Here is a 115,343-nt window from a genome sequence, read left to right on the forward strand (position 1 = left end):
CTAAACGATCCAGCACAAAGCTTCTGCGGAAATAGATTTGCTCGTGCACCTGCTCGTTCTGGATGACCTGCCGTTCTTCCATCCAGACCCATACCGCTTCGATAGCTGCGTGATCGCTCAACGTTTACTGCCCTCCCCGATTGCAAATTTCAATAATTACTATACACTAGAGGTTAATCGAAATTTGAGGCTTATTCGGACGATATATAAGGTGTAATCGGACGTTAAACACGAAAAAAAGGGTGCGCGCATGAGTATCAAACCTTTCGTCTATACGACAACCGCTGCCGAATTTCTGTCGCCGGAATATCCTGTTTTTATCAATCGGGTGCAAGAGTCGTTCGGGATGTGGCATCACGATCACGAGTTTGTAGAGATCAACTATGTGAGCGAAGGAACGGGGTTTCAGTATATCGAGGAACAGTTTTTGCCTGTGTCGAAAGGAGATCTTTTCTTTTTGCCGATCGGGGTGTCGCACGTGTTTCGGCCTTCGCATGCCGGGCCGGACGCCGGCCACTTGATCGTGTACAACTGCTTGTTCGACGGTTCGCTCAGTCAACCGCTAAGCAGTTTTTTTGCGGGAGATGAAGAGATGCTCCGGTTCATTTTCGCTCGTTATCCGGAGCAGGCTTGGCTGCACTGCAAGGATAAGGATGGCTCCTTTCAGCGGATCTTCAATACGCTGTTCGAAGAAAATAGCGTAAAACGTCCGGACTCGAATGATGTTATGCAAGCCGAGTTGGTGAAGCTGATGCTTCTTATCAGGCGCTCTAAAGAAAATGACATGGCAGTGGAAGGTGGGGCATCACGGTTCGGAGAAGATGCGCTTGAATCGGTGCTGAACCTGCTTCGTCGTGAGCCGATTAAACCGGTGCGCATGCGGGATTTGGCCGCAATGGCTGGTTTCAGCGAGAGACAGTTCAGGCGCCAGTTTGCGGCTCGTACAGGGATGAGCTATACCGATTATGTGAACAAGCTGCGTGTCGAGTTATGCTGCGACCTGCTGCTCGCGACGAACGAGAAGATCTCAGCTATTGCAAGGGTGGCGGGATACGAGGATATTAAGCATTTTAACCGGCTGTTTAAGCGTATCACCGGGCAAACGCCAAGGCAATTTCGGAGCATGCATGCAGCGAGAGGCGGCGTGGAGGGGCAGAAGGAAACGAGGAGAAATAGCGTTCAAAAGGAGAACTAAGGGATGATCGGACTCATCTTGACTCCTGGCGATCGTGCGCTTAAGGTGATTAGTAAAAAGCAAGCACTCGCTGCGGGAGCCCTTGGAAAAGGCGCGCCGGGCCGAGAGGGGATACGATGGACCAAGAAGTGACGTATGAACAGAAAGACAATCGAATCGATTTTCATTTCGACCATATTTATTTCGAGAACCCGCAGCGGTTCGGATCGATTGATCTCTTCCAGGTTGGGGATTTAAGCTGTCAAGGCGGCTACGTCGTTAACGAGCACGAGCAGATTTGCTATGAGCTCACCTACATCGTCTCCGGCCGGGGATGGCTCAAGGCCGGCGGGACGTCCCATCCGGTCAAGGAAGGCGACATCGTGCTTAACGTCCCGGGGGAGGTGCACGCCTGCCGGGCGGACGATGACGATCCGTTCCGGTACTATTATGTCGGGTTCGACTTTGCGGAAGGCGATGCGGGTGAGGTGGGCGAGGCGGGCGGGGCGCCGTCATTGGAGCCGATCCGGAAAATGTTCGATCAGACGACGCAGCCCGTCGTATCGAACATGCTGGGCATCGAAGCGCCGTTCGCAGGCATTTTCAAAGAGCTGGTCAATCTGAAGAGCTATTCCTCCTTCATGATCGGCTCGTACTTGCAGCAGCTCATCGTGCTGGCCTACCGCAGCTTCCACGACAGCCGGGAGACGGCGTATTCGCCGATGCTGCAGGGCAAGGAGATGACGAAGCCGGTCCACGACGTAATCCGATACATCGAAGACAATTGGCTTCGAATGACGGAGCTCGGCGCGATGGCGGAGGAGCTGCACTACAGCTACTCCTATTTGTCGCATCAATTTTCCAAAGAAATGGGGCTTACGATTCAGGAGTATTACAATCGTAAGCGATTCGAGCAAGCCGTCAAGCTGCTGCGCGAAGGTCGGCTGACGGTTACTCAGATCGCGGACAAGCTCCGCTATCAATCGATTCATTCGTTCAGCAAAGCGTTCCGCCTGCACTTCGGCATCTCCCCTACCGAATACCAGTCCATCGCGACAAGCGCAAATCAGGTCTAATAAAATGGCGAATCCGGCTAAATTCGCGTGACCCTCGCCGTGGTATGCTGGCATCATGACAATCGATCCGGAGGGATACACGAATGAGCAAATTAAAAGTAGCCGTCATTGGCTGCGGCATGATCGCCAGAACCCAGCATATTCAGCATTATCACGACATCGACAAGGCCGATATCAAAATGCTCGTCGATCCGTTGGAGGAGCGCGCACGCGCGCTCGCAGCCGAATTCGGCGTGCCCCATACGTCCGCGGACTACAGGGCGATCCTGGAAGACGACGAGATCGAAGCCGTATCGATCTGCACGCCGAACGACACGCATGCGCCGATCGCCATCGATTGCCTGAACGCCGGCAAGCATGTGCTCTGCGAGAAGCCGGCCGCGCTGAACATGGAGCAAGTCCGCGAGATGAAGGCGGCTGCCGACCGCAACGGCCGTATATTGAACATCGGCGTCGTCAATCGCTACGCTGCGGGAGTCAACCGGATCAAGGACATGATCGAAGGCGGCGAGCTGGGACGCGTGTATCATGTCTACTGCTCCTTCCGCTCGCATCGGTCGATTCCGGGACTGGGCGGACCGTTCACGACGAAGGCGAAGTCGGGCGGCGGCGTATTGATCGACTGGGGCGTCCACTTCCTCGACCTCATCTTCTACAGTCTGGGACAGCCAGACATTCGGACCGTATCCGGTGAAATTTACGGCGAGCTGGCGAAGGACATGAAGGCCTACGCGTATGTGAATATGTGGGCCGGTCCGCCGAATTATAACGGCACGTACGACGTGGAGGATTTTGTAACCGGCCTGGTTCGTACGACGGGGCCGACGATCAGCCTCAACGGGGCATGGGCGCAAAATATCGGGGAATCCGCGATGTTCGTGGAATTTCTGGGCGACAAGGCCGGCGTCAAGCTCGATTACGGCAGCGGCGACTTCAAGGTATACGGCGCCAAGGACGGCATGCTGCTGGAGACGAGCCCGTCGTTCGCCAAGTCGGACAAGTTCGCCTCGGAGATCGACGATTTCCTGCGCTCCGCCGCTTCGGGCATCAAGGGCCGGGCGAATATCGATCAGGTCATGACCACGTCCGAAGTGATGGACGCCCTCTATCGATCCGCCGCGCTGGGTAGAGAAATATCACTGTAGTCAGCAGCTTGCGAAGAAGCCATGGATGAGACGCCATGGCTTTTTTTGCATGCGCAGGGCAAGGATAAGGAGGTTGCGATTCTACGGATGGGAGCATACTTGCTTCCAGGAAAAACGCAATCATTCGCAATTATCGGACGTTTTCTGAAACCTGTCGGATATTTTGTCCAAGCCGGCAGCGCTATAATGATTACGAAATGCGAACTGTCCAGGCCATCATCAGTCATTCCAGGAGGTAGTCATGCTTAACATTACGAGACATCCCGAGAATCCGATCGTCGTTCCCGGATTATTCGAGTGGAGAAAAGCAACCGTATTCAATCCCGCCGTCATCATCGATAATGGAAAATTTTATATGATCGAACGTACGGCAGGCTCTTTGACGCCTTGCAAAAACTTCTTGGGCCTGCTGGAAAGCGAGGACGGCGTCCACTTCAAGCATGTGCTGGACGAGCCGGTCGTTACGCCGGACATGCTCGGCTTTCCTTACGGCAGCGTGCAGGATCCGCGCATCGTCAAGATCGACGATACGTTTTACTTGAATTATGCGCTGCGTCCTTGCGCCATGAATTATTATCCGACGGGCACGGGCATACCGGAACGATCCATTCCTCAATACCCGGACGGCTGGGGCGAGGAAGAAGTGCACTGGCGGACCCGCTCGGGCATATTGACCTCCAAAGATTTAATCCATTGGGACTACTTGTGCGATACGACGCCGCTGGAGATCAACGATCGCGACAATATTCTGTTCCCCGAGAAGATTAACGGCAAGTTCGCGCTGCTTCGCAGGCCCGAAGAGTATGTCGGCGAGGCCTACGGGACGAAGCAAGCGGCCATGTGGATCAGCTATTCGGAAGACTTGATCCATTGGGAAGAGCCGAAGCTGCTGGCCACGGCAGGTCCGGAAGCATGGGAGCAGAAGAAGATCGGCGGCTCCACACCCCCGGTGCGAACGGATAAAGGCTGGCTGGTTCTGTACCATGGCGTGGACTACGATACCGTCTATCGCGTCGGTGCGTTGCTGCTGGACCTCGACAATCCCGAGAAGATCATTGCCAGAACGAACCATTTTATTATGGAACCTGAAACCTATTACGAGAAATTCGGCTATCAGATCCCGAATGTCATCTTCCCGACGGGCAACGTAGTGAAGGACGGTCTCCTGTATATCTACTACGGCGTTACGGATACGGCCATCGCGCTCGCTACCGTTCCGCTGAACGAGATTGTCGACTATGTGCTGAACGAAAAAGATCGGGCTTAATTTAAAAAATCGGATGTTATCGTAAGTTTGTGGGATTCAGGGCTTTATGATAACGCTTTATACTAAATGAATAACATAGAGTGGGAAATAAACGAACATTATATGTTATAAAAATGCAGAAAAGAGGGTTTGCCCATGAAAAAGAGAAAAGGCATCAAGGGAGTCGCACTGCTCTCCGTGGCAACGACGCTGGCTTTGGCAACGGCCGCCTGCGGCAATTCGAACGACGCGAACAACGGGGAGGGCGCTTCGTCGAGCGACGCCGGAGGCAAGGGAACCGTAACGTTGACGATGATGCATCCGTGGACATCGCCGAATGCGGATAACGATGTATACAAAGCTCGCATCGCCGCGTTCGAAGCGGAGCATCCGAATATCAAGATCAATCAGGACGGCGTGGCTGCGGCGCAATACAAGACGAAGCTGTTCACGCTCGCCGCGGGCAACAATCTGGCCGATATCGACGTCGTATGGCCCGGCGCGGACCTTGACCCGCTGGTAAGCGGCGATCTGCTGCTGCCGCTGAACGATCAAATGTCCAACTGGAACGAGCTCGTACGGGAAGATGCGCTGGCCGGCTTCAACAAGAACGGCAATCAATATGCCGTGCCGACCAAGCAAAATTTCGTCGATATCATTTATTACAATAAGGAAATGTTCTCCAAAGTCGGATACGATACGTTCCCGGCTACTTACGAAGAGTGGATCGATGCGATCAAGAAATTAAAAGCGGCGAAGCTCACGCCGATCTCCCTCGGCAACAAAGAGCAATGGCCGCTCCAATCCTCGTATATGTCCACGTTGACGCAGCGCTTCGCAGGCGACGACTTCCTGCAGAACGTCGTGGACGGCAAGGCAAAATTCACCGACGAGGACTTCGTCAAAGCCGTTGCGGTCATTGACGAATTGACCAAGCTGGAGGCCTTCAACTCGGACGCGAACAACATGGATTCGGTCCAGGCGCAGGACTACTTCATTCAAGAAAAAGCGGCCATGCACATTACGTCGGCAACCGTGAATGCCAGAATCCGCATCGATAACCCGAACGGCAGCAAATTCGGCATCGCGTTGTTCCCGAGCGTGCCGGGCGGCAAGGGCGATCCCAAGAAGGCGGCCGGCGTGCCTCAATTCGGTATCGCGATCAAAAGCGGGCTGAGCAAGGAGAAGCAGGACGCGGCGCTCGAGTTCATGAAGTACTTCGTGAACGAGGATCTGTACAAGGATTTGTCCAAGGCGGGCATCATGGTTCCGACGAAAAAGAACGTGGCGGGCGAAGGCGAGATCAATCCGTTCCTGGAAGAATTGATGAAGCTCACCAGCAACGGCTCGACTCGCGTGTTCGACTCGGTCATCCCGACCCAGCCCTCCAAGGAATTCGAGAACGGTCTTCAAGCGCTGACCATCAAGCAGGGGACGCCGCAAGACGTTGCCAAGAAAACGCAGGCCGCGCTTGACGCCCTCAAGTAAAACGGCCGGCTGACCGGTTTGATTTTTAACTTAAAAGGCGATGGAGAAAACCCGTGCTGCGGGTTTTCTCCGTTCAGACGAAAAAGATGCTGCCGCGAAGAAACGGAGGCGACAAAATGAATACGTTAAAGGGAACAAGAGCCGCCATCTTCTTCGGCATGCTTCCCGCATTGCTCATCTATATAGGCATTGCCATCATCCCGATCTTCGTTTCGCTGTATTACTCGTTCTTCAATTGGGACGGCATTTCGGCCAAATCGGCCGTCGGCTTCGACAATTATGTCCGAATCTTTAACGACTCCGTTTTTTGGCTCTCGGTAAAAAATAACATCATCATCATGGTGACGGGCTTGATCGGCCAGATTCCGCTGGGCCTGTTGCTGGCGCTGCTGTTAAACCGCAAGATGAGGGGCTCCACCTTCTTCAGAACGGTCGGCTTCATGCCCGTTGTCATTTCCTCCGTTATGGTCTCTTTGATCTGGGGGATGATTTACAACTCGGAATACGGATTTATGAACGCGCTGCTCGGGTTTTTCGGCCTGGACAGCTGGCAGCGCAATTGGCTCGGCGACACGTCGATCTCGATGTATTCCGTCAGCCTGGCTTACATTTGGCAAAATTGCGGGCTTTATATGGTCATATTCCTCGCTGCGCTCCAGAACATTCCGGGCGAGGTCAACGAGGCGGCGGAGCTGGACGGCGCGACCGGGCTCAGACGCGTGTTCCGCATTACGATCCCGATGATTCGCTCCACGATTCTCGTGGCCGTCGTCTACAGCATCAGCAATTCGTTCCGGGTATTCGATCTCGTGCAAATCCTGACGGGAGGCGGCCCCGCCCATATGACGGAAGTCATGACCATCTACATGTACAACCATGCCTTCGTCAGCAGGCAATTCGGATACGGCAGCGCGGCATCGATGCTGATCCTGCTGTTCAGCCTGATCGTCGTAAGCTTGGTTAACCGTCTGGGACGAGAAAAAGAGATTTAATGAAAGGGGGAATCGCATTGAGCAACAATTCGAATTGGTTTCGGGTGCTGACGTATGTTTTTTTAAGCGCATTTGCGTTATTCAATATCGTCCCCCTCTTCTATATGATCGTCGATTCGTTCAAGACGGAACCGGAATACGCGGCGAGTCCGTTTTCCTTGCCGACGAAGCTGCATTTCGAGAATTACGCCAAAGCCTGGGATATCGCGAACATGGACACCTATTTCATGAACAGTCTGATCATTACGTTCGGTTCGCTGATCATCACGGTGCTGCTCGGCTCGCTGACGGCGTTCTTTTTGGCCCGGTTTAAATTTCGGTTCCGCAAATCTACGTTCGCGATCTTTCTTCTGGGCATGCTGGTGCCGATCCACGCCACGCTGATCCCGATCTTCCTGATCATGAAAAATATCGGTTTGCTGGATACGTACTGGTCGCTTATACTGCCTTATACGGCATTCCATCTATCGTTGACGATCTTCATCCTCGAAGGCTTCATGCAAGGCTTGCCGAAGGACCTGGAGGAATCCGGCGTCATGGACGGTGCCGGCGTATACCGGATCTTCTGGTCGATTATACTGCCTATTGCGAGGCCGGCCATGGCGACTGTCATCATCTTGAACTTCATCTATAACTGGAACGAATATTTATTCGCCTTGGTGTTGATCAGCTCGGAAGCGCTCAAGACGCTGCCGCTCGGCTTGGCCAACTTCGTCGGCGTCGAGACGGCGAGCATGACGCTCCAGATGTCCGCGCTTGCGATTGCGCTCGTGCCGATCATCATTTTCTATTTGCTGCTCCAGAAGCAGCTCGTTACAGGCATGACAGCCGGAGCGGTAAAAGGCTAGCGAATAGGAACAGGCGTCCGGACATCCGGGGAGGGTGTTATGCGAAGGTATTCCCGAAGAACTCGAAGCTTTGGACTTAAACGAAAAGCGGTCATCATTTTCCTGCTCCTGGTCATCCTTCCGACCTTGGGCGTGGGCGTGATCGTCCAGCTTCAGTTTAACCAAATCTTGAGCAAGCAGTTCAAGGATACGACGATTCGCAACCTCGACAGCGTGGTCAGTCAATTGGAAGAACAGACGTCCACCGTCGAGGATATCGCCGACTACATGATCCTCAGTCCAGACCTGAACGAATATTTACGGCCGTGGCCCGAGCTGAGCAACGAACGGTCCGAGAACCTGAAGCGGGCGATCGAGGGCATGCTCACCTTTCATCTATTCTCGAAAAAATATATTCGCTCCATCAGCATCGAAGGGTTCAACGGCCATCGTATCGATATGGGGGAGCCCGTCCTGGCCGACGAGGGAAAATGGCTGGACAAGGCCGCCCTCCGGAAAGGCGGTATCGTCTGGACGGACGGCTATGCGGTGCAGAGCGGCTGGAACGGGGAATTCCGCGTCGTGTCGCTCGTGCGCATACTCAATGCGTTCAGCCAGATCACGCGGCCGCAAGCCAATCTCGTCATTCGCCTGGATGAAGACAGCCTTATCGAGCTGCTGGAGAAGGGGCTGTACAAAAAATCGGGCCAAGTGTTCGTTATCGGCGCGGAAGGCCAGCAGGTGCTGCGTTCCGACAATTCGGTGCCCGCGAGCTTCGATCCGCACGACCTGATGGAGGCGTTCGCTAACGGGAACGCAAGCTATATGAAATACAGGGTCGATAACAGGAGCTATATGGCTTTTTACCGGCCGATGGATAATACGGGATGGAGCATCGTCGCGATGATTCCCGAATCGATCGTCAATCAGGAAACGGCGAACGTTCGAAGCGTGATGGCGGTCATTCTGGCTGCCATGCTGCTGCTCGGCATTAGCGCGCTTGTCGGGTTCCAGTATACGATCATCAGGCCGATTCTGCGGCTCAAAAACGAAACGAATCGCGTTAAGCTGGGCGATTTTACGGCACGGGTGCCGATCGAGTCGAATGATGAAATATCCGAGCTGAACCGCAAATTCAACGATATGGTGCTCACGATTCAGGAGCTTATCGAGCATAAGTACAAGCTCGAGCTGCGGGAGCGGGAATCCGAGCTCAGACTGCTGCAAAATCAAATGGATCCCCATTTTTTATATAATACGCTGGACATGATCCGTTGGACGGCCCGGCTGGAGAAAGCGGGAAAAACAAGCCAGCTGATCGAAATGCTGTCCAGGTTTTTCCGCTCGGCGCCGAACAAGGGCAGCTACGTAACGACCGTTCAACAGGAATTGGAATTCGTCCAATCGTACTTGTATTTGCAGGAGCGGCGGCTTGGACACACCTTCCGGTATTCGCTCTTCATGGATGCTTCCATCGCTGCGGCGCCGATGCTGAAAACGACCATTCAGCCCTTGGTCGAGAACTTCCTGAAGCACGGACGCAATCGTGGCCGTGCCGTCAACCGGATTACCGTCAAATGCTATGGCGTGGCGGAAGAAGTCTGGGTGGACGTTCAGGACAACGGACGCGGCATCGAGCCAGACAAGCTGGAAGCGATTCGTCAAGCGCTTCGGAGAGGGCGCACGGACGAAGGAAGCTCCGGCGCGTTAAGCAACATTCAGGAGCGGCTCTCGATTTATTTCGGCGAAGGCTCCGGGCTGGAGATCGTATCCAGTACGCCTGACGGCACTCTGATCCGATTGAAAATTCCCAACAGGACGGACGGCGGTGAGAGCGAAGATGACGGCAACAAACGGATATAAAACGAAAATGCTGATCGTCGATGACGAACCGGTCATCTGCGAAGGCCTGCGGCTCACGATTGACTGGGAATCGCTTGGCGTCGAAGTCGTCGGCGTCGCTTACGATGGAGAAGAAGCCTTGCAGCTGATGCGCGAGCATGGCGCGTACATCGTGCTGACGGATATTCGGATGGAAGAGATGGACGGACTGCAGCTGACGGAACGGCTGAAGCGGGAGTTCCCTCGCGTACGGGTCGTGATGATCAGCGGGTATGAGCATTTCGAATATGCCAGGCAAGCGATGCGGCTTGGCGTCACGGACTACTTGCTCAAGCCCGTCGACGTCGACGAACTGGTGCAGGTGGTGAAGGGGATCGTGGCCGAGCTGGGAGAGGCGGAGCCGTCCTCGAACGGGGACGAGGAAGCGCTGTGGTTGTCCGCGGTGCTGCGGTCGTCTCCTTCCGCCGAGCCGCCGGCGCCGCCGCAATCGATGAATGCCGAGTCCTTCCGCATGATCGTCAGTCAATTGTCCGATTTCGCCGCGCTTTATTCCGGTATGCCGGAAGACGAATATCGCGACATTCAGAGAAAATGGCTGGCGTTGATCCAGGGGAAATTGACGGCCCGCGATATTCGCAGCGTCGCCGTATTCGATCATCGGAACGTACTCTATACGCTAGCGATGTCGGATCATCACCTGGAAGAGGAGCCGGCGAGCCGGCTGCTTGAAGAGACGATGGAGGCGTGGACCGGAGCGGGGAAGCTTTATTGCGCGGTCAGCGCTTCCTTTACGAGGCTGGAGCAGACGGCTTCCGCGAGCGCCGAGGCCAGGGAGCTGCTGCAATGGCACGATCTGACCGACCGGGCGGCGCTGCTGCCCGAAGACCGCTTGTTATTATCGAAGGATCGACCCAAATCGGATTACGACTGCAAGGCCATCCTGGACAGGCTGGTCTCGTTCTTGTTCAAGCAGGACGCGGCCCAGGTCGCTGCGCTCGTCCACGAGATGTTCGCGTCGCTGGCCGCCGAGCGAAGATTGCTGCCGGAAGCGGTGCAGATCTATGACGAATTGCTTGCCCTGCTGCGTCAGCGGCTGCGCCAGAGCGGTCTGACGGATCTGGAGCATGGCCGCCATTCGCCGATCGACCTTCATGCGAACAACTCGTACGCCGCCATCGAAGCGATCGCCGTGGAAGAGATGCGGCAATTGATTCGCTTGATCGATCTGAACGGTCTCGACAAGTCGCATTGGATTATCGAGAAAGCGAAGCAGTACATGACGGGAAATTATGACCAGGATCTGAAAGCTTCGGAGGTTGCGGGCTGGCTGAAAATTACGCCGGGCTATTTCAGCTTGCTGTTCAAACAAAGCACTGGCAAAAGCTTCAAGGAATACTTGAATGAGTTTCGAATTGACCATGCCAAGCATTTGCTGGCCACGACGCACGATAAGGTGTTTGAGATCGCTGAGCGCGTCGGCTACAAGGAGTACAAATATTTCGTCTCGGTATTCAAGTCATACACCGGCATCACGCCGAAGGAGTACCGGGCGTTTAAAGCGAACCGTTAATCGGGGAGCAGGGAAGGGGAATCACGGGTGGACATCTACAAGAATCCGTCGTATTCGATCGAAGAGAGAACCGAGGACTTGCTGGCGCGCATGACGCTCAAGGAGAAGGTCGGGCAGCTGAATCAGCATATGTACGGCTGGGATGCCTACCGTCGCGAAGGCTCCAGGGTTCATCTGACGGAAGCGTTCAAGCGGCAAGTGGCTTTCGGAGACGGCATGGGGGCGCTATACGGGCTGTTCCGGGCCGATCCTTGGTCGGCGGTTACGTACAACAACGGCATTCCGACGGCGGATAGCGCCCGAGTCGCCAATGAACTGCAGCGATATGTCAAGGAACATACCAGGCTCGGCATCCCGGTCCTGCTGTCCGAGGAATGCCCGCACGGCCATCAGGCGCTGGACGGGACGCTGCTGCCCGTCAATCTGAACATCGGCTCCACATGGAATCCGCAATTGACGGAACGGGCCTACGCCAGAATCGCAGCCGAGATCCGGGCTCGCGGCGCTCATCTCGCGCTTGTCTCCACGCTGGATATATTGCAGGATCCTCGCTGGGGACGATCCGAGGAATGCTACGGCGAGGATCCTTACCTGGCTTCGCAGCTGACGGCGGCCGTCGTGCGCGGACTGCAGGGCGCGCGGCCGGAAGAGCTGAGCGCTCCGGACAAGGCTGCTGCCGTGTTGAAACATCTTTGTGCGCAGGGCGCCGGCCAGGGCGGGCACAATGCCGGTCCCGCGGCGATCGGCGAGCGGGAGCTGCGCGAGATCCATCTTCCGGCCGCTAAAGCCGGGAAGGACGCCGGCGCGGCCGGCTTTATGGCCGCCTATAACGAGATCGACGGCGTCCCGTGCCACGCCAACGAGAAGCTGCTCACCGGCATCCTGCGCGAAGAATGGGGCTTCGATGGAATCGTCATGGCCGACGGCTGCGCGATCGATCGGCTGCTGGCTTTAAGCGACGATCATGAAGAGGCGGCTGCGATCGCGCTGTCGGCGGGCGTCGATCTGAGCCTGTGGGATACCGCCTTCACGAAGCTGGAGGCTGCGGTTCGGCAGGGCAAGGCGGACGAATCGTTGATCGACCGCGCCGTTCGGCGCGTGCTGCGGCTTAAATTCCGGCTGGGGCTGTTCGAGAATCCGTATGTGGACGAACGGCTGCCGGCAGCCGTCATCGGCGCGGAGGAGACGCGCGAGCTGAACCTGCAGCTGGCGAGGGAATCGATCGTCTTGCTGCGCAACGGGGAAGCGGGACAAAAGGGCGTCCTGCCCTTGACCGACTCGGCGAGACGGATCGCGGTGATCGGCCCGAATGCGGATGCCTTGTACAATCAATTGGGGGACTATACGAGCGTTCAGCGGGGCGGGACCGGGACAACCGTGCTTCAAGGCATCGCGAAGGCGGCACCTGCCGGCACCGAGATCGTATATGAGCGGGGCTGCGGCATACGCGACCGGTCGCGGGAAGGCATCGCTGCGGCGGTCGCCGCCGCGCGCGGCGCCGATATCGCCGTCGTCGCGATCGGCGGCAGCAGCGCGCGATCCTTCGACGAAGCGTTCGACAGCAACGGCGAGGCGATCGTATCGGCAGGGAGTCCGTCGGAGATGGACTGCGGCGAAGGGGTCGATCTGGCCGATCTGCGGATGGGCGGCGTCCAGGAGGAGCTGGTGCGCGAGATCGCCGCGACGGGAACGCCGGTCGTCGCCGTCGTGATCCAGGGCCGCCCGCATGAGCTGTCGGGCCTGGCGGATCACTGCGCGGCGATCTTGTGCGCCTGGTACCCGGGCCCGGAAGGCGGCCGCGCGATCGGCGAAATTCTGTTCGGCAAGGTCAATCCGAGCGGCAAGCTTCCCGTCTCGCTGCCGCGTTCCTCGGCGCAGCTGCCGGTCTATTACAACCAGAAAAATCCGGGCCGGCCGCGCCCTTATATCGACATGCCGGCTGCAGCCTTATATCCTTTCGGATTCGGGCTCAGCTACACGATTTTCGAATACGGCCAAATCTCGCTGTCGCGCGAATCGGTCACGGCCGAGGAGATCGAAGCGGGAGGAAACGTGGAAGTCCGGCTGACCGTGTCCAACAACGGCCCGCGGGCCGGTGCGGAGACGGTGCAGCTCTACATTCAGGCCGGCGGATCGCCGATCACGCGCCGGACGTGGGAGCTCAAGGGGTTCCGCAAGGTGTGGCTGGAGCCGGGGGCGGAAGAGACGGTCGTCTTCCAGCTGGGCAAGGAAGAGCTGGCGATCTGGGATCGCAGCATGACATTCGCCGTCGCGCCGTGCCGGTTGACCGTACGGGCGGGGGACGGCAGCGCCGATGGCGCCGAAGCGAATCTGTTGATTAGGAGGCGAAGCGATTGAAGAAGATCGGATTCATCGATTATTATTTGGACGAATTTCATGCGGACAAGTATCCGGCCTGGATCGAGCAAGCGTCCGGCGGAGAGATGCAGGTGAAGTATGCTTACGCCATAAAGGACAAAGAAAACGGGGTGACCAATCGGGATTGGTGCGACAGTCGCGGGATCGAATTGCTGGATTCCATCGAAGAGGTGGTCCGGTTGAGCGATTACCTGATCGTGCTGTCGCCGGACCATCCCGAGTTCCACGAGGAGCTATCGCGCTTGCCGTTGCAGTCGGGCAAGCCCACTTATATCGACAAGACGTTCGCGCCCGATCGGGCCACGGCCGTCAAGCTGTTCGAGCTGGCCCGGCTGTACGGAACGCCAATGTACTCCACCTCCGCGCTTCGCTTCGCCGAAGAATATGCCGCCGTCGACAGAAGTGGCATCGCGGCGATCTCGAGCTGGGGACCGGGCAGGTTCGAAAATTATTCGATTCATCAGATCGAACCGATCGTCCATCTGATGGGAAGCCGTCCGAAGCGAGTCATGTATACGGGCACGCCGGCGGCGGCCTCGTTCATGATCGATTTCGGCGGCGGCAAGCAGGCGAACATCCATCATCTCGGCCGGGGATGTCCGTTTGCGTTGGGATTGACCTACGAGAGCGGAGAGTGCGCATTCATCAAGCAGGAATCCGATTTTTTCGCCGCATTTACCCGCAAACTGGTATCCTTTTTCGAATCGGGGAAGCCCGTTGTCGATCCGAAGGAGACGATCGACGTTATCGCAATTATCGAATACGGTGGTTTAGCCGTGCAGCGGCCATTCGAATGGGTTGAAATTCCGGGACAGGATTAAGGAACTTTAGGTTTAAGGAACCTTCCAACGTAAGCACTTGAGCAAAAAGCGCCCCCGACCGCATTGCGGAAGGGGGCGCTTGACGTCGATTTTACTTTCGATTGAACATATTCCAGCCGCCCATGGTAGAGGGATTGCCCGCATCGCCTTCGAGCAATTCCTTGTAATTCAACGCCGCCTTGCGGAAGGCGAGCGCGTAACGCTCGATCGCTTCGCGGCGATCATGCTTGAACCAAGGGATCGCGTACACGCGGGCGGCGATGCCGGCGCTTACCGGCAGGTTCGCATCCAGCGTCCGAACGTCGCGCGCGGCGTTCGCGATCCGCGTCGGACGGCCATGTCTGTAGACGTCCGCTTCCTGGAACAGCGGGTGGGTGTGGAGCGGCAGATTGCAGCCGGGTACGCAATCCTGGACGCCTTCGGCGCGCACCGCCTCGCAGAATCGCGAGACGGACAGGCCGCCCAGCTCTTCGGGAACGTAGTGGCCGTGCGCGGCATACCAGCCGCCCATCAGACTGTCGGATCCTTGCGTCGTGCGGTGCGCCCGAAGGCCGGGCACGTCCTCGAGCAGGTCCCAGAAGTAGTTCATGGCCCGGCGAATCTCCGCCTGTCTCGCTTCGTAATGACGAAGCTGGACGCGCCCGACAGCCGAGCTGAGCTGGTGCATCCGGTGCTTGGCTCCGCCGAGCGGAAGTCCGACGAAGGGCTTCAGCGAATCGGATCGAATGTCGTTATTGTAGCGCTCGTAATGGCCGAAGGCGAGCGCCCGCTCGTAGATCTCCCGGTCGTTTGTGACAAGCATGCCGGCTTCGCCGACCGCCAGAGACTTGCCGGCCATCAGCGACATCGCGCCGACGTGGCCGATCGTCCCCAGCTTGCGGCCTTTGTAAACGCCGCCTTGCGCGTGAGAGACGTCTTCGATGACCTTGAGGTTATACTTGTCGGCGACGGCCATGATCGGGTCCATGTCGGCGGGGTGGCCGAAGTAGTGGACGACGACGATCGCTTTGGTCCGTTCGCCGATCAAGCGCTCGAGATCGTTCGGATCGAGGCACAGGCTGACCGGATCGATGTCCGCAAACGCGACCGTCGCGCCGAGCGAGTAGGCGGGCGCGCCGGACGCCCAGTACGTGACGCTCGGGCAGATGACTTCGTCGCCGATGCCTACGCCGCAGCCGAACATGGCGGCTTGGAGCGAGGCCGTCCCGTTGTTGAAGCCGAGCGCATAATCGCACTTGAGCCATTCCTTGAAGTCCGATTCGAACTGCATCGTGACGTCCGTGCCGGACATGGCGCCTCTTCGCAGCACGTCAAGCGCCGCTTCCTCGTCTTCTTGCGTAACGATCGGCCAGGTAAACAGATCTCCGGGCGCGTCGGTTACCGCCATCGGACCGCCGAACAAGGCCAGCCGATCTACGTTATTGGTCATGATAGCATTTCCTCCAATCGCGGTATCTTTTTGACGGTCTCTTGCATCGTCTAGCTTTCCTCCGCCTTCCGGAAGAAGGCCGCGACTTTGCGGATCGCCGTCGCCATGTCGCGAATATCGTCCGGCGTATAGAATTCGCTGATCCCCATGCGGACGGACGTCTGCAGCACGGCTTCGGCGTTCGGGCAGATCCCCCGCTCGTAGGAGACGTCCGATAGACTGAACGGATAGTTCGTGCCCGGATAGGCTTCTTTTTTCTGAAACATAGGCTGCAAGTAGACCGGCTGCGGAATATACCCGCGAATGCACGGAATGCCTTCCGCGTTCAACGCGGCGACAAACGCGTCCACGGTCGCGTTCAGCAGATTCGTATCCAAACGGAACAGATAGAACCAATAAGTGCTCTCGGAATCTTCCGTGACGGCCGGGGGCACAATGCCGGGAGTGCCGGCCAGTCCTTCCGTCAGCATGGCGCCGTATGCCTTGCGCGTGTCGCAAATCCAGGCAAGCTTGTCCAATTGGGCGATGCCGACCGCGCCTTGAAGCTCGGTCATGCGGTAGTTCGGCGCCAGATGATGAATATCGCGGGATACCTTCGTATCGAATCGCTCATAGTTTTTGTCGGCGAATGCATGGACGATCGCATAATCTTGCTCGTCTCCCGAGTTGACCGTGACCATGCCGCCGTCGCCCGTCGAGATGTGTTTGAAATCGTTCGTGCTGAAGCAGCCGTAGTCGCCGATCGTGCCGACCAGCCTGCCTTTGTACACGCTCATATAGCTTTGCGCGCAGTCTTCGATCACCTTCAGCCGATGCTTGCGCGCGATCGCCATGATGGCGTCCATATCGCACGGATTGCCGGCCAGATGCACGGCGACGATCGCCTTGGTCCGCTTCGTGATCCGGGCTTCGATTGAAGCCGGGTCCAGGTTGTACGTGTCCGGCAGCACGTCGGCGAATACGGGAATCGCGTTCTGGTACAGGATGCCGATCACCGTCCCCTGGTCGGTAATCGGGCTCGTGATGACTTCGTCTCCCGCGGTGACGCCGGCCGCTCCCAGCGCGACGTGAATGGCGGCCGTGCCCGAACTGGCGGCTACGCTGTAACGCACCCCGTACATCTCGTTAAATTTTTTCAAGAAGCCTTTAACCTTCTCGCCGTAATGATAGAACAGCGTATCTTGCTCCAGCGCTTCGCGGAGCTCCTTCAATTCTTCTTCCCCGAAACGCTTTCCCGTTCCGAACGGCGTCGTCTTGACCTTGGGACCGCCGTGGATTGCCAATGATTCAGCCATTATGAATTCCTCCCGATGGATTGCTCAAGTCTGTATAAGGTGGAGTCGACCGAGAAATAAAGCCGTCCGTCATGCACGGCCGCAGCCCGGACGAAGCCGGGCACGTCGGTTACGCGGCGGCTGGCGCCGGACGCCGTATCGATCTCCCAATAGTGTTCGCCGCAAAACGCGCCTGCGGTGCGTTCGTCGATGGCGACCAGCCAGTGGCATTTGTGTTCCATAGGTACGGCATGGATCAACGTTCGGCGATCGGGATCATAGATTCTTATCTCCAGCCCGGCCCCGAAGACGACCTTGCCGCCCAGCGCGACGATGGCATTGCCCGCCTCTTGATCCTCCGGCAATATTTCTTCATGGACGATTCCGCTCCGTGGCGCCCAAATGACAAAACGGCAAGGAACCTGGCGGTGGGGCAAGCCGCTTGCGCCGCCATTCGTCGTGAAATAAACGTATTTGTCATCGGCGGCCATACCGGCGATCTGCTGCGCCGGTACGGGGTGCAGCCAGCTTTCGACCTCCAGGGAGTCGGGATCGATCCGCGACAAGCCGCCGCCGTACACGCCATAACGGGCCGACCACCCCGTCCATACGGCGTCGTCCGGGCCGACGACGCTCCGTCCTTCCGGACGGATCAGCTCGGGCGCGACGGAACGCAGGGTGCGGGGATTGACGTTGTTCAGTTGGTCCCAGGAGGAGGAAGGATCGTAAACGATGTGGTCTCCTCCCGCATAGGCGCTCATAAACAAGCGATCGCAGGCGAATTGCAAGCCGTAAACTTCTCCGCCTTCGTTGCATACGGACGAAGAGTTCCAAACGCTCCCTGTATGAGGTTCGATAGAAAAGACCGTTTGGCCGAAGCCGCTGGACCCCCATAGCTTTCCTCGGCCGTCGGATTGAAGGGTGAAGATCGCGGTGGGAGGAGGGGCCGCGGGAATTTTTTTGAGCGCCACCGGAAGCGGGCGGTCGAAGTCTTCCGGATTTTCCGGCTCCGCCGCGATAAAATAATCCTGACCTCTGACCCCGGCCAGCCGGTTATGTCCAAGCCGCCGCACGGACACCTTCTGAAGGTTCGGCAAAGTAATCGACGTACGGGGAATCTGGCCGTCGTCTACGACTTTGTCGAAAGGGAGCAAGGTCGCGGCGTCGTAGTAGGAGAGTCGTTGATCTTTTTCCGCGCAGATCAGCTTGTCCGTCACCCATTTGATTTGTTCGCCCGGCGCGCCGAAATCCCGGAACGTCCCGTCGCCGATGACATAAGCTTTCATGCCGGCGACATTGTAGCCGTAGTTCACGAGGATGTAGCCCGGAGCTTCACCCCATACCGGCCTGCTGTACTGGTTGCCTTCGACGTCCGATACTTGGCCCAGGTTGACCAGCGTATGGCTTGCCGGGTCGTACTTCATTAACGAACAGCCGGGGTAGGTGCCACCGTACACGTTTCCATCCGAGCCGAGCGTCATTTGCCAGAAGTAAGCTTCCCCTTCCGACACCAGCGTCTTGGCCCATTGCCGGGTCCGAAGATCGAACGCGTGCAGGTAAGCCTGATCGACGCAAGTACCGACGATCAGCTTCTCGTTTTTCCAGTTCACCAAACCCCATGCGCCAGGTCCGACGGGAAGCCCGAAACTTTCGCCTTCGCCGGATAGCGGGTCGATGAGGATGATGCTGCCGGTTCCGCCCATCGCGTAATTGGAAAGGACAAATTTATCCCGGCCGTCCGACGGATCCCGCACGACGGCGGTCGCCAGAATGTTGAAGTTGCTGCACGGCTGTCCCACGCGGGTGTATGCTTGCGTTGCCAATCGTCGAACACTCCTATGCGTTAAAAGATCGATCAGTTGCCGGTCGGGAAGGCGGCCGTAGAAGGGGATGAAAAAAACCCAAGGCAATCTTGGGTTTTTGAAGGGAAGCAGGGCGACCTTATTGACCCATTTTCTTAAAGCCGATCAGCGTTCTTCCTTGCAGGCTTTCGTTCATTTCCTTGATGATATCCGTGCCGCCGCTTTTCATGAAGTCGTCGACCATTTTGTCCCAGCTGGTCAACGGCAGCTCGCCCATGATCATTTTAACTTGGGCGTCCGCAACCTTTAAGATCGCGTCGGCGCCTTTGTTGCTGTTTAACGTTTCGGAATATCCCATGTACTGGGGATCCACGTACTCTTCGTAGTTCGCGTATTCACTCTCGAGCTGTTTCACGTATTCTTTGAGGATAGGGGACTGCGTCGTGTCCGAATACTTGTTGTCCAGCACGGACGGGGCCCACATGTTGCTGTCGGGCAGGTAAGAAGATACGAGCAGGCCTTGATCCGGCTGGGTGAACGTAGCGGTGCCATTGTCGAACGTGTAGCCCGTATTCAGCTTGCCGGAACGGAAGTCGAACGTCTCGTTGTCCGGCGTGCGCTGATCGATCGGAATGAACGTACGTCCAAAGTCGACCAACGACAGGATGCGGTCGATCTTGCCTTCGTCGCCGGCAAGCTTGGCGTTCAACACCGTAATCCGGTAGTAGCCGCGCTGCGCGGTCAGGCCTTGCGTGCCGTCCGGCGCTTTAAAAGGCGGGATGGAGGAGAACTTCGCGTTTGGTGCGACCGACAGCAAGGAATTGGCGAGATTCTCGTCCATGCCGCGAATGCCGCCCATGAAAATGCCCGCTTTGTTGTTGTAAAAGTCGGATTGTCCGACTTCGAAGCTGGCGTTGGCGCCGAAGCCTTTGTTAATGGCGCCTTGCTTGTACAAATCGGCGAACAGCGCTACGTTTTCCTTACGGGCGTCGGTGATGTAGCCCGGGATCAGATTGCCGTCCTTGTCCTTGTGGTACCAGGTGTCTCTGTCCCAGTAAGCGCCCATGCCGTAGCCGGGCGCGCCGCCGGGGCCCATGACCAGACCGTAGGTGTCGTTTTTACCGTTTTTGTCCGGATCGTTCTTGGTGAACGCAAGCGCGACTTGCCCGAGCTCGTCGTAAGTCGTCGGTACTTTCAGACCGAGATTGTCCAACCAATCCTGGCGAATGACCCAGCTCTGCGTCGGCGTATTTGGATAATAGCGCGGAATTCCCCAAATCTTGCCGTCCTTGTTGGTGACGGCCGCCCAGATTTCCGGCGGAACGAGCGCGAGACTCGGATACTTTTGGATATAGTCGTTTAGCGGCAGGAACGCGCCTTGCTCGGCCCATTTGTGCAAGGAGCCGGACGCTAAATATTCCTCTATGCCCATGACGTCGGGCATGTCGCCGCCTGCGATCGTGGTGGACATTTTCTCTTGATAGCCGTCGTAAGGAACGATCGTCGGTTTGTAGTCAATGTTGAATTTATCGTTCAGAAGCGCTATGGCTTTGCCGTTCGAAGGCGGGATTTTGCCATAGGTGAAATCAAGCATCGAGATGGTGTATTTCTTGCCTGTGTCCGCGCCGCTGGCGCTGCTTGCGGGCGACGCAGCGGAGGCGCTCGCGCTCGGGGAATTCTCCGAGTTGCCATTGCCGGAAGAACAGGCCGTTGCGATAGCGATCAGAGAAATGAAGGATAGCGTTGCGATCATTCGATTTTTTGTCTTTTTCATGGCGGGTTCGTCCCCTTCTTTTGAATTTGGCGGTTCGGCGGCGTTCGCTCGGACGCTGCCCGTCTTCTTTTGTTTCCCCAAGCTTTTGTTTCCCCTAGCTTTAACCTTTAACGGATCCCAGCATCACCCCTTTAGCGAAGTGCTTTTGCAGAAACGGATAGATCACGAGCACGGGCAGCGTGGCGACAAGCACGGCTGCCATCTGAACGGTTTGCGCCGGAGGCGGATCCTTCAACAAGCTGGCTATCAAATTGTTGTCGGGCGGGGAGACGATTACGATTTGCCGAAGCACGACCTGAATCGTCCATTTCGTCGTATCGTTAATGTAGAGAATCACGTTGAAGTACGCGTTCCAAGCATCGACGGCGTAGAAGAGAGCGAACGCCGCGAGGGCAGGTTTGGAGAGAGGGAGCACCAGCTTCGTGAACATTTGAAGCTCATGCGCGCCGTCGATCTTCGAAGCTTCGAAGATTTCCTTGGGCAGGTTTTGAAAAAACTGTCGAATGACGATCAAGTTAAACGTGCTGATCGCGCCGGGCAGGATAAGCGCCCAGTAGGTGTCGATCAGATGCAGGTTGCGAACCATCAAGTAGCTGGGGATGAGCCCCGGAGAAAACAATAAGGTGAAAATGATCATTCTCAGGATCAGCTTCGAACCGACGAAGGAATGGACGGTAGCGAAAGCCATCATACTGGTCATGAGCAGATTGAATAGCGTGATGACCACGGTGAGACAGGCGCTGACCAACATCGCGCGGCCGAAAACGGGCGTATCGAAAATATATTTGTACGCGCCCAAATCCCAATGCGATGGCCACAATACGATGTCCTTCTGAATAAAATCCTGCATCGTCGAGAAGGAAACGGAGAAGATGTACAGCAGCGGGAAGACCATACACAGACCGACGACGGACAGCAGCAGGTAATTGATTCCGTCGAACCACCTGTCCGATTTTGTTTTGAAATGCATGGCCAGGCACTCCTTTCCTCATGGAATCGATTAGAATAACCCGTCATTGCCGGACTTTTTGATGATCCGGTTGGCCGTGAGAACGAGCACAAGTCCGACAACGCCCTTGAACAAGCCGACGGCGGTGCTGAAGCTGAAATCGCCCTGTTTGATGCCTTTCGTGTACACGTAAGTGTCCAGCACTTCGCCGATGTCCCGATTAAACGGGTTAAGCATCAGAAAGATTTGTTCGAAGCCGGTGTCCAGAACCGTGCCGAGACGAAGAATAAGCAGAATCGCAATCGTCGAGCCGATGGAGGGCACGATAATATGCCAGATCCTTTTCCAGCGATTGGCGCCGTCGACGATCGCGGCTTCGAGCAGCTCGTGATTGATGGAGGCGAGCGCCGCCAGAAAGATAATCGTCGACCAGCCGGTTTCCTTCCAGATGAGCTCGATGATGACGATCGGTACGAACAGATGCGGATTGGTCATGAAGGATATCCAATCGTAGCCGAAGTACTGGAGTAGTTGATTGATCAGGCCTTCGGGCTTTAGAAAGATCGTCGCGATGCTGACGATGACGACCCAGGAGAAGAAATGGGGCAAATAAATAATGGATTGGATGAGTCGTTTGGTTTTTTCGCGGGCAACCTCGTTTAACATGATCGCAAGCAGGATCGGTGCGGGAAACACGAATATGATTTGCATGAGGGAAATAAACAGCGTGTTACGAAGGATCCGAAGCACGTCGGTATCCTCGAAGATTCGTTTGAAATTGCTCAAGCCGACCCAATCGCTCGCCCACATGCCCTTGAAGGGGTTGTAATCTTGAAACGCGATCACGTTGCCGAATACGGGAATGATCTTGAACAAGAGGAAATAGAGCAAGCCCGGCAGGAGAAGAATGAAAATGTAGCGGTCTCTCCAGCTTTTTTTGAGCAGCGTTCGAAAATAAGTTCTGGGTCGACGGCTACCATCAGCGGCCATTTCCGACGGCATTTTCATCTATCCTTTCCTGGATGATGTATTTCCGGCAGCGCACGCCAAACTTCGTTTCGTATATTCCGTCCGGGGAAAGCGCGTCATCCGCCGCGGGAACGTATACGACCGCCGATTGCGGAAGCGGGGCGCCTTCGGGAATCGGCTTCCCCGATTCGTCGAACCCGGCGAGGTCGACCTTTCTTCGCGCTCTTTCCCATTCGTTCACTTGATCGATCGTCCACAAAGCGTAACCGCGTTTTTTGGCGCCGGCCACGACTTCGCGCACGGCTTGTCTGACCGCTTCGAAGCTGTAGATATGGGCCTGGTGAAAAAGGAAATGCGCGACGCCTTCCGTTTCTCCTATAATGTCCAAAAAAGGATCGACGAGACTGGAATCGTACAATTGGGGGTGGTTCAGGTCCTGACTTAAAAACCCGATTTCCAGTACATCGTACAATCGGTTCCCCTCGCTGAAATCGCTGACCGGAAAGTAGGGATGACAAGTGCCGAAGAGGAGTCCGGTATTTCCCTTTTTGCTCGGCCCGCGGGTTTGATCGGATTCAATGCCGTTCGACTCGCACCAGCGGAACAACTCACCCCATCCTTCAAAGCGGGTGTAGTGGTTTTTGTTGGACGAGATCCGGTCGATGCCGGCCGCTCCCCTGAGCCACTCGCTCTGGCTGCGAAAGGCTTCTTCGCTCCAGATTCCGCCATCCATCTCCAAGGCATTATAATGAAGGCTTATATCGTGGCCGTCGGCCTTTACTTGCTCATAGATAGCCGGAGAATATCCCGGTTCAAGCATGCACCAGGTCGATCGAATGCCGACCTCCCGCAGCAGCTCCAGGGTCACGGTCGCATGCGCGTCCCGATTCAGGTCGCTGTCGTGGGAGATGGCGGTCACGGCCGGGATGCCCGCAGGCCAGTAACCAAGAAAGGGGAGCGTCTTTCCCTTCGACAGCGCGACTTCGATCAAATGCCGGACCATAGCCGCCCGCCACCAGTCGGCATAGGGGAAGGCAAAGTAGGGGATGCCCGTGGCGGTCTTCAGGCGGTCGAATTCCCAATCCAACGCGCAGCGGTCGTCCGCCTTCAACGTGTCGTCCTGGACGGGGATCGTTCCGTCGGGCGCCGATGCGCCGTCGTCGTATACAGGACTCGTGCCTTGCTGCAGGGCGACGATCGTGCCGACGATGTCGACCGACCAGCGCTCGAACGTTCCTTCGCCCCATGGGATGGAGAGCAGCGCCGGACCCGATTCGATGCCCGACGGGTTGCTCATGCGCAGCGCGCCGGACGCCTTGTGGCCGGGAACCTGACCGGCGAGCTTGCTCCAACCCGTCGCGGACAGAAAGCGAATCGGGGCAGGACCTTCGGGAAGGACGGCGTAGCCTGCGCCGAGCGGGCGTTCCTCGCAGTAGCCGAGCTTTTCCGCCATTCCTTTCAATCCCGCGTACGAGACGACGGTGCCTCCGTTTTTCACGTACGATTGCAGCTTGTCCCGATTGTCCGCGTTTTCGTCGAACAAGGCCGGAATCAGAATATCCGGCTGCCAGCCCAAGGCGTCTTCGAGCGAATCGAAGACGCGGAAGGGGAGGCGGAGACGGCCCAGCACTTCTTCGACATAACCTTCGAAGGAGTTGACGCCGTAACGTGCTTTTCGCATTCGAGTCGAGGCATCGCTTAAGATTGCTATTGTGCCCATTTCCACGTGCTGCCACTCCTTTGTGAATCAAAGCATTCGTCATTGATGGGAGACAACCTAACGTAAATGCGAGATCCATATTCTAATATTGGGATAGGTTTAGAACCAATTCCATTATATCACGAAGGAGTTGCCTGGCGTCAACAACGAAATGTCATCAAATTTCACCCCATCAAAAAAAGAAACCGCTTCATAAATAAACGGTTTCTTTGTAAACGCAAACACCTTACATATGGCGGAACACATATAAAACAGTCAAACCGGATCTTGCGTAAATAGATGCCGCAGTCTGTCGTTCAAACGCAAAATCGTCTCGGCCGGCGTTTCGAATCCCGCCCAGAACAGGTTCATCTCTTGAACGAGCGCATGCTCGAGGTTCGGATCGGGCAGCATCTCGTTCATGAAGTACAGCGGTTCCGAATTGGACGCCGTCAAGCCGAGCGCGCTGCGTTCGCGTTCCGTCCACACTTCCTCGTTTACCTTCGTATAGACGGACAGAAGCTTGGCTTCGCTTGCCATGCGCATCTGATAGTCGGCCCGCATCGCGAACTGGGCGAACTGCTTGGCCAGCGTCGGATTGCCGCTCGTCTGCGGAACCATCATGCCGTTGGCGATCGCGAGGTTGCCTTTTACGGCGTTCTTGCTTGCAGGCAGGGGGATAACGGTCACGGGGAATGCGGCGTTGTTCATGCTGGTCGTCAGCGTCGTCGTCAGGAACATGCCAAGGCGGCCTTCGTCGAACAGCTGGGCGAGAAGCTCCCAGTCGTTGACGGCCATCACCGGACTTACGCCGTCCCGATAGAGGAGCGATTGAACGAAGTCCAGAAAGCCGGCCAGCCCTTCGGTGTCCAGCATGCCGGACGGCTCCTTCCAGAACGGGTAGCTGTGCTTTCTGGCGAGTACCGGCCAGCGATACAGCGAAGAGGATAAGCCGAAGCCGTAGATGTCGTTCAGGCCGTCCCCGTTCGAATCCCTTGTCAGCGCTTTGGCCGTTTCGACGAACTGCGCCCAGCTCCATTCTTTTTGCGGAAGCTCCAGTCCGCTTTCTTCGAACAACTGCGGATTGCATGCCAGAAATACCGGCGAATAAGTGAGCGGGATGGCGTACTGCCCGTTCGGAAGGCCGAAAATTTCCATGAGCTTGTCCTGCGCGATCTCTTGCTCCAATTCAATCTCTTCCAGCGTCAAAAACTTGTCGAGCGGCAAACGCTGCATGTCGATGTCGCTCATGATGACGATGTCCGCGTTGACGCCGAAGCTGGACAAGTCCTGGAGGAAGTCCTCGTTGCTGACGCCCGTGCCGAACTGCCTGAACTCGACGTTCGGATATTGCGCTTTGAACATCTCGATCAGAATCGGCAGCGCCTTGTTCACGTAAGAGGAGTGCTGGGGACAAATGATGTTGATGACGCTCCCCGCATGCTTGCCGATGTCGAGCTCCTTGTTGACCATCGTGCCGCGGCCGACCATCTTGACCAACAGCCCCTCATTCGTAAGCAGCTCGAGCGCCTGCCGCAGCGAATTGCGGCTAATGTCGTATACCTGGCACAGCTCCTTCTCCGGAAGCAGGAATTGGCCCGGCTTCAGGTAGCCGGACAAAATCTCCGTCCGCAGCTTCCCCGCCAGCTCGATATATCGAAATTCCTTCTTAATCACAAAACCCCTCCATACGGTGGACGAACCAGAAATTAGCTTCCTATTATTATTATAACGCTTACGGCTATTTTGGTATAGGTTTGGTACAATTGTCGTTGACACTGTTCGAAAACGGGTGCTATAGTTGATTGCGTTCAGTTGCGTAAACGACTGTTTTGTATTTAGAAAATGAATTGTGGAGGAATGGGCCGTGAAAGGTAACATACCCGTCATACCGACGCCGTTCGAAAACGGCAAGATCGACTACGAAGGCTTCGAAAACTTGATTCGGCATACATCCGACTACGTGGAAGGCTATGTCATCGGCGGGAGCACAGGCGAATCTCCGGCGTTGTCCGCCGAAGAGCGCATCGAAATCGCCGAATTTTTCGGCAAGCGTCTGCCGGACAAGCATATCGTCATCGGCCTCGGACATACGAACCTGGAGGAAGCTTCGAGAATCGGCAAGGCGGCCGCGAATGCAGGCATCCGGACCGCGCTGGTGCCCAGTCCTTATTATTTCCCGAATTCGCTGGATATGGTGAAAGCCTATGTCGGCAGCCTGGCGGAGAAAACGGGACTGCAGATCGTTTTTTACGACAATCCGGTCACGACCAAGACGTTCTATACCGCGCAGCAATTGATAGAGCTGGCAGCCGCCGTTCCGGCGATCAAGGCGGTCAAGATGACCGACCATAATATGGGCAAGATCAGGTCTCTCAAGAAAAATACCGAGCTTGCCGTATTCGGCGGAGACGATATCATCGCCTATCGCGCGATCGAAGCCGGAGTCGACGGAAATATGATTATCGCGCCGATCATCTTCCCGAAGGAATTCAAGGAGAGCTGGGATTTGCACCGGGCCGGCAAGCGCGAAGAGAGCTTCGCTCTTTTCTCCAAGGCGATTCTGCCGTTCATCCATATGTTCGGTCCCGGGGACGAGATACCGACGACCAAAGCGCTTTACAAGCATCTCGGGCTGTTCAAGAGCGCCGAGACGCGGCTTCCGCTGCTCCCGTCCGACGAACATCGCGTAAGCGAGACGCTGCTGGGCTATCGATTCGGCTTGTCCCAAATCTAAGCGCGGTCGATGCCTAACGGGACGGAGGAACTTGCATGAAGAAGTGGCTGGATTTGACGGGCAGGCTGGAAAACGGCATGTGGAACTACGGCGCTCCGTTCCCCGAGATTGCCGTGGAAAAGGTGGCGAATGTCGCCGAGGACGGCTATGAAGGTCACGCCTTTCGCCTTCATTCCCTGGCGGGAACGTATCTGGAGACGGCGAATCATCTGTTCGCCGACCGGGAGTTGCTGGGCGACGTCGGCCTCGATCGCCTCACGATGAGAGCTTGGGTCGCGCAGCTGCCCGACAAACGGCCGTACGACACGATTGCGGCCGCCGAGCTGGAGCGGGCTGTCGGTTCGGCGCTGGAGCCGGGCGACGCGCTGCTGATCGCGACAGGCTGGGATTCGCGCTGGAACCGTCCCGGCTACACGGAGTCGAGTCCTTATTTCGAACCCGAGGCGATGGACTGGATTATCGGTCGCGACGTCGGCTTGCTCGGCATGGATATCACGACCATCGAAGATCCGCGCAAGCCCGGCGGGGAGATGCCCATGCTGAAGCGCTACTATGCCAAGGACCGTCTGATGGCCGCGCCTCTCGTCCGACTGAGGGAAGCGGGCGAGGGACCATGGACGCTTACGGTGCTGCCGCTTAACATACCGGATGTCTGCGCAGCCCCGTGCCGGGCGATTCTGTTCCGGCCGTAGCGGCGATTGCAGGAAACGTTCGAAGCGGGGGCTCTTTCTTATTGGATCGCGGGTCGAGAGGTCGCCGAGAATGCGAGGGAGGGCGCTGGATGAGCAACGCTACCGTGAAAGAGAATGAGCTCGAAGGCACGCTGGATTGGCAAGTGACCCGATACATCCACGAATATCCGGAGACGACGATCGGTATGGTGCATCCGCTGACCCGGGGGCTGCGGTCTCCGGCCATCGAAGGATTTGCCTCGGCCGCCAGCGTATACCCCGGGGAGCGGATCGACTTCATGGTCAGCTTGAACCCGGCTGGCGCCTATACGATCGATATTTATCGGCTGGGCTATTACGGGGGCAAGGGCGGCCGGCACGTTCGGCAGCTCGGACCGCTGGGCGGATCGCCGCAGCCGATGCCGATGGAGACGATCGAGCGGCTTCGGGAATGCGAGTGGGAGACCGGAGCGTCGCTCGTCGTTCCGGACGATTGGCCGAGCGGCGTCTATCTGGCCAAGCTGTCGAGAGAAGAACCTCAGCGGGCCCAAAGCTATATCATCTTCGTGGTGAAGCGAAGAGGACCCGCGGACATCGTCGTTCAAGTGAGCGATCTTACCTGGCAAGCGTACAACAAATGGCCGGGGATCAATTCGCTATACGACGACGGCACGCCGTATCCGTGGTATCAAGGGCCGAACGTGCGCGTGAGCTTTAACCGTCCCTATTCGAAATACTGCCAAATCGTGGACTCGCCGATGTCCTGCGGATCGGGACAATTTCTGCTATGGGAATTCCCGCTTGCGCATTGGCTCGAGGCGGAAGGCTACGACGTGGCTTATTGCTCGAACGTGGATTTGCACGAGGAATCCGATTGGGCCGGAAAATGCCGGGTATTCGTCTCCGTCGGGCATGACGAATACTGGACCCGCCGGATGTACGACAACGCCGCGGCCGCGCGGGACGAAGGCGTCAGTCTGCTGTTTCTGTCCGGCAACGCCTTATGTCACGAGATCGTGACTTACGGAGAAGAAGGCAAGCCGTTTCGTTCCTTCGCCAGGCACAAGAGATTTTACGACGAGCACAAGCTGATGGGTTCTTCGACGTTCGGCTCGGCCTACGGCGACTGGACGGTCGCGCGGCCGGAGCATTGGATGTTCGAAGGCACGGGGATGAAGAAGGGAGACGCGATCCCGGGCCTGGTCGGCTGGGAGTACCATGGGGCGCCGTTCAAGGAGATCGAAGGGCTCGAGGTCGTAGCGGAGAGCCGCCTGTTCCGTATACCGGAGCCGGACGACGACAAGCTTGTGAAGCCGGAGCACGGCATTCACGGCGCGGTCATCTATCCGGGGCCCCGGGGCAACTGGGTATTCAATGCGGGAACGATCTGGTGGGCGAACGGGCTCAGCAGCCCGCCGGGCCACATCCCGGCATCGGGGACCTTCGGCCGGACGCAAGGGGTGGACGCCAGGGTTCAGACGATCACCCGCAATCTGCTGTCCGAATGTCTGAAGGGCAAGGAAAAGTCCGAGTAATCGTCAAGTAAGCCGGCGCTAGCGAGGGCGCTCTTGCTTTTCGTCGGAATAGCCGAGCTTGGCGGATATGGCCGACGCTTTTTCTTGAAGGAGCTTGCCGTACGCGTCGAAGGAGATGCTCGGCAGCTCGCTTCTCAGCGCGGTGATCCCGATCGCGCCCGCCGTTTTCCCGCTGTGGTCGAAGATCGGCGCGGCGATGCAGCGGATGCCGGCTTCGCCTTCCTCGTCCTCGATGGCATAGCCTTTCTCCCGCACGCTGGCGAGAAACGACTTGAAGACTGCAGGCGAGGTCATCGTATGCTCCGTTGTTTTGGGCAAGCCGTGCAGCGCGATGGCATGCGTCAGCCGCTCGTCGGTCATAAAGGCGGCAAGCGCCTTGCCTACGCCCGAGTTATGGAGCAGCTGGGTTTGTCCGATCTGCGTGGAAAATTGGACGAAGCCGGGTCCGTTTACTTTATCGATGTAGCGCGCTTTGTCGTTTTCCAGAATGGCCAGGTGGACGGTGAACTTCAGTTGCTGCGCGATCGCTTCCATCTCGGGCCTGGCCGCCTGGCGGATGTCGAGCTTGGACAGTCTCTCCATGCCGACGTTGTAGAGCTTCAGGGTCAATTGATATTTGCCGGCATCGGCCCTCGCGACATAGCCGAGGTTCTCGAGCTCGCTCAGGATCGTAAAGATCGAGGACTTCGGCAATCCGCTGCGCTCGTAAATATCCGTAATGCCGAGCGCATCTCTGGAGGCCGCCAGCATCTCGATAATCGCCATTCCTTTCGCCAAAGCCGGAACGCTATACTTGTTTTTCATACGCAACACCTTTTCAATATACTGAAAAATTGATTCAAATCATTAAAGCATATTTTGCAAACGGCCGCAATATACGGAACTCTTTTCATAAAATTGATTCTTTAGACCTAGCGATTTGATCTGCTTTATGTATTGAACAGTATCGAAATTCAATTCGTCGTCTGAGTTTTTATCTATCTGAAAAAGTTGGGGTGTTTTGGAGTGGAATTTAAATTTACCGGAGACCTGGAAGGACTGGAAGCGGGACTTCGCGAGCTCGCCGCCGAAGCGGGCGTTACGCTGTCGGCCGAAGGAAGAGCGGTCGAAGTGGTGCGCCATGCCGAAAATCGCATTGTCGTGGAGGCCAAGGAAGGCGCCCTGCGAATCGCGTTCGGGCGGAAAATTCATTTCTTCCGTGCGGTCGGCCTGCTCGTCGCGGGGCTTCGCGAGAACGGCGAGTTCCGCGTCGAAGAGGTGCCTCAGTTCGATATGAACGGCCCGATGTTCGACGTCTCCCAGGGCGGAGCGGTCATCCGTACCGCATCCATAAAGGCATTCCTGCGCAAAATGGCGCTCATGGGCCTCGACATGATCATGCTGTACGCCGAGGACAGCTTCGACGTGGCCGAGCAGCCGTACTTCGGCTATATGAGAGGACGCTACACGCAGGAAGAGATCAAGGAAATGGACGATTACGCAGATCTGTTCGGCATCGAGATGATTCCCTGCATTCAGACGCTCAGCCACCTGGCGGACGTGCTCAAATGGAACGCCTTCGCCGATATCCGGGACGACCATGAGACGATGCTGGTCGGCTACGATCGCACGTATGAATTCATTGAACAGATGATCGTGGCGGCTGCGGCTCCCGTCCGGACGAAGCGCATCCATATCGGGATGGACGAGGCCTGGAAGCTCGGACTCGGCAACTATTTGTTGAAGAACGGTCTGCGGTCCAAGTTCGACATTATGAACGACCACCTCAAGCGAGTCATGGAGATCGTCGAGCGCCACGGCCTCGTGCCGATGATGTGGAGCGACATGTACTTCCGCGCCGGCTCGGAAACGGGCGACTATTACGACGTCGACGGCGTCATCTCCGACGAGGTCATCGCCGGCATGCCGAAAAACATGCAATACGTCTATTGGGACTATTACCACTACGATGAGGCGTTCTATGCCGACTTCGTCCAACGGCACAAGCGCTTCGGCTCGACCCCGATCTTCGCGGGCGGCATCTGGAACTGGAAGGGCTTCGTCCTGAACTACGGCGCGACGTTCGATTCGACCAATGCGGCGCTGAACGTGTGCAAGCGCGAGGGCGTGCGGGAAGTGATCGCCACGCTGTGGGGCGACGACGGCACCGAATGCGACTGGTTCTCCGCGCTGCTCGGCCTGCAGCTGTTCGCGGAGCACGGCTATGCGGCCGAGCTCGACGAGGACAAGCTCCGCCGGCGCTTCCATTACTGCACGGGCGCGCACATGGACGACTTCATGGCGATCAAGAACATCGACGAACCGCCGGGCATTAAGCCGGGCAACCTGGAGACTTACAACCCTTCGCGTTATATGCTCTGGCAAAACGTCATGATGGGCCTGTTCGACGCCAATATTCGCGGGCTGGAGGTCGCGGAACACTACGCCGGCCTGGAGAAGGAGATGGCGCTGTACAAAACCCGCAACGGGGAGTACGGCTTCGTGTTCGAGGTGCTGGAACGGCTGTGCGCCGTGCTCGCGCTCAAGGCGGACGCCGGCATCCGAATCGCGGACGCTTATCTGGCAGGGGACAAGGCCGCGCTGTCGCGTATGGCGCAGGAGACGCTGCCGGAGATCCGGACGCGCGTGGAGAAGCTTCGGGATTATCATATCGAGCGCTGGCATATCGTCAACAAGGCGTTCGGCTGGGATATCATCGACCTGCGCTACGGCGGATTGCTCACCAGCCTGTCCACGGCGATCGCGCGTATCGCTTCGTACGTGGAGGGCCGCACCGATCGCCTCGAAGAACTCGAAGAGCAGCGATTGCCGTTCCAGAGCCAGGAAGGCCTCGTGGATTGTTATCTGTACAAGCATATGCCGACGCCGAGCCGCATCTCTCAATAAGGCCGCGTCCGGGAAGGAAGGCGACAGCTATGAACGGGAACGAACGGCTGCAGGCGTCGATCCGGCAGTGGATCGCGTCCAACCGCGACCGGATGACCGACCTGATATCCGAGCTTGTTCGGCACGATACGGTGAACCGGGTCGTCGACGGGACGGAGCGGGAATGCCAGCTTACGCTCCATGCCAGACTGCGGGAGCTCGGCCTGGAGTCGGAGCTTTACAGCCCCGAGGAGATACCCGGCTTCCGCCAGCATCCCGCTTATTATCCGGGCAAGGACTACAGCGGCAGGCCGAACGTCAGCGCGGTATGGAAGGGGAAGGGCGGCGGACGTTCGCTGCTCTTCTCCAGCCATATCGACACGGCGGCCGTCGCGCCGGGCTGGGAGACCGATCCGCATGCGCCGTACGTCGACGGCGGCAAGCTGTACGGACTGGGCGCCTACGATATGAAGGGCGGTCTCGTCGCCTCGATCATGGCGGTGCGCTGCCTGAGAGAGCTTGGCATCGCGCTGCAAGGCGACGTCCGGATCGAGTCGGTCGTCGATGAGGAATTCGGCGGCGCGAACGGCACCGTAGCCGGGCGGGCGCGCGGCGACCATGCCGACGCCGTCATCATTCCGGAGCCGACGAATCTGGCGCTGTATGCGGCGACGCGGGGCGGCGCGCTATGGCGCGTCACCTTCCGGGGGACGACCGGGCTGTCGTTCAACGGCGAGGAAGTGCGGAATCCGGCCAACGATGCCGCGCGGTTTATCGTGTTCCTGGAGCAATACGAACGGAATCGTGCGCAGCGGCCGGGACCGGCTCCCTGGTACGCGGATTCGAAGGAGACGCTGCCGATTATCGTCACCCGACTGGAGGCGGGCGATATGCGCGCGCCCCTGTGCGACGTCGGCCCCGTCGAATGCCATGTCGATATTTGGGTCGAGTGTTATCCCGGCGTTGACGAGGACGGGCTGCGCGAGGAGCTGCTTGCCGGTTATCAGCGCTTCTGCGGCCGCAGCTACGAGCAAGGGCTGCAGAAGCCGGCGTTCGCCAGAATGATCCGCTTCCTGCCGGGCAGCGAGGTCGATCCCGGCTTCCCGCTGCTGCCGCTGTTGGCCGATGAGATCAAGGCGGCCACGGGGCGGCCGGCCGAAGTGACCGGCTCGCCGTTCGCCTGCGATGCCTTCGTATTCAACGCGTACAGCCCGTCGAAGGCGCTGATCCTCGGTCCTTCGGGCGGCAACGCGCACGCGCCGGGCGAGTTTGTCGAGCTGGACAGTCTCGACACGCTGACGGAAATTTATGCGAGAACGATCGTCCATTGGTGCGGACTGTCGTCGTAAATAACCGGCGTTCATTCATCGAGAAGGAGGAGAATGCGTGAGACAAGCAGTGAGCACAAATCATGCATCGATCGGCAGCGGTCCGTATTCCCAGGGCATCGCGGCCGGCAATATGCTGTTCGTATCGGGCCAGGGACCGCTGGATGCCGAAGGCGCGATCGTGCCTGGAGATATCGAAGCCGAGACGCGGCTGACGATGGACAATGTCAAGGCGATCGTCGAGGCCGGCGGCTTCACGATGGACGACGTCGTCAAGGTGAGCGTCTATCTGGCCAGCCTGGCGGATTTTAATCGCTTTAATGCGGTGTACGTGACGTACTTCAATGCGCCGTATCCGGCCCGGACCTGCGTCGAAGCCGGACTGGACGGCATCAAGGTCGAGATCGACGCGATCGTATGCAAGCAGAACTAAGGAGAGGAGCGGGCTGTCCATGCAACGGTTTGTAAATCGCACGGCGCTGGTCACGGGAGCGGGACAAGGCATCGGGTTCGCCATCGCGGAGCGATTCGCGGCCGAGGGGGCGCACGTTCTGCTGGCGGATATCAAGGAGTCGGTGTTGATCGAGGCGGAGGAGAAGCTGCTGGCGGCCGGTTATTCGGCTTCCCGGTACGTGCTCGACGTCTCGAGCCCGGAACAGGTGGACGAGATGGTCGGCCGGATGCTAGGGGAGCGGGGCGCGATCCATATTCTCGCCAACAATGCGGGCATCGCCTGGGAAGAGCCGTTCGTCGACATCAAGCCCGACAACTGGCGCCGCATGATCGATGTCAACCTGAACGGCATGTTCTACGTCGCGCAGCGCGTAGCGTGTCATATGAAGGAGCGGGGCGAAGGCGCCATCGTCAATATGGCTTCGACCAACGGTCTGGCCGGCGAGGCGAAGTATGCGCATTACAACGCCTCGAAGGGCGGCATCGTCCTGCTGACGAAGACGATGGCGATCGAACTGGGCGCCGCCGGCATTCGCGTGAACGCGGTTTGCCCCGGCTACATCCAGACGCCGATGTCGGAGGCGATCGACGATCCGGCTTTTGTCGAGAACTATATTAACAATCATATTCCGCTGGGCCGCGTCGGCAAGCCGAAGGATGTAGCCGGCGTATTTGCGTTCCTGGCGTCGGACGATGCCGCGTTCATTCACGGCGAATGCATCGTCGTGGACGGCGGACAGCTGGCCTGACGGGGCCGTACGGGAGGGCGAACGATATGCACAAATACGAGCTGGATACGCCATGCATCCTGGTCGACCAGGACAAGCTGACAGCCAACATCGCGCGGGTCCAGCGGCTGGCCGATGAGGCGGGCATCGCGCTTCGGCCGCATGCCAAGACGCACAAGACACCGCAGATTGCCAGAATGCAGCTGAACGCCGGCGCGGTCGGCATAACGGTCGCCAAGCTCGGAGAAGCGGAAGCGATGGCGGACGGCGGGATCGGCCCGATTCTGATCGCCTATCCGATCGTGGGCAAGACGAAGCTGGAACGGCTGATGAGGCTCGCTTCCCGCGCGGAAGTGACGGTTGCCGTGGACAGCCTGGAGGCGGCCGCCGGCATATCGGACGCCGCAGTCAAGGCGGGCATCGTCATGCCAGTCTGGATCGAGGTCGATCCGGGGTACGGACGGGCGGGCGTTCAGCCGGGAGAAGCGCTCTTGCGACTCGGTCGCGAACTGCAGACATTGGCGGGCATAAGCGTGACCGGCGTGCTTGTATTCGCCGGACAGTCGTACGACGAAGATAACGACGAAGGACGCGTCCGGATCGCCGAGCGCGAGTCGGCGATCGCCCTGGCGTCTGCCGAAGCGCTGCGCTCCCTGGGCTTCCCGATCGAATCGGTCAGCGCGGGTTCGACGCCGGTCAGCCGCTTCGCGTCCGCCATGAAGGGCGCGACGGAGATGCGTCCCGGCACTTATGTTTTCGGCGATCTCACGCAAGCGAAGGCCAAGGCCATGACCATAGAGCAATGCGCGCTGACGGTGCTTGTCACCGTCGTCAGCCGGCCGGCCCCCGACCGGGCGGTCATCGACGCCGGGACCAAAGTTTTCACGTCGGACGGCGAGGATTCGCCGATCGGCACGGGTCGCGGATACGTGATCGGCCATCCGGATATCAATGTGGCCTGGTTTAATGAAGAGCACGGCGTACTGTACCTGCCCCCGGAGGAGCGAGAGCTGAAGATCGGGGACAAGCTGGAGATCGTTCCCGTCCATTGCTGCGCCGTCGTTAATATGCTGGACATGATGCACATGGTTCACGGGGACGAAGTGAAGGACGTTCTACCGATCGCCGGGCGCGGGAAGGTGAGATAAATGATGCGTGAGAACGAATGGAACCCGGTCGTATTGTCCGTGCGGCCGGCTGCCTTAGGCGAAGGGCCGTGTTGGGACGAGCGGACTGGCACGCTGCTATGGGTCGATATCACAGGCGCGACGGTTCGCCGTCTCGATCCGTCCAGCGGACGTTCGGCGTCTTACCCGGCCCCGGAATGGATCAGCGCGATCGTGCCGTGCGCGAACGGAGGCTGGATCGCGGCTGCGAATCAAAGTCTGTACCGCTGGGAGCCGGAAAACGCGAAATTCGAAGAAATTTTGCGTCTGGAACTACCCGGCTCTATTCGCTTCAACGACGGCAAGGCGGGACCGGACGGGCGTCTGTGGGTCGGGACGATGGATCGGAGCGGGGAACGGCCGATCGGCAGCCTGTACCGGATCGACCGGGATTTGACCGTCTACGAAGCCGTGCGGGATGTGACTTGCTCCAACGGTCTGGACTGGAGTCCGGACGGCCGCGAGATGTATTACGTCGATTCGGCTATTCGCGAGGTTCGCGCCTATGCCTTCGACGCCGCGAGTGGCGAGCTCGGGGAGAGACGTACGGCGATCCGCTTGGAGGAAGGAACGAATGGGGTGCCGGACGGGATGACGCTCGATACCGAGGGCATGCTCTGGGTGGCCCAATGGGGCACCGCTCGCGTAGCGCGCTGGAATCCGGCCGACGGCTCCCTGCTGGCGGAGGTGCGTCTTCCCGCGCTGCAGCCTTCAAGCTGCGCGTTCGGCGGCGAACGGCTGCAGACGTTGTACATGACAAGCGCATCCGACGGACTGCGGGAGCCGGAGCTTGAAGCTTATCCGCATTCGGGCGCGCTGTTCGCGCTGGATTTGAGCGCCGCCGGCCTGTCCGGCAGGCGGCCGTTTGCATTCGACATCGCTTACTAACTGGAGGTATAAAGATGAAGCTTCTACACTATCGGGAAGACGGACGGATCAAATTGGGGATCTCCACCGTTCACGGCGTCGTCGACGTCGAGGCGGCGGAAGGCGGAGCTTCGCCGGAGCTGGCGTCCGCGGACGCTGCGCTTGCGGCGGGAAACGCGGCGCTGGAACGGCTTCGCGCGTTGGAGCGCCGCGTCTCGGAGCAAGGACCGGCGGCGTTCGCAGGCGCGCTTCGCCGCGAAGCCGACCTCGCGCTGGAGCCGTGCATGCTTCGCCCCGGTAAATTGATCTGCGTCGGCCTGAATTACCGCAGGCATGCCGAAGAGACGGGCTCGCCTATCCCGTCCTATCCGATATTGTTTAATAAATTCGACAACGCGCTGTCCGCCCACGGTCGGGACGTCCGATTGCCGGACACTTCCTCCAAGACGGACTACGAGGCGGAGCTTGGCATCGTCATCGGGCGGGAGGCGTTCGGCGTGTCGCCCGAGGAAGCGCTCGATTATGTCGGAGGGTACTGCAACGTCAACGACGTATCGGCCCGCGACCTGCAGCTAAGAACCTCGCAATGGCTGCTCGGCAAGAGCCTCGACGGATTTTGCCCGATCGGCCCATACCTCGTGACGGCGGACGCCGTTCCCGATCCGAACGGGCTCGGCATCCGCTGCTCGGTTAACGGCGAGCTTCGCCAGAACTCGAATACGAGCGACATGATCTTTGACTGCCGTACGATCGTCAGCTATATTTCCCGGCACATGACGCTGCGGCCGGGCGATCTGATCATGACCGGCACGCCGGAGGGCGTCGTACTCGGGTATCCGGAGGAACGCCAAGTTTATTTGAAGACGGGCGACATCGTCACGGTCGAGATCGACGGTCTCGGCGCGCTGACGAACCGGTTCGTCTAAAGGAGTGCTAAACATCATGAAAGCATTGGTCTATACCGCCCCCGAAGAGATGACGCTGATGGAATGTCCGGCGCCCGTACCCGGCCCGGACGAAGTGCTGATCCGGGTCGTCTACTCGGGCATTTGCGGCTCGGAGCTGAGCGGGTATATGGGGCATAACTCGCTGCGCAAGCCGCCGATGATCTTCGGTCACGAGCTGTCCGGCACGATCGAGATCGCAGGCCCCGAAGGCGAAGCGCTCGGTCTGCGCGCAGGCATGCGCGTCACCGCCAATCCGCTCGTGACCTGCGGCAAGTGCCGCTACTGTCTCGCCGGCCAGGAGTCCTTGTGTCCGGAACGCAAGCTGCTTAGCGCCGCCCTTCCCGGAAGCAACGCAGAGTTCGTCAAGGTGCCGGCCGCGTTCGTGCACCCGCTGCCCGATCATGTGACGCTGGCGGACGGCGCTTTGACGGAGCCCGTCGCCTGCGGCGCGCGCGTGGCCGAGCTGACGGCTGCCGGTCCCGAGGACACGGTGCTCGTCGTGGGCATGGGGCCGATCGGCGTATTCGCGCTTCAGGCGGTGCTGCTGAGCGGAGCCGGCCGGGTCATCGCGGTCGACCTGAGCGAGGATCGTCTCTCCTTTGCGTCTTCGCTGGGCGCGATCGCCGTCAACCCGCGGACCGAGGATCTCGCCGCGCGCATCCGGGAATTGACGGGCGGACTGGGCGTCAGCGCGGCGATCGACGCCGTGGGCGCCGCAGAGACGCGACGCCAGTGCGCCGATTCGGTCATGAACGGGGGCAGGCTTGTGTTCACGGGGCTTCATCGGGCCGATACCGCGCTCGACTTCAACGATCTGGTGCGCCGGGAGCTCAAGATCGCCGGCTCGTTCGCCTATTCGAAGGCGAACTTCAAGCAGGCGTTCGACTGGATCGCCGAGGGACGCATCGGGCTGGGCGACCGGATCGAGATCGCGCCGCTCGCGGACGGGGCCAAATGGTTCGACAAGCTGGTCCGGGCGCCGGGCCGTGAGATCAAGGTGCTGCTGCAAGTGTCCGAATCGCCGGACGCGACTTCATATAGATAATGGAGCTTCACGACCCGCTTGAGGTCGATAAGGGCAAGCCCTGCAAAATTTGTTAATGCTCTATGCGACAAGCGCTGCCGAAAAGGTGCCGCCAGCGATATAAGCGCCTATCCCCAAGCGGTGGGCGCTGTTCGCCGTTAATGGGAGATCTGCGGAGTTTTCGTCAGCGGATCGTTTCGTTTTGAATGCCCAGCTTCCTATCGTTGAGCACGTTTTCATTTTTTGCGTCTTTGTATCTTTATTTGCGCGCAGCCTCGCAAATATCGAGCATTTCCAATGCGTGCTGCACTCGGTATCGTAAAAAGTTGGGGAGAATCATCAGGCTTAGGAGGAGGTCGAGACATGGAATCTGTATTGGATTGTCTTCGCGGAAAGCTCGTCGTATCCTGCCAGGCATACGAAGGAGAGGCGTTGTTCGGGAGCGAGACGATGGCCCGCATGGCGCTCGCGGCCAAGCGCGGAGGGGCAGCGGGCATACGCGCCAACCATCCGGACGACATCCGGGCGATCAAGCGCAAGACGCGGCTGCCGGTTATCGGCATTTGGAAAAAAGAGGACGAAGGCTCCGACGTGTACATCACCCCGACGTTAAATGATGCGCTGGCCGTTCGCCGAGCAGGAGCGGAGATCGTCGCCATGGACGCGACACGTAGGGATCGCCCAGGCGGGGAAAGCCTGGCGTCTATCGTTCAGGAAATGAAAAAGCAGGAGGGGCTTCTGCTGATGGCCGACGTGTCCACCGTCGAGGAAGGCGAATACGCGCAGCACATCGGATTCGATATCGTCTCGACGACGCTGTCCGGCTATACGCCGTACAGTCCGAAAAGCGATGAGCCCGATTACGCGCTGCTCGAAGCGCTCGCCGGGCGGCTGTCCGTTCCCGTGGTCGCCGAGGGCCGCATCCAGACGCCTGCCCAGGCGGCAAGATGCTTGCGTCTTGGCGCTTGTTTCGTCGTCGTCGGGACGGCGATTACGCGTCCGCATTTGTTGACCGAAATGTTCGTGAAGGGCCTGGAACAAACAGACTGCTCGACCGTCGTGCCGGAATGAAACGCGTTGTGCTGGCTTTCGATATTGGCGGAACGAATGTCAAATCGGGTTTGATCGACGATAGCGGCGCGCTCCTGACCAGGCAGACGGCTCCGTCGCAAGCGAAGCTCGGAAGAGACGCGCTGCTGACGCGGCTTCATGCGTTGATCGGCGAGTACCGGAGGGCAGCGTCCGAGCGGAATGTGGAGATCGCGGCGATCGGGATCGGAACGGCAGGCTACGTCGATCGGCACGGGACGGTCGCCTACGCGACCGACAACATTCCGGGATGGACAGGCGTTCGATTGCAAGATGATCTCGAGTCCCTCTACAAAATGCCGGTCAGCGTCGTGAACGACGTATTCGCGATCGCCGCAGGCGAAGCGTGGACGGGAGCCGGCCGTTCGTTCGAACGCTTTTTATGCGTATCGCTCGGAACCGGCACCGGGGCTTGCCTCTGGGAGGACGGCAAGCCGTATCCGGGGGATGAGGGGTTTGCCGGCGCGATCGGTCATCAGGTGATCGAGATCGCAGGCAGGCTTTGCACCTGCGGACAGCGCGGCTGCTGGGAAGCGTATGCGTCCGTGAGCGCGCTGAGAGCGATACTGGACGAACCCGGCGAGAAACGTCGATTCGCGACGCCCGAGCAGTTGTTCGAATTCGCGCGCGCGGGAGACCTGAAGGCGCTTCAGCTCGTCCGCCGGTATGCCGGATACGTGGCTGCGGGCTTGCTCAATCCCTTGTACGCGTTAAATGTAAAAAAAATCGTATTGACGGGCGCGATCGCGCAACAAGGCGTTTTTCTTGCCGATCTGATCCGCCAGCGTATCGCGGATACTGCGATGCCGATCTTTGTACGGGACGACTTCGAGATCGTCACCTCCGCACTCGGAGACGATGCGGGTGTCGTCGGCGCGGCCCGTCCGGTTATACATCATGCCAAATAGAGAGGCGATTACCTTGAAAAGCATCGTATACTTGCCGTTGGACGAAAGACCTTGCAATTACGATTTCCCTCAATATCTGGCCGACTTAACCGATCTGGAGCTTCGGGTTCCCCCTCGCGCCATGTTGGGCTCCAAAAAAAGACCTTCCGATCCGGACCGCGTACGGGATTGGCTGCTCGAACAAGTCCGCACGGCGGATTATGCCATTTTGTCCATCGACCAGCTCGTATACGGCGGCATCGTTCCCTCGCGCTTGCATCGTTTGACGGAAGCCGCTTGTATGGAGCGACTGGCGCTTGCAAGAGAATTAAAAGAAATCAACCCTTCCGTCAAACTGCTCGCCTTCAACCTGATTATGCGGGCGCCGGCTTATTCGAGCAGCGAGGAGGAGCCGGATTATTACGCCCTGTACGGCGCGGAATTGTGCGAGCGGGGGAAGCTGCTCGATCGGCGTCAAATCGGATTGACGGCGGAGGAACAGTCCCGGCTTGATGAGCTGCTCAGGCGAATTCCGCCGGCAGTCGTCGCGGAGTTCGACGAGAGGAGAAGGACAAACGCTGTCGTTAATGAAGCGGCGATCGATCTGGTCCGCGAAGGGGTCATCGACCATCTGACGATTCCGCTCGACGACAACGCCGAATATGGCTTCACGGCGATGGAGCAGCGTCGATTGAAGCTGAAGGTCGTAACGTCGAAGCTGTCCCACGCCGTCTCCATCTATCCGGGTGCGGACGAGATCGGATGCACTCTGCTCGCGCGGGCGTTTACGGAAGCGAAGCAGTTCCGCCCTGGCGTATTCGTGCGGTACTCAGCCTCGAAGGGGCCGTTTGTCATTCCGAAGTATGAGGACCGCAGCCTTCAGGAGAGCATCAAGTCGCATCTACATGAAGCGGGCGCGCTGTTCGCGGATCATGCCGGCGATGCCGATGCCGTTCTGATGGTCCATGCCCCGGCCGTGGACGGAACGGCGGCCGCCGAGGTGGATGCGCCGTACGAAGAACGGCACCGCAGCTACAGCTCGGAAGCGAACCTGTCGTCGTTCGCCGATGCGGTCGCGCATTATGCCGATCGAGGCAAGGTCGTCACGCTTGCGGATGTCGCGCTGTCCAACGGAGCGGACTATGCGCTGATGGATTTGCTGGCAGCCAGACGGCTTATTCAGCGGCTGGATTCCTATGCAGGCTGGAATACCTCGGGCAATTCGCTGGGCACCGTCATCGCGCATACGGTCATCGAGGCGTATTACAGGGGCGAAGGGCAATGCGAGGACAATGCGGAGCGAAGACGTCGGAGCCGATGGAACTTCATGTACCGGCTGCTCGACGACTGGGCCTACCAGGCGAACGTGCGCACCCAAGTATGTCTGGTCGAGCTTCCGCGGCTCGGCGCCGATTATTTTAACCTGTCGCACGTGAAGGCAAAAGTGGAAGGGATCATTGAAGAAGGAATGAATGCTTTTATCCGCGAATCGATACGTCCGTTATTCGGCAAGCGTTATACCGTATCGAAGGTGGATCTGTCTTGGGAGCGGATGTTCGAGCTTTCATTTGCGCTGATCGAAGAAGAGGAAGAAGCGGAGCTGTCTGCGTTGGGAGCAGTTCAATAGTATATACAAGGGGGGCGTCCCGATGTTCAGCAAGCTCCGCTTCTTCCGCAAAATGTCCTTTCAGGCCCAAATGTTGTCCGGTACATTGTTTCTCAGCCTCTTTCCTGTCGCGTTGCTCGGAATCGCTTCCACGGTGCTGCTGGTTTCCGGCGTGCAGCAAGAAGCGGACCGAAGCCACCGCATGATCCTGAAGCAGATCGAGTATCAGCTCAACGCGTTCCTGGCCGATCTTAAGGTGTCCTCGCTGCAAATTTCCGAAGATTTGATTATCCGGGAATCGTTCATGCGAGGCATCTCCCGGGATCAGTTCCGATCGACGATGAGTATGATCGATACGATCAAAAAGTACAGAAGCGTGACCCGGACCCCGTTCGGCGTCACGCTTGTTTACCCCCGTCATCGTCAAGCCTATTCCACACAATACGGATTGTCGTCCATTGACAGTCGATACTACCGTCAAGTCGCCGCGATTGTCAATGCGCGATACATGGGCATCACGATCGTGACTCCCGATACGTATCCGGGACAGAGCGACTTGCTGATCGTGAAGCCCGTGTCGGTCGACAACGAAATCGACGGCATCGTTCTGCTGCACGTCGACATCACCAAGTTTTACGAATATTTGCACCAGATCGACATCGGCTCGACCGGCGTGCTTGTCGTGGACAGCCGCGGCCGCATCGTGCTCAGTCCGAATCGGGAGGAGATCGGCACGCGGATCTCGTCTACGTCCAGCCTGTACGCGTACTGGACGAACCCTGCCGCGACATCGGGCGTGACCGAGATCGGCGGCGAGACGTACAGTGTGACGACATTCAAGTCGCCCGCCAATTCGTGGACCTATGTGGCGATGACGCCGGAAAAGGAGCTGAACCGGAAGGCAAGTCAAATCGCTACGCTCACCTGGTGGATCGTCGCCGCCCTTGCCGTATTGTGGGGCACCGTTGTATTTGTCGGCGTCTATCGGATGTACATGCCGATCCGGCGCGTATTTCAGAAGCTGCCTGCTCCTTCGGGACAAAAAGGCGACACGATCACGGCGATCGATTCTTACATGAGCGACATCCGGGAGGCGAACGAGAAGCTGAGCGGCCAACTGTTCGTGCAGCTGCCTCTCGTCCGGGAAAACGTCGTGCTGCAGCTGCTGCACGGGAGCGTTCCGGACGAAGAGATGCTGGAGCGAATGCGTCGGTACGATCGTACTTTCCAGGGGGCTGTATTTTATACGGGGATTGTGGAGATCGACGCCCTTCACGAATTTATGCAAATGTTCCGGCAGGAGGACCGCACGTCGATGATGAGCGAGCTGTCTGCGATCGTGCGCGGCGGATGCGAAAATGCCTTCAATTGCATCGTCGTGACGCCCAGGCCGGGCCAGGTTGCCTTCATCGCCGCATCCGAACGTTCGGACGACGGCGAAGAGGCCGCGATCGCGAGCTTGTGCGACGATATTCGCCGGGAGATCCGCGAGCGCTATAAATTTACGGTCACGGCGGCCATCGCGCCGCCGACGGAAGGCCTGCGAGAGTTCGGGCAAGGCTACCAGCTTGCCCAGGAATATTTGAGCTTCCGATATTTGCTCGGTCCCGACGCGACCATTACCCGGCACGATATAGAGCGGTCGGACCGGATTCGGTCCGCAGACCGGATTACGGCAGCCTGGTACAAACGAATATTGACCAGCGTTTCCGAAGGCGATTATGTCCTTGCGGAGGAACGATTCAGCCTTATGTTCGCGGAGCTGCCCCTTCATCTGCCCGACGACCGGATGATTATGGGCGTGCTGACGTACTTCCTGGAGGAGATCGATCAGTTGATGCAGGACATTCAGGGCCGGTCACTGCAGGATTTGCTCGGCTTTAATCCATATACGGACTTGTACGCTCAAAACACGCTCGGGCGTATGCGGGACTGGTTCCACAATCGGTTTTTCCCTTCGATTCGCCTGCAGTTGGAGCAGATCACGGTGGACAAAAGCCGGCTGATCGCCGAGCGGACGCTGCAATACATCCACCAGCATTACGATGAGGATTTCTCGCTTCAGCAGCTGGCTGGGGAGTTCGGCGTGTCCTCCGCTCAGCTCAGCCGATATTTCAAGCAGACGATGAACGTCAACTTCGTCGATTACGTCATTCATTATCGGATCTCCAAGGCGAAGGAATGGCTCGCGTATACCGATATGCCGATCAAGGACATTTCCGATCGGCTGAGATATACGACCACTCAAAATTTCACGCGCGTATTCAAGCAAATCGTCGGCATGCCGCCCGGGCAATACCGCAATGACTGCATACAAGGTTCGCGTACGGCGAATGCCAAAGATAAGGGAGATAACGGCTCGAATTAAGCCGTTATCTTTTTTTGCGCGGTTGTATCTTCGTCTTTGACGATGCCGCGCAAATACCGAGAATTTCCCTTAACCGACGAATCCGATATCGTCATACCCATAAGCCGAAAGGGGGGATTACTTTGAGAGAACGAGCGGGCGACCTGGCTTTAAAACGGCCGGGCAGGACACGATTGAGAGACATCCGCAAGAACAAGTACATTTACTTGATCCTGCTGCCGGGCCTCCTCTATTACGGCATCTTCTGCTACGCGCCGATGTACGGCATCCAGCTCGCATTCAAGGATTTCAGGGCGAGCGAAGGAATCTGGGGCAGTCCGTTCGTCGGCTTGAAGCATTATGCGTACATTTTCAAGGATCAGGAGTTTTGGCAGGCATTTCGGAATACGATCGAGATCAGCTTTAGCCGTCTGCTATTTCAATTCCCGGTGCCGATCGTGCTCGCGTTGCTGCTTAATGAGCTGCGGGAAGGCAGGTACAAGAAGTGGCTTCAGACGCTTTTCACCTTCCCGAATTTCCTGTCCTGGGTCATCGTATCCGGCATGATCGTCAACGTGTTCGGCACCGAAGGGGCCGTCAATCACCTGCTGACGCTGTTCGGCGGGAACGAGCAAATGTTCCTGGCCAACCAGGAGCTGTTCCGACCGCTGCTCTACCTGTCGGATATTTGGAAAAGCTCCGGCTGGGTCGCCATCATCTACCTGGCTACGATCGCTTCGATCAGCCCGGACCTGTACGAAGCTTCGTATATGGACGGCGCCAACCGGTTCCAGCGCATGCTTTACATTACGTGGCCGGGGATCCGTTCCGCCGTCGTGCTTATGCTGCTGCTGTCGGTGGGCAATACGATGAACGCGGGCTTCGACCAGATATTCAACATGTACAATCCGGCCGTGCTGCCAGTCAGCGATATTCTGGACACCTACATCTACCGCGTCACCTTCCAAACGTCCGGTGACTTCGGCTTCAGCACCGCCGTCGGCTTATTCAAATCGCTTATCAATTTCGCGCTGTTGGTGCTGTTCGACCGGTTGGCGAAGGCAGTCGGCGAGCGGGGCATTTTCTAACATGAAGGAGGTGTCGGAGGTGGGCTCCGAACGTAATTCGGACGGACAGACGCGCAAAATCAACTGGTTTTACGTCCTCAATGCCGCGCTGCTGGGACTGCTGGCCTTGACCATCCTGTATCCGTTCTACAATGCGGTTCTAATCTCGCTGGTGTCGCAAAAGGAATACATGACGACGCCGTTCATGCTGTGGCCGACCGAGATCACGTTCGATGCGTATGCCTACATTTTCAGCAGCTCCCGTATTTACCATGGCTATACGAATACGCTGCTCATTCTGACGCTCGGCGTGCCCTACAATATGCTCGCGACAGCCTTTACCGCTTATGCGTTGTCTAGAGAACGCTTTCCCGGCAAAAAAATCGCTACCGCACTCGTCGTGTTCACGATGTACTTCAGCGGCGGTCTTATCCCGCTGTACCTGCTCGTTAGGGACCTGGGCATCATGAACAGCCTGGCCTCCGTCATTCTCGTATACGGTGCCAATACGTTCTACCTGCTGCTCATGCGCAGCTACTTCGCCGAGATTCCGTCGGCGCTGGAGGAATCGGCCAAAATCGACGGCGCCAACGATCTCGTCATCTTGCTGCGGATCATGCTGCCGCTGTCGATGCCGATCGTGGCAACCGTGACGCTGTTCTTCTCGGTCGATCGCTGGAACGAATGGTTTAATGCGATGCTGTTCCTGCGGGAAGGGGATAAGTGGCCGCTGCAGCTCGTGCTTCGCAGTATCGTCATGTCGACGATCGACGACATCGGCAGCCGCAATGTTTCCATCCGCAAAACCGTGTTCGAGGATGGCGTGAAAATGGCAGCTGTATTCATCACGATGGCGCCGATCATGTTCACGTATCCGTTCCTTCAGAAGTACTTCTTGAAAGGCATGCTGGTCGGGTCCGTCAAATCGTGACAGCCGATATTTACGGAGCTCGCGCTCTTTAAATATAAATTGTGAAAGAGAAAAGGGAGGACAAACATGAAGGCATTCAAGGCAACAACTGCAAGGTTCGCCGCCATTCTCGCGCTCATAACGGTTGTCTCGGGCTGTTCGACGGGGAAAAACAGCGAACCGTCAACCCAGCCGTCGGCGTCGACCGAAGCCGGCAGCAGCCAGCAGCCGGACAACGGACGGTTCGAGAAGCGGGTCAAATTCTCCGCCACCTCCGTCGACTTGAGCGACGACGGCAACTACATGAACGACGCCATCTTTCAGACGCTCAACGACAAATTCAACTTCGCGTACGATCTGATCCCGCTGAGCTGGGACAACTGGGTGGAGCGCGATCGCATCTGGGTCAATTCCGGCGATATGCCGGACATGATGTTCTGGAACTTCGATTTCAAGGATTATATGAATTTCTCGAAGCAGGGCCTGATCAAGCCGCTCCCGACCGACTACGAGACCCGCTATCCGAACCTTGCGAGCGCCATGTCCAAAACGGGGCTGGCCGACTACTTGAAGTCGCTCGATCCCGAAGGCCGGGTCTACATGGTGCCGAACGTCATCTACAACACGCCGGTGACGGAGACGACCGATCTCGTGCTCGACGCCAAAGTGCTCTACTATCGGAAGGACTGGGCGCAAAAGGTTGGCATCACGGTCGGAGACACGATTACCGCCGAGCAAATCTCCGAACTGGGTCGGGCATTCGTCGAAAAGGACCCGGGCGGCAACGGCGCGGGCCGTACGGTCGGGATCTCCTCGCAGCCTTACCAGTTGTACAGCGCTTTCGTGCAAACGCACAATTCATTCTACAACCAGTTCTATAAGAAGGAAGACGGCAAATACGTATGGGGCGGCAACGAGGATTCTACCTTCGAGGGCGTCAAAAGCTTCGCCTCGTACTTTGAGCAAGGCTTCATCGACAAGGACTACTACACGTTCAAGGGCAAAGAGCACTACGACAAGTTCGATACGGGCATCAGTGGCATGTTCATCGATGGCGCATCCGCGGCGAACGTTAATGAGCGTAATCAGGCGTTCGCCAAGGCGAATCCGGACATCAATCCTGCGGATGCCATCGGTCTCGCGACGGTCGTCGGACCGGACGGCAAGTTTCACGGTCAGCAAAATATTCTGAACTACTGGGCCGGCGAGATTTTTAAGCCGGACCTGAACGACGAGACATTCGACCGCATCCTGTCCATTCTCGATTACGTAGCCTCGCCGGAAGGCCAGCGCCTCATCTTTGCGGGGATCGAAGGCAAGGATTACAAGATGGAAGGCGACAAGCTGGTCATTACCCGGGAAAAAGACGAGCAGGGCAACTTTAAGTATATGGGGGACCTGTATCCGTCTTACTACTTTTTCTATACGAAGGTCGTGCTGCCGGACGACTGGTCCGCGCGCGATCCGTCGCTGCCGGATAACATTCGCAACGCTGCCGTCAACATGTTCAAGGTCAAGGAGAAGATCGCCGAGCTCGTGCCTCCGGACTACGATGTGTTGTTCCTGTCCGCGCCGAACAAGGATAAGTTCAACGTATTGATCGACGACGCCATCACGCAGCTGATCATGGGCAAAAAAGATTTGACAGTGTCCTGGAGCGAGTGGAAGAAGTCTGTCGAACCGAAGGTGAGCGCGGTTCTGAAAGAAATCAACGGAGCTTTGGCGAAATAATAATGGGAGGTCGACGATAGAATGCTGCCATCATATCGCGTACTGCGCGCCGCTTTGGCCGGCGTCATCAAGAACAAGGATCAACAAGGCCACGAGGTGGCGGATCTGGCGGAGCAGCTGGAGCGGTTGCCCGACAGCTACGACGCGCTGAGCGAATTCTCGCATCGGCTGGTCAACCTGCCGCTTCGCGAGGACTGGCCGTATGTCGAGCCAAGCGACCTGGATGCCATCCGGGCCGAGTCCGACCCGTCCAGACCGCTCGAGCTCGGCTCGCTGACGCCCGAACAGGCTGCGGCGCGCGTCGAGACGGCGTTCCTGTCCTCGCTGTGCGGCTGTGTCCTGGGCAAGCCGATCGAGGAATTCCCTTTCGCGACGATGGACGACGTTCGCGCCGCGTTGGAAAAGACGGGCGAATGGCCGCTGAACGACTACATTTCCGAGAAAATGCTGGATGTATACGGCCGCCGCAACATCTCCTGGACGGAGACGGTGCGCGAGCGCATCGCCTTCGTGGCGCCGGACGACGACATCACGTACACGATCATGGGCATGCTGCTGCTGGAAAATCACGGCACGGCTTTCACGAAGGACGACATCCGCAAGCTGTGGCTCGACTATTTGCCGATTCACCAGACTTGGGGACCCGAGCGGGGCATGCTGTTGAAGGCCGGTCTCGAATCGACGGTGCCGGATCAGCAGCATAATATCGAGACCTGGGCCGATATCCTCAATCCCGGCGACGAGCTGTGCGGCGCGCTGATTCGGGCCGACGCCTACGGCTATGCGTGCCTGGGCAAGCCCGAACTGGCTGCGGGTCTGGCATGGCGAGACGCCAGCTGGACGCATCGGCGTACGGGCGTATACGGCCCCATGTTCGTAGCGGCGGCGATCGCGGCTGCGCCTTCGGCCCGGAATCCGCTCGACATTTTCGAGACGGCGCTGAAGTTCGTGCCGCAGCGCAGCCGATTTTATCATATTGTGGCAGATTCGCTGGAGGAGATCGGACGGGCGACCGACTGGATCGACGGCTACTATCGTATTCACCACAAGTACAAAGAGTACTTCGCTTGCTGCGTCTATCAGGAAGTCGGGACACTCATCAATACGCTGCGGTTCGCGGAGAGCATCGGCGACGGCATTTGCAAGCAAGTCAGCCAGGGCAACGATACGGACAGCTTCGGCGCGACATCCGGCTCGATCCTGGGGGCCTACTTCGGTCCCGGACATCTGGAGCCGCGATGGCTTGAGCCGTTCGGCGGCCGGATCGTAACGAGCATGGGCACGTTCACGGAAGACTCGATCGAGAAGCTGACCAAGCGCATGGCTGCGCTGCCTGGTTTGGTGCGGGCGGAATAATGAACTGTAAAATGGAATAAATCGTTCGCAACCGGAGGTCCCTTTCGTCATCGCAGTTGACGAAAGGGACCTCGTCGCGGATGATGAGCAAAATATTTAATATTGACGGCAAAAGCGTTAACAATTAAACTTGAAGCGTATTACATACATGTAAAATACATGTTTGTTATTGAAAGGACAAAGCACGATATAGAAGGGGGTGAATAGGGAGCGGACTGACTGCAAGCCAGTATGAAACCACGCAGCGAATTCCGAAATTTAACAGCATGGGGACACTCGCATATTATTTAAATTTGGAGGCGTTTACCGGCCATGAAAAAAAGCGGAATCAGCGGTTTATTGGCTTGCATGATGGTATGGAGTCTACTGGCGGCAATCGGGTCCACTGGGGTTGCGGTTGCGGCCGACTATAGCAGCGAACTGCTGCCTAACGGCGGCATGGAAACGGTTGCGGGCGGAAAGCCCGCACAGTGGGTGCAGGTCGGCGCCGATGGCGTGATCGCATCCGTTACGGACAGCGCCTATGTCAAAAGCGGCCTGGCCAGCGTGAAGCTGGAGGATGCCGGCACGACGAAGTCGACGGGCTTCAGGAGCGCGAAGGTTCCGGTAACGCCCGGAGCGATCTACGTTGGAAGCGTTTATGCTTATGACACGACGGGCAGCTCCCAGTTATATTTAGAATTTTGGAATAACGCCAATCAACGGATCGGCGTTCAGGCGGAGTGGAACTTAACCGCAGGGCGGTGGAATCAAGTGAAGATTACGAAAGAAGCGCCGGAAGGCGCTGCGTACGCCACCTTGCTCCTCTATCAATGCGACAGCTGCGTGGCCGTCAGTTACTATGACGATGCATCTGTCCGGGAAGCGCCCCCGGCTAACGACTTGAACGGCGATTTCGAAATCGTTGTAGACGGCGTTCCGGCGAACTGGTCCAAAACCGATAAGGGGACTCAGCAGTCTGTGACGGATGTCGTCTACAGCGGCGCGTACAGCGTGAAGCTGGAGGACAGTGCGACAACGAGCGGCAACGGTTACCGAAGCATCCGCTTGCCGATTCAGGCAGGGGAAACGTATCGGGCATCGGCTTATTCCTATAACTGGTCAGGCCGATCCGAGCTGTACCTGGAGTATTGGAATAGCGCAGGCTCCCGGATCGGCGTGAAAAACTTGACGAACAACGCCAACAATGTTTGGGTTCCGCTCGAAGTCGAAATGAAAGCGCCCGCGGGATCGACTTATGCCACGGTTCTTTTATATCAGAACGACGGGAACCTCGGAGTCTCGTATTTTGATGGCGTTATCTTCAAGAAAATATTGCCGCTCCCGTCGATCAACCTGAAAAACGGCAGTTTTGAAACAGCTGCTCAAAACAAGCCCATGAATTGGACGGAGAAGGACGGCACCGTATCCATCAGTACGGAGCAGGCCAAAGAGGGCGGAAAGAGCGTGAAGCTGTCCGCATCGGGAGGCGGTTCGGCGCCGTCGCTTATTAGCGATCCCGTTCGCGTTGTGCCGGGCGAGTGCTACGCCGCCACCCTGCAGACCTACGTCACGCAAGGGACGCCGAGCGTTCAATTGGAATTTTATAATGATAACGCGATCCTGTTATCCTCGGTTGCTTCCGACGGAGAAGGAGCTGCGAACAGTTGGAGCCAGCTTAACGCGAGCAGCGTGGCTCCCGCCGGCGCCTTTTATGCGGTCCTTCGCATCGGCATGATGCCAGGCCAGGCGGGAACCGCATACTTTGATGACGCGAGGTTCCGGCTGTCGGCCGACACGGCGAATTTCAAAACCCGTTCGAGCTATTTCACGCCGGAAAAAGTCGCAGCCGCCCGAGAGAACGTGATCGCTTACAAGTGGGCGGCCGATCTGCGCAATAACGCCGTTGCCAAGGCGGACAAATATTTGGAGAAAGGACTCGATTATTTGTGGGAGGCCATCCCGGGTCCTCAGCTTCCGCGCAGCTATGGCGTCAACCAAGTGCTGGGCAGTCCGATTACCGGCAGAGAGATCGATCAATACGGCAATTATCCGTACAAGCTGGACCCGCTGAACGATCCGTGGAAAATTGTCGATCCGAGCAGCGGCTATAAATTCCCGACGAACGATTTCGGCGCATACTATCGCAGCGGACTGGACGAGCACGGGATATTCCAGCCGTCCTTGGCCGATCGCAGTCTGCTGGTCAACACGCTTTATCCGGAGAAAGGACCCACATGGGGAGTGGACGACGGATTCGGCTGGGTGGACGAGAAAGGCAATCGCTATACGTTCATCGCCTATTACAATCATTGGGCGCAGTGGTATCTGGACGGCGTTATCGGCGCTTCGATCGTGTCGCTGAGAGATGCGTATCTGTACACAGGCGATCCCAAGTATGCTCGGGCAGGCACGGTCGTACTGGACCGCGTCGCGGATGTTTATCCGGATATGGACACGATGCTCCATGACAAGACGATCTATTTAAATTCCCATGGCGGTTCCGGATTGGGCAAGATTGTCGGCTCGATCTGGGAGACCATCCTGATCAAAGAATTCATCTCGGCCTACGACGCCTTTTTTCCGGCGATGGACGATCCCGAGCTGATCCAATTTCTGTCGGAGAAGGCGGAGGAATATCGTCTTACGAACGGCAAGGAAACGGGAGCCGAAATCCGGCGCAATATCGAAGACGGACTGATCCGCCAGATTTTCCCCGCAGTGAAGGCGGGCCAGATCAGCGGAAACAAAGGGACGCACGAAAGCACGCTGGCTTTGGCTGCAAGAGTGTTCGATACGCTCCCGGAAACGAAAACGTGGCTCGATTATATGTTGGCGTCCGACGGAGGCGGAGTCTTTAATACCTTAGTGGATGCAGTCGACCGCGACGGACAAGGCGACGAAGGCGCTCCGGGCTACAGCGGAGGCTGGCTGGACAGCTATCGCCTGATCGCCGATATTTTGGACGGTTACGACTTGTATCCGGATGCGGATTTATACCAGAACGCCAAGTTTCGCAAAATGTTCAACGCCAACATTCCCTTAATTTTAAGCGATAATTATTTCGCCAACATCGGCGATACGGGCAAAACCGGCGATCCCGGCCTTCCTTCTCATGTATTCTCAAAGACGACGATGTTAAAAGCATTCGAAAAATACGGCGACCCGCTTTATGCGCAGATGGCGTATTTCCTGAACGGCAACAGCGCGGACGGCTTGCATCTGGACGTATTTTCGGACAAACCGAACGACGTCGCCAATCAGATTCGCGGCATTGTAGCCAAAGAAGGAACGCTTGACCTGAGAAGCGACAATCTGGCCGGTCAAGGCTTCGCCGTGCTGAGGGACGGAGTCAATTTGTCAAACGCATTTGGCGTGAGCTACGCATTTCCGTCCATGGAGATCGTAAGTCAAACCGTTCCCGCAAAGCTGTTTGAAGATTCCGGAACGATGCAGCTCGAGGCGAATCAAGCAGGGGAAGCTATCCATTATCAGTTTACGGTGCCGGATTCGGGCGACTTCGAAATCGATCTTCTTCCTTTCAGAGCTTCCTCATACGGCATTTACCGCATCGCGATCGACGGAAACCCGATCAAGGACATGGACTTCTCCGGCGTGAATACGAATCAGCTGGAAGTGATCGGAAACGTGCAGCTGTCCGCAGGCCCGCATCAAATCAGCTTCGTGGGGACCGGCAAAGCCGCATCGTCCAGCAACTATAAGATGGGTGTCCGCAAGCTCCTGCTGCTTGACGAAGCGGCGAGGGAGAAGCGGGATCAGGCAGGGCCTCAGAATACCTTGCGAGATTTTTGGATGCACTACGGACGAACGTCCAGCCACGGACATGCCGACACGTTGGAGATCGGGGTGCATAGCTTTGGGCTGGACCTCTCGCCCGATCTCGGGTATCCGGAATTTGCCGATACGGTCGATATGCACCGGGCCCAATGGGTGGTGAACACGGTCAGCCATAACACGGTTGTCGTCGACAAGAGCAAGCAGAATTCACAGTGGGTGGCGCAGCCCAAGCATTTTGACGATACGGACAGCGTGAAGCTGACGGATGTCGAAGCGCCGAACGTTTATCCACAAACGCAACAATACAGGCGGACGACGGCGATGATCAAGATTGACGACGAGAATTCGTACGGGATTGATTTCTTCCGTGTAATGGGAGGCGACGATCACGTCTTCAGCTTCCACGGAGCGGAAGGCACCGTCACTACGGAAGGCCTGACGATGGTTCCGCAAGCAACCGGAACATACGCCGGTCCGGATGTGGACTATGGGGAATGCGTAGACAGCGTGTGCAATTATACGTACAAGGGGAGCGGTTTTCACTATCTGAAGGACGTGTCGCGCGACAGCGATCCGGCCAGTCAGTTCAGCGTGGACTGGGATATTGCGGACACCTGGAAAGTGTTGACGCAGCCGGCGGACATCCATCTGCGGCTGACGATGCTCGGAGCTGTCGACGATGTGGCCCTGGCAAGCGGCGTGCCGCCTCAGAACAAGCCCGGCAATCCCAAGACCCTTTCTTACGTTCTCGCTCACCGCAGCGGGACGAATCTGGACAGCCTGTTCACCTCGGTGATCGAACCTTACAAGGATAACCGTACGATCGCGTCGATCGAGTCTGCCGTCGTGAAGCGGGACGGTCAGGCGATAGACGGCAATGAAGCGAAAGCGGTTAAGGTCACGCTGGCGAACGGCAGGATCGATTATATCGTCTATGCGCAACGGACCGACGTCGAATATACCATTGACGACAAGCTGAAGTTCAAAGGGTTCATCGGCGTGTACGCGGAGAAGGACGGCAAGACCGAATATCGGTACGTGCATGACGGGTCTTATATCGACGAAATCGACAATGAGGTTGAACCGTTCGCAGGCGCGCTAACCGGTTCGGTGATCGGCTTTACGAAGGCGCTGGCCGTCCAAAATGACATTGTCGTGGAAATGAACATGAACGGCGTGTCGGCCGATGCGCTTGCGGGCGCCAGCATTTTTGTCGCGAACGACGGCGTCCGAAACGGCGCGTATCGAATTCGAGGCGCAACGGATCTGGGAGGCAACCGCTACAAGCTGGATATCGGAGATATTACGCTCGTCAGGGGCTACAAAAATCCCGCAAACTTTGCGGAGGGCTACCGCTACGATATCGAGGAGAATGCCGCCTTCCGCATCCCGCTGACCCGTCAAATATCGCCGATTACGACAGCCGCCCAAGTAAGCGGAGAGCAGCAGAACGGCTGGTTCACAGGCGAAGCGACCGTTGCGCTGTCCGTCGTATACGGCTCAGACAGCGGAAGCGTGACCACGGCCTACCGTCTCAACGAAGGGACCGCTTGGATTCCGTATGCCGCTCCGGTAGCGATCGGCAATAGCGGCATACATGAGATTCAGTACCGCTCCACCGATGCGTCGGGCTACGAGGAGCCTGTCCGGTCATTGACGGTACGCATCGATCGGGACGCGCCCGTGAGCAGCGTGAAGGCGGAGGGGACGAAGGGGGCGGACGGCGTGTACACATCGGAAGTATCGCTCACCTTGGAGGCGACGGATCCCCTCTCGGGTGTGGAGAGAACCGAATACTCGCTTGTACCCGAAGGAGAGCCGATCGATTGGAAAAGGTATGATGGACCGATTCCTTTGGATAAGAGCGGCGCCTATGAACTGGTCTACCGCTCGACGGATAAAGCCGGGCATACGGAACCGGAGAAGCAGCTCTCCGTCCGCATCGCGACGCCTAGCCAGTCAGCTCCGGGCAAGCCTGTTCTATCCGATGACAATGGCCATGATACCGGTCTGCGGGACGGGAACTATTCGATCAAGATGGATATGTGGTGGGGGGACAACGGCCGGACCTACAAGCTGTATGAAAACGATATTCTGATCGACACGCAGCAGATGTCTGACCGCTCTCCGAACGCACAGTCGGCCGTGACATCGGTCGTTTACCGGAACAACGGGACGTACCGCTATTATGCGGAACTCACCAACGCTTACGGGACGACTCGCAGCGACATCCACATCGTGGAGGTCACGCAGGCTATGCCGGGCGATCCTGTGTTGTCCCACGACAATTATGACGGCGACGGCAGTTATAACGTCAAGATGAACATGTGGTGGGGGACGAACGGCGGCACGTATCGTCTGTACGAGAACGGCGTATTGATCGATACGCAATCCTTGACGGAAGCGACGCCGCAAGCGCAAAGCGCCGTGACGGCAGTTGCCGGCCGGCCTCCGGGCACGTATGAATACCGGTGCGAACTGGTGAACGGGGCGGGAGTAACGTCAAGCGGCACTATGCAAGTCATTGTGAAGCCACAGTAAGGGAAGCCGGGTAAGGCAAGCCAGGTAAGGCAAGCCAGGTAAGGCAAGCCGATCGCTTCATCGTCCGTCATCACGGGGGAACTCTACGCTTGATTAATCAGGAGGAGTTGACCGTTCATGAAAAAAAGCGGAATAAGCGGATTTTTGACATTTGTCATCCTATGGGGCATGTGCGTGACCCTGTGGCCGAGTGCGACCGCAGCGGCAGCAGATACGGAGATGCTGCCGAATCCCGGATTTGAATCGACGTCTGATGGGCGCCCCTCGCAATGGGAGCCGCTCCCGAATAGCTCGACCATCGAGTCCGTATCCGAAAGCGTATATGTACTTAGCGGGACATACAGCGTTAAATTGGTGGATCCGGTCAAGGGCGGGGCAACAGGGCTAAGAAGCGCCAAAATGCCGGTTACGGAAGGGAAGGATTATCGCGGGAGCGTATACGCATTCGATATGACAGGAAAGTCGCAGCTGTACATGGAATTTTGGAACGGCGCGAACCAACGGATCGGCGTTCAGGCAGAGTGGAACCCATCCGCGGCGAGTTGGAATCAAGTCGGCATCACGATGAAAGCGCCGGCAGGCTCCGCTTATGCGACCTTGCTGCTTTATCAATGCGACGACTGCATTGCCGTCAGCTACTACGACGATGCCTCTTTCCGGGAAGTATCGGGTGTTTCATCGGATCCGAATTTGGATTTTGAAACGGTAGCGGACGGCGGGCCTGCCAACTGGACGCGGTATAGCGCCTCCAGCGGCGCCATTTCCGTTACGGACATCGTCTATAGCGGCCAATACAGCATCCGAATGGACGATACTTCGCCAACCGCGGGAATCGGCATGCGCAGCATCCATCTTCCGGCTTCGCCCGGAGAGGTTTATCAGGCATCCGTTCAATCCTATAATGCTTCCGGCATTTCCGAGCTTTATCTTGAATTCTGGAACAGCGCGAATCAGCGCATCGGCGTCGCGACCTACGCCAATTCCTCCATCGGAAAATGGACGCCGCTGGTTATTGAACAAACCGCTCCTGCCGGGACGGCTTACGCCACTTTACTTCTTTACTCGAACTCGGGCAACGTGGGTACGGCTTATTTCGACGCCGCCGGGTACGGCCCGCTCTCGCCTGAACCTGTAAGGGAATTTCCGCTTCTTGTTTCCGATCATCCGCGCTTGTATTTTACGAAGCAGGACCTTCCGGCTATTCGCGGCAAGGCGGCCAATGCGACGGATTCCGCTTTCGGTCAGACGGGCAAGCTGCTGTGGAGCCAGCTGGAGAGCGTCGCAAGAGGTTACCTGCAGGACACCAGCTATACGATCACCGCCTATGGCGGGCATACGGTAACGTTATCGCTTCCGCCCGCCCAGCCTCAGCCGATGCCGAATCCCCCCGGATTTACGGACGGTGTTTACCCTTATTGGACGGCGATCGGAAGAGCGATCCAGTATCGGCTGGAGGTCCTCAGCTTAGCTTACGCGGTCACGCAAGAGCAGGCGTTTGCCGACAAAGCCAAAGAGACGGTGCTTTCTCTGACCAACTGGAATACGTGGACGGACCCGACGTACAGCTGCGGTAGTTCATGCCTGGACACTTCGCACTTGACATTGGGCGTGAGCATGGCCTACGACATCTTGTACGACGAGCTTAGCGCAGCGGAACGAACGCAAATCGAGAACGCGCTGATCACAAAAGGACTTCGTCCGTTGTATGCCGACGTACGGAGCAAGGTCGATCACAATATCCAGATGCTGCGCGCTTCCGCGCTTGCCGCCGGGGCATCCGTCGTTTTGGGGACGGACCCGGACGCCAACAAATATTTGACGCGCGCGGCCAATTTCATCTCTTGGTATCTGGACACCAGAATGAGCTCCGGCCAGCAGGAAGGGCTCGGCTACACCGGTTACTCGCTCGATAACTTGATGCGGGCCGTCGATATTATGTCTCGGACGACCGGCCTGCGAGATTATATCGACCATCCGTTCATCAATGACTTTTTCGTCCGCTGGGTTGTGTATGCCATGGCTCCCGGCGGCAGTTATTTGGCCAATTTCTCCGATTCCGCGTTGGATTCTGCACCCACGATGACGATGAGCGTCATCAACAATTGGCTCGGAAATGGCGATGCAGGCTACTTTCTGGATAAATCGAGAGTGCTCAGCGACCTGGTCGTCAGCTTCCTGTACTTCAATCCTCAGGCGGTCATCTCGAAGCCGGACACCAGCCTGCCTTCGTCGGCGACGCTCGACCCGATCGGATGGTCCTTTCTCCGGACGGGATGGGAGAAGGAAGATACCATGCTTGCTTTTGTCAGCAACCAATCGGCGCTCGGGCACAATCACTATGACCAGAACAGCTTCCAGATCGCAACAAACAACGCGTGGATTGCCGCAGATCCGGGGTATCAGGATCTCAGTGCCGGTCCTCTGAAAGAGTTTACGATCAGGGACGGTCACAGCACGATACAGGTCGACGGCAAAGGGCAGTCCAGATTAGGCGGCGGAACGCTGACCCAGGGGATGCATGCTCCCGGTTACGATTACGTTAAAGGCTCGGCGGCAGCGGCTTACGAGAACCCGAAGCTTACGAAGTTCGATCGGCATATCGTGATGATCAAGCCGGACTACTACGTCATGTTCGACGATCTGTCGGCCAACGCGAATCGGACATTTGACTGGGTGCTTAACAATGGGAACATCAGCGAATTCGCCATTGACGGACAGAACGGCACGGCGGGACAGACGATTATGGGCAACGATCTGTATACCAGCAACGGAAAGGCAGCGTTGAACGCCAAATTTTTGAGCCGCGACAAGCTTCCGATTACGGTAGGTCCGTATCCGGGCGCCGAAAGTATGGGCTATTTAACGAAGGTCTCAAGCGGCGCGGCCTCCAAAGACTACCGCTATGTCACCGTACTCAAGGCGACTCCGCTTCTGCAGCCGGATGTTATTCAAGCGGAAGACCTGCTGCCCCCCAAAGAAAGCTCGGGGAAGGAGTTCAAGATTGTCAACGTGGACGGCGCGGGAGTTGTATTTTACCGGGCCGAAACGGCGGGAGATTATATGACGCTGGAATTTGAGCTTGATAAACCCGGTACTTATCAGGTCAATGGGAAGTTTATTCAATCGCCGTCGTATGGCAAAATTCAAACTTACGTGGACGGGCAGCCTGTCGGAGACATATTCGACGGCTATGATGCGACTGTTCGAACGGCGGCCCCTTTCCCGCTCGGTCAGATTGAACTGGCGGCTGGCAAGCATACCGTCAAATTCGAGCTCGTCGGCAAAAATGCCCTTTCCGCCAATACGTTTATAGGCGTAGACGGGATTCAGTTGACGATGGACGGAACGAAAGCGCCAAGCGAGCCACAAAAAACGTTGAATGCGGAGCTGCTGGAGAACGATGGGGTGATCGGGTCCAAGGTCTGGCGCGGGGAGGCGGAAGAGATTGTCGACTCCGTACTGTTCAAGACCGGTACATCTTCCTATTCGGTAGACGGCATTGCCAGCGATGCCGACCAATCGGTCGTAACTCGCGGTTTATACGGTCGTATTCAGGGATATGCCATGACAAGAGGAACATCGCTTCAGGCTAATGGCAACACGCTGCTGCAAGCCTCCGATCCAGTCAACGCCTCCGTTCAGGGCAGCTACGGGCGATGGGAGGCGACGCTCGAGACGGGGGCGGACGGAAACGTGAGTCTGTACGTTCCCTACGCGTCGGCGGTTACCTTGAACGGCAGGCAGCTGGCTCCTGGCGAATATATATTCGACAAATCCGCCCGCAAGCTTAGCCTATTGTTGTCGGCGGGGACACACCGCATCGCGATCGCTGCCGATCACCCTATAGAGGCTCCGGGCAATCCTGTTCTGTCCGATGATAATGGTTATGATACGGGGCTATTGGACGGAAATTATCAGATTCGGATGAATCTGTGGTGGGGGAACAACGGCAGCCGCTACAGGCTGTATGAGAACGGCAAATTGATTGACGAGCAATCGCTTGAAGAACGTTCGCCTGATGCCCAGTCCGCCGTCACGGCAATATCCGGAAAGGCGAATGGAACCTATGTGTATCGGGCCGAGTTGACGAACGATTTTGGCACCACCTTAAGTAACGAGCACACGGTAACCGTCACCCAGGCACCCCCGGCCAAAGCCGTTCTGTCGCACGACAACGATGACGGAGACGGCAGTTACCGGGTCACCATGAATGTATGGTGGGGAACGAACGGCACAACCTACCGCTTGTACGAGAATGATGTGCTTATCGATTCGCAGCAGCTCGCAGACGATACACCGAATGCGCAGGTTGCGGTTACTTCTTTGGCAGGGAAGCCGCCTGGCGTTTATGCGTACCGCTGCGTGCTGGAGAACGCGGCCGGTTCGACCTCAAGCGAGGTGATTACGGTAACGGTGCGCTGAGTTATTCAAGTTCGTCGTGTCCGCTTGATAGAATAAGGTACGTTTCAGCTAAATCGTGGCGCTATGAAATGGCGTCGCAGGGATTGTATCTCTGCGACGCCATTTTCCTTTGCTCTTCTTGGCAGAAACCGATCGTTAGAAACGTGAAAGCGCCGGCGCGGATGTGCGCTCATTTTGCCAGCGCCTCCTCGTGTCGATCGAACCTGTAGCCCGCCACATCCTCCGCCTAGGCATTGATAACTGCCTGAAGCTTCGATATACTTGGAGGATAAAGCAATGGCAATTGACATTTTTGAAAAAATGTGATGTTTTCCGCCCGCTTGCGTAGAACAGTGGATCTACGCCTCATCTTCGTCTTTCAAGCGAATAGAGACGATGGATACCCAACACATGAATAAGGGATGGAATTTTTTGATGCGGAGAAGCAGATCCAGATATTCCGAGCGTTACAGCTATTTTATTCATGAACTGCGGGACCAGATCATTACGGGAGAGCTGCAGCCTGGCGAATATATTTTGCCTGAGAATACGCTGGCAGAGCAATACGAGCTGAGCCGAGTGTCGATTCGCAAGGCGCTCGCCGAATTGGTCGAAGAAGGACTTATCGAGAAGATCGCGGGCAAGGGAAGCCGGATCAAGCAACCGGTCGACGATCATTCGGCCGCCGTTCTGAAGCTGGCCTGGTTTTCGACCTCGCATGAACTTGAGATCGTTCGAAAAATTATAAACCGCTTTATGGAAAACAATCCGTTCGTTAAGGTGGAACTTCAAGTTTTGCCGACAATCGGATATACGAATGCGATTGCCCAATCCATCGAGAACGGACAAGGCCCCGATTTATTCATTATATCCGATGTTCATGTTCGGGAATGGATGGACCTGGGAAAGGAAAGCGCTTTGAATGGCTACGTCCCTGCCAAACTGAACGAAGAAAGCAGCTATCCGCAAGTGTTTGAATTGTTTAAGCGTGAAGACAAGATGCTGGGGGCGCCGTTTTTGTTTTCGCCGGTTATTATTTGTTACAATGAGACCATTTTCAAGGAAAACGGCGTGTCCGATCACCCGACGATCGCCAATTGGGAAAACTTGTTGGAGATCGCCAAACAATGTACGCCCATGCAAAGCGAGAGCACCATCGTCGAACAATACGGCTTTTGTTTTTCATCCTCCTATAACCGATGGCCCGTTTTTCTTCTGCAGAACGGGGGGAAGATCGTATCCGACGAAGGCGACAAATGCGTATTCTCCCGAGAGGAGAACGTAGAGGCGCTCAAGTTCTGTACGTCGCTGATGTATGAGCATCACGTATCGCCGATCTACGCACATGCCAACACCGCGCTGGCGGAGAGTCTGTTTTCCAGACAGCGTGTGGCGATGATCATGACTACCTATTATTTTATGAACGATTTTAAAAATCAATCGATCGAGTGGGACATTCTCCCGATGCCCAAGCATCGCGAGCAGGGGACGCTTCTTCTCGGGGGGGCGATTGCGATAAATGCCAAAAGCAATCAAACACGGGTAGCCCAAAAGCTGGTTGATTATATGACAAGTGCGGAAGCGCAGACGATGCTCAAAACTTTTGGCTCTACCATTCCCGCTTTGCGGGAGGTGGCAGAGGATGACCGTTTGTTGAACCCTGCCATTCATCCGAAGCACTACAATTATTTCAAGGAGGTTCTTCCTTATGCCAGGCCCCTGGTCGGCTTTCAACTGGGGGAGTCGCGAATATTGGAACTGTGCGGTGAACTGGATCTGCTGTGGGCCAACCTCGAAGGTGCGGAAGAAGCGTGCGCACGAATCGAGGCGAGGTTTAACGAACAATATTTTGCGTCGCAAGCTTAAGCGTACCTCGAAGGCCAGACGAGCGATCTCTGAACGAGAGAGTGCCCGGCTGGCCTTTGCCGAATAAAAAAGCGCCATTCGCAGCGATAAGCGCTGCAAATGGCGTTTTTTTTTAAAGCGTAATTGCTGTTCCTGTCCCAATCGGACTGCGGCAGCTGTTACTTGATCCAGGCCTCGGAAGCGTCTTTGATGGCGATGCCGGCATTCACTTCTTGAATAATTTGTTCGCCGCCCATTTTTTTCCACTCATCGACCATCTTGTCCCAATCGGAAACCGGGCGTTGACCGGCGATCATCTTGGTTTGTTCGTCGATCAAATACTGATCAAGCTGCGCACCTTTATCGAGATTGGTTTGAGAGATGACCGGGTAGTTAGGGCTGGCATACCAATTGGTCGAATTTAGATGATTGGCCAAGCTGCCCGTCAATTCTTGAATGAGCGGCAGCGAGTAGCCTGCCGGATAGTTCATATCCGCTTCCTTCGCCGGCCATCCGCCGTCGGGCAGGAACGTGGACGGGGCCAGACCGAGGTTGACGGCATTCTCTTTGAACTTCGGTTTGCCGTCCACCATATCGTACGATACGCCGACATTGCCGAGGTAGAAGTCGTAGTCCGGATTCGTTTCCTTGCGATCTTCCACCGGATAGAACTTGCGGGAGAACTCCAGAATCTCCAGAATCCGTTCTAGTTTCACAGGGTCCTTGGCGGCTTGTGCCGAGATGACATTAAATCCGCCGAACCCGCGGGCGGCCGTCCAGCCTTGCGAGCCATCCGGCGCCTTGAACGCCTCCAGCGATACAAACTTGGCTTCGGGCTGGATCGCGAGCAGGCCTTTGACGTAATCCTCGGACATGCCGTTGATCGCTGCGATGAAGATACCGGCTTTGCCGGAATAGAATTCCTTATTGGTATTCGCCCAGTCAAGCGTGACAAAGTCGGGCGTGACCGCGCCTTGCTTGTAAAGGTCGGCGAGCGTTTGAACGACTTCCTTGTACCCCGGAGCGATGGAGCCGGGAATGAAGCGGCCTTGCTCGTCTTTGTGATACCAAGCCGTCGGGTCCCAATACGTGCCCATGTTCAGCTTCGGATTCAGGTCTTTGCCGAGTGCGAACCCGTAAGTATCTTTTTTGCCGTTTTTGTCGGGATCGTCGTTGGTGAAGGCGAGCGCGACTTTTTTCAGTTCCTCGTAGCTCGTAGGCACGGACAGGTTCAAATTGTCCAGCCAGTCCTTCCGGATCATGATGGAAAAGACGGAGCGGGCCGGGCTGAAGGTAGGAATCGCGTAGATTTTGCCATCAACTTTGAATTGGTCGTAGATGTAGTCGGGAACGCCGGACATGCTGGGGTACTGTTGGATGATCGAGTCGAGGTCCGCAAAAGCACCTTGCTTGGCGAACTTCGGATACCGGTTCCAGGCATCGTCGCCTTCGAATGAAATAATATCCGGCAGCGTTCCCGAGGCGAATACGGCCGACAGCTTGTCGCTGTACGATCCTTGCGGGATCATATTGATTTGGTAATCAACGTTAAAATGTTCGTTGATCAGATTGACGCCGTTTTTATCGGTCGGCGGCACTTCGCCATATTTATACTTAAGCGCGGTAATGGTTACTTTCTGTTTGGCGGCATCGCCGGAGCTCGCACCGGAAGCACCCGGCGATGAGGATGCCGTCGATGCGGAAGCAGGCGATGAAGAGGCGGCCGGCTCGTTGTTGTTGCCGGAGCACCCGGCAATTACAGATATCATCATTGAAGCTGATAAGATGGAGACTACTTTTTTGTTCAATCGATTCCCCTCCAGATTCGGTTCGTATTCCCTGATTTTTTCTGATATTGCCGACTGCATGCTTGCTGACTGGCTAGGCTTAACCTTTGATTGAGCCGATCATCACCCCTTTCGCGAAGTGTTTTTGCAGAAACGGATAAACAATAAGAATCGGCAATGTCGAAATCAGAATAGCTGCCATCTGCACCGTTTCCGGCGGCGGCTGATTGGCAAGCATCTCCGGATTAATGACGCCGAGTGCGTTCATCGCATCGGACTGCACGACGATTTGCCGGAGAATAACCTGAATCGGCCATTTGGTCTGATCGTTGAGATAAAGGATGCCGGCAAAATAATTGTTCCAATGGCCGACCGCATAGAACAAGCCGAAGGCGGCCAGTATGGGCTTGGACAACGGCAGCACGATTTTCCGGAAAATGACCAGATCGCTGGCGCCGTCGATCAGCGCCGATTCGCTAAGTTCCTGAGGGAGCGACATAAAAAATTGCCTTACGATAATCAGGTTGAACGGAGCGATCGCGGCCGGCAGGATGAGCGACCAGATCGAATCAAGCAGCCCGGTCTCCTTGACGACCAGATACGTCGGTATCATCCCGGCGGAGAACAGCATCGTAAATAAAATCGCAAGCATAATGAATCTTTGACCATAAATTTTGCGCGACAGACCATAAGCCATCGTGGTTGTAAAAAATAAATTAACGAGTGTGCCCAGGATCGTGATATAGACCGTAACGCGCAGCGAGCGGATGAAGGAGTGGGAACTAAAAATGTACTCGTATGCGACAATCGACCACTTCCGCGGCCAAAGCAGCAATTGACTTCGCAAAAATTCTTCGTAGGTCGTAAATGAGACGGAGAATAAATAAAAAAACGGGAAAATCATCACAATCGCAAGCAATAACATAAAGGCATAGTTGACCCAGTCGAACACGCGGTCCTGAAACGAACGGATGTTCATGAAAATGCCCCCCCTTTAATAAACGCCTTCTTCACCCATTCGCTTGGCAATGTAGTTCGATCCAAGCACAAGAACAAGACCGACAACCCCTTTAAATAAGCCGACGGCCGTAGCAAAGCTGTAATCAGACTGCCTAACCCCTTTGGTGTACACATACGTATCCAGCACATCGCCAATATCGCGGTTAAAGGAGTTCAACATCAGGAATATTTGCTCGAAGCCGCTGTCCAGTACGCTGCCCAAACGAAGGATGAGCATGATGACGATCGTGGCGCGCAAGGCGGGAAGCGTGATATGCCACATCCGTCTCCAGCGATTCGCGCCATCCACCGAGGCGGCTTCATAGATTTCGGGATTGACTCCCGCTAGCGCGGCCAAGAAAATGATCGTTCCCCAACCGATTTCTTTCCAGATAACCTGCAAAACGATTAGGGGACGGAAGAAGTCGGGGTTCGTTAAAAAACCGATGGACTGATTCATTCCGAAAACTTGCTTCAAAATGTCATTGACGATGCCGTCTCCCCGCAAGAAAATCGTAAATACGCCTACGACAACAACCCACGAAAGAAAGTGCGGCAAGTAAACGATCGACTGAATAAAGCGTTTGAACAGTTCACTCCGCATTTCGTTCAGCAATAAAGCCAAAATGATAGGCGCAGGAAAGGCAAACAAAATTTGCAGCATGGAGAGGGAGAGCGTATTCCACAAGACGCGCCCGATTTCAGCAGAAGAAAAGATATCTCTGAAATGCTGAAGTCCGACCCATTCGCTGCCCGAGAAGCCCAGAAACGGACTGTAATCTTGAAAAGCAATCACGATGCCGAGCATCGGAACATACCGGTAAATCAAGAAAAAGAGCGCGCCCGGAAGTATAAGTAAATACATAAAACGATCTCGCCATATTTTTCGCAAAATCCGCTGTCGGGTGGAGACGACGACGGGCGAATCGGATTGCAGCTGCTTAACGAGAGTTGACACCGCATCCCCTCCAATAAAATACAGTTTAATTACATGTATTTATCTGACATAAAAAAAAGTACAGTTGCTTATATTCGATTAGCTGATGCGCAGATCCGGAACTTCCAGCCAGATCCCGCCTTGCTCGGCAGATTGCTGAGCGACGATGCCCGGCAGCGTGTAGTCGATCGCACGATAAACATCGATAGGAGGTTGACTGCGGCGATCCAGCGCGTCGATAAAATCTTGCAGCAAGTAATACTCCGAAGTACCGTGGCCGCCTTTGGCCATTGCTTCCGTCGCGTCGGGATTGCTGATTTCGCATTTCAACGATTGAGCGGTTTCGCCGAAAAGCGGGTGATTTTCGACGTAGATCCAACCGTCCCCTTCATAGCCATGTCTGCCATTTTCGATTTGACCCTTGGAACCATACAGGGCATAATGTCCGATTTCAGGGGTGCGCGGCGCAACCGAGCTTCGCAGAAGTTTGATCGTGCAGCCTTTGGACGTTTCGAACAGTGCGACCTGCATGTCGATACAGCCGACTCCGCCGTTTGGCACGACCGATTTGGAACTCCCGATCCCCATCGCTCTGACGATGCGGTCATCGAGCATCTCGAGAATGGGCCCGAGCGAGTGGGAGCAGTAATGCAACGGGGGACGTTCATTGCGCCAGTAAACGAATCCGGTATCCGGATCGATAATTCTGGAGCGGATGTCGTGCACGTATTCGCATTCCGCATGGAAGACGGTTCCGATCAGACCTTGACGAATCCACTGTTTCCAGTTTTGCAAAAAATGAAAATATACCGTGTTCTCAGCCATCATATAGGTGCGCCCGGTATCCTTCACGGTATCGACGAGACTGACGCAATCTTCAATGGTGGAGGCCGCCGTTACTTCGCACAGCACGTCTTTGCCGGCCTTCATGGCTGCGATGGCTTGTTCGGCATGTAGCGGCAACGGCGTACCGATCATGACAACATCGACATCTGAGGCCAGCAGCTTGTCAAAACGATCGAAACGTCCGGACGGATCAATGCCGAGCTCGTCTCCCGTCTGCCTGAGCAGGTCGGCGTCCTGATCGCAGATGGCCGTAACTCGAATACGCGGGTGGTGCATATAAGCGGCGGATCGACGCGAACCTCCGAGTCCTGCCAACCCCAATTTCCAAATTTTCATTCGATATCCCCTTTTCGCAACCTAGCTCCGTTGGATGTAGGTAACAACGGTTGTAACGTATAATGACATATTGACAGTTACAGCGAACTAGCGACAAAAATGCATAAGCAAAGTCCTTTCATCACGAATTTGAGTAAAATATAGCATGATTATTTTAGACGGTCAATCCAAAAACCTTTCTTTGCTATCGGCACACGATAAAACTGTATTCGCTTACAGAAGAAGGGCGGATAGCTCTGGAGAAACATAGTGTGAGGTTACCTGACTGAAAGCGCTGACGATCCGAGTCGCCGGATTGACCGTTTTATTTTTCACATGCTATACTTTAAGCATATATTTTTACAGCGCGCGGACAGAGGGGCGCTTTACTTTTTGCGAGATAAATACATGTAGTTAAACTGTCTTTAAATTGCTGAAATTACGTTTGCCGCAACTATTCAAGGAACCAAGATAAACGCAATGGAGGTATTCAGTGTGGCGGACAATGCAGAATTTACCGTCGAACCGCTGCTCGATCGCATCTATGCCGGCGACCGGGTCTTGCTGAGGGCGACGGTCAAGCTGAGCAACGGCGAACGACTGATCGTCACACCGGAGGCAGCGATTGCCATCGCAGCGGAGGAGCAGGCGGAAATCGCAACCGAGAACGGGAAAACGCTGTTGTTGGCCAAAACGGCAGGCACGGTAGAGCTGAGGGCGGCGTATAAAGGACTTCAGGCTGTCGTGCAGGTGGAGGTCATGCCGGTGAGGCCGGCCAAGGCGAGGAGTTCTTACTTTACCGCGGAAAAGGTGTCGGCCGCCCGCGCCAACATCGGGCAGTTCGGGTGGGCCGCCGATACGAAAAAGCTGGCTGTCGGCAAGGCCGACAAGTGGCTATGCGATTTTTCGCTGGGGGAGTTGTGGGAAATGGTACCATCGCAAAACATCCCTCGCAGCTACGCCGTCAACCAACTGGACGGCGGCCTGGCGTGCGCCAACGAAATCAAGCCGTACGGCAATTATCCTTACCGTTTTTCCGTCACGGAAGTCGATTGGAAGCTCACATCGCCAGTATGCGGCGTCCAGTTTCCAACCAACCATTTCAAGGCTTATTATGAGGGCGGGCTGGACGAATACGGGCGGTTTGACCCGGCGCTGGCGAAGCGGCACAATGACGAGCTGATCGCGAAGGGAGAGACGGGCAATCTGGTCAATCGGATTCGGGAACAGATCGCGGCCAATCCGTCGATCGCACACTATGTGACCGACGCGCAAATCATGGACCCGGATTGGGGCGTCGATGACGGCATGGGGTATCGATTCGATCCGAACGATACGCTGGCATACGGGCGTCCGTATACGTTTGTCGCCTATTACGCGCATTGGGCGCTCTGGTACAACGGGGGGATGATCAAGACTGCGCTGAAGGATTTTTCGGAAGCGTACTTGTTTACCGGAGAGCAGCGGTACGCCGATGCGGCGCTTGTCTTGCTGGACCGGATCGGGGATTTATACCCGGATATGCAAGTGTCGCAATTTCCGCATTCCGCCGTCTCCGGCTATCGGCATTACGGTTTTTTGCCGAGCGACGGCTGGCACTTCTATCCTGGGCGTGGGAAAATCGTCGGGAGCATATGGGAAAATGAATTGATGAAGGCGGTAATGTACGCCTACGACGCCGTATTCCCGGCGATTGGCACCTTGGGGGCCGAAGCGTCCGAAGTGCTGAACGCCAAAGCGTATTCCGAGAACAAGAGCAAACCTGATCGGATGAAGGCGAACTTCGAGGACGGCGTGCTTCGGGAAATTTGTACGGCATACAAGGCAGGCGATCTCCAGGGCAATCCGGGCATGCATCAATCGACGCTGGCGCTGGCTGCGGTCGTTCTGGACCACGATCCGGAGACGAGCGAGATGTTAAACTTCGGCTTCCGTTCAGGCGCTTCGGACTGGAAGGACGATGTCAAGACCGGCGGGAATATCATGAACATCCTCGTAGACGATGTCAGCCACGACGGTCATGGCGATGAGAGCGCTCCTTTGTACAATTCCTTATGGCTGTCCAACTGGCTGGAAGTCGCCAAGATGCTGGACGGCTACGAGCTGCCGGAAGGCGGGACGCTGGAGGGAGGGGTGGATGCGGATTTGTTTAAAAATCCGCGCTTTCGCAAAATGTTCATGGCGATGTACCCGCTCCTGCTTACCAGCCATTATACGCCGAACATCGGCGATTCCGGCCAAACGGGAAATCCGGATGTATCTGCCATTCGGCTGGACGAGCTCATTGAGGGCTACAGTCGGTACGGTAAAGACGAGCTTGCGCAAGCGATTTATCTGTTGAATGGCAAGACCGCCGGCGGCATCGCGCTCGACATTTTCTCCGACAATCCGAACGCAGTATCGCAAAAAATCAGACGGGTTATTGAAGAGAAGGGCGAGCTGCGCCTCGGCTCCGAAAATTTCTCCGGCTATGGTCTTGCCGTACTGCGGGACGGGTTCGATCTGTCCGGCTCTATGAACAATGAGCTGGATGATGCGTTACAGCAAACCGCCGACGAGACGGCGGCCAGGACGACGCAGCGAGCGCTCTGGATGTATTACGGCGGTACGGCCAGCCATGCCCACGGCGATCCGCTTAATCTGGGTTATATCGCTTACGATCTCGATCTGATGCCCGATTTGGGTTATCCCGATACGTCCAGCGACGACCTGGCGTTTTTCCCTCGGACGACTCGCTCGCACAACACGGTCATGGTAAACGGATTGCCCGTCGATGCGTTCGGCGAGCCGACGAACTTCGACGACAGCGGTTTCGTCAAGCTGGCCAGCGTTGACGCTAACGGCGTGGCCGGACTATCGAACGCGCCTGACGGCTTGTACAAGCGAACGACGGCGCTGATCCGGATCAACGAGGAAGATTCCTATATCGTCGATCTGTTCGACCTGAACGGCGGCCTTAATTACGAATACAGCTTCCATTCAGGCGAATCGGAATCCGCCAACACCGTATATCAAGGCTTGGAGCTGTCGACGTCGGGCGCGGACGAACTGTCGTTGAAAAACTTTCGCAAGGATGCCAACGGGACGAGCGGCGCGTTCAGCGTCGACTGGAACCTTAAGGATACGTACAATCGTTATGGGCATGGGGCCGGCGCCGTCACGGACGTTCATCTCAAGATGACGATGCTGGGCGATTATGACGAGGTGACGATTGCCGACGGCATTCCGCCGCAAAATTCGCTGACGAATCCAAAAAGGCTGGAATACATATTTGTTAAAAGCAACGATTCAAGAACGGTCTATACTTCCGTCATCGAGCCTTATCGGGGCGCTTCCAGCATCGCTTCGATCGAGCGGCTGCCTGTCGTCGAGAATAACGGGGCTGCGGCAGACCCGGCCGTAGTCAAGGCGCTCCGCGTGGCGTTTAAGGATGGGCGCACGGACTTTATCGTGCAATCGCTGGACGCTTCGATGGTTTATACGGTCGCCGGCAAGTTTGCGTTCTCCGGCTTTTTCGGCGTGTACTCAGAGCAAGACGGCAAGCTTGTCCGCGCTTACTTGCATGAAGGCACCCGGCTCGGCGGCCTCGTGAACGGCACGCCAGCCGTTAAAGGATTCGTGGCGGGGAGGACGGATACCCTTGCGGTCGAAAATTTTATCGACCTATCTGTCGCACTGCCGATAGAGCCGGCCCTGCTGATCGGCAAGTACATCTATATCGACAACGATGCCGATGTCAACGCCGTTTATCGGATCGAAGGGGCGAGCCGGCACGATGACCATATTCGTCTTCACATCGGCGACGTCTCGGTCGTCAACGCCTGGCGGGACAGCGCGGATTTCTCGCAGGGCTACGCTTTCAGCTTCGAGCCCGGCGACGCGTTCCGCATCCCGCTGTCGCTGAGCAAGCGCTATGCGGAGGGGATCGGTGACGACGGCTATCCGAAGCCCGCGTCTGCCGCCCCCGAATAAGGACAGTGTCGAGCGATGAGACTAGCTAAATTCAAGACAAAACGCCGTCCGGTCTTTGCGACCGGACGGCGTTTATATGCACGACAGCTTCGTCCTTCCCGGCACGGGTTAATTCAGCTGGCTCAATTCCCGGGCTCTGATGACGTACAACGAAGTCCTAACGGAGAAGTAAATGTCTCCGGCGGCCGTCAGCGTTGCCGCTCGAATCGTTCCCGGCAGCAGCGACAGCAAGGACGCTTCCCCGCTATGCAGATGGATTCGAATCAACTCGTCGCCACAGAAGGCGGCCACATGCTCGTCGTCGAGTTTGAGCAACCACAAGCAAGGCTGACTGACGGATACGGTGTGGACGACTTTTCGCTCGGCGACATCGAAGATGTGAATTTCGGTGCCGGCCGCGAACGCAACCTTGCCTTGCGAAGCTGCGATACCGAACGTTTCATTCGGACTGGCGGGATAATCATACTGATCGATCAGGCCCTTGCCCGGCTCCCAAATCCCGAGCTGCCACGGAATGTCATGGCGCGTGGCGAGTCCGCTCGTTCCGCTGTGCGTCGTAAAATATACGTATTGGTCGTCGGCCGCGACGCTTGCGATCGCCCGCTCGGGAATCGGATCGTACCAGCTCTCGACCTCCAGTGTCTCGGGGTCTACCCGCGACAGTCCTCCGCCGTAGACGCCGTAGTTGGCGGACCAGCCTGTCCAGATGCCGCCGTCGGGGCCGAGGACGCTCCGTCCCTCCGGCCGGATGAGCTGGGGACCGACCGAGCGCAAGGTGTGGGGATTGACGTTATTCAGCTGATCCCATGGCTGGTCCGGATCGTAGACCGTATGATCGCCGCCGACATAAGAGGCGGTGAACAGCCGGTCGCCGACGAACACCATGCCGTATACTTCCCCGCCTTCGTTGCAGACGGAGGAAGAGTTCCAATATTCGCCCGTCGCGGGATCGAACCGGAAGATCGTCTGGCCGAATCCGCTCGCTCCCCAAATTTGGCCCTTCGGGTCTTCGACGAGCGTGAAGATTTCCGTGACCGGTGCTTTTGCCGGAATTTGCGCAAGCGCGATCGGTTGCGGTGTATCGTAGTCTTGTGGACTCGAAGGCTTATCGACGATGAAGTAGTCTTGCCCCCTGAAGCTGGCCAGCCGATCGTCTTCCAACTCGATGAAGGGCAGCTGTTGCCCGTTGGCCAGTGTGATCTTCGATGGCTTGAGCTGGTCCGCAAGGCCGGCATCGTCGAGAGGCTGAAGGGTTTGAGGGTCGTAAAAATCCAGTTGTCCATTGGTTCGAGTGCAAATGAAGCGATCGTTGATTTCCCGAATCTCCGCTTCCGGACGGCCGAATTCTTGGAAGGTGCCTTTAGCGATGTCGTAGACCTTTAATCCTTTGGTATCGAAGCCGTAATAGACGAATATGTAGCCGGGAGCTTCTCCCCATACTGGCCGGCTGTACAGGTTTTTGGGGTTTTCGGACACTTTGCCGAGGTTGACGAGCGTGTGCGTGGCAGGGTCGTACTGCATCAGGGAGCAGCCGGGATACGTTCCCCCGTAAACTTTGCCGTCTGAGCCCAGTCCCATTTTCCAGAAATAGGATTCTCCGATCGACTTCAGCGGCTCCGCCCATGTACGCGTACGGAGATCGAGGACGTGCAGGTAAGCCTGCTCGACGCAGGTCCCGATGACGAGCTTCTCATTGTTCCAATTGACGATCCCCCATGCGCCGTTGCCTATCGGCAGCTCATGCTGTTCGCCTTCCCCCGTTAGGGTATCAATGATGACAACGGTTCCCGTTCCGCCCAACGCAAAGTTGGACAGCACATGCTTTTCTTTCCCGTCCAACGGGTCAATCAGAGAGGTTTGACCGAGGATATTAAAATTCCTGCAGGGCTGGCCGACAAATTCATAGAGCTTTGGCGCGGCTTCTCGCTTAAACAATTGGGTTCCTCTTTTCTTTTTTTCAGATTAAATTAAATACCTGTATGCGATATGTTCATAATAGTTATTATATGAGGATGTGAATGAGGGGTCAACTCGATCTGCAAGCAGTATCTCGGGGCGGGCTTAAGCGTTATGATACCTTCCACGGCACATGCAAAATTTGTTGAACAATCGAAAAGGTTCATGTATAATTAAGTACAAGTAAAATACATGTATATAAATAATGAATATTTGCTTTACAGATCTCGATCTTAATCGAAGCGGTATTGCAAAATTAGGAGGATGCAGCATGGAATTGGCACGGGTAGCCATCGTTCAAGAAAAAAAAGCCAGCCAAAAGAGATGGCAGTACGGAGTCAACATTTTTGAAGGGTATATCGAAGAGGCGCTGGCGCATTTGCGTCTCCCTTATCGCACTTATGTGACGCTTGAAGAAGCATTGGCTGCGTCGCCCGACATATTGATAGCCTCGGTATATGATGAAACGGCCGCAAACGGCAAGCTGCTGCTCGAGTATGCGGATAACGGCGGTACGGTGGTATCGTACAGCGGGACCGCACAGCTGGCATCGGCGCTCGGATTTGTCGAGCAACGGCCTGTTCAGATCGGCTATGCGTCGTTGTCTGGCCAGGATGTTCCGCTGCGGTTTATATCGGCTCGCCCGTGGGCCGCACAGGAAGGAAAGGATCCCGTGCTCACCGAGTTTGGCAGCTTGTCCGCAGGCAGTCCGGACGGAGCCCAGCAAGGTTCGGCGCTCCTATCTGTCAAGGTCGGCCGCGGTTCGGTCGAGCGCTGGTCCGTCGATATTCCGGGAACGATCGTACACTTGCAGCAAGGGACCGGTCCTGTCTACGACGACGGCGTTCAAGCGTCGGATGGCACCGTCCAACTGCGCGAAGGCATTTTGAAGGCGGATGACCGCTGCGCGATGGATTATGAGTTTGACCGGCAAACGACGGAGACCGGCGTAAACTATTTCGCTTACCCTTATGCGGATATGTGGCGCGACGAGATCGTAAAGCACCTGATCGCGATAGCCGTGAGCAAAGGCAAAACCCTTCCTTTTCTATCTTATTGGCCGTCCGGCGTAGATTCGGTAGCCGCAATCTCGCATGACAGCGATTCGAACGAAGACATCCACGCCGAGACGACGCTGGAGCTGCTGAAGGAGCTCGACATTCGAACGACCTGGTGCATGCTGGAGCCGGGCTATAGTTCTTCTATATATAATGAAGCGAAATCTCGCGGACACGAAATCGCGCTTCATTATAATGCAGTTGAATTCGATGGGGGCATATGGGATGAGACGCGCTTCAAAAATCAGGCGGCCTGGTTAAGAAGGGCGGCTGGCGTGGACCGGATTGCGACGAATAAAAATCATTATACGCGCTTCGAGGGCTGGGACGATCTGTTCCGCTGGTGCGAACGCTATGGGGTGGAGTCCGATCAGAGCCGCGGACCGAGCAAAAACGGCAATATCGGCGTCTTGTTCGGAACCTGCCATCCTTACTTTCCGATCAGCGACTTCCAGGAGCAAAATCGATTTTTTAATGTGCTGGAAATCGGATTTTTCAATCAGGACTTGAATCATCCCTACTTATACGATTCCAGTGTCATTGAACCGTTTCTCCGAATAGCCAAGCAGGCGGAAGGCGTCGCGCATTTCCTGTTCCACCAGGTTCATATTCACAAAATCGAAAATGTGCGCACGGCGTTAAGAGAAGTCGTCGAAAAGGTGAAGGAATATGGACTTGAGATGTGGACGGTCGGCGAAATTAACGACTGGGAACGCGCAAGACGTTCGCTGTTCATCGTCGACGTCGACGACCGCGGCGTTCCTGTCGTACAAGGGGCGTCGCTGCCGCAACCGGCAGACCTGTATGTGCCGGTATCCAAGGATCAATTGACGGACGGGCAGGCGTACGAGCTCAAATTCGGCGTTCCCTGCCACAAATACTCGACCGTGCGGAACGCAGATCGCGCGAAAGCGGTACTCGCATCTAAGGAGGCCTGAGCATGTCCGAGACGAAACGCGAAAAGCTGGCCATCGACGGCGGAACGCCAGTCAAGACGACGCCCTTCGGAACCGGAAAGCGGTTCGGAGAAGAAGAATTGGAACAATTGCGCGAGGCGCTGGACCAAAATACGTTGTTTTATCATTTTGGGGGCAAGGTCAGGCAATTCCTCGGCGATTTTAACGCGATGTACGGCGTCAAAAGGAGCGTCGCAACGTCGTCGGGCACGGCGGCCATCCATGTGGCGCTGGGCGCGGCGGGCGTGACGGCCGGCGACGAGGTGATCACGAGTCCGATCACCGATCAGGGCACGGTCATCGGCATCCTGTATCAGAATGCCATTCCGGTGTTCGCGGATGTACTGCCCGACACGTACAATCTCGATCCCGCATCGGTCGAGGCGAAGATTACGCCTCGCACGAAGGCGATCGTCGTCGTTCATCTTGCCGGCAACCCATGCGATATGGACGCGCTGATGTCTATAGCCCGCCGGCATAACCTGAAGCTGATCGAGGACTGCGCGCAAAGCTATCTCACAACCTACAAGGGTCGGCTTATCGGTACGATAGGCGACTACGGCTGTTTCAGCACAAACGACTTCAAGCATATCTCTACCGGGGACGGGGGGATCGTGACCGTCAACTCGGGCAACGATGAGGACTATGCGGTCACCCATGCGTTCGCGGATAAAAACTATCAGCGTTTTACGAACGCGGTGCAGCGCGAAATTCACCATCTGGCGCCAAACTACCGGATGACCGAGCTGCAAGGCGCGGTCGGCATCGCCCAACTGCGCAAGCTGCCCTGGATTTGCGCGAAGCGGACCGAGTACGGCAACCGATTGACCGAAGCGTTGGCCGGGTTACCCGGTCTTGTGCCGCCGAAGGTAACAGAAGGCGGCACGAGCACGTATTGGTTTTACCTGTTCCGCTTGGAACCGTCGCGCTTGAGCGGGACGGTCGACGAGTTCTGCGCGGCCCTTCAGGCGGAGGGGATTCCTTGCTCGCGGGGCTACATTCCGCAGCCGATCTACATGCAGTCAATGCTGCGCAACCGGGAAGCTTATCCGGGAACGCATTACCCGTTCGAGCTGTCTCCGGAGATCGCCTACGGTGAAGGACTATGTCCGGTGGCGGAAGAGGTATTGCGGACGTCGGTTCGTCTGACGATCAGCGAGTTCTACACGGGGGATGACATCGAAGCCATGATCGAGGCGGTCCGCAAAGTCGCCGCAAGCCGTATCGGGTGATATAACCTGCGACACGCCAATCCGGCTATAGGGGAGGTCGTTCGCTATAAAGATACCGGGTCGAGACGGGCGTGCCAGACAGCCTGCGCCTGGTCGAGAGATGCATAAGATCGACTGAAAAAGGTACAGTCACTCCATAAATGGAGGAGACTGTACCTTTTTATCTGGTGCAGCAAGTGCTACTGTCCAAAGGAACAGGTGTGTCGACTTGTCTAAGCGGGCGGCTCAGGATTCGTCCAGGAAGCGGGCATACGCCAGGGTGCGCTGGAGGAGCGTCGCCGCCTCGGCGCGGCTTGCTGATTCGGACAGCCGAAGTCGGCCTTGGTCGTCGCCCTTGAGAATGTCCGATGCCGTGAGTGCAGCGACGCTGGGAGATGCCCAATGCGATGCGTCGTAATCGGTGAAACGGCCCATGTCGACGAGCGCCTCCGGCAGCCTAGATCCGGTCAGCGCCAAGGCCCGCGCCAGCATGGCCGCCAATTCTTGCCGGGTGACGACATCGTCTGGACGGAAGCTGTCCGCTTTATCGCCTTCGATGACGCCGGCGCGCGCTGCGGCTGCAACACTCGCGGCATACGGCGAATCGGCAGGAACATCGCGGAAGGTTTTGTCCGCCGTAGCCGAACCTAACAAATCCAGGGCGAAGCTTCGGGCGAGCAAGGCGGCGAATTCGCCGCGGCTGACCGATGCGTCCGGGTCAAAGACCTGGGCGCTTCTTCCGTTGACCAGTCCTTTGGCCGCAAGCCGCTCTACGGCAGATTGGGCCCAGTGCTGCTTCATATCGGCAAAATATATATCACGATCCGATACAAGGGCGTAGTAGCCTTCGGCAACGAACGGCGCCGGGATCTGTATCGTGCCGTTCTCCCGCACGACAGACGGTATAAAGCGAAGCTGGCCGGAAGCTTTCGGCAGCATAACTGCATGATGTGCCGACTCCTGATCGCCACTCTTCATCATCAGCTTCAGATCGAACAGATTGAGCGAGAGCGGCTTGTTCTGATCGTCGCGGATATCGACGCCGACGGGAGTCGTCAGCAAGCGCGAGCCGCCCGACGTCGCGAGCCGGCGGGCCGAATCCGCGAGGGAAGCGGGAGCTTCCTGCAGGCGAAGCGTGATGCGCTGGCGGCCGGCACTTTTTTCTACGAGCTGTGCGACCGGTATTTCCAGCGATGCCCCTTCGGATTGCAGGACGAGGATCAACTGGTTGTTGCGTTCCGCAAGCTTCAGCAGTTCATTGATTCGCAGCTCCGCCTCGGACCCGGGCAGGATAAGCTTGCCGCTCCTGATCTGCTCATCGGTGATCGTGTAAGTAACTGTCCCGGCAGTCAGCGTAAGAGGAGCAAGGAACGGCGAAGGCGAGGGTGTTGTTGTCGGTATCGGCGTTGACGTCGGCCCGTCATCGGCGCTGACCACGATCTCGACTGTGGCCGTCCGACCGCCGTAGCTGGCGCTGACGAGGCTGCGGCCCGCGCCCAAGGCGCTGACTGCACCGGACGCTCCGACTGCGGCGACGGCCTCCGAGCTGCTGGCGTATTTGGCTTGAACCGTCACATCAACCTTGGTACCCAGGTCGGTCAGCGCATAGACCTTTGAGTGGCCCTGCTCTCCCTTTTCCCATGTACCGTTGAGGACGAGCTCGACGGCCTCCACCGCGGATGGCAGCGCGACGTCTTTGAGCGCCATACGGTACATATTGGCGCCTTTGGCGTAATAAAGCGTGCCGTCGTCAGCGCGGTCCATCAGCGATATCGTGCCTGAATCGAGTACTTTCCACGCCAGAGTGGACGGCTGAATGGCCACAAGCTGACGATTCAGCGTCGTATACAGCGTGCCGTCGTCTCCCCAGCGTATGTAGTACGGTCTCCAGGTGCTGTTGCTGACATAGTTGCTGGGGAAAATCATTTTGCTCTTGACGACTTCCAGCGTATTCGGGTCGAGTGCAAAAACGGTGCCCGATGAGATCGTCCATAACAGGCCGTCGGGGCCGAAGGACAGGTCGCCGATCATTTTGGGGGCGACATCGATCCCCGGAATGACGGGCGTGGCTTCCTTTACCACCTGCTCGGACTGGACATCCCAGACGAATATTTTGGCTTTTTCCTCCGTAGGGGTTGAACCTCCGCCGCCCCAGATCGAAGTGCCTCCGTATATTTTTCCGTCCTTGTAGGCCATGCCGATGATGCTTTGATTGTGGATGACATTGTTGAATTCCTTCCATTCGCCAGTCGTGTCATCGTAAACGGTCAGTGATCCGCCCAGGTAGCCATAGGTGGGGATCGTGCCGACAAACAGCTTGTCGTCGCCGCTCTCCAGCGCGAAGGGGCGGTCCTGCGCGTTGCCGATGTCGTAGGCAAGTCCGGGGTTGGAATCGGAAGTATAGCCGAATTGGAACGGCAGCGCAGGATCGTACCGGTACATGACGGCTCCGCCGTACGTTCCGAAATACGTTTTGCCGTTCAGAAACCCGATGCCCTCCGGCTGCGGGAAGTTGGCGGCATTATGCTCCACTGCGCCCGTGGCCGGGTTATAAATGCTCATCGCGGTCACGTAGCCGCCGGTATAGACCCGGCCGTCGTCGCCGATTTCGATCGACTGGATCTCAATGCCGGTCGTATCGATATCCATCGCCTTCGACTGCGTCCATCCGTCATCCGGATCGATCAGGATGTATTCGGTATATTCCAGCAGCATCGCCAGAACCGGCTTGCCGGCCTTTGGACCGCTGTCCGGCGTCACCCATCCGATCTGGGAAGGAACGGACATCGGCAGCGTCGGAATGCCGCCGATTTTTTCCGTTTGCTTGCCGGAGAGGCTGTATCGGTACAAGCTGCCGTCATTTTTGTAATAGATGTAGTCCGGGTTCGTCGGGGAAGGAGGAGATACTTTTTGCTTGAAGACGAGGTTGGCCTCCACTTCCAGGCTTTGTTCGTCGATCACGATCAGCGAAGATCGCTCATCCCGGATCAGCACCTTCCCGCCGTAGACCCAAACGTCTGCGCCCATACGTGCCTGGCCGCTGTACGGGGTGACGATTTCCTGCTGCGCGCCGTTCTCCCGGTCGAGCCTGACGACGGCGTCGGGCAGGCCCAACGCAACATACACATAGCGGTCAGTAACGGCGATGCCGCGCGCATAGGTTTGCGCGTCATTCACCCGGATCGGGCCGAGGTCCGTGAACGCGCCGCTTGCGATATCGTATTCGAATACTTTTGCGCTGCCGGTCGTGGAGCCGTATATTTTCCCGTCGGCGGATGCAGCCAAATCCCAGACCCATTTGTCGGACGGATTGGCGCCAAGATTCGTAATTTTTTTCTCCTGCGGGTCATAACGGTACAGGATGCCGTCGTTCGTGCCGGAGAAATAAATGCGGCCGTCCGAGCCCTGTACGATCGCGTACAGGTGCGTAATTCCCGGCACTTTTTGCGTAAATAAAATGTCGCCGTTCATGGCATTGACGGCATAGAAGGAGGCCGGGTTGTCGGTGGAGCCGGATACGGCGAAGTACAGCTCCCCGCCTTGGGCGGCATAGGGCTTGAATTCGCCGCCAACCGTAGGCGAAGCTTGGACGACCGGACCCAGAAGCTCCGGCGCTTTGAATTCCGGGCCGAAGTCGGCCGCCTGTTCAAGAGCGATATCGTCATAGTAGGCTTCGCCGACGCTGCCGTAGCCGGAGTAGATAAATACGACGGCAGCGTTCGATCCCTGCGGCGCCACGGAAGAATGCTCGACAAGCTGCCATTCCGCACCGGAAGCCGGCGCAATCGTTTCTCCGCTATAGGAAATGACGGCTCCTTCGGCATTAAAATAGGCGATATTTAACGTAACGGAACCGCTCACGGCGTGGACGTAACCGGACAGCGCGTAACTTTTGCCCGGTTCAGCCGTTATTTTCGAGCTGTACAGCCAATAGGACAGATCCGTTCGCGTATCTATAACTTGAAGGCTCTGGCTTCCGCTGCGTTTGACATCGGTGGCAAGATTGAAGCCTTCCGTACCGTACACTTGCGTCCATCCGGGAATGCCGGCTTCGGCTGCTGCTTCGAAGCCCGGATTCAGCAGAGAGGGGGGGAGCGGTTCTCCGGGTTCTTCATAAGCCGATACATCGTCAAGATAGGCGCTTCCGGTCTGGCTGCCAACGAGATAGATCAGCGCCGAAGCGGCATTGGGGGGAGCGACATCTGTCGAGGAGATATGTTGCCACTCTCCCTCGCTTCCGGAGACGGCAACCGTCTTGTGTCCGGCGATCGGGTCGCCGCTGTTGTCGATAAAGCGGAGGTTGAACTCAAACTGCGCGTTGTCTTGCATGAAGGCGTATCCTTCAATCGTGTAGGTTTTGCCGGGAGTCACAGGGAAATGGCTGCTGTACATTTTGACGCCGGAGTCGTTCAGCAACAGGCTGTAGTCGCCCGAGTGCGCCGATGCGGATGAGACGCTTGCAGGGTTTCCTTCGAATTGCCACCAGTTGCCGTCAGGAACCCCGGTTGCGTCACTTGTCTCGAAGCCGGGGTTGTCGATGGATAGCGGTATTCGCGTATCGGGCGTGTCCGCACCGTAAACCGTCGGTGCCAGCAGGGAGATCAGCAAAGCGCTTACAAGTATGATGGAGAGCGGCAGACGGATTGTGTATCCCACGTACGATTCCCCTCCTATTATTGAACAGCGATTTGGCAGTCCTTTCTTTTTTGCCTGGCAAGAACGACATCCTTTACAGCCATTAAGCCTCACCCCCTCTCCATCGTCTGCTGTCAATGGCCCGTAATCGGCTCCATCAAGTCGGATATGCGTTCCAGCATGGCTTCGGCCGTCTCCATGCCGGACCAGTAATGCTTCATTCGGCCGTACAGCTCGTGAACCGCTTCCGGATCGGGCAGCAGATCGTGAATGTACAAGCTTTGATCGAGCGTTCGGTCATCGGCCCCGATCGCTTCCATCCGTTCTTCGCCCCGAATCGATTGATTGACGTCGGTCAGCGGCGAGAGCAATCCCGACGTTTCCGACACTCGCAACTGAACCTCGCGATCCAGCAGCAGCTCCAGGAATAGCTTGGCTTCTTTCTTTTTGCGGCTGGCCCGTGTCACTAGCATCCCGTTGGCAATCAAAAGGCCGGAGTTGCTTCCGGGGATTGAAGTGAGCGGATAGTCCCAGGCATCGTCAAATCCAAGCAAGGTCGTCATGTACATCCCGATTTTGCCTTCAACGAACAGCTCCAGCGCCAGCATCTCGTCGTTCAGAGCGAACACCGGAGCCAGATGATCACGATAGATCCAGGCTCGAATTTCGTCAAATCTGCGGATCAGGCTGAGGCGGTCTTCGGGGCTGCGTGTATGACGAAACTGCCGCCACTCCGGCAGCACAAGCGCAGGCCAGCGCGTAATCAAGGAATGGATAGCCGCGCCATACAGATCAATGATTCCGTCCTGATCCAGATCGCGAGTCAGTGCAATAGCGGATCGGGCAAATTGCTCGCGGGACCAGTCGTGTTCCGGAGGGGCCATCTGGTAACGTTCGAACAGCTCCGGATTGTGCATCATCACAACCGGAGAGAAGGTCAGCGGCACGCCCAATTGACGCCCGTCGATCTGGAAGCAGCGCAGAAGCGTCGGATGAATGGCCGGGAGCTCGATTCCCATGTCTATCACTTTTTCAAAATCGTCCAATTGCTTCAGATGCTGAAAATCGCGGTCCTGGACGACGATCAGATCGGGATGAACGCCGACGGAAACAAACTGCCGGCTGTAGACTTCCTTGTTCATGTCGCTTGGAATCGAAATAACCTTGACCCGAATATCGGGATGCCTCTCGTGAAAGGAACGAATCAGAAGAGGCAGGCTGCGTCTCGTAAAGCTGGAAGGGTACGGAGATGCGATAATCAACGTGCTGGAATCGTCCTCCAGATCTAGCGCGGTCGATACCATCGTGCCTCGGCCCTGGATTTTCGTAATCAATCCTTCCAGCGCGAGCTGCTTCAACGCGTTGCGCACGGGCGTTCTGCTCATCATATACTTGTTGCACATGTCATGCTCGGACATGAGGAACTCGCCCGGCTTGATGACCCCCGATAAGATCTGGGTTCGAATCATAGCAGCCAATTCCATATACATAAACTCCGAATCTCTCTTACTCATATCTAAATCCCTCGCTTTTACAAAAACTTTTTTTATCTCTCATTATATACGGGTATTGACTGATATTTCTTTTCCCTGCATACTTATCATCAACTTGTACTTGTAATTTACTTGTACTTGTAACAAACTTATTATCGTCAATTCATTCTAGTACAGGGGCATTTGGATTGTCAAACCAATTATGTCACAGCTTGTTTGACAAGCCTGCTATTGTGGCGCAACGTTCAGCCCGACTCTTGTTCCGTTCAGGCAGAGCGAAAAAATAGAAATGGCTAATCCGGACAGCGCGCGCAGTGTTGATCGGAAGGGGGACGAGCGGCAATATCAATCGGAGACGGGTAACCAGAGCGTTTGCAGAGGCGGCTATTCCGCGTGATCGCTACTGCCGATGACAGAATCGACAGCAAGTCGCGTATTCAAAACGAAAGGCCCGCCCGGGACGGCGCTTCGGCCGCTTCCAGGCCGAGCGGCGGGGACGGACGGGGGTAATCGCACGGAGATAAGATCATATAGAAAAGATCGGGAGGGTTCAGCTTGAATCTGAAAATCCGTAGAACTTTCAAATGCGTGTCAACAGTGGTAGTGGCGGCAATGGTGCCTGCGTTTTTGCTTGGCGCGTGTTCCGGCTCGTCCGGCAATGCAATCGGTACATCGTCGACATCGCCGACATCTGCAGATGCCAGCGTTTCCAAGCCAACCGAGCTTTCGTTATGGATCCCGCTAACCGCCGATTTTAAAGGCAAGAACTACAATGAAAAACCGTCCTTTCAAAAAATGGAAAAAGAAACGAATGTTCATATCAACTTCGAACATGTAAGCGATGCGGATGTTGAAAATCTGTTCAACCTGCTGATGGCCTCCGGCGACTTGCCGGATATGATCTACTACTACAATTGGGATGCGCAGGCTACCAAATACGGCAATAGCGGCGCACTGCTGCCTCTGGAAGATCTCATTCGCGAGAAAGCGCCCAATCTCGAACGGGTATTAAATGAAAATCCGGAAATCCGGGGTCAAATTACATCGCCTGAAGGCCATATTTATTACATTCCCAATATGGCTCTCGATTCCACGCTGCTCGTTCAAATGTTCCCGCAAGTGAGACAGGACTGGTTGGACAAGCTTGGTCTTGAAGCCCCGAAGACGACAGACGACTGGTACACGGTGCTTAAAGCATTTCGCGAAAAGGATGCGAACGGAAACGGAAAAGCGGACGAGTCTCCTTTTGTTTCCATCGGTCTCGACAGCGGCATGAACGGCGCCAGCGGAGCCGCCGGTCTGTTCGCCCCGGCATTCGGCATCGAGTTTGGCTTCTTTGTGGAAGACGGAAAAGTCAAGTACGGTCCGTACGATCCGCGATTCAAGGATTTGATGGCCTTCATGCACAAGCTGGATGCCGAAAATCTGCTGGATACGTCACCGAAAGATTTTGCCGCGCTGCGCGAGAAAGTGCTATCCGGTCAAGCCGGCGCCTGGTTCGGTTGGGCCGGCTCGTATATGGGCACCTTTACCGCGTTGATGAAAGAAAAGGACGCCGCCACTTCTTTTGAAGTCAGTCCGGTGCTGCCGCCAGTCGGTCCGAACGGGGATCAGCGGCATACTTCCCATCGCTGGCCCGCGTCCTCCTTCGGCATTGCGGTCTCTTCCAAAACGGATAAGCCGGAGGAGATCATCAAGTGGCTGGACTATCAGTTCTCCGAAGAAGGCGTTATTTTGAACAACTTCGGGGTTGAAGGGGAAGGGTACACCATGCAGGACGGCAAACCGGTGTACACGGATAAAATCGTCAAGCCGGCGGACGGATCGCCGCCTTCGGTCGCGATTCTTAGCCAAACGATCGGCGGCGGCGCGTGGCCGACCATCACGAATGTAGACGGAGCGCTGCAAATGAACGCGGCGAATGGACAGGCGACAAGTCCGACGGCGCAGTTCGCCTCGTACATCGATCTCAAGAAAAAACTGCCGCCTCTGCAGTTTACAAAAGAAGAAACGGATATCATAGCGCCGATCATGGCGGATTTGAGCTCCTTTATCAAAGAAGCGAGCACCAACTTCGTCAATGGCCAACTGCCGCTGGACAACTTCGATAAATACTTGAAAAACGTAGAAAAAATGAAGTTGTCGGTTGTTCTGGAGCAGTACCAAAAGGCGTATGACCGATTTATTCAACAGTAAACCCCTGGTTTGACCAGCGATTGCAAAAAGCTGCCGCAACGTATTGCGGCAGCCGGCAATCGCAGGAGAACCGGCACAGCGTCGCGATTTTTCGGACAAGAAGGTGGAACGGTGAACAGTGTGGCAGGCGAAAAACAGGCGGACCGGAGTTTTTTCCGGATTTGGAAGCAAGTTCGCACCAATCGATATTTGTATCTCATGCTCATTCCGGTCGTCGGTTATTTTCTTATCTTTAACTATAAGCCGATGTACGGGGCGATTATTGCCTTCAAAGATTTTAATCCGTATGCGGGCATTAACGGAAGCGATTGGGTAGGGCTCAAGCATTTCCGGCAGTTTTTCGAGAGCTTTTATTTTGGGAGGCTGTTGCGCAACACCATTTTGCTCAGCGTGTACTCCCTGGCCGTCATCTTTCCGGCCTCGATTATTCTTGCGCTTCTGTTAAATGAAGTTCGGAACAAGTGGTTTAAGTCCGTGGTGCAGACATTATCCTATTTGCCGTATTTTATTTCACTGATTGTTATTTGCGGAATGATCGTCAACTTCAGCGGGCCCGACGGCATGGTCAGCAAGCTATTGGTGTCGCTGGGCGTCATTGACGCACCTGTCGATTTCCTCTCCCTATCGAGCTGGTACCGCACGATCCATGTCGGTTCTTCCTTGTGGCAGTATGTCGGATGGAATTCGATCATCTATCTGGCCGCTCTGTCCGGCATCAGTCCGTCGCTCTACGAAGCGGCTGTCATGGATGGCGCCAATCGCTGGCGCCAACTGATCCATATTACGCTGCCGGGTATTAAAAATACGATTGTCATCCTCTTGATTCTGAATATCGGATCGTTGATGGACAGCAACTGGGAAAAAATATTGCTTCTGTATTCGCCGTCGACTTACGAGACTGCGGATGTCATCTCGACCTATGTCTACCGGCGCGGTGTTCAGGAAGCCAACTACAGCTTCTCGGCGGCGATCGGGTTGTTCAACTCGATCATCAATTTCAGCTTGCTTGTGGCCGCCAACTTCTGGAGTCGGCGCTTGACATCCAACAGCTTGTGGTAGAAGGGAAGGCGAGAACATGGTAGGCAAACGATCGGTTGGAGATTACGCATTCGATATCGTAAATGTCCTGTTTTTGACAGCAGCATCCTTTCTGTTTCTATTCCCCGTTTGGTATGTAGCCGTATCTTCCTTGAGCTCGCCTGCGGCTGTTGCTTCCGGAGACGTTACGCTATGGCCGAAAGGGTTCACCTGGCAGGCCTACGAGCTCGTTCTGAAAGATAGCCGAATCTGGGAGGCATACGCCAATACCCTGTTTTATGTCGGCGCGGGAACGTTATTGAATCTGATCATGACGACGCTGGGCGCCTATCCGTTGTCCCGCCGGCAATTGCTCGGAGGCAGCGCGATAATGGCGATGATCGTGTTCACGATGTTTTTCAGCGGAGGGCTTATCCCGTCGTATCTCAACATCAGGGACCTGGGGCTTTACAACACCAGATGGGTTCTGATTGTGCCGGCCGCCGTCAGCGCTTTCAATTTGATCGTGCTGAGAACCTTCTTCCAGACGATTCCAGAGAGTCTGATCGAGTCGGCCAAAATAGACGGCGCTCAGGATATACGGGTGCTTTGGTCGGTCGTGCTGCCGCTCTCCAAGCCGGGACTGGCGGTCATGCTGCTGTTTTACGCCGTTGCCCACTGGAATTCCTGGTTTTCCGCGATGGTATATTTGCAGGATCGTTCCTTGTACCCGCTGCAGCTGGTGCTCAGAGAAATCTTGATTCATGCCCAGACGAGCGAGTTGACGGCCAACGTTCCGCAGCAGGATGTGACGCAGGTCAGCGCCACGATCCGATATGCCACGATTATGATCGCGACACTTCCGATCTTGCTGCTTTATCCGTTTTTACAAAAGCATTTTGTCAAAGGTGTCATGATCGGCGCGCTCAAAGAATAATGAAGGACGTGTTGAATGGTGTATAGATTGGCCAGGCTAGGCGTGCTCTTCGAGCAAACGACAGCTATAAAAAAATGGGCAAATGGCATTCAGGTGTTCGAAGGTTATGTACGGGAGCTGCTGGAGCAGCGTTCGATCCCTTATAGCTGGCTGGATCGTGTAGAGGAGGCCGTGTCGGGACAGTATGATCTGGTGCTGGCGGTATTGGTCGACGACTTGCCTCGGCGCACGCAGGAGGCGCTGCTCGACTACATGAACCGGGGCGGCATTGTGGTCGGCTACGGTTCTTTGAACGGCCTTGCACGCGACATGGGCTTCCGCCCGGTGCGTCATGCGCAGACCGGATACGCCTATGTGGATGGAGGAGAGCCGGCCCAAACCGGCCTTCGGTTCACACAGGGCTGCGCATGGATCAAAGCGTCCGGAGAAGGATACCGTCCGCAAATCGCGTATGCCGCAGCGGGACGTCTGGAGCCGGAAGGATATTCGGGCGGCGAGCTGCCGGCTCTGGTCTCGATTCGGGTGGGCAAAGGGAAGCTCGAACGCTGGGCGATCGACATCCCGAATACGATCGTTCGGCTGCAGCAGGGAGACGGCCCCGTCCTGTCGGATGGCATACCCGCTGCGGACGGCACGGCCGAGCTGAATGACGGCTTGCTGAAGGCCGACGACGGAGGCGTGATGGACTGGGACAAGGATCGCCTGCAGACGCCGAACGGAACGCCGTACATGGCCTACCCTTACGCGGATTACTGGCGCGAGCGGTGGCTGTCGCATCTCGTTTCCGTTTGCGCCGGCATCGGCCTGACGCTTCCCTTTGCCGATTTGCTGCCGGACGGCGTGGAAGGGATTGCGGCCATTTCCTTCGATAGCGATATGAATGACAATGACAGCGCGGAGACGGCTCTGCGGATATTGTCGGTGCATCAGGTCCGCTCCAGCTGGTGCATCCTTGAGCCGGGCTATCGTCCTTCCATATACGATGCTGCGCGGGAGGACGGGCATGAGATCGGACTGCACTTCAATGCGATGGAGTCCCAGGGAGGCCGGTGGAGCCAAGAGGAATTCGCCGATCAATGCCGCTGGTTCAAGAGCGCTGCGGGAGAGCAGCGGATCGGTTTCAACAAAAACCATTACACGAGATTTGAAGGCTGGGACGATTTGTTTTTGTGGTGCGAACAAAACGGCATTCCGCTTGATCAGTCTCGCGGTCCAAGCAAGCGGGGGAATGTCGGGTTTCTTTTCGGAACCGCGCAGCCCTATCGGCCCATCGCCTCGCTCCGCGAATCGAACCGGTTGTTCCAGGTGTTGGAGGTCGGGTTTCTATCCCAGGATATGGGGCTTGACGGATGGGGAGATCGCTCCGCCATCGGGCTTTTTCTGGACACCGTTCAATCCGTCCGGGGCGTCGCTCACTTTTTGTTCCACCAAATCTATCTGCTGACGGACCCGGCGGTCCGGGAGGGATTCAACGATGTCGTGGAGCAAGCGAAAGCAAAGGGCTTCGAGTTCTGGACAAGCGGACAACTGGTAGCTTGGGAGAATACGAGGAGAAGCTTGAAGTGGTCGCAGCCCGCTCCCGGTCGCTTGTCCGTTGAGCGCGCAGTGGACGGCCCCGGCGTCGTGGTGTATATTCCGGTCCCGGACGGGGCTCAGGCGGATGGGCCCGTTGAATACCGCTACGGTCATCCTTGCCGACGAACGGTCGTCCACAAGGAGCTAAAGCTGGACACGGCTCATCCGAATCCGAAGGAGGAGAAAAGCGATTGCGCCAACTCATTGATCTGACGGGAACGATCCGCAATGGGATGTGGGGATACGGCCATCCGTTCCCGGAGCCCCTTGTTCAGCCTTTGGCAACGGTAGAACAGGATGGATTCGCGGCTCATCGCATGCATCTGCACTCGCTGACGGGGACGTATCTGGAGACGGCCGGTCATTTGTATCCCGATCGGGAGCTTCTGGGCGATGTGCCGCTGGAGCGCTGCGTGCTGCGCGCCTGGGTAGCCCAACTGCCGGAAAAGCAGGAGCTGGAAGCGATCCTTCCGGAGGAGCTGGAGGCAGCCGTCGGCGGCTGTCTGCAGCCCGGCGATGCGCTGCTGATCGCGACGGGATGGGACCGGAACTGGCATCGGGCAGGGTATACGGATCGCTGCCCTTACTTCGGAGAGGGAACGATCGACTGGATCATCGACCGGGGCGTCTCAATGCTCGGAGTGGATGTGCCGTCGGTGCAGGACCCGCGCTCCGAGGGTGAGCTGAGCGTATTGAACGCTTATTACAAGGAAAACCGCTTGCTGCTCGCTCCCCTCGTTAATCTGCGGGCGGCCGAAGGCGCCGTTCCCTGGCAACTTGTCGTGCTGCCCTTGGCTATCCCGGAGCTCTGCGCATCTCCTTGTCGCGCGATTGTTATGCGCCTGTAACCGTCCGACCATCCAAGGCCTCTCTGTCTCGGGTAGAGAGCGATCAACCCCTTATCGGGTCAGCCAGAATATCTGGCTGGCCTTTTTGTACGGCCGGTTTAAGCTGCGCCATCCTCGAAAAAAGCGAGCCCTAAAAGGCCTCGCTTTTTTCAGCAAGAGCGGGCAGGAAATCGTTTAACTTGTTAACAAAGTTAACAAATGATGTTGACGGAATAACAAGAAATGTTCAATAATGGTATTGGTACTAGACCTATACCTAAATTTGAAAAAGAGGAGAGAAAAAAGTGCAATTAAGAAAGCGTTCTCGGAAAATGTCCCATGATCAAATCTAACCATTGATGTGAAGGAGATGACAACATCAAAATGAACAAAAGAAGCGCTAACGGCTTGTGCAGGGCGATCGTATTTTGTTTAATGCTCACTCTTTTCGCGCCGGCTGGGCGGTTTGAAGCGGCAGCGGCCGGGACGGGGGATACCGGCACTTCGGTTGCCGGCAGTGTTTATTACTTGGCTGCGGACGGCAGCGACCAAAACGCCGGTACGCAAAGCGAACCGTTCGGCACCATTACGTATGCCAGCGGCAAGCTGCGGCCCGGCGATACGCTCATCGTCGGCCCGGGTACGTATCCGGGGTATTTGCTGATCAATGGACAAGGCAAAGCCGATCCGTCAAGCCCGGCCATCGAGGTGCGCGGAGACGGCACCGGGGAGGCGATCATCCAGGGAGGCGAGCGTTCGTATGCCGCCTACATTTTGTCCAGCCGCAACATTCACCTTAGCGATTTGACATTTACATACGCGAACAGCGGCACGACGGGCGTAGCGCTGTATATGCACGATTCGATCGACGTCAGCGTGAACGACAGCGTGTTCAGCGATGCTTCAGTCGGCGTCTACGTCCGGGAGGGAACGGACCGCTTCACGATATCGAACTCCAGCTTCTCCAATATCCGTTCGGATAATGGCGCGATTACGCTGTACAATGCCAAGAACGGCCAAGTCTACAACAATACGATGACGGGCAATTACTACGGTATTCAGCTCATCGCGCAGACGACTGCCGGCAATACGCTCTACAACAATTCACTCTACAACAACGATTACGACATGTATGTGCGGGGCGACCTTAACGGTACGCCGACGTCGAACCGGTTCGTCAACAACATCTTCGGCGCGGCGATCAAGGAGCCCGGCACCTTCCTCGATCAGAATACACTCGATTACAACCTCTACAATACGCAATCCCCGACGCTGACCCGCATATTGGCGGATTCGCCGACGCTGAGCCTGGCCCCTCTGCAGGCCAAAAGCCAGGAGCGTCACGGCATCATCGGCGAGGCGCAGCTTGCAAATCCCGGCGCGGGCGACTTCCGCATTCAGGAGGGGAGCGCAGCGATCGGAGCGGGCACCGACACCTATTATTCCATCGCCGATAAAGACGGGACAACCCGGTCGCTGCCGATCGATATCGGCGCTTACAAGTACGATGCCGGTCAGGGCGGCGGAACGCAGGGCAAGCAATATTTCCTTGCGCCGAACGGCAGTGATGACAATCCCGGCACGCTCGACCGGCCTTTCGGGACGATCGCTTATGCCAGCGGCAAGCTGCAGCCCGGCGATTCGCTTTACATCCGGGGCGGCACTTATCCAGGCTACATGCTGATCGAAGGCAAAGGAAAGGGCGATCCGTCAAGCCCGGCCATTTACGTCAGCAATTATATGGGCGAGAAGGCCGTCATTCAGGGCGGCGAACGCAGCTACGCCGGCTACGTGCTGTCGAGCAGCAACGTAAAGATCAAGGGTCTGTCGTTCACGTTCGAAAACAGCGGCACGAGCGGCGTCGGTCTGTATGTGCACGACGCCCGGAACGTCACGATCCAGCACAGCGAATTCCACGATGCGACGGTCGGCGTCTATGTGCGCGAAGGCTCGGCCGGCTTCGAATTATCGGGGTCCAGGCTGTACAACATCAGCTCCGACAACGGGGCGCTGACGCTGTACAACGCTTCGGGCGGCCAGGTGTTCAACAACCTGATCTATAACAGCTATTACGGAATACAGCTTCTCGATCAGCGGACACAGGGGAATACGCTTGCGAACAATACGATGTACGGCAATTCCTACGATCTGTATGTCCGCGGCGACCTGAACGGCTTGCCGAGGGACAACCGGCTCGTCAACAATATTTTCGGCGCGAAGCTGAAGGGTGCCGATGTATCGGCTGCAGAGCCTGCGGGAACATTTCTGACGCTGAACGTGCTGGACTACAACGTCTACAATACGCAATCGCCGAATCTGGACAGCATCGTCGAAGGGCACGGCCTGACCCTCGACCCGCTGCGCGCCGCCGGTCAGGAACGGCACGGCGTCATCGGCAACGCGCGTCTGCAATCGCCGGACAGCGCTGATTTTCACCTGCCGGAACGAAGCGTCGCCATCGGGAGCGGGACGCCGGAAGGCGCGCCGTCAGAGGACCTGGACGCTGTCGCGAGGCAGGAGCCGATCGACGTCGGCGCTTATGCGTATGTGAAGTCGGCGACGGGCGGAAACACTTATTATTTGGCGCCGAACGGCGACGACAACAATCCCGGCACGATCGACAAGCCGCTGGGCACGATCGTTTATGCGAGCGGCAAGCTACAGCCGGGCGACACGCTTATTATTCGCGGCGGCACCTACAACGGCTACTTGCTCATTAATACGAAGGGGCAGAACAAGCCGGACAGCCCGCTCATCCATGTGCGCAACTATGCCAGCGAGAAGGTGGTCATCAAAAACGACCTGGCCCAAACCGCTTATGTCGGATATGTCTTGTTCAGCAGCAACGTGCTGATCGAGGGGCTCGGATTCACCTATCGCGGCACGAGCAAGAGCGGCACGGCCATGATCGTGCACGATTCGCAAAACGTCACGCTGCGCAACAATGAAATGTTCGACGCGGAATGCGGCATTATGATTCGTCAGGGCTCCAAAAATGTGACGGCGTACAACAATGTCATTCACGGCAACAACGGCTATTACGGCGGCTTGTTTTTATACGATGGCGCTCACGACAACCGCATCTTCAACAATGTTGTGTACGACAACGTATACGGTCTCGGCATGGCGGCTTCCGCCACGGCTAACAACCAAATCGACAACAACACGTTCTATGGCAATAAATTCGATGTATGGGCAAGGAATCTGTCCGGTATTCCGCAAGACAATTCATTCATGAACAACGCATTCAGCTCGGTGCTGCAAAATCCCGAGTCGTTCCTGTCCTTGAATGAGTTCGATTACAACAGCTACAATCTGGACGCTCCCGGCCTGACGAAGGAAATCATCGAAGGAGACGGACGGTTGACGCTGGAAGGCATGCATTCACTCGGACTGGAGGAGCACGGGACGATCGGAGGGGCTGCGTTCCGCGATCCGGCAGCGCTGGACTTCCATCTGACGGCTGCCAGCGCGCCTTTGATCGGCAAAGCGAATCCGGAGCGGCTGCCCGCCGAGGACAAGGAAGGAAAGAGCAGAGCGGGCAGCAGCGACATCGGCGCGTATGTCTATGACGGCAGCGCTGTCCGGTATGTGTCGCCGAATGGCTCGGACGACAATCCGGGGACGAAGGAGCTGCCGTTCCGTACGATCGAAGCCGCACTCTCGCACGCGGGAGACGGCGATACGATCGAGCTGGCGGACGGCGTCTATCCGGAGGCGCTGTCGATCGACGGCAAAGACAAGCTTACGATCCGCGGGGCTTCGTCAGGCGCTGTCCTGAACGGCGCGATGACGGTGACGGACAGCCGGCAGATCTTATTGGATCGCCTACAGCTCGGGGATGTGACGATACAGGACACATCCGAAGCGACCGTACGCGGCTCGGTCATCGACGGCCGCCTCGTGCTGTCGGGCAGCGCCGGCTTTGTGCTGGACGCGAATACGTTCAGCTACGACGAAGACGGCGCAGCCGTGACGCTCGAAGGCGCTTCGGGCGGCCAGGCGACGAACAACTTGTTCGTCGGCAACGACACGGCGCTTGCGCTTGCCGGCGCGGGCGCCGACGGGAACACCATCTCCAACAACGACTTCTATGGCGGGAAGCGTGCATCGGTGCGCTTCGGGCATGCGGGCGGGTCGCCCGCGAACAACGTCGTGCAGAACAATATATTCGCGACACGATGGATAGCGGAGCAGGCCGACAGCTTGACGGCCAACACCTTCGACTTCAATCTGTACGACAGCCGCAGCTTGACGTCGGGCGTCGCCGCCGTCGAGTCTCCCGCGCAGTCGCGGACGCTGCCGCAGTTGCAGCAAAGCGGCCTGGAAGCATCCGGCTTGCTCGACGAGCCCGGATATTTGAATGAAGCGGGGAGCGACTTCCGCCTGTATCGCTACAGCGCGGCACGAGGAACCGGGACGGATCGTAACGCACCGAGCGTCGATCGCAACGGGACGCCCCGCACGCTGCCGTACGATATCGGGGCGTTCGCGTATACCGGCGATGTGAATACGTATTATGTGTCGACGTCGGGAGACGATGCCAATCCCGGTTCGGCGGAGGCGCCCTTCCGCTCGATCCGGCAGGCTATCGCGCTGGTGAAGCCGGGCGAGACGATTGAGGTGGCCGGCGGCGTCTACGAGGAGCCGATCGTCATACACAACAAGGAAGGACGCAAGGGAGATCCCTATCAATTAAAGGCGGCGCCGGGAGCCGATGTCCTCATCCGGAGCGAGGACGGGCTGACGGTGGACGGATCGACGAGCTATTGGACGATCGCCGGGCTTTCCTTTGAAGGATTTGCCGATCGGGCGGTGCGCGTCGCTGCGGGTGCCGAGCACGTGTCGCTGCTCGATCTGACGATTCGCGGCAGCGGCGACAGCGGCGTCGAACTGGACGGCACGCTTGATGTTGTATTAAACGGGCTGGAGATCGCTGGCGAGGGTTCGTTTGGGATTGGGGTCAAAGTCGACAACGCCCGGCAGACGACGCTGGACCGCCTGCTCGTCAGCGGAGCGGAGCAGGCAGCCGTATCGATCGTCGACAGCCGGACGTCGAAGGTCAGAAGCTCGCTGCTGCTGCACAGCGGCAGCGGTCTGCGGCTAGGTGCGTCGGCGGAGGGCGTCGCCGTTTACAACAACGATTTTTACGGCAACGCTTCGACGGACGTGCAGGTTGCCGCGACCGCGAGCGGTATCAAGCTGAAAAACAATATATTCGCCTCGGCGGGCAAGACGGCGGTCGTCGCGGACCGCGCGGCGGAGGTGCTGGCGCTGGACATGGATTATAATGCCTATGCCTCCGGCACGACTTCGGTAGTCCGGGTGGGCGCCGAAGGCAGCGCGTCAGACCTGACGCTTGACGATCTGCGGCAGCAGGGCAAAGAAGCGCACGGCTTGACAGGGGACCCGCTGTTCGCCGATCCGGGGCAAAACCAGTTCGGCTTGAAGTCCGGCAGCCCGCTGCAAGGAGCGGGGATCAAGGAGCTGGATACGCCGACGATCGGGTATGACGGCGTCGCGTTTTTGAATCCGGTCGACATCGGCGCGCTGTTCTCGCCGTACAGCAACAAAACGTATTACGTAGCGACGACCGGCAGCGACAGCAACGATGGCTCGCTCGAATCGCCGTGGCGTACGATCGGCAAAGGCATGAAGTCGCTGCGGCCGACCGATACGCTGCTCATTCGCGGCGGCACGTACAATGAACGGGTCGATATTATGGGAGCCGGCGGCAGTCCGGAGCTGTGGTACACCGTTCGAAACTACCCCGGCGAAGAAGTCATTATGGATACGAAATTCCGCGAGGATGTCGGGATCAAGTTCGTCGAATCGTCTTACTGGCGGATCGAAGGGCTGAAGATGACCGGGTACACCGGAGCGGCAATATGGGTAACGGCCAACAGTAAATATATCGATATGAACAAGCTCGAGATATGGGGGATTTCCAATAAGGAGTTCGTCCTATACGGTACCGAGGGCATTCTGGGAGACGGCAGCTTCTCTTCCATCCGCAATTCGTACATTCACGACATCGCCCAAGATCGGATGTCCCAGGCGGATCACGGCATCTATATCGGCTACGGGGCTTACAACTGGACGATCGCGAACAATGTGATCGACAATGCCCCGGGCGGGGGCCTCCAGATGTACGGGCTGCCGGTAGGCAGCAACGATTCGGTCATCGTGAACAATGTATTCAGCCGCAACAAATACGGTATCATCGCCACGATGGGCGCGCGCAATACAATTACGAACAATACGTTTTACAACAACTGGTACAATGACATTTATTTCGACTACAACTTCACCGACGGATTCATACAAAATAATGTGTTCTACAACGACATTCCGGTAGGCACGAAGGTCCGCGTAGAGGATGCGGCGAACCAGGCGACCAAAGAAGCAACGGTCGACCCGACCGTTTTCGGAATGTATCATTCGGAGGAAGACAAGGAAATCGAAGGCAATGCATTCCGCAACAATACAATCGTGTATAAGACGTATGCGCCGCAAATAAAGAACGCGTCCTACGTCAAGCAAGCGGCTGCCGACTACATGAAGGCGGATCGCGCCAATACGTATGCGGACATCCGCATCGAAGCGGACGCCGGCTTTGTCGATGCGGACAATCGCGATTTCCGATTAAAGAAAGGCAGCATTCTGATCGATGCAGGCGTCGCCGATCTGGCGCCGACGACCGATCTGACCGGGGCGACCCGGGTGAACGCGCCGGATATCGGCGCCTATGAGGGAGAATCGCCGGAGACAGAAAATCCTGGCGAGAATCCCGGGAACGAGCCGGGGAATCCGCCTGGAAACGGACAAGGGAACGGGTCCGGAACGGGCGTCGGCTCCGAAGGCGATCGTTCGCTCAAGCTCGATAAGGATGACATGCAAGCGAACGTTCGTCCGGACGGGACGACGTACTGGACCGTCAAGCCGGAGGTTCGGCAGCAAGTGCTGTCCGCGCTGCGGCAGGACGGGAACGGCGTCGTAACTTTGCATGCGACGGCCGGTAAGAACGGATCGCCCGCCGACGTCGTATTGCCCGGTGCGTGGCTCGTTCAGGGGATATCGGCGAACAAGACGTTCGCGATTGATATTCAAACCGACTCAGGCAGCGTCGAATTGCCTGCGAAGGCGCTTGATCGATGGGCAAGCCGAATGAAGCGCGAGCTGGCTGGCGGCGACATCCGCGTTCGAATCGGCACAGCGGATGACGGGCGACAAGCGGACATTCGGCGGCTGACGACTTCCCTCGGAGCCGAAGCTTCCGGCGAGGCCGTTCAGTTCCAGGTATCGTATGCAACGGCTGACGGAGAGACGATGATGAACGGCTTCGGACCCGGCAAGCTGATCAAGCAGTTAAAGGCGACGAACGCCGGCTCCACTGTCGGTTTGACGCTGGCGAAGTACGATGAAGCTGCGGGAAGACTGATCTTCGTGCCGCATACGCTTCGTGTCGATGCCGACGGTACCGTTCTCGCTTCGATCGTAGACGGCGCGAATGGCACCTACGTCTTGCTGCGAATCCAGCGGTCGTTCGCGGATATACAGGGCCACTGGGCGCAGGCGAACGTTGAATCGCTGGCATCCAAGCTGCTGCTGCAGGGAGTGGCCCCGACCCGGTTCGATCCCGATGCGCAAGTGACGCGGGCGGCCTTCACCGCCATGCTCGTCCGCGCGCTCGGATTGACCGGCGACGGACCGACGCCTTCCAGCGTGTTCGGCGATGTCGGAGGCGAAGCATGGTATGCGGATTCGGTCGCTATAGCAACGCAATGGGGGCTTGTGCAAGGAACTGGCGGAAGCTCCTTCCATCCGGACGCAGCCATTACCCGCGAACAGATGAGCCAGTTGCTGTCCAGGGCGCTGGCGCTGGCCGATGCGCAATCTGCCGACGGAGCGGTCGCCGCTTCGCTGACTTCCTACAAAGACGCTTCGGACGTCAGCGGATGGGCACAGGATGCCGTACGTCAGGCGGTGAGCCTCGGGCTCGTCAAAGGTCTGGCCGACGGCATGCTGGCGCCTCAAAAACCGGCTACCCGCGCAGAGGCGGCCACCATGCTTACGCGGTTTCTGCAACGGATAAACGGATTGAATACGTGAGCTAAGCCGAATCGAATAACGCCAATCATCTGTAAAAAAGGCGCCCCCGACCGCAGCAATCGGTCAGGGGCGCCTTCATTCGTCATGGGGCAAGGATAACGCTGCAAAGCTGTACTACTCCACCTCCGCGCTTCGCTTCGCCGAAGAATATGCCGCCGTCGACAGAAGCGGCATCGCGGCGATCTCAAGCTGGGGACCGGGCAGGTTCGAAAATTATTCGATTCATCAGATCGAACCGATCGTCCATCTGATGGGATGCCGTCCGAAGCGAGTCATGTATACGGGCACGCCGGCGGCGGCCTCGTTCATGATCAATTTCGGCGGCTGCAAGCAGGCGAACATCCATCATCTCGGCCGGGGATGTCCGTTTGCGTTAGGATTGACCTACGAGAACGGCGAGTGCGCATTCATCAAGCAGGAATCCGATTTTTTCGCCGCATTTACCCGTAACCTGGTCTCCTTCTTCGAATCGGGCAAGCCCGTCGTCGATCCAAAGGAGACGATCGACGTTATCGCCATCATAATATACGGCGGTCTAGCCGCGCAGCGGCCATTCGAATGGATTGAAATTCCCGGACAGGAATAAGGCGATCCTTTCTCCTGCCCTTTTCTATCACTCAACAAGATAAGACGACTTACGGATAAATTGGGTTAACAATCTTGCTATATCTTCAGGCGGGAGTGCGCGATCCGTCATAAACCAATGCTGAATCACTCCAAACTGCGCGTTTCCCAGATAAGCAACCGCATAATCAGCCGATTCGCTTTTACCGTACACACTTTTTTTGAAATTTTCATACATGCGTGTGCCTGTCAAATACTGAAGCCGCTCTCTCAATTCTGCAGGGGCTCCCGAACAAATAAGCGTCTTGAACAGAGCGGCATGCAAATGCAAATATTGAAACGCCTTGATGAGTGGAGGATAGGCTTGATCCGGGTGATTCATCAGGTCCTGGTAGTCGAAAGGCTCGAATGCGCCCAGCAATCCTTGAAAAAAAGCCGTTTCTTCAATCAAATGAAAGATGTCTCTGTAATGCAAATAAAAGGTGCCGCGATTAATGCCGGCTGTTTTGCAAAGATGCTTAACGGTCAAACCTTTTATGCCTTCTTCTTTTAAGATACGCAATAATGCTTGCTCCATTAGCGCAAGACTTCGAATGACCCTGATGTCGGGATGCGCTTCAGTCAACGGTTTTCCCCCTGCCAAGCAAGAAGTGTTAATCGACACTTCTCTTTTATTGTTTATTGAATAGCTTCTCCTGCTTCATTATAATGAGCTCGTTGGATGTGATCAACACGTGTTCATTTTCTGCATATTAAAGATTTGGAGGGGAGAACGTGGAATATCGATATCTTGGAAGGACGGGAGTAAAAGTCAGTGAATTTTCATTAGGGGGAGCGAGCTTCGGATCAAGAGCAAGCGAAGAAGAAAGCATAAAAATAATAGATGAAGCTTTAGACTTTGGGATCAATCTGATCGATACCTCCAATATTTATGGAAAGGGGGAATCGGAACGTATTATCGGTAAAGCGCTTAAAAACAAGCGGCAGGAAGTTGTATTGGCTACAAAATTCGGTGCTGAGGCTGCCGACCAGGTCAATCAAAGCGGCGCTTCTCGTCGATGGATACGAACGGCCGTCGAACAAAGCCTATCGCGATTGCAAACCGATTATATCGATCTATATCAGCTGCATCTTCCTTTCGAATTTGTTGCCTATGAGGAAATATTATTGACTTTAAACGATTTAGTGAAAGAGGGGAAAATTCAACACATCGGCACTTCGAATCATCTGGGATGGCAAATCGTTCAAGCGCAAAATATTAGTGACCGTTATGGCTTTCAACGATTGGCCAGCGAGCAAACGCCCTATTCCATCATTAATCGAAAAATGGAATTTGAACTTGCTGAAGTCGCGCAACGCTATGATCTTTCTCTATTTGTGTATAGTCCCTTATCCGGCGGTTTACTTACGGGGAAATACAAGGCTGGCGAGGCTGCGCGAAGCGACTCGCGCGCTGCCGTGTTAAAAGGGTATGCCGATGCGTTGGACCCACAGTCTGCCGACAATAAACATAAATTTGAAGTGATTGATCAACTGCAGCAGTTGGCCAACGAATCGGGCATGTCGCTGGCAAATATGGCTATCGCATTTACCCAAGCTCATCCTGCTGTCACCTCTACGCTCTGGGGACCGCGTACATTTGAACAGTTAAAATCTTATATGTCGGGCGCGCAGACCAGACTGGGCACGGATGTGCTGGACGCGATCGATGACATTGTACCGCCGGGCAAACGCATCGACGATAAAGAGCAGACATGGATGCCTCACTGGATGAATACTGAAAGGCGCAGGAGGCATGTTTATTGATAAAGCGAAAGCGACAACCTACTCGACAACGGGCGCTAAACTTGCCGCTATAACGACCATTACGTTTCTTACGCTTGACTCCATACTGCAATTCTCAGGTTGACGAGACCATTGCAGTGCTGACCCGAATATACTCCAGCTTACGCAGATGGCCGTAGCGTTGAGGGGGCGTCGCAGGTTCTCATCGTATCCAGCAATGTCTTGGGGGATGAGGCTGTTCGTCAGCATCGTACCGCAATCGACATGGCCAATGAGGCAGGCGCCGGCCGAATCCTCTATACCAGCCATATGAGCTCGTCGCCAGCGTCTCTATTTCCTCCTGCGGTGGGTCACGCCGCTACCGAGGAAGCGCTGCAAGCTTCGGGGATTCCATTCACCTCCCTTAGAAACGGGTACTACACCGTATCCTTGCCCTGGTTTATCCGCGACGCCTTTAAGACGGGGGAGTTGATTGCGCCGGAGGACGGGCCGGTTGCCTGGACGACTCACGCCGATCTGGCCGAAGCGGCGGCTTCGGTCCTGATCGAGCAGCGACTGAGCGGGTTAACGCCAAGTCTCACGGGTTCGGAGGCTTTAGACCTCAAGGATATTGCTGCTATTCTAACAGAGTTGACCGGCCGGTCGATCCGCCGTGTCGTCGTGACCGACGACGCGTTTCGCGCCCGATTAATATCCCAGGGCTTGCAAGACCATATGGCCGATATGTTCTTGACGTTTTTCCTGGCCAGCAGAGCGGGCGAGTTCGCCCCTGCCGACCCCACGCTCGAGCGTCTGATTGGAAGACCGCCCGTCTCGGTGCGGGAGTTTTTAACGAGCTCGCCCCACCTGCTGTGAAGGTAGTGAAGCCGGGTCGTTCCGCTATGCGGTCAACAATCCATAGTTGAGTCACGTTGATGTTAATAGTATGATTATTCGAGTATAGGGATGAACGGCGATAAGTATTAAAGGGATGGGGGACGACTTGATGAGCGATAAAACGGAAGTCCCCAATAATGGCTTGGAGACTCACGAACCTGCGAATCGACGCGTACGCGCCGACGCGCAGCGCAACATCAATGCTTTGCTCCAGTCCGCGATGACGGTGTTCGCAACTTCGGGAGTGGACGCGCCGGTGCGGGAGATCGCCGAGAAGGCCGGCGTTGGCGTCGGCACGGTTTACCGCCATTTTCCGCAGCGCTCGGACCTGATCGTGGCCGTCTTTCACAACGAAGTCGATACTTGCGCGGATGCAGCGGCCGATTTGTCCGCCAAGTATGAGCCTGCTGAGGCGCTGGCACGATGGATGCAGCGATATGTGGACTTCATTGCGAATAAACGGGGACTCGCTTCGGCGCTTGGCTCGGGCAATCCGGAATACGAAACGCTGCCTGCATACTTCGAAAAGCGACTGAATCCCGTGCTGCGAAACTTGCTTGATACCGCGGCGACTGCCGGTGAACTGCGCGCCGACGTCGAGCCATATGACTTGCTGCGGGCTGCAGCGAGCCTCTGCACGGGGATACACAACGGCGATGCTAAGTTTACTCGGCAAATGGTTGCTTTGCTCGTAGATGGGCTACGCTACCGCGCAAGCGCGTCGGCAGGCGCGTCCTCCTAGCGCTTGTCGCTCAGATCCTGCTAGAAGCAAATATGCCGCCATTAAGAAAGGCAAATGAATTGGATTACGTTTTCCGCAACCCGATTCATTTGCCTTTTTCTCGACGCCCTACTCAGACATAGCGCATAGCAAGCTTCTTAGCGTTTCATTTCCATTCGACTCGACCGAGCGGATTGGATGCGTCCATCAAGGCTTCACGGGCTTCAGGCCAAGCAAGGTCCTCAGGGTAGAGCGCGGTGCGAAGAAAGGCCAAGGCAAGCGCCCGCAGCGCTGCCACGCCTTCGGGGTTCTCGTCCGTCGTGTCCTTGGCGTTGTACGCGTGGATGCCGCCAAGCGAGTGCTCTGCCCCGAAAAGCGTGAGCAGGCTCTTGCTGCCCGGGCTCAAGAAGTACGGATCGGTGAACCAGTCCGGTCCCCGAGTGGACAGTAGGGACTGGTCACGGTCCCCAGCGGCCACAAAGGTAGGTGTGCGCATATTTTCGAAGCTGGGGTGCATGAAGGGGAAGTGTTCAGCCGCGAACGGACTCAAGTCGGCTCCGCCCTTGCCGGGCGTGGCAAGCAATACGCCTGCTTTGATCCGCGGGTCGGTCATGTCTTCTCCCGGTACTCCCTCGGGATCGAGGACGCGCGCGCCGAGCAGCATGCTCGCCGTCTGGCCGCCCCAGGAATGTCCGGCTACTGCGATGCGATCTCGATCGAGACGCCCACTAAGGCCGGGAACGGAAGCTTCAATGAGATCAAGCTGGTCGAGGACGCGTATCATGTCCTCGAGTCGGAAACGCCAGATCAACGGCGTGCGCGGATCTTCCGGAGGAAGGTTCAGCGTCCTCGAGTCCAGATGGGTGGGTTGAATGACTGTGAAGCCATGGGAAGACCAGAAATCGACCAATGGGTCGTAGCTTCCGAGCGACTGGCCGAAGCCGTGCGAGAATACGATAATAGGCAATTCGCTCCCACTGGCGGGTACAGACACACGAATCTGCAGATCCTCTCCGCGGCCCGGGGCCGATAGGATGACCGGCTTCACCGAGACGACTGGCGTTGGTGCGATATTTTTGATTTCCATCTTGCGAACATCTCCTCTTTTTAAATCGGATGGGGTTCGTCGCCTTGTTGCATGTCATACAAACGTAAGCGGAACGATGTTCCGATTATAAACGGAACAAAGTTCCGTTTGCAATCTCTTTTTTTTGTTGGCTGTAAATGGGCGTTAAAAAATAAAAAACTGCCATGATAGGCAAGTGAAGCGAATTTGATCAAAAAGCAAATATTAATCCACCTATCTAATGATAATCGGCATTTTGGGATGTCGACGATTTGACTATAATAGAAGAGGCTGCGATCATCTTTAATGCTGGCCGCCGAAACAAACGAAATGGGAATGTGAAGCGCCTGTCCATAAGAAGGGGCTTTTTTCTATTCATCTGACGAGAGCGCGGACGAAAGGGTGAAACGAGATGAAAATACTGGTCGTCGACGACGAGGCGAGGCATCGCAGAGGCATGGCAAAAATGATTCACGCCCTGCGGCCCGAAGATCAAGTGCTTGTCGCGAATGACGGGGCAAGCGCCCTGGAGCTCGTCAGAGCCGAACAACCCGATGCCGTGTTAACCGACATTCGGATGCCGAATCTGGACGGTCTTTCGTTTCTGAAAATACTGGAAGACGAACGTCTCCAGACCAAGGTTGTCATGATCTCGGCTTACAATCTGTTCGAATATGCCCAGACTGCGATACGCCATGGGGCTTACGACTATCTCTTGAAGCCGGTGGAGGCCGAGAAGGTTGAAAACGTACTAAGCCGAATCGAAGAGCAGCTTGTCGAACAATCCCGGCAGCATTCGGAGGCGGAAGCGTTAAGGGATCGGCTGAATCTCACTTCCCCCGTCTATCGCAGCCGCCTTCTAATGTCCTGGCTGAATGAAAGCTTGACGGAGGCGGAGCGGAATGAACTAGATGCGCTCTCGTGGATTCATGAGAGCGGCACGGTTGTTTTCTCGGAATTCCGAATCGAACCCGGACATCGGGCGGATTGGGATAATACGGCATGGCTGCAGCGTTTGGAGCAGGCATGGTCAGCAATCGGAGAAGCGAGCACATTCTCCTTGAACGTGCTGGACGAGGAACTGTACCAGGCGGTTACGATCGTCCGAACGTCCCGGTCAGCCCGGGCAAGCAAGCATGAAATTCGTCGGACGGTCGCCTCCCTGGGGGCAGCGTGGGCCGGATATGGACAGCTCTCCCATGGCGTCGGTCCGGATTGCCGATGCTTATGGACGGAAGCGCCTCAAGCTTACCGCGCGGCGCAAGCGGCCCGGCAATACAACTTTCATGATTGCTGGAACGGCCTTATGTTCCATGACGAGCTTCGTCCGGTCCGGGCGCCGTTGCTTCTTGACGGGGAAAAGCTGTACGAAGCGCTGCAAGGAAGCGATGCGCAACCGGCCGTAGAGATGTGCCGGGATGCGTTTAATCAGCTTGCTGCGAACGGACATGCGGCGCCCGATCAGATCAAACAATGCGCCGCGCTTACCCTGATGAAGATCAAAAGCCGAATTCGCGATGATGTCGATCGGCAAATTGGAAACGCTCTCACGGAATCGGCTTTAAAGGAGGTTCCGTTTTGCCGCACCTTCAACGAGTTGATGGCGATATTGGAAACTCGTCTGCGGGAGGTGCACGATTCGATCGGGCAGTCTCGAGCGGACAAAAGCGAAAGGGTCGTGTCCGCGTGTTTGCAATGGATACGGGAACATGCGAAGGAGGAGCTGACGCTTGAGCGGGCGGCCGAGCACTTTTTCTTTAATGCGTCCTACTTCAGCACGCTGATCAAAAGCCGGACGGGAAAGACGTTCTCCGAACATGTCACGGAGGCCAGAATGCGGAAGGCCAAGGAGCTGCTGGCCGCGAACAGGCTGAAAATATACGAAATCGCCGCCGAGTGCGGCTATCAGGATACGAAATATTTTTGCAGAGTGTTTAAAAAGCAATACGGCATGTCGCCGGAAGCCTATAAACACACTTCGTTGCCGCAAAGGAGCGGCGAGGCATGAAAATGACCTTCCGCTCACGGTTGTTGGCCAGCTATATATTCCTGATCGCCGTCCCGCTGATCGTGCTGGGGACGCTTTTCTATCGTACCGGCCTGCGTGTCGTTACGGAACAAGCGCAGAAAAACGTTTACGAGATCGTCAAGAAAAATAACGAAATTATGGACAACAAGCTGCGGATTATCGAGCAAAATAGCGCGTCCATGTTCGTAGACAAAGACTTGTTCCGGGTTTTTAACAGCTTGAAGCCGGACAACAATGCGGATCTGCTTGCCGCCGATCGTCTCGTGTCCGATCGGCTGCGCGGCTACTTCTCGCAGATGGACGACGTGTACGCCTATCAGCTGTGGACGTCCTATTTTACTTTCGGTCAGCCGCTGCCCCAGGGCGATCCGACGCAATCGGATATTTATCGTGCGGCACGGGAAGCGGGAGGCAAGATGGTCTGGTACCCGACCTACGACTTCGTAAAGATGTTCGACCAGCCGTACTTGACGAAGGGGGCTTTCGACTTTCGCTATCTGTTCTCCGCGACGCGGGTCCTTGATTTCTCCTATTTAAGCAACACGACACTGGAGAAGCTGGATGCGAACGTAGAGCGGCCCGTGCTCACGATCACCTTCAAAGCGGACGCATTAAACGCCCTGTACGAGAAAAGCATTCCCGACGGTTCCCATTATTTCGTTCTGGATCCGAACAATCGCATCGTCGCCGGCAGCGAGAATGACACAATCACGCATGTTTATTCGGACGATTGGGTGAGAGAGTTGCAGCGCGACGGCAGCGGTACGCGGAGAATCAAGCTCGACGGCATCAATACGATCGTCTGCTTCGATCGCTCGCAGGTTACCGGCTGGCTGTCCGTCGTCTTGACGCCCGAATCGACGCTCGCCGGCAGTCTGGTGCCGTTTATCCGTACCTCGATCACGCTGATCGCCGTCATCATGGGAATCGTCTCCCTTCTATTCGCTTATTTTATTTCGGGCCGAATTACGAATCCGATCAAGAAGCTGCTAGGCGCGATGCGGTCGGTGGGCGAAGGGGATTTTCAGACGCAGGTTGCGGTCAGCACGAACGACGAGTTCGGCATCTTGCTTCAGCGGTTTAATCGAATGAACGATCGAATTCGTTTGCTGGTATCGGAAAATTACGAGATCAAGCTAAAAGAACAGGAAGCCGAAATCCAGGCGCTGAACATGCAGATGAATCCTCATTTTCTATACAATACGTTAAACGTCATGAACTGGACGGCCATCGAGAACGATCAGAAGGAGCTTAGCAAAATGCTTGTCTGCTTGTCGAACATGCTGCACTATACTTCGCGGAAGGAGTGGGGAGCGGTTCATCTGTCCGAGGAAATCGAATGGATGAAAAACTACTTCTACATCATGTCCGTCCGGTTCGAGGACAAGTTCACGGTCAGTTACGAGATCGATTCGGCGGTGTACCCGTACAAGCTGCCGAGGCTGCTTTTTCAGCCGTTTGTCGAGAATGCGATATTGCACGGTTTCGACCAGATCGAAGCGGGCGGGCGCATTCGCATACGCGGCTGGATCGAGGAGGGCACGCGTCATTTTGAGATCGTGGATAACGGACGGGGGATGAGCAGCGATACGGTTCATGCCATCCTATATCGGGAATCGTCTTCGGTCGGCATCAAAAATACGATCGCCCGTATCCGAATGACTTACGGCGAAGCGTATGGAATCACCATCGACTCCGCCCCGGGCGCCGGAACGAGAGTGACCGTCAGACTTCCCCTATAAACACCCAATCGAAGTCCACCATTCCAAATTGGCTCGGGTTATGTAAGCGCTGCATCCAAACTTATAATGAAAACATCATAGACTGCAGCTATGAATCAACAAGGCTGAAATCGAAAGGGGTCCTGAAGATGTCTCGACAAAGGAAATCCTTATCCGTTCTGCTTGCGTTCCTGATCATGCTCGTTACGATACTGTCGGCGTGCTCGAAGTCCGACTCGAACGCCGGAAACGGCAGCGCCTCCTCCCCTGCCGGCACGGCTTCCGGCAGCTCGGCTCCGGCCGGCACGGCCAGTGCGGCTCCAACAGGCGAAGGATTGTCTAACGAACCGATCACGCTTCGGATGACAGTATGGGGAGCGCCGGAGGAAGTCGCTGCCTATAAGGTGGCCATCAAGAAGTTCGAGGACAAATATCCGAACATCACCGTTAAGCTTCAGCATATTGCCGCCGACTATGACACCAAGCTGACGACGATGGTGGCAGGCAACGACGTGCCGGATATCGCGCAGATGGAATCCGCCAGCATTGCTTTCCCGCTTGCGGAGCAGGGTAAATTTTACAATCTCCAGGATTTTCTCTCTTCGGACACGGAGATCAATGCGGACAGACTGGTTCCGAACATTACGTATTCGCTCGAGCCGGGCAATGTGATCGGTCTGGGACCGGGCCCCGAGTCGTTCGGCTTGTTTTATAACGAAGATATTTTCAAAGATGCCGGCCTGACGCCTCCGCCTGCCAAAGCGTCGGAAGCATGGACATGGGATGAATTCATCGAAGTCGCCAAGAAGCTGACGATCGACAACAAAGGCAGGAATGCGCTTGATCCGGCCTTCGATCCAAAAAATATCAAGCAATTCGGCGTGAACTTTCCGACGTGGTGGGGAGGCTACAGCAACTTTATTTTCTCCAACGGCGGGGACTTCATCTCCGAAGACGGGAAATCGTTCGCGCTGAATCAGCCGGCAGCGGTGGATGCCCTTCAGAAAATCGCGGATTTGATCAACGTTCACCATGTCGCGCCTTCTCCGGTTCAAGCGAAAAACATTCCGGCCCCGAACATCGCGCTTCAGACCAAAAAAGTGGCGATGGCCATCGACGGACAATGGGTCAGCGCGGGATTGGCGCAATCGAAGTTCAATTTTAACGTCGGCGTATTGCCGATCATGCAAAAACCGATGACGACCGTCGTAAGCGGGATGTTCTCGATGTTCAAATCGACCAAACATCCGAAAGAGGCTTGGGAGCTGCTGAAGGCGCTGATGGACCCGGATTCGTCGATCGACCTCATTACGGCCGGCACGTGGATGCCCTCTTATCGGGACTGGTATACGGATCCGGCATTGCTCGCCAAATGGACGGAAAACCTCGATTCCCGGCCATCGGGATATAAAGACGCGATCGTTGACGTTCTGTTGAACGACAGTCACCAGACGCCGACGGGCTATGTGAAAAACTTCAACAAAATTATGGACATCGTAAATCCCGCTTTGGATAAAGTGTGGCTCGGCCAACAGTCCGCGCAAGAAGCGATGGATGCCATCGCGGCCAAGGCGCAAGCGCAGGTGAAGGGCCGCCGCGATGTGAAGGAATAAGGTTCAAGACAAAGCGTTCATCAGGGGGAAGACGGCGTTCTTGATCAAGGTCGCCGCCTTCCCGAGCGGGAAGCTTCGAGATCGGAGGCAGGCATGAGAAAAGGGCTATTTTACGGATTGTTGTTCACTTCGCCCGCCATACTCGGGTTTATCATTTTCACATTGGGTCCCATGATCGCCAGCTTGGTGCTGAGCCTGACGGATTATAACGTATTCAAAGCGCAAACCGCATTCGTCGGAATCGATAATTATACGAAGCTGTTCTCGGGTGAAGACGAACTGTTCTATAAATCGCTTGGCGTTACTTTTTACTTCGTCGTTTTACGGGTGCCTGCCGTTATTATCGTTTCATTCGTCATTGCCCTGCTGCTTAACTTGAACGTCAAGGGAAGATCCATCTTCCGCACGATCATCTACCTGCCCAGCATCGTGCCGGCGGTCGCGTCGGCGATGATCTGGATGTGGCTGCTCAATCCCGATCTGGGCCTGATCAACACCATTCTCGGTTGGCTGCATTTGCCGACGGGCAATTGGTTGTATTCGGAGGGCAGCGTCATCCCTTCCGTCGTCATCACTACGCTGTGGGGGATCGGCGGGACGGTCATCATCTTCCTCGCGGGGCTGTCGGGCATTCCCAAGCAGTATTACGAATCGATCGACGTGGATGGAGGCGGGTGGTACAGCAAGCTGCGCCACATTACGATTCCGATGGTCACGCCGACGATTTTCTTCAATACGATTATGACGATCATCGGATCTTTCCAGGTGTTTAACGAGGCTTATATATTAACGCAGGGCGGACCGAACAATAAGAGCTTGTTTTATGTATTTTATCTCTGGCGAACCGGCTTCCGGGATACCGAGATGGGATACGCGTCCGCGCTGGCATGGGTGCTGTTCGTCATCATCCTCATTTTCACCTTTTTTGTATTTAAAACCTCGAAGTCCTGGGTGCATTACGAAGGAGGGGAGCGTGCGTGAGGCAATCTAGACTGGCGCTTACCGCAGGCTATACGGCATTATTGCTCATCTCGGTCATGTTTATCGTTCCGTTCCTTTGGCTGCTGCGAAGCTCGCTCATGAACCTGTCGCAAATCTTCACCATGCCGCCGGAGTGGATTCCAAAACCGTTCCAATGGGACAATTTTCATCGCGCGCTAACGGTTCTGCCGTTCGGCACCTTCTTCACCAATACGCTGATCATCGTGGCCGGCGTGCTGATCGGCACTGTACTGACGAGCAGCATCGCAGCGTTCGGGTTCTCGCGCATTCAATGGAAGGGGAGGGACGCCGCATTCGGCATTCTGATGTCCAGCATGATGCTGCCGGCGGCCGTCACCTTAATTCCCAGCTTTCTCGGCTGGAAAATGCTCGGCTTCTACGACACATTTTACCCGTTGATCGTGCCGGCCTATTTCGGCGGGGGCATCTTCAATATTTTTCTGCTGCGTCAATTTTATTTAACGATTCCGCGGGATTTCGACGAAGCGGCCTTCGTGGACGGCGCGACTTATTTTCAAATCTACAGAAGCATCATTTTGCCGCTCAGCCGCTCGGCCATTATCGTAGTCGCCTTGTTCAGCTTCCTGGGCTCGTGGAACGACTTCATGGGACCGCTCATTTATTTGAAAAGCGACAGCCTGTTTACCCTTGCGCTCGGCCTGCAAATGTTCCAAGGCTCCTATTCCGCGCAATGGGATTTGCTTATGGCTGCTTCGGCGGCCGTCGTGCTCCCCTGCGTCATCGTATTTTTAGTCGGGCAGCGCTACTTCCTTGAAGGGATTACGCTGACCGGCCTCAAAGGATGAGATCATGAAGGAAGGAATAACCCGAATGATACCGACAGAAGCACCGCTTTTGAATTGGCAGGGCGTTCCTTTTACGAAGGTGACGATCATTGATCGTTTCTGGCGTCCGCGTCTTGAAGTGCTGAGCAAGGTCACGATCAAAGCCTGCCTGGAGCAATGCGAAAAAACCGGGCGAATCTCGAACTTCGCCAAGGCTGCCGGTCTTATGGACGGCGAGTTCGAAGGCATCTATTTTAACGACTCCGACGTGTACAAAGTGCTGGAGGGCGCAGCCTATCTGCTGATGTCGGATCGGGATCCGGAGCTGGAAGCGGAGATCGACCGGATCATCGAGCTTATCGCCGCCGCGCAGGAACCGGATGGCTATTTGTGCACCTACTTTACGTTAGTTGCGCCGGAGAGCAAATGGACGGATATGGAAAAGCACGAAATGTATAATGGCGGGCATTTAATCGAAGCGGCGATCGCGTATTTCGAAGCGACGGGCAAACGCCAGCTTCTCGACGTCGCCTGCAGAATGGTTGACCATTATGATCGCGTATTCGGTCCCGGTAAGCGTCATTGGGTGGAAGGACATGAAGAAATCGAACTGGCGCTCGTGAAGCTGTATCGCGTCACACAGGAGGAGCGATATTGGCGGCTCGCGCTTTGGCTGCTGGAGGAACGCGGTCACGGTCACGGTAAAGGCGAGATATGGGATAATGAAGAATGGGGGCCGGCCTACTGCCAGGACGACGTCCCGGTTCGAGACATCGAGCAGGTGACCGGGCACGCCGTCCGCGCCATGTATCTCTACACGGCGATGGCGGACGTCGTTCACGCTTCGGGCGATCCGACCTACGTGGATGCCTTGCATCGCGTATGGGCGCATACGGTGGAGCGCAACATGTACGTGACCGGCGGGATCGGACCTTCCCAACACAATGAAGGCTTTACCCACGATTACGATCTTCCGAACGAGTCGGCCTACTGCGAGACTTGCGCCGCCATCGCGATGGCGTTCTGGAATCATCGGATGAACCTGCTGTTCGGCGACGCCAAATATGCCGACGTGGTGGAGCGTGAGATGTACAATGGCGCTTTGGCCGGCATCTCGCTCTCGGGCGACAAGTTTTTTTACGTCAATCCGCTGGCGTCGCAGGGCGCCCACCACCGCGTTGAATGGTTCGGCACGTCCTGCTGCCCGACGAATTTGGCCAGATATCTGCCTTCCATCGGCCAGTATACCTATGCAAGGACCGACGACGGGCTCGCCGTCAATCAGTTCATGAACAGCGAAGCGGAATTCGAGACGGGTAGCGGGCTAGCCGTGAAGCTGAAGCAAACGACGAACTATCCGTGGGACGGCAGGATCGAGCTTGCGGTTCATCCTGAACGAGAAGAGAACTTTGTCATTCGATTGCGCGTGCCGGATTGGTGCAGAGGCTACAAGCTAAAGGTCGGCGGCGAGAGCCTCTTCGGAGCCGGGGCGTTGACCGACCGCGGCTATCTGATCGTCGATCGCAAATGGTCGCAGGGAGACGTCATCGTACTGGAACTCGATATGCCCGTAGAGGTCGTTCGCGCAAGGGAGGAGGTCGAAGCCGATCGCGGTCGCCTTGCCATTCAGCGCGGTCCCATCGTGTATTGCGCAGAGCAAGCCGACAATCCGGATTTGACCTACGATGCCTTTACCCTTTCTGCCCGTGAGCCGCTGAATATCCATTACCGGCCGGACCTGCTTGGCGGCGTAACCGTATTGACGGGCCGAGCGGAGGAGGGACAGCCGTGTCGGTTGATTCCTTATTATGCGTGGGATAACCGCGAAGAAGGCTTTATGCAGGTGTGGATTCGAGAGGCGGACGAAAGGCGACTCTATCTCTATTAACGATCGACATAAATTTGTTTTCCATTTTAAAATGGAGGGATTTATGTGATGAAATCAAAAATGCGATTGGCGCTTACTTTGCTGTTGATCGGTTCGCTTGTCGGCTTCTCCATACCGGCTTACGCCTACAATTTGGTCGGGACCTGGAGCTCCGCAACGGTCGTGAAGAACGATTCCGCGCACAATGTAGAGTACGGCAGGATGCTAAAGCTGTCCAACGGCAATTGGTTGTCGGTTTATTCCGTCTATTTAACGAACGTTCAGCTTGAAATCGCCAGAAGCACCGACAACGGCCGCACATGGACGCCGATCGGCAGCATATCGGATCCCGGTCGGGATGTGGACAACGGCATGCTTGCACAGTTGCCGAACGGCGACGTGCTTGTCGGCTCGCGATCGGTCATATGGGGGACCTCCTACCAGCTTAAGGTTTATAAAAGCACGGACTTGGGCGCTACCTGGAGCTACTTAAGCACGATCGATCAAAACAACGGATCGCCCGGCAGCCTGAGCAATCCGGATAAAGGAATGTACGAACCGCATTTTTATTTCCTCGATAACGGGAATCTCGCAGTCATGTATGCGAATGAAAAACATGTAACGGAAAACCCCTCCTACAGTCAAATCATATCCCAGCGGGTGTCGACGGATTACGGCGTCACCTGGGGCAACGAAATTTGGGTCGCGTGGGATCCTAACAACGCGGCCGCAAGACCCGGCATGCCCGTGTGGACCAAGATGAACAATGGACAGTATATGGTCGTCTTTGAAGTATGCGGGACCGACAATTGCAACATTCATTACAAAACCTCGATGGATGGAACGACCTGGTCAAGCGGGATCGGCAGAACGATCCCGGGCCAATACTCGGCGCCCTTCCTGCTCTCGTTGCCCGACGGTCAGCTTGCCGTTACTTCCAACAGCGGAAATCTTTCCTTCAGCGACGACTACGGCACTTCGTGGTATTTGAACGGACCCGCGCCCTGGACCCCGTTCGGCAAGGCCTGGAGCAGCCTTTATATGACGGGCCCCAATGAGATCGCCGCCATGACGAGCGTGGACCAGGGAAACTATCGAAGCAACGTTCAGTTGAAATTCGGCACGTTCGTCAGTAAAGGTTATGTGAAAAACGCCGGATTCGAGGAAAACACCGGTCAAACGCCAAATGGCTGGAATGTGTCCGGTCCCAACCCTTCGGCTAACTTCGTCGAGACGTCAGGCGTGCCGGGCGGCAGCCAAAATGGCGCTTATCATAACGCCATGTGGAGCGCAACGCCTTATGAAGCGTATGTATGCCAAACCGTCGATCATTTGTCGAACGGCAGCTACAACGTGAGCGCCTGGACGGAATCGACCGGCGGATTGGCCATTTCCCAGATGGAGATCGGCAACTACGGCAGCTCCGTTAACGTACCGATACCGACCGGTACTTCAAGCTACCAGCAAATCAACTCGGGCCATATAAACGTGACGACGGGAAGCGTGAATATATGCTTTCACGCCAAATCGACGAGAGGCAATCAGTGGATCCGAATCGACGACGTGAGCCTTCAAAAAAACCAGGGCTTTGAATCGAACGACATCAGCGGCTGGTACGTGGCCGGTGCGAATCCCGATTTCAATTTCCCCGAATCGTACGGAGGCAGCCACAGCGGCTCGTATCACGGTGCGATGTGGAGCGCGTCGCCTTTCGAAACCTGGATTTACAAGGACTTCGATCATGTGCCGAATGGCGCCCATACGATCACCGCCTGGACGGAATCGACGGGCGGCCTGGCTATTAACCGGATGGAGGTCAGCGAATACGGTGGCGCCGTGAACGTCTCCGTTCCGACGGGTACTTCCAGCTACCAGCAGATCAGTAGCGGGACGATTAACGTAACGACGGGTAAAGTGCGCGTAGCCTTCCATGTTAAATCTACGACCGGCAACCAATGGACCCGAATCGACGATGTATCGTTGAATTAAAGCCGCCAGATCATTACGCGACGGTAATCATTCTGACCAGCTCCCGATTCGTTCTTCGGAACGGACGGGAGCTTTTTGTGTTCATCTTTATTTGTTTTATTTATGATCTCCGCATGGTATCTTGAGGATGTTCCTCGCAAAGGGGATGGAAGGGGAGATGCCGGTGGGATTTTCAATAGTCGGGACGTTGATCGCCCTCATAATGCTGCTTCCCAGCCTTGTATTTTTTACTTGGTTTCCGCCCATCCGGGTGCCGCATGGGCTGCGGGAGAGCAATCGAATATTTACGATCCTGGAAAAGGCCGGCCAGGTCGGCGCTCTGGTTTTCCTGGCGATCTCAAAGGACTTTTTTCCGCCTGGCCATGGCAGTACGATCGTTATGCTTCTGATGGTCGTTTGCATCGTAATTTATTACGGCCTATGGTTCAGATATTTAAAGGACGGGCGATCCTTCGCTTCTTTGTATAAACCTTTTTTAGGCGTCCCCATACCCTTGGCGGTTTTCCCCGTGCTGGCCTTCGGCTTCGCAGCCTGGTGGGGACAATGCGTCTGGCTGGGCGTCTCAACCGCACTTCTTGCGATTGGGCATTGGACTGTAAGCTACACGATTTATAGACAATTGTGAACGGACCGCAGAAGCCGATTTAAAATAAATGTGCCACAGAGATTCCCGATCTCTGCGGCACATTTTATTTTAGGGCGTCTATCCAAGCGAGGCTTTCGCATTCCCGTCGCGGCAATTGCTCCCGTTACGATTTAAAGTTTAAATGCATCAATTGGATTTATCGATTAGTCAATCGCCTCCATGGATACGTACAATGGAATAAAACCTACTGAAATAATAGGAATATAGGAGAATAGGAGAGAAACGAAATGGCGAATCGCAGGCAGATCAAGTTCGGCGCGGCGCTTCACGGCGTGGGCGGCAATGTAAGCGGGTGGAGGCATCCCAAGATTCAAGCGGACGCAAGCGTCAACTTCGAACTGTACAAGAGCTGGACGCGCAAAGCCGAGGAGGGCAAGCTCGATTTTATTTTTATTGCGGACGGCTTGTTCATCAATGAGAAATCGATTCCTCATTTCCTCAATCGCTTCGAACCGATCGCGTTGCTGAGTGCGCTCGCTTCCCAGAGCACTAACATCGGACTTGTCGGGACGTTGTCGACGACCTACAGCGAGCCGTTCACGGTCGCGCGCCAATTCGGTACGATCGACAAGATCAGCGGCGGCAGGGCTGGCTGGAATATCGTTACCTCTCCGCTCGAGGGGACGTCCGCCAACTTCAACAATAAAGCGCATCCCGAGCACGACGAGCGGTACGAGATCGCGGCGGAATATTTGGAAGTTATGAGAGGCCTGTGGGACTCCTGGGAGGACGACGCCTTCGTTCGCGACAAGGAGACCGGCGTCTTCTTCGATCCGGAGAAGCTGCACACGCTGAATCACTCGGGCCGGTACTTCTCCGTCCAGGGGCCGCTTAACATCGCGCGTTCTCCGCAAGGACAGCCGGTGATCTTCCAGGCAGGATCGTCGGAGGTCGGCAAGAACTTCGCCTCGAAGGAAGCGGACGCCATCTTCACCGGACACGAGACGATCGAGGATGCGGTCTCCTTCTATAATGACATCAAAGAACGCGCGCGCGCGTTCGGCCGTTCTCCGGATGAAGTGCTCGTGTTCCCGGGCATCGGACCGATAGTGGGCGAGACGGAAGCCGACGCCGAACGGAAGTACCGGGAGATCGCCGAGCTTGTCACCGTCGAAAAGGCGCTGGAGCATCTCGGCCGGTTTTTCGAGCACCACGACTTCAGTCAGTATCCGCTGGACGAGCTGTTCCCGGATATCGGAGAGCTGGGGCGCAACAGCTTCCAGAGCGGTACCGACAAAATTAAGGCGGATGCCAAGGCCAATGGCTGGACGCTGCGCGAGGTCGCACTGCGTGCGGCAACGCGGCGGAGCGAATTCATTGGGACGCCCGCGCAGGTGGCGGACCGGATTCAGCAATGGTTCGAAGGTGGCGCGGCGGACGGATTCATTTTGTTCGAAGCCGTTCCCGGCGGGCTGGAAGACTTCGTTGACCTGGTCGTTCCGATCTTGCAGGAGCGCGGCTTGTTCCGCACGGAATACGAGAGCGACACGCTACGCGGCAATCTCGGCCTGCCCTT

General features: G+C 56.4%; 73 protein-coding genes and 1 pseudogene (2 of these 74 only partly in view). 55 read left to right on the plus strand and 19 right to left on the minus strand.

Features of this window, described 5'->3' with window-relative positions:
• Nucleotides 1-121, minus strand: partial view of an alpha-L-rhamnosidase-related protein gene (locus KB449_RS08435; protein ID WP_282907946.1) — the beginning only. The gene continues 2,213 nt to the left of window position 1, outside the view; 121 of the gene's 2,334 nt are visible here — the first part of the coding sequence; the start codon lies at nt 119-121; the stop codon falls past the left edge of the window.
• A gap of 225 nt (nt 122-346) precedes the next feature.
• On the opposite strand from KB449_RS08435, the gene KB449_RS08440 reads away from it, so the two are divergent.
• The 11 genes from KB449_RS08440 to KB449_RS08490 all read left to right on the plus strand — a co-directional run bounded on the left by KB449_RS08440 (nt 347) and on the right by KB449_RS08490 (nt 14,560).
• Nucleotides 347-1,195, plus strand: coding sequence for an AraC family transcriptional regulator (locus KB449_RS08440; protein ID WP_282907947.1), 849 nt, complete (start codon nt 347-349; stop codon nt 1,193-1,195).
• A gap of 116 nt (nt 1,196-1,311) precedes the next feature.
• Complete coding sequence (locus KB449_RS08445) at nt 1,312-2,250, plus strand: AraC family transcriptional regulator (protein WP_282907948.1); 939 nt, start codon at nt 1,312-1,314, stop codon at nt 2,248-2,250.
• Nucleotides 2,251-2,333: 83 nt separating this feature from the next.
• On the plus strand, nt 2,334-3,395 hold the full coding sequence (locus KB449_RS08450) for a Gfo/Idh/MocA family protein (RefSeq protein WP_282907949.1): 1,062 nt from the start codon (nt 2,334-2,336) through the stop codon (nt 3,393-3,395).
• 241 nt (nt 3,396-3,636) lie between these two features.
• Complete coding sequence (locus tag KB449_RS08455; protein ID WP_282907950.1) at nt 3,637-4,662, plus strand: glycoside hydrolase family 130 protein; 1,026 nt, start codon at nt 3,637-3,639, stop codon at nt 4,660-4,662.
• 135 nt (nt 4,663-4,797) lie between these two features.
• Nucleotides 4,798-6,129: an extracellular solute-binding protein gene (locus tag KB449_RS08460; protein ID WP_282907951.1), complete on the plus strand. Its 1,332-nt coding sequence runs from the start codon at nt 4,798-4,800 to the stop codon at nt 6,127-6,129.
• Nucleotides 6,130-6,245: 116 nt separating this feature from the next.
• Nucleotides 6,246-7,121, plus strand: coding sequence for a carbohydrate ABC transporter permease (locus tag KB449_RS08465; RefSeq protein ID WP_282907952.1), 876 nt, complete (start codon nt 6,246-6,248; stop codon nt 7,119-7,121).
• Between the two features lie 17 nt (nt 7,122-7,138).
• On the plus strand, nt 7,139-7,969 hold the full coding sequence (locus KB449_RS08470) for a carbohydrate ABC transporter permease (protein WP_254639158.1): 831 nt from the start codon (nt 7,139-7,141) through the stop codon (nt 7,967-7,969).
• A 39-nt stretch (nt 7,970-8,008) separates the two neighbouring features.
• Nucleotides 8,009-9,811: a cache domain-containing sensor histidine kinase gene (locus KB449_RS08475; protein WP_282907953.1), complete on the plus strand. Its 1,803-nt coding sequence runs from the start codon at nt 8,009-8,011 to the stop codon at nt 9,809-9,811.
• Nucleotides 9,777-11,360 carry a response regulator gene (locus KB449_RS08480; RefSeq protein WP_282907954.1) on the plus strand — a complete coding sequence of 528 codons (1,584 nt, stop codon included), beginning with the start codon at nt 9,777-9,779 and terminating at the stop codon, nt 11,358-11,360. Before KB449_RS08475 ends, KB449_RS08480 begins: the two co-directional genes overlap by 35 nt.
• Before the next feature lie 27 nt (nt 11,361-11,387).
• Nucleotides 11,388-13,718 carry a glycoside hydrolase family 3 N-terminal domain-containing protein gene (locus KB449_RS08485; protein WP_282907955.1) on the plus strand — a complete coding sequence of 777 codons (2,331 nt, stop codon included), beginning with the start codon at nt 11,388-11,390 and terminating at the stop codon, nt 13,716-13,718.
• Nucleotides 13,715-14,560 carry a Gfo/Idh/MocA family oxidoreductase gene (locus KB449_RS08490; RefSeq protein ID WP_282907956.1) on the plus strand — a complete coding sequence of 282 codons (846 nt, stop codon included), beginning with the start codon at nt 13,715-13,717 and terminating at the stop codon, nt 14,558-14,560. Before KB449_RS08485 ends, KB449_RS08490 begins: the two co-directional genes overlap by 4 nt.
• Before the next feature lie 91 nt (nt 14,561-14,651).
• Here the strand turns inward: KB449_RS08490 and KB449_RS08495 are convergent, their stop codons facing one another.
• From KB449_RS08495 to KB449_RS08530, 8 genes are all read right to left on the minus strand, one after another.
• On the minus strand, nt 14,652-15,989 hold the full coding sequence (locus KB449_RS08495) for a DegT/DnrJ/EryC1/StrS family aminotransferase (RefSeq protein ID WP_282907957.1): 1,338 nt from the start codon (nt 15,987-15,989) through the stop codon (nt 14,652-14,654).
• A gap of 50 nt (nt 15,990-16,039) precedes the next feature.
• Complete coding sequence (locus tag KB449_RS08500) at nt 16,040-17,284, minus strand: DegT/DnrJ/EryC1/StrS family aminotransferase (protein ID WP_282907958.1); 1,245 nt, start codon at nt 17,282-17,284, stop codon at nt 16,040-16,042.
• On the minus strand, nt 17,284-19,086 hold the full coding sequence (locus KB449_RS08505; RefSeq protein ID WP_282907959.1) for an NHL repeat-containing protein: 1,803 nt from the start codon (nt 19,084-19,086) through the stop codon (nt 17,284-17,286). The genes KB449_RS08500 and KB449_RS08505 overlap by 1 nt, the downstream gene beginning before the upstream one ends.
• A 118-nt stretch (nt 19,087-19,204) precedes the next feature.
• Complete coding sequence (locus KB449_RS08510) at nt 19,205-20,839, minus strand: type 2 periplasmic-binding domain-containing protein (protein ID WP_282907960.1); 1,635 nt, start codon at nt 20,837-20,839, stop codon at nt 19,205-19,207.
• Between the two features lie 100 nt (nt 20,840-20,939).
• The gene (locus KB449_RS08515) at nt 20,940-21,809 is read right to left on the minus strand and encodes a carbohydrate ABC transporter permease (RefSeq protein ID WP_282907961.1); all 870 of its coding nucleotides are present in this window, start codon (nt 21,807-21,809) and stop codon (nt 20,940-20,942) included.
• Nucleotides 21,810-21,839: 30 nt separating this feature from the next.
• Nucleotides 21,840-22,796: an ABC transporter permease gene (locus KB449_RS08520; protein ID WP_282907962.1), complete on the minus strand. Its 957-nt coding sequence runs from the start codon at nt 22,794-22,796 to the stop codon at nt 21,840-21,842.
• Nucleotides 22,768-24,438, minus strand: coding sequence for a polysaccharide deacetylase family protein (locus tag KB449_RS08525; RefSeq protein WP_282907963.1), 1,671 nt, complete (start codon nt 24,436-24,438; stop codon nt 22,768-22,770). Before KB449_RS08525 ends, KB449_RS08520 begins: the two co-directional genes overlap by 29 nt.
• A gap of 294 nt (nt 24,439-24,732) precedes the next feature.
• Nucleotides 24,733-26,133, minus strand: a complete 1,401-nt coding sequence (locus KB449_RS08530) for an extracellular solute-binding protein (RefSeq protein WP_282907964.1) — start codon at nt 26,131-26,133, stop codon at nt 24,733-24,735.
• Between the two features lie 190 nt (nt 26,134-26,323).
• On the opposite strand from KB449_RS08530, the gene KB449_RS08535 reads away from it, so the two are divergent.
• The 3 genes from KB449_RS08535 (at nt 26,324) to KB449_RS08545 (ending at nt 29,399) form a co-directional block, all read left to right on the plus strand.
• Nucleotides 26,324-27,193: a dihydrodipicolinate synthase family protein gene (locus KB449_RS08535; protein WP_282907965.1), complete on the plus strand. Its 870-nt coding sequence runs from the start codon at nt 26,324-26,326 to the stop codon at nt 27,191-27,193.
• 35 nt (nt 27,194-27,228) lie between these two features.
• Nucleotides 27,229-27,885, plus strand: coding sequence for a cyclase family protein (locus KB449_RS08540; protein ID WP_282907966.1), 657 nt, complete (start codon nt 27,229-27,231; stop codon nt 27,883-27,885).
• Between the two features lie 89 nt (nt 27,886-27,974).
• Nucleotides 27,975-29,399: a N,N-dimethylformamidase beta subunit family domain-containing protein gene (locus KB449_RS08545; RefSeq protein ID WP_282907967.1), complete on the plus strand. Its 1,425-nt coding sequence runs from the start codon at nt 27,975-27,977 to the stop codon at nt 29,397-29,399.
• Between the two features lie 18 nt (nt 29,400-29,417).
• Here KB449_RS08545 and KB449_RS08550 read toward each other — a convergent pair whose 3' ends face one another.
• The gene (locus KB449_RS08550) at nt 29,418-30,203 is read right to left on the minus strand and encodes an IclR family transcriptional regulator (RefSeq protein WP_282907968.1); all 786 of its coding nucleotides are present in this window, start codon (nt 30,201-30,203) and stop codon (nt 29,418-29,420) included.
• A gap of 201 nt (nt 30,204-30,404) precedes the next feature.
• Between KB449_RS08550 and KB449_RS08555 the strand changes: the two genes are divergently transcribed.
• From KB449_RS08555 to KB449_RS08645, 19 genes are all read left to right on the plus strand, one after another.
• A complete protein-coding gene (locus KB449_RS08555) occupies nt 30,405-32,285 on the plus strand; it encodes a beta-N-acetylhexosaminidase (RefSeq protein ID WP_282907969.1) in 1,881 nt (626 codons plus the stop codon).
• A 29-nt stretch (nt 32,286-32,314) separates the two neighbouring features.
• Nucleotides 32,315-33,613, plus strand: coding sequence for a M20 family metallopeptidase (locus KB449_RS08560; protein ID WP_282907970.1), 1,299 nt, complete (start codon nt 32,315-32,317; stop codon nt 33,611-33,613).
• A 37-nt stretch (nt 33,614-33,650) separates the two neighbouring features.
• Nucleotides 33,651-34,025, plus strand: coding sequence for a Rid family detoxifying hydrolase (locus KB449_RS08565; RefSeq protein WP_282907971.1), 375 nt, complete (start codon nt 33,651-33,653; stop codon nt 34,023-34,025).
• A 19-nt stretch (nt 34,026-34,044) separates the two neighbouring features.
• Nucleotides 34,045-34,794: an SDR family NAD(P)-dependent oxidoreductase gene (locus tag KB449_RS08570; protein WP_282907972.1), complete on the plus strand. Its 750-nt coding sequence runs from the start codon at nt 34,045-34,047 to the stop codon at nt 34,792-34,794.
• Nucleotides 34,795-34,820: 26 nt separating this feature from the next.
• Entirely contained in the window at nt 34,821-35,921 is a 1,101-nt protein-coding gene (locus KB449_RS08575; RefSeq protein WP_282907973.1) for an alanine racemase, read from the plus strand.
• A gap of 3 nt (nt 35,922-35,924) precedes the next feature.
• Nucleotides 35,925-36,827: an SMP-30/gluconolactonase/LRE family protein gene (locus KB449_RS08580; protein ID WP_282907974.1), complete on the plus strand. Its 903-nt coding sequence runs from the start codon at nt 35,925-35,927 to the stop codon at nt 36,825-36,827.
• Nucleotides 36,828-36,841: 14 nt separating this feature from the next.
• Complete coding sequence (locus tag KB449_RS08585; protein ID WP_282907975.1) at nt 36,842-37,732, plus strand: fumarylacetoacetate hydrolase family protein; 891 nt, start codon at nt 36,842-36,844, stop codon at nt 37,730-37,732.
• A 16-nt stretch (nt 37,733-37,748) separates the two neighbouring features.
• Nucleotides 37,749-38,798 (plus strand): zinc-dependent alcohol dehydrogenase, encoded by a 1,050-nt coding sequence (locus KB449_RS08590; protein WP_282907976.1) that lies wholly within the window; start codon nt 37,749-37,751, stop codon nt 38,796-38,798.
• 342 nt (nt 38,799-39,140) lie between these two features.
• Entirely contained in the window at nt 39,141-39,848 is a 708-nt protein-coding gene (locus tag KB449_RS08595; RefSeq protein ID WP_282907977.1) for an N-acetylmannosamine-6-phosphate 2-epimerase, read from the plus strand.
• 8 nt (nt 39,849-39,856) lie between these two features.
• Nucleotides 39,857-40,774 (plus strand): ROK family protein, encoded by a 918-nt coding sequence (locus KB449_RS08600; RefSeq protein WP_282907978.1) that lies wholly within the window; start codon nt 39,857-39,859, stop codon nt 40,772-40,774.
• A gap of 13 nt (nt 40,775-40,787) precedes the next feature.
• Nucleotides 40,788-42,380 carry a DUF4127 family protein gene (locus tag KB449_RS08605; RefSeq protein WP_282907979.1) on the plus strand — a complete coding sequence of 531 codons (1,593 nt, stop codon included), beginning with the start codon at nt 40,788-40,790 and terminating at the stop codon, nt 42,378-42,380.
• Between the two features lie 22 nt (nt 42,381-42,402).
• A complete protein-coding gene (locus KB449_RS08610) occupies nt 42,403-44,727 on the plus strand; it encodes an AraC family transcriptional regulator (RefSeq protein ID WP_282907980.1) in 2,325 nt (774 codons plus the stop codon).
• A gap of 122 nt (nt 44,728-44,849) precedes the next feature.
• A complete protein-coding gene (locus KB449_RS08615) occupies nt 44,850-45,794 on the plus strand; it encodes an ABC transporter permease (RefSeq protein WP_282907981.1) in 945 nt (314 codons plus the stop codon).
• Between the two features lie 19 nt (nt 45,795-45,813).
• Nucleotides 45,814-46,704: a carbohydrate ABC transporter permease gene (locus KB449_RS08620; RefSeq protein ID WP_282907982.1), complete on the plus strand. Its 891-nt coding sequence runs from the start codon at nt 45,814-45,816 to the stop codon at nt 46,702-46,704.
• Nucleotides 46,705-46,770: 66 nt separating this feature from the next.
• Entirely contained in the window at nt 46,771-48,414 is a 1,644-nt protein-coding gene (locus KB449_RS08625; protein WP_282907983.1) for an extracellular solute-binding protein, read from the plus strand.
• Between the two features lie 21 nt (nt 48,415-48,435).
• Nucleotides 48,436-49,770: an ADP-ribosylglycohydrolase family protein gene (locus KB449_RS08630; protein ID WP_282907984.1), complete on the plus strand. Its 1,335-nt coding sequence runs from the start codon at nt 48,436-48,438 to the stop codon at nt 49,768-49,770.
• A 312-nt stretch (nt 49,771-50,082) separates the two neighbouring features.
• Nucleotides 50,083-56,088, plus strand: a complete 6,006-nt coding sequence (locus tag KB449_RS08635) for an OmpL47-type beta-barrel domain-containing protein (RefSeq protein WP_282907985.1) — start codon at nt 50,083-50,085, stop codon at nt 56,086-56,088.
• A gap of 117 nt (nt 56,089-56,205) precedes the next feature.
• Complete coding sequence (locus KB449_RS08640; protein WP_282907986.1) at nt 56,206-60,510, plus strand: heparinase II/III domain-containing protein; 4,305 nt, start codon at nt 56,206-56,208, stop codon at nt 60,508-60,510.
• Between the two features lie 414 nt (nt 60,511-60,924).
• Nucleotides 60,925-62,355 (plus strand): extracellular solute-binding protein, encoded by a 1,431-nt coding sequence (locus tag KB449_RS08645; RefSeq protein ID WP_282907987.1) that lies wholly within the window; start codon nt 60,925-60,927, stop codon nt 62,353-62,355.
• Between the two features lie 158 nt (nt 62,356-62,513).
• Here KB449_RS08645 and KB449_RS08650 read toward each other — a convergent pair whose 3' ends face one another.
• From KB449_RS08650 to KB449_RS08665, 4 genes are all read right to left on the minus strand, one after another.
• The gene (locus KB449_RS08650) at nt 62,514-64,142 is read right to left on the minus strand and encodes a type 2 periplasmic-binding domain-containing protein (protein WP_282907988.1); all 1,629 of its coding nucleotides are present in this window, start codon (nt 64,140-64,142) and stop codon (nt 62,514-62,516) included.
• 79 nt (nt 64,143-64,221) lie between these two features.
• The gene (locus tag KB449_RS08655) at nt 64,222-65,100 is read right to left on the minus strand and encodes a carbohydrate ABC transporter permease (protein WP_282907989.1); all 879 of its coding nucleotides are present in this window, start codon (nt 65,098-65,100) and stop codon (nt 64,222-64,224) included.
• A 15-nt stretch (nt 65,101-65,115) separates the two neighbouring features.
• Nucleotides 65,116-65,985: an ABC transporter permease gene (locus KB449_RS08660; RefSeq protein ID WP_282907990.1), complete on the minus strand. Its 870-nt coding sequence runs from the start codon at nt 65,983-65,985 to the stop codon at nt 65,116-65,118.
• Between the two features lie 171 nt (nt 65,986-66,156).
• Nucleotides 66,157-67,239, minus strand: a complete 1,083-nt coding sequence (locus KB449_RS08665) for a Gfo/Idh/MocA family protein (RefSeq protein WP_282907991.1) — start codon at nt 67,237-67,239, stop codon at nt 66,157-66,159.
• 474 nt (nt 67,240-67,713) lie between these two features.
• On the opposite strand from KB449_RS08665, the gene KB449_RS36455 reads away from it, so the two are divergent.
• Nucleotides 67,714-71,190, plus strand: coding sequence for a heparinase II/III domain-containing protein (locus KB449_RS36455; protein ID WP_282907992.1), 3,477 nt, complete (start codon nt 67,714-67,716; stop codon nt 71,188-71,190).
• Nucleotides 71,191-71,298: 108 nt separating this feature from the next.
• Here the strand turns inward: KB449_RS36455 and KB449_RS08675 are convergent, their stop codons facing one another.
• Nucleotides 71,299-73,125, minus strand: a complete 1,827-nt coding sequence (locus KB449_RS08675) for an NHL repeat-containing protein (protein ID WP_282907993.1) — start codon at nt 73,123-73,125, stop codon at nt 71,299-71,301.
• A 292-nt stretch (nt 73,126-73,417) separates the two neighbouring features.
• On the opposite strand from KB449_RS08675, the gene KB449_RS08680 reads away from it, so the two are divergent.
• Both KB449_RS08680 and KB449_RS08685 read left to right on the plus strand, forming a co-directional pair.
• Nucleotides 73,418-75,142, plus strand: a complete 1,725-nt coding sequence (locus KB449_RS08680; RefSeq protein ID WP_282907994.1) for a polysaccharide deacetylase family protein — start codon at nt 73,418-73,420, stop codon at nt 75,140-75,142.
• 2 nt (nt 75,143-75,144) lie between these two features.
• The gene (locus tag KB449_RS08685; protein WP_282907995.1) at nt 75,145-76,392 is read left to right on the plus strand and encodes a DegT/DnrJ/EryC1/StrS family aminotransferase; all 1,248 of its coding nucleotides are present in this window, start codon (nt 75,145-75,147) and stop codon (nt 76,390-76,392) included.
• A 225-nt stretch (nt 76,393-76,617) separates the two neighbouring features.
• Here KB449_RS08685 and KB449_RS08690 read toward each other — a convergent pair whose 3' ends face one another.
• Nucleotides 76,618-81,027: an S-layer homology domain-containing protein gene (locus KB449_RS08690; RefSeq protein WP_282907996.1), complete on the minus strand. Its 4,410-nt coding sequence runs from the start codon at nt 81,025-81,027 to the stop codon at nt 76,618-76,620.
• Nucleotides 81,028-81,140: 113 nt separating this feature from the next.
• Complete coding sequence (locus KB449_RS08695) at nt 81,141-82,490, minus strand: extracellular solute-binding protein (RefSeq protein ID WP_282907997.1); 1,350 nt, start codon at nt 82,488-82,490, stop codon at nt 81,141-81,143.
• A gap of 564 nt (nt 82,491-83,054) precedes the next feature.
• Between KB449_RS08695 and KB449_RS08700 the strand changes: the two genes are divergently transcribed.
• The 7 genes from KB449_RS08700 (at nt 83,055) to KB449_RS08730 (ending at nt 97,749) form a co-directional block, all read left to right on the plus strand.
• Nucleotides 83,055-84,695 carry an extracellular solute-binding protein gene (locus KB449_RS08700; RefSeq protein WP_282907998.1) on the plus strand — a complete coding sequence of 547 codons (1,641 nt, stop codon included), beginning with the start codon at nt 83,055-83,057 and terminating at the stop codon, nt 84,693-84,695.
• Nucleotides 84,696-84,806: 111 nt separating this feature from the next.
• On the plus strand, nt 84,807-85,754 hold the full coding sequence (locus KB449_RS08705) for an ABC transporter permease (protein ID WP_282907999.1): 948 nt from the start codon (nt 84,807-84,809) through the stop codon (nt 85,752-85,754).
• 16 nt (nt 85,755-85,770) lie between these two features.
• A complete protein-coding gene (locus KB449_RS08710; protein WP_282908000.1) occupies nt 85,771-86,649 on the plus strand; it encodes a carbohydrate ABC transporter permease in 879 nt (292 codons plus the stop codon).
• 15 nt (nt 86,650-86,664) lie between these two features.
• Nucleotides 86,665-88,437: a polysaccharide deacetylase family protein gene (locus KB449_RS08715; protein WP_282908001.1), complete on the plus strand. Its 1,773-nt coding sequence runs from the start codon at nt 86,665-86,667 to the stop codon at nt 88,435-88,437.
• Nucleotides 88,416-89,072, plus strand: coding sequence for a cyclase family protein (locus tag KB449_RS08720; protein WP_282908002.1), 657 nt, complete (start codon nt 88,416-88,418; stop codon nt 89,070-89,072). The genes KB449_RS08715 and KB449_RS08720 overlap by 22 nt, the downstream gene beginning before the upstream one ends.
• Nucleotides 89,073-89,435: 363 nt before the next feature.
• Nucleotides 89,436-97,163: a right-handed parallel beta-helix repeat-containing protein gene (locus KB449_RS08725; RefSeq protein WP_282908003.1), complete on the plus strand. Its 7,728-nt coding sequence runs from the start codon at nt 89,436-89,438 to the stop codon at nt 97,161-97,163.
• 307 nt (nt 97,164-97,470) lie between these two features.
• Nucleotides 97,471-97,749 carry a hypothetical protein gene (locus KB449_RS08730; protein ID WP_282908004.1) on the plus strand — a complete coding sequence of 93 codons (279 nt, stop codon included), beginning with the start codon at nt 97,471-97,473 and terminating at the stop codon, nt 97,747-97,749.
• Between the two features lie 27 nt (nt 97,750-97,776).
• Here the strand turns inward: KB449_RS08730 and KB449_RS08735 are convergent, their stop codons facing one another.
• Nucleotides 97,777-98,352, minus strand: coding sequence for a TetR/AcrR family transcriptional regulator (locus KB449_RS08735; RefSeq protein WP_282908005.1), 576 nt, complete (start codon nt 98,350-98,352; stop codon nt 97,777-97,779).
• 149 nt (nt 98,353-98,501) lie between these two features.
• Between KB449_RS08735 and KB449_RS08740 the strand changes: the two genes are divergently transcribed.
• From KB449_RS08740 to KB449_RS08750, 3 genes and pseudogenes are all read left to right on the plus strand, one after another.
• Nucleotides 98,502-99,533, plus strand: coding sequence for an aldo/keto reductase (locus KB449_RS08740; RefSeq protein WP_282908006.1), 1,032 nt, complete (start codon nt 98,502-98,504; stop codon nt 99,531-99,533).
• Between the two features lie 171 nt (nt 99,534-99,704).
• Nucleotides 99,705-100,367: pseudogene (locus KB449_RS08745) on the plus strand (NmrA family NAD(P)-binding protein); the annotation flags it as partial.
• Between the two features lie 130 nt (nt 100,368-100,497).
• Nucleotides 100,498-101,130 carry a TetR/AcrR family transcriptional regulator gene (locus tag KB449_RS08750; protein WP_282908008.1) on the plus strand — a complete coding sequence of 211 codons (633 nt, stop codon included), beginning with the start codon at nt 100,498-100,500 and terminating at the stop codon, nt 101,128-101,130.
• Between the two features lie 145 nt (nt 101,131-101,275).
• Here KB449_RS08750 and KB449_RS08755 read toward each other — a convergent pair whose 3' ends face one another.
• Nucleotides 101,276-102,196, minus strand: coding sequence for an alpha/beta hydrolase family protein (locus KB449_RS08755; RefSeq protein WP_282908009.1), 921 nt, complete (start codon nt 102,194-102,196; stop codon nt 101,276-101,278).
• Between the two features lie 391 nt (nt 102,197-102,587).
• Between KB449_RS08755 and KB449_RS08760 the strand changes: the two genes are divergently transcribed.
• The 9 genes from KB449_RS08760 to KB449_RS08800 form a co-directional block, all read left to right on the plus strand.
• On the plus strand, nt 102,588-104,183 hold the full coding sequence (locus tag KB449_RS08760; RefSeq protein WP_282908010.1) for a response regulator transcription factor: 1,596 nt from the start codon (nt 102,588-102,590) through the stop codon (nt 104,181-104,183).
• Nucleotides 104,180-105,946 carry a cache domain-containing sensor histidine kinase gene (locus tag KB449_RS08765; RefSeq protein ID WP_282908011.1) on the plus strand — a complete coding sequence of 589 codons (1,767 nt, stop codon included), beginning with the start codon at nt 104,180-104,182 and terminating at the stop codon, nt 105,944-105,946. The genes KB449_RS08760 and KB449_RS08765 overlap by 4 nt, the downstream gene beginning before the upstream one ends.
• A 128-nt stretch (nt 105,947-106,074) precedes the next feature.
• Nucleotides 106,075-107,538, plus strand: coding sequence for an ABC transporter substrate-binding protein (locus KB449_RS08770; RefSeq protein ID WP_282908012.1), 1,464 nt, complete (start codon nt 106,075-106,077; stop codon nt 107,536-107,538).
• A gap of 93 nt (nt 107,539-107,631) precedes the next feature.
• Nucleotides 107,632-108,519, plus strand: a complete 888-nt coding sequence (locus tag KB449_RS08775) for a carbohydrate ABC transporter permease (protein ID WP_282908013.1) — start codon at nt 107,632-107,634, stop codon at nt 108,517-108,519.
• Nucleotides 108,520-108,575: 56 nt separating this feature from the next.
• Nucleotides 108,576-109,346 carry a carbohydrate ABC transporter permease gene (locus tag KB449_RS08780; protein ID WP_282912767.1) on the plus strand — a complete coding sequence of 257 codons (771 nt, stop codon included), beginning with the start codon at nt 108,576-108,578 and terminating at the stop codon, nt 109,344-109,346.
• Nucleotides 109,347-109,371: 25 nt separating this feature from the next.
• Complete coding sequence (locus tag KB449_RS08785; protein WP_282908014.1) at nt 109,372-111,213, plus strand: glycoside hydrolase family 127 protein; 1,842 nt, start codon at nt 109,372-109,374, stop codon at nt 111,211-111,213.
• A gap of 48 nt (nt 111,214-111,261) precedes the next feature.
• Nucleotides 111,262-113,181, plus strand: a complete 1,920-nt coding sequence (locus KB449_RS08790; protein WP_282908015.1) for a sialidase family protein — start codon at nt 111,262-111,264, stop codon at nt 113,179-113,181.
• Nucleotides 113,182-113,338: 157 nt separating this feature from the next.
• Complete coding sequence (locus KB449_RS08795) at nt 113,339-113,806, plus strand: hypothetical protein (RefSeq protein ID WP_282908016.1); 468 nt, start codon at nt 113,339-113,341, stop codon at nt 113,804-113,806.
• Between the two features lie 248 nt (nt 113,807-114,054).
• Nucleotides 114,055-115,343 carry the 5' portion of an LLM class flavin-dependent oxidoreductase gene (locus KB449_RS08800; protein WP_282908017.1) on the plus strand. It continues 46 nt past the right edge of the window, so the window shows 1,289 of its 1,335 coding nt (coding positions 1-1,289); it begins with the start codon at nt 114,055-114,057; its stop codon lies off the right edge, out of view.

Origin of the sequence: Cohnella hashimotonis (genome assembly GCF_030014955.1) — a bacterium.
Lineage (GTDB): Bacteria > Bacillota > Bacilli > Paenibacillales > Paenibacillaceae > Cohnella > Cohnella hashimotonis.

Coding starts and splice junctions, on each gene's coding strand:
- KB449_RS08770 (WP_282908012.1), top strand. CDS start 106,075: ATGTCTCGACAAAGGAAATCCTTATCCGTTCTGCTTGCGTTCCTGATC.
- KB449_RS08610 (WP_282907980.1), top strand. CDS start 42,403: ATGTTCAGCAAGCTCCGCTTCTTCCGCAAAATGTCCTTTCAGGCCCAA.
- KB449_RS08730 (WP_282908004.1), top strand. CDS start 97,471: ATGATCAATTTCGGCGGCTGCAAGCAGGCGAACATCCATCATCTCGGC.
- KB449_RS08525 (WP_282907963.1), bottom strand. CDS start 24,438: ATGCGAAAAGCACGTTACGGCGTCAACTCCTTCGAAGGTTATGTCGAA.
- KB449_RS08595 (WP_282907977.1), top strand. CDS start 39,141: ATGGAATCTGTATTGGATTGTCTTCGCGGAAAGCTCGTCGTATCCTGC.
- KB449_RS08585 (WP_282907975.1), top strand. CDS start 36,842: ATGAAGCTTCTACACTATCGGGAAGACGGACGGATCAAATTGGGGATC.
- KB449_RS08755 (WP_282908009.1), bottom strand. CDS start 102,196: ATGGAAATCAAAAATATCGCACCAACGCCAGTCGTCTCGGTGAAGCCG.
- KB449_RS08465 (WP_282907952.1), top strand. CDS start 6,246: ATGAATACGTTAAAGGGAACAAGAGCCGCCATCTTCTTCGGCATGCTT.
- KB449_RS08560 (WP_282907970.1), top strand. CDS start 32,315: ATGAACGGGAACGAACGGCTGCAGGCGTCGATCCGGCAGTGGATCGCG.
- KB449_RS08795 (WP_282908016.1), top strand. CDS start 113,339: ATGCCGGTGGGATTTTCAATAGTCGGGACGTTGATCGCCCTCATAATG.
- KB449_RS08680 (WP_282907994.1), top strand. CDS start 73,418: ATGGAATTGGCACGGGTAGCCATCGTTCAAGAAAAAAAAGCCAGCCAA.
- KB449_RS08455 (WP_282907950.1), top strand. CDS start 3,637: ATGCTTAACATTACGAGACATCCCGAGAATCCGATCGTCGTTCCCGGA.
- KB449_RS08785 (WP_282908014.1), top strand. CDS start 109,372: ATGATACCGACAGAAGCACCGCTTTTGAATTGGCAGGGCGTTCCTTTT.
- KB449_RS08500 (WP_282907958.1), bottom strand. CDS start 17,284: ATGGCTGAATCATTGGCAATCCACGGCGGTCCCAAGGTCAAGACGACG.
- KB449_RS08625 (WP_282907983.1), top strand. CDS start 46,771: ATGAAGGCATTCAAGGCAACAACTGCAAGGTTCGCCGCCATTCTCGCG.
- KB449_RS08515 (WP_282907961.1), bottom strand. CDS start 21,809: ATGCATTTCAAAACAAAATCGGACAGGTGGTTCGACGGAATCAATTAC.
- KB449_RS08635 (WP_282907985.1), top strand. CDS start 50,083: ATGAAAAAAAGCGGAATCAGCGGTTTATTGGCTTGCATGATGGTATGG.
- KB449_RS08575 (WP_282907973.1), top strand. CDS start 34,821: ATGCACAAATACGAGCTGGATACGCCATGCATCCTGGTCGACCAGGAC.
- KB449_RS08545 (WP_282907967.1), top strand. CDS start 27,975: ATGAGCAACGCTACCGTGAAAGAGAATGAGCTCGAAGGCACGCTGGAT.
- KB449_RS08510 (WP_282907960.1), bottom strand. CDS start 20,839: ATGAAAAAGACAAAAAATCGAATGATCGCAACGCTATCCTTCATTTCT.
- KB449_RS08475 (WP_282907953.1), top strand. CDS start 8,009: ATGCGAAGGTATTCCCGAAGAACTCGAAGCTTTGGACTTAAACGAAAA.
- KB449_RS08790 (WP_282908015.1), top strand. CDS start 111,262: ATGAAATCAAAAATGCGATTGGCGCTTACTTTGCTGTTGATCGGTTCG.
- KB449_RS08760 (WP_282908010.1), top strand. CDS start 102,588: ATGAAAATACTGGTCGTCGACGACGAGGCGAGGCATCGCAGAGGCATG.
- KB449_RS08460 (WP_282907951.1), top strand. CDS start 4,798: ATGAAAAAGAGAAAAGGCATCAAGGGAGTCGCACTGCTCTCCGTGGCA.
- KB449_RS08710 (WP_282908000.1), top strand. CDS start 85,771: ATGGTAGGCAAACGATCGGTTGGAGATTACGCATTCGATATCGTAAAT.
- KB449_RS08685 (WP_282907995.1), top strand. CDS start 75,145: ATGTCCGAGACGAAACGCGAAAAGCTGGCCATCGACGGCGGAACGCCA.
- KB449_RS08765 (WP_282908011.1), top strand. CDS start 104,180: ATGAAAATGACCTTCCGCTCACGGTTGTTGGCCAGCTATATATTCCTG.
- KB449_RS08570 (WP_282907972.1), top strand. CDS start 34,045: ATGCAACGGTTTGTAAATCGCACGGCGCTGGTCACGGGAGCGGGACAA.
- KB449_RS08695 (WP_282907997.1), bottom strand. CDS start 82,490: ATGGAATTGGCTGCTATGATTCGAACCCAGATCTTATCGGGGGTCATC.
- KB449_RS08655 (WP_282907989.1), bottom strand. CDS start 65,100: ATGAACATCCGTTCGTTTCAGGACCGCGTGTTCGACTGGGTCAACTAT.
- KB449_RS08780 (WP_282912767.1), top strand. CDS start 108,576: ATGTTTATCGTTCCGTTCCTTTGGCTGCTGCGAAGCTCGCTCATGAAC.
- KB449_RS08540 (WP_282907966.1), top strand. CDS start 27,229: ATGAAGAAGTGGCTGGATTTGACGGGCAGGCTGGAAAACGGCATGTGG.
- KB449_RS08640 (WP_282907986.1), top strand. CDS start 56,206: ATGAAAAAAAGCGGAATAAGCGGATTTTTGACATTTGTCATCCTATGG.
- KB449_RS08445 (WP_282907948.1), top strand. CDS start 1,312: ATGGACCAAGAAGTGACGTATGAACAGAAAGACAATCGAATCGATTTT.
- KB449_RS08645 (WP_282907987.1), top strand. CDS start 60,925: ATGCGGAGAAGCAGATCCAGATATTCCGAGCGTTACAGCTATTTTATT.
- KB449_RS08550 (WP_282907968.1), bottom strand. CDS start 30,203: ATGAAAAACAAGTATAGCGTTCCGGCTTTGGCGAAAGGAATGGCGATT.
- KB449_RS08660 (WP_282907990.1), bottom strand. CDS start 65,985: ATGTATTTACTTATACTTCCGGGCGCGCTCTTTTTCTTGATTTACCGG.
- KB449_RS08715 (WP_282908001.1), top strand. CDS start 86,665: ATGGTGTATAGATTGGCCAGGCTAGGCGTGCTCTTCGAGCAAACGACA.
- KB449_RS08580 (WP_282907974.1), top strand. CDS start 35,925: ATGCGTGAGAACGAATGGAACCCGGTCGTATTGTCCGTGCGGCCGGCT.
- KB449_RS08750 (WP_282908008.1), top strand. CDS start 100,498: ATGAGCGATAAAACGGAAGTCCCCAATAATGGCTTGGAGACTCACGAA.
- KB449_RS08630 (WP_282907984.1), top strand. CDS start 48,436: ATGCTGCCATCATATCGCGTACTGCGCGCCGCTTTGGCCGGCGTCATC.
- KB449_RS08450 (WP_282907949.1), top strand. CDS start 2,334: ATGAGCAAATTAAAAGTAGCCGTCATTGGCTGCGGCATGATCGCCAGA.
- KB449_RS08725 (WP_282908003.1), top strand. CDS start 89,436: ATGAACAAAAGAAGCGCTAACGGCTTGTGCAGGGCGATCGTATTTTGT.
- KB449_RS08495 (WP_282907957.1), bottom strand. CDS start 15,989: ATGACCAATAACGTAGATCGGCTGGCCTTGTTCGGCGGTCCGATGGCG.
- KB449_RS08590 (WP_282907976.1), top strand. CDS start 37,749: ATGAAAGCATTGGTCTATACCGCCCCCGAAGAGATGACGCTGATGGAA.
- KB449_RS08775 (WP_282908013.1), top strand. CDS start 107,632: ATGAGAAAAGGGCTATTTTACGGATTGTTGTTCACTTCGCCCGCCATA.
- KB449_RS08520 (WP_282907962.1), bottom strand. CDS start 22,796: ATGAAAATGCCGTCGGAAATGGCCGCTGATGGTAGCCGTCGACCCAGA.
- KB449_RS08665 (WP_282907991.1), bottom strand. CDS start 67,239: ATGAAAATTTGGAAATTGGGGTTGGCAGGACTCGGAGGTTCGCGTCGA.
- KB449_RS08440 (WP_282907947.1), top strand. CDS start 347: ATGTGGCATCACGATCACGAGTTTGTAGAGATCAACTATGTGAGCGAA.